The following is a 115343-nucleotide window of genomic DNA, read 5'->3' on the forward strand; positions in this document are numbered from 1 at the left end:
CCCCCCCACATCGGCGCGCCGCTTCGCGCCCAGAACCAAGGAGTTTACCAATGGGATACAAGCCGTCTCCCCGTCCTGTCTTTGATCGTCCTAGCCACATCCCCTATGCCGGCGTCACGCGGCATCTCTGGGGCGAGGAAAATGCCGGTCTCGTTGACGGCTGGATCTACGCCTCGACGGAAAGCATTCACCAGATCGTCTTCATGCAGCCCGGCGGCTGCTTCAAGCATACGATGGCCTCCCGCGATCTTCGGGGCGTACGAGGTTCTCTACGTGCTGAGCGGTACACTTGGCCTTGCCAACCCCGAGACGGGTGAATTCTGCATCGCGAAGGAAGGCGAGGCGCTGTTCTTCCGCAAGGAAACTTGGCACCACGGTTTCAACCTTGGCAACGAGCAGGTCCGCGTGCTGGAATTCTTCGCGCCGCCGCCGGCCAAGGGCACGTCAGGCCCCTATGCGCGCACCAAGCCCTATATCGAGATCGAGCAATCGCGCTATGGCCAGAGCGAGTTCATCGGTCGCTGGCCGATGGACGCCGACGCCCAGCGGAAGGCCAGGACAATCCATTCAATGCGCGATGCCGATCTGCTCTTAAGCCTCGATCGGCAAACGCAGGGCGCCTATACCGGCCTCTATTGCGCGACCGATCAGCTCACCGTCGGCAAGACGACGCTGCTTTCGGGAAAACGCACCGGCATGGAGCGCCACAAGGGTGACGAATGCCTCTACTTGGTGTCGGGTATCTTGAACATCCATGTGCCCGATGCCGAAAGCCAGGTCTGGTTCGAGCTCAACCCGCGCGACGGCTTCCGGCGGGTTTCGATCACCAATATTTCAACATGACGGGCGACAAGGTGGAGTTCGTCTTCGGTGTCGCCCCGGAGTACTAGTCTCAAACAAAAAAAAATACGGCAGTACCCGCTGGATGCTGCCGTATCTGAAAACAGGAAGTCGGTCGAGAGGAACGTTGCTTCCCAAATAAGTTGGCGGCCCTTAGGCCGCCTTCTTTGCGTCGAAGGGGATCTCGATATCGACGGCGAGCGTTGAGACCTGGGGGCCGCGTTCCATCGTTACGCGGACCTTGTCGTCGTCGATCTGCATGTGTTTGGAGATCGCCTGGAGGATTTCGTCGCGCAGTTTGGTGACGAGATCGCTATCGCCGGCGGATGCGCGCTCATGGGCGAGCAGCACCTGCAGCCGTTCGCGGGCGGCCGGCGCTGACTGTGTGCGGGAGAAGAAACGGAAAAGGTTCATGCCGCTTTCCTTCCGAAGATCTTGCCGAGGAAGCTGCGCTTCTCGCCGGGGATGTTGATCGGCAGGGCCTCGCCCTTCAGTCGGCGAGCCGCCTCGAAATAGGCGAGCGCCGGGGCCGAGCGGGTGTCGGCCAGCGTGACCGGCGAACCGACGTTGGACGCGCGCAGCACGTCGGCGCTTTCCGGAATGATGCCCATCAGCGGGATCGACAGGATTTCGAGCACGTCGTCGACCTTCAGCATGTCGCCGCGCTCGGCGCGTACCGGGTCGTAGCGGGTAAGCAGCAGGTGCTTTTCCATGCGCTCGCCGTTTTCCGCCTTGAGCGTCTTGGAATCGAGCAGGCCGATGATGCGATCGGAATCGCGCACCGACGAGACTTCCGGATTGGTCACGACGATCGCGATGTCGGCGTGGCGCATGGCCAACGTGGCGCCACGCTCGATACCGGCGGGGCTGTCGCAGATGACCCAGTCGAAGGCGCTCTGAAGGGCGGCGATGACCTTCTCGACACCTTCCGGCGTCAGGTTGTCCTTGTCGCGGGTCTGGGAGGCCGGCAGCAGATAGAGCGTTTCCAAGCGCTTGTCGCGGATCAGCGCCTGCGACAGCTTGGCCTCGCCCTGGATCACGTTGACCAGGTCATAGACGACGCGGCGTTCCGCGCCCATGACGAGGTCGAGATTGCGCAGACCGACGTCAAAGTCCACGACGACGACTTTCTCGCCGTTCTGAGCGAGTGCGGCGCCCAGTGCGGCGCTGGACGTCGTCTTGCCGACGCCGCCCTTGCCCGATGTAACTACGACTACCTTGCCCATTCGTCTCTCCAAGTATCTAAGAATTCGCCTTCGCCTACGTCCTCGTGACCCCGGCCGGATCGACCTGAATCACCAGATGCGGATGGCAAGCATCCACACCTTTCCTTGCCTCGGCCTAACCGAGCGTTCCGGCCTTCAGCTGTTCGCCGTCGAGCCAGATCTGCACGGACTTGCCACGCAGATTCTGCTCCATGTCGTCGGCCGTCTTGTAGAAGCCGTCGATCGCAATCAATTCCGCTTCGAGCTTGCGGCAGAAGATCCGCGCCGAAGCATTGCCCGTGGTGCCGGCCATCGCCCGGCCGCGCAGCGCGCCGTAAATGTGGATCGAGCCGCCGGCGACGACTTCGGCGCCCGAGGCGACCGAGCCGATGATCGTCACGTCGCCTTCGGGGAAGAACAGCGACTGGCCGGAGCGCACCGGCTGGGTGACGACGATCGACGGCGTCGCCTTGGTGGCAAGCGGTTCTGCCGTGATCACGGTTTCCGCGGCTGCTTCCGCTTCCGGCGTCTCGCTCTTTTCGGCCTGTTCCGCCATCTTGGCTTCGTAGTCCGCCGCCGGGCGACCGTCGGTCATCGCGGGAGGAAGGTCAGCGCCGAGCAGAGACTGGCGCGCGCCTTCGATGCCCATGATGCGCACATTGCGCTTGCCGAGCTGGTCGACGAGTTCGCGCAGTTGCGACCGGTCGATATCAAGGCCGTCGACATCAAGCACGACCGGGCGTCGCAGGAAGAAACCGGCGGAGCGGGAGGCGAGATGGTCGAGGCGGGTGAGCCAATCCTCGAGCGGAAGCTCGGGGGTCAGCGCTAGCGCAAGGAAGGATCGCCCCTTGAGGCGGATCGGCCGGGATTCGGTTAACACATCATTCATCTTGGTAAATTTTCCGTTGCTTCGGTGTATCGATCAAATGGTTAACAAATGGTTAATTCGGCAATGCGAAGGTTAATGAGGCGGCGCTGAGGACCGGTCGCCGGCCGCTGGAAAACAAGGAAAATCGGGTGGCCGAAAAAGCCGCTCTTTTGCCCATCGTCGCCTTGGCTTCGGCCGATCAGACCCTGCGCCCGGCGCCGAGCGACGCAGAAAGCCTCGATACGGCAAGGGCGATTCGTCCGGGCTCATGAGGGGAGTTGACATTGGAACGCTAAAATAAGAACATAACAAGAACAGAGCGGAGGTTCCCATGAGTCGGATGGAGACCATGACCCACACGGAAGAAGTGATCGAACGCGCCATGGCCGCCGTTGCGGCCGCCCGAAAGAAGCGGGAACGCGAGGCCGAATGGCGCAAGCGCACCTTCGGCCGCATCGACATGGCGCCGCCGTTGCCGCGGCTGAAGCGTGGCGGTGTCCAGCTTTCGCTTCGGCTCGACGGTTCCGCACGCTGACGAAGGAGCGGGCCGCTCAAGGCCCGGCAGCTGGATGACGGGCGAAGCGAGTCGAAGCTTCGAGAGGAATGAACATGAGGCATCGTCGAAGCATCGACCTGATGCCGCGCGAAGACGCCACCGTTGACGGGGCGACCTTGGAACTCTTGCCGGAATGGTACGTGCTCGTGGCGCAATGCGGGAAATGTCGACACCAGGGGCGGATCGATCGCCGGCTTGTTGCAAACAGGCGCGGATGGGGCGTCTCTCTCAATTCCATCGGCCCGGCGCTGAAATGCGTACGCTGCGGCAACAGGGAAGGGAACAAACTGCTTCTTGGCCGGTTGCCCCGTGACTGATGGGCGGTGCGGGCAGAAAGCGTGGCGGGGCAGATGGGTTTGCCTTGAGAGCGCACGAAGGCGTCTCAGTCACATAGAGGGTGATTCTCTGCTATTTGTACTATAGAATTGATAATGGTCGGTGCCTCTTTGAATTGTATGGCGTTGATGTCGATCATACATTGATTGTTAATGAAATTTATCAAGCGTGATGCGCTGAAATTAGCGTGGATTCGGAACAAATTATTATTCTTTTCGTTGATGTGGTGATCAAACGAAAGGATTAGATCATGAAGAAGCTTATAATCGCCGCGGCTGTTGTTTCTTTGATGGCAGGATCCGCATTTGCTGAGGATGCCAACCAGAAAGCCGGCACGGCCGCAGGCATCGTTGGCGGCGCAACCGCGGGTGCCGTCGTCGGCGGGCCGATCGGTGCCGGTGTGGGTGCCGTGGTCGGTGGCGCGCTCGGCGGAGCGCTGACGCCGCCGCCGCCGGAAGTCATCACCTATGTCGAACAGCAGCCCGCACCGCCTTCGGTCGTCGTGCAGGAGCAGGTCGTGATCGGTAAACCCATCCCGCAAGCCGTCGTCCTGACGCCCGTACCCGATAATCCGCGCTACGCCTATGCGGTCGTAAATGACCACCGCGTGATCGTCGAGCCGCAGTCGAGAACGGTGGTCCAGGTCATCAACTGACCGTAGGCGGTCTTCATACTGTAGTCTCTCAGGGAGGGGTGGCGTTCCGCGCCGCCCCTTCCTTTTGCCCAGCTATCGATAAGGCGAGGCATCAAATGCCCTTGAGCGCTCAGCGGGATCGGTCGTGTCGATTGGTTCAACCTGATAAACTGCTGGCCGGATTTCATCGGCGGGGAGCACGTCATGGGAGCTGTCGCGCATGAAGACTGGCCGATCGAGATGTGGCGCCCGGGGGTTGAGACCCGCATGCTCATCTCCGCGCTCAATGGCGCTTCCGGATTGTGCCTGTTCGAACAATGGATCGCGCCCGGCGCCGGCGCGCCCACCCATAGCCATCCCGTCGAAGAGGTGCTGACGGTGGTGGCGGGGCAGGCGGAAATGTGGATCGACGACGAACGTTTCATCCTCACCAGCAATCAATCGCTGATCGTGCCGAAATTGCGTCGGCACGGGTTTGCAAATGTCGGCGGCGAAACGCTCCACATTCGCGCTGTGCTCGCATCCGCAGCCTTCGAGGCAAGCTTTGACGATGCAGCGGAAGCGACCAGGCGCTGGGCAGCCGCGCCGGTGCAGGGATAGGTCGGCACCTCCCATAAGCCACCACCCGAACTTCGGGCAAAGCCGTCGTGTCCGGCAGCGACCGGCTATCGAGGCTCGTGGCCTTCTTTCCCGAAAAGCTCGCACGCGTGTTTCTCACGCCGAGGGACGCACGGCGCCGAGGATGAAAATATACGCGCGAAACAACTAATATAAATCTCGAATTATATTGCCAGTATTTCGAGTATTTATTCGGTATTGCTTTACGAGTTTACATAAATACAGTCCGCATAGAAGTGTCGATATTTCCGTGGCAAAGTATTCTTGAAAATTGTTTGAAGGGGAGTGATCGCATGGCGAGGATCGTAGGTTCCTATGGGAACGACGTTTTGAAGGGTACCGCGGAAAGCGACCGCATCTGGGGGCTTTTCGGCGCCGACACGATCGACGGCGGCGCTGGCGATGATTTCGTCAGCGGCGGCGGCGGGCGCGATACCCTGATAAGCTCGAGCGGCTACGATCGGCTCGACGGCGGTGCCGACGACGACCAGATCGTGCTGAACGGGACCGGCGGTGCGGTCACCGGAGGGGCCGGCTATGATGGTCTCGTGGTCGATTTCTCACAAACCTCCGAGCGCATGGTGTTCAACGGCGGGTCCGGCCACGGTTATGTCGGAGATCCTGCGCTCGCCGGGCGCCACGTCTTCTTCCACGATATCGAGTGGTTGCGGGTGCTTGCCGGCAGCGGCGACGACCGGATCGCCGGCACCGCCTCAGGCGACAACATCTCGACGGGCGCCGGCAACGATGTCGTCTACGCCGGTGGCGGAAACGATCTCATAACCAACAGCGGCGGTCACGATCGTCTCAATGGCGGCGCCGGCAACGACCGCTTCGTTCTCATCGGTACCGGCAGCACCGTCTCCGGCGGCAGCGGCACCGATACGCTGGCTATCGATCTCGTCGCCGCCAAAGCCCCCGTCGTCTTCAACCTGCAAAACGGCCACGGCATCATCGGTCATCAGACATCGGGCGAGCGCCATATCTTCGTCACCTATGACGGCATCGAAAAGATCGAAGTGACGACGGGAAGCGGCAACGACCGGATCCTGGGGAGTACGCTTTCCGATGTCATCCAGACCGGCGGCGGCAACGACTTCGTCGACGCGGGTGTCGGCGACGATACGATCATCGACGGGCTCGGCGCCAATCGCCTGTTTGGCGGTGACGGCCGCGATCAGATCACCTCGACGCTGTATTCGGCAGAAATCGACGGTGGGGCGGGCCAGGACTGGTTATGGATCAAGGAAACGCAGCGCACGAGCGACCTGACGGTCGACTTCTCCGCCGGAGGGGCCTCGACCGGCACCGTCATTAGCGGCATCGAGGAGGCGAGCCTCATGCTCGGCAGCGGCAACGATCGGGTGATCGCCGGCGATCTGACCTATCTCGTGGTCGAGGCCGGCGCTGGAAACGATCACCTCGAGGGCGGCGCCGGAGGGGATGCGCTCTATGGCGAAGACGGCAATGATTACATTCACGGGGGTGCCGGAAACGACTCGATCGTCACGGGCGCCGGTGACGATGTGGCCTATGGCGGCGACGGAATGGACACGCTAGCCAATACCGGCGGCAGCGACGTGCTCGATGGCGGCGCCGGAGACGACTGGCTGCAGGACACCTTCCCCGGCGGTGGCAGCCTCGGTGTTGCGTCGATCCTGCGCGGCGGCGCGGGCAACGACACGATCAATGCCCGCTACGTCGGCGAGGTCGATGGCGGTGAAGGCCGGGACCTCCTGAACCTCAACTATGGCGGCCTGCCGGAGGCGATGGACTTCGACGCGGCACGGGGTGTCACCCATACCGGCCTGACGTTCACCGGTATCGAATATTTCAACGTTTCGAGCGGGGGCTACGACGACGTACTGCGCGGCGGCGACGACAACGACACTTTTTACGCCTCGAGCGGCAACGATATCCTCGAGGGGCGCGGCGGGGATGACAAGCTGACGGGCGCGTCGGAAAACGACCAGCTCTTCGGCGGCGACGGGGCGGATTTCCTCGATGGAGGGTCCGAGAACGACCGATTGAGCGGCGGTAACGGCAGTGATGTGCTGACGGGTGGCCGCGGCGCGGACACCTTTTACTGGTCGTCGGAAACCTCCGGCGAGGTGGGCCTCGATCGCATTCTCGATTTCGATGGCCGGCAGGGTGACCGCATCGCCTTTTCCCACGAGGCCCAGGACACAACGGGTATTCACAGCTATGCGGATTTCCTTGCCGCAGCGCGCGACACGGCCGATGGCGTGTTCGTCTCCTTCAATGGCTCGGAAACCGAAGGCATTCTGATCGAGGATAGCTCGCTCTCGGTTCTCTCCGAAAGCGATCTCGTCTTCGGCTGAGGCCTCGTTCGTCAGGCCTCCGGAGCTGCGCCTTCGTCTTGGCGCGCGGCATTGATCGTCTCCGTGGTCAGGTGCCCATCGATGAGATGAAGGCGCCGGTCCATGCGCGCGGCCATATCCAGGTCATGAGTGACCGCGACCACGGTCTTGCCCTCTTCGCGCACCAGCGTTTCCAGGATCCTGAAGACCTGCTCGGAGCTCGTGCTGTCGAGACTGCCGGTCGGTTCGTCGGCGAGGATCAGCGGCGGGTCGTTGGCGAGTGCACGGGCGACCGCCACGCGCTGGCGCTGGCCGCCCGAGAGCTGATCGGGCCGCTTGTCGAGGTGATCGGCAAGCCCGAGTGCCGCAAGCAGCTCGCTTGCCTTCCCACGCATCTCGCTCCGGCCGAGGCGGCCGAGCTTGCGCATGGGAATTTCGACGTTCTCGCGGGCGGTAAATTCGGGCAACAGGAAGTGGAACTGGAAGACGAATCCGATATTGGCGAGCCGCGTGGCTGCCCGTTCGTTCTCGTCCATTCGCTCCGTGTCGCGACCGCGGATCATAAGCGTGCCACCCGTCGGCCGGTCGAGCAGGCCGAGCAGATAGAGGAGCGACGACTTGCCGGAACCGGAGGGGCCGGTGACAGCGACGAATTCCCGCTCGCCGATGGTGAGCGATATGTCCTTCACCAGCGTGACAGGTACGGTCTCCCTGAGGATCCGCGTCAAATCCTTGGTTTCGATCAGCGTGCTCATGTCGCGCCCCGGATGATATCGACGGGATTTGCCCGGGCCGCGCGCCGCGCCGGCAGGTAGCCGGCAACCGCTGCCGATCCGAGCGCGAAAGCGGCGGCGATCAGATAGTGCAACATGCTCCAGGCGATCGGTAGCCGGGTCATCTCCTGGCCGGTGGCGGCGAGCTCGAAGCGGACGAGCGAAAGGCCATAGATCATTGCCAAGCCGAACGCCCAGCCGACAAGCGTGCCGACTGTCGCGATCGCCACGCCTTCGAGCACGAAGAGGATGCGCATGTCGGTCTCGGTGAAGCCGAGCGATTTCATGATGGCGATGTCGCGCGCCTTCTCGTGCGTGATCGTCGAGATGATGTTGAAGATACCGAAGCCGGCGACCAGCATGATCGCAGCGACGACCGTGTACATGATGACGTTGCGCACGACGAGCGCCTCGAGGATCGACTCGTTGGCCTCCTGCCAGGCGATCGCCTTGTAGCCGAGTTCCGCCTCGATACGCCGGGCGACGGTCGGGGCGGCGTTCGGATCGTCGAGCTTGATGTTGATCACGTTGATCGCGTTGGGCCGGGCTGAGAGGATTTGGGCGTTTTTCTGCAGCACATAGGCCTCGCCCTCGTCGCGCGCCGTCGTGCCGGTGTGGAAGAGGCCGACGATCTTGAAGCGGCGGCTGAGCCCTTCCGAAGAGACGGCGGTGATCGTGTCGCCGATCTTGGCACCGAGCCGGGAGGCCATGGTATCGCCGATCACCACATTGTTGCCGCCGGCGGCAAGGGCGGCGAAGCTGCCCGCCCTGAAATCTCCGATGATCGGCGAGACCCGCGGCTCCGCCTGCGGATCGATGCCGATGACGGCGGCGCCGACCTCCTGACCGGAATAGCGAAGGACGCCCTGCGCCCTGAGGGTGGCTGCAAAGCGGCCGGGGATCCAGCCGTCGAGCCAGGAGAGCGCTGCCGTTGGGTTGATGATGCCGCGGCGGTCGTCGCGTGGCCTGAGGCCGGAAATGGCCGCGGCACTAAACAGGTCTTCCGCCGGCTGGCGGCGCGCCGTGCGTTGCTCGTCGGTCACCTGCACATGGGGCATCGTGTCGACGAGCTGGCGAACGAAGTCGTCCTGGCCGCCCTGCATCAGCGCTGCCATGGCGATGGAGAAGCCGACGCCGACCGCCACGCCCAGCATCGCGACGATCGTCTGTCGGCCTCGGCCGGTGATGTGCGTCAGTGCGATGTCGAGGATGAGGCGCATGGCGGGCTCATTTCTCCGGCGAAGGGGTGGCCTTCACCCGCGTGCCATCGGCAAGACCGGTCGGGAAGGGCGAGACGACGCGCGCGTCGTCTTTGAGGCCGGAGAGGACTTCGACGCCGTCGGCGCCGCGGATGCCCGTTTTCAGTTCTCGGATCCGTGCGCGATTGCCGTCGATCACGGCGGCCTTCGCTCCTTCCAGCGCCACGGTCGGGATGATCAAGGCGCCATTGGCGACCCGCACGATGATGTTGACGTCGGTCGACATGCCGATCCGAAGCGGCGTGTCGTCGGGCAGCCGAAAGCGCACGCGATAGGTCTTCGTTACCGGATCACCCTTGGGCGTGATGCTGTCGACCGTCGCTTCCAGCTTGCGGTCGGGGAAGGCATCCGATCGGAGCAGCGCCTTCTGGCCGACTTCGACGCGCGGGATATCCTCTTCGTTGACGTCGGCGGTGACGATCAGCGGTTTCGGCTCTCCGACCCAGAAGAGCACCGTGCCGAGATCCGCGACCTCGCCGATCTCGCCGTCCTGCCTGAGTACCTGGCCGGCGCTCGGTGCGCGCAGCACATAGGTCGCGAGCCGCGCCTGGCGGCCGGCGACGAGCGCTTCGAGCTGGCCGAGTTCGCTGCGCGCCCGGTCGACTTCCTGTTCGCTGATCGTGCTGCGTTCGGCGAGCGCCAGCTTGCGCCGATATTCCTCCTGCGCCAGCGTCAGCCGCGCCTGTAGTTCGCCAAGCGCCGCCCGTGCCTCGGTGTCGTCGAGGCGGGCGAGCACGTCACCCTTGGCGACACGCTGTCCCTCGCAATTGCACTGCTCGACGATGCGCTCGGCGACCGTCGGGGTGACTTTCGCCCAGGTGCGCGGCTCCACCACGCCATCCGCATAGATGATCTCCGCCGCATCGCCGCGTTTCGGCGAAATGACGGAGACGGGAACCGGGCGAAGAAAATACCAGGCGCTTGCCGCACCGACGGCAACGACAACGGCCGCTCCGATTGCATAACGAGTGAGCCGCACGAGACGCTCCTTGAACGCTTCCAATCCGTTCTGTATAAATAGACCGACGGTCGGTTTGTTTCAAGGCTGCCGATTTCCTCGACCTTCAGGAGCGTCGTGGACCGCGCCGCAAACCCGTGCTAAGCCGCCGTCCTGGGAGCGCTCATGGTCAGAACGAAGAAATCGCCGGAAGTCCGATCGAACGAGTTGATCGATTGCGCCGAGCGCTTGTTCTTTCTGCACGGCTACGAGAATACGACGGTCAACGACGTCATCCGCGAGGCCAATCTATCCAAGGGCGCCTTCTACCACTATTTCGTCTCGAAGGAGGCCTTGCTGGAGGCGGTCGCGACCCGCCTGGCTGAGCGGAACCTGAAGGAATTGCAGCCGCTTTTCGAAGATCCGTCGCTCGATGCAGTCGGCCAGCTGAATGCGCTTTTCGCCGGCTCGCGGCGGCTGAAGCTCGACATGGCGCCGCAGCTGAAGAACAGCTTCAACGCCCTCTTCAAGCCCGAAAATGTCGCGCTCTATCATCGTATCGACGAGGCACTGATGGCCGTCAGCCTGCCGCTGGTCGCCGAAATGCTGCGGCGTGGGCACGCGGACGGAACGCTCGATGCGCCCGATCCGGAAGCTTCCGCCCTGATGTTGCTGCAACTGCGGCTGAGTGTCGCCAAAGTGATGCACAAGGCCTTGCAGCGACAGGAAGCCGGCGACCTCGACGGCGCGGCTGCGATGCTCGACGGCTGGATGCGAACCTACGGCACCGCCATCGAGCGCTTTCTGAAGCTCCCGGATGGAACGATCGAAGTGACCGAACCGGGTTTCTCCCGCGCTTTCCTTGAAGCATAGCCGACGGTTCGGTTGCCGGCTCGCGCGTCATTGCCTGCCGCGGCGGCAGGGATCAAAGCGCTCCGTCGATCGCGCCGCTGTTGCGCTCGCCTGTGTTCGTCGGAGACGGAAAGAGCTGGGAGCCAAAGGCGCCCTGGCTGCTGATCTCGGGGAAGCTGACGTCTGCGATTTCGAAATCGGGCATGAGCGCAAGCATCGGCAAGATCCGTTCGAAAACCGCGCCGCCCAGCGGTGCTGCATTCCAGCCGGAGGTGCGGAAGCCATAGGTCTCCTTCAGACCCTTGGGCTCGTCGAGCAAAGTGAGAAGCAGATAGCGCGGATTGTCGACGGGAACGACGCCCATGAAGGATGTGATGTTCAGCTCCTTCGAGTAGCGCCCGCTGACCACCTTTTCGGCGGTGCCGGTCTTGCCGCCTATGAAATAGCCTTTGACCTCCGCCTTCTTTGCCGAGCCGGTCTTGGCGTTGAGCCGCAGCAGATAGCGCAGCGCCTCGCCGGTCTCCGGCTTGATCAGATTGCGCGCGATGATGCGTTCGTCGAGCGCCGCACCCTTGATCAGAGTTGGCCTTATAAGGCGCCCACCGTTGACGAGCGCCGCCACTGCGATGCTCGCCTGCAGCGGCGTCACGGCGATGCCGTGGCCGTAGGAGGCGGTCGCCGTTTCGATCTCGCCCCAGCGTCGCGGCAATTGTGGATGGGCGCTTTCGGGCAGTTCCGTCGTCAGCCGCGACATCTGCCCGAAGCGCGTCAGGAATGCCTGCAGGTTCTCCGGGCCGACGGATATCGCCATTTTCGCCATCGAGATGTTCGACGAATAGATGAAGGCCTCCGGCACCGTCAGCGGTCGATGCTGGCCGCGGTAGTCGTTGATGCGGAAGCGGCCGAAGGCGAGCGGCTTGCTGGCGTCGATGACGGAGCGGAGCGTGAACTGGCCGGAATCGAGCGCCATGGCCGTCGTCAGTGCCTTGAAGGTCGAGCCCATCTCGAAGGTGGCGGCGGCGATGCGGTTGATACGGTCGGGCTTCAGCGCGTCCACGGGCAGGTTCGGGTCGAAATCCGGGTAAGAAACGAGCGCCAGGATCTCGCCATTGGTGACGTCGAGCACCAAGCCGGCCCCGGCCTTGGCGCTGAACTTGGCGATCGCCTTGCGCAACTCGACCTCGAGCGCATGCTGGATGCGGATATCGAGCGTCGTGCTCACCGGCTCGAGGTTGCGATGGGAGAGATCCATGCCGCTCTGGCGAAGCACCTCCAGCCCCTGGCCCTCGATCCAGCGCTCGATGCCGGCGATGCCAATATTGTCGATATCGACCGCGCCGAGCACGTGGGCGGCAAGCGTGCCGTTGGGATAGAAGCGCTGTTTCTCGCGCTGGAAGCCGATCGCTGGAAGGCCGGCGTTCCAGACGGCCTGCTCTTCGGCCGGCGTCACTTGCCGCTTGATCCAGGCAAACGCCGCACCGCTCTTCAGCCGACGATAGAGGTCGCGCCCGTCGAGATCAGGGAAGATCGCTGTCAGTTTCTCGACTGCTTCGTCCACATCGACGATCAGTCGAGGCTCGGCGTAAAGCCCGGAACTCGGCACGTCGATCGCCAGCAGATTGCCGTTGCGGTCAAGGATCGAGGGACGGCCGAGCGACGGCGGCGGCGGTATGTAGCCGGTGCGCTCGTAGTCGGCGGCGCCGAGCTGGACGAGACGCGCGAGCATGAGGCCGAAGACGAGCGCGAAGGCGCCGATGACGAGGAGAAGGCGGCCGCGGGGATCCGGCCGGAGCTGAGCCTTGCGTGCCATCTCAATAAAGTCCGTTGCTGTTGGTAAGAAGCTTCGCCCGCTGTTCGGGCGTAAGGTCCGCATCGGCCGTGGCCGATGTGCTCGCCGTCTCGAAGCCGTCGATGACCGGGCAGCCGCCGGCGCAAGGGGCAGTGCCCGGCTTGAAGGATTCGAGAATGGCACCCGGCGTGCCCGCCGGGACCGGCTGGCCGCTCTTCCGGTCGATCGCCTCGACCATCATGCCTGTTGGCGCGTGGAAATCGGCCGCGGCCCGCCCCGCAAGAGCCACCTTCATGAAATCGATGAAAATGGGTGCGGCGAGGCCGCCGCCGGTTTCGCCGTAGCCCATGGGCTTCGGCGTGTCGTAGCCGAGGAAGACACCGGTGACGATATCGGGCGTGTAGCCGACGAACCAGACGTCCTTCTCGTCATTGGTGGTGCCGGTCTTGCCGGCGATCGGCACGCCGAGCGAGCCGACATTTCGAGCGGTGCCACGTTCGACAACGCCGCGCAGCATCGAAGTGACCTGATAGGCTGTCATCGGATCGAGCACGTAGTCGCGGTCGTCCACGGGCATGGGCTCTTCCTGGCCGGTCCAGTCGGAGGCGTTGCAAGCGTCGCACTTGCGCTGGTCGTGGCGAAAGATCGTGCGGCCGTAACGATCCTGGACGCGATCGACCATCGAAGGCGTGACGGCCCTGCCGCCATTGGCGATGACCGCATAGGCCGAGACCAGCCTGAGCAGCGTCGTTTCGCCGGCGCCGAGCGACATCGGCAGGTAAGGCTTCAGCTCGTCATAGATGCCGAAACGCTTGCCGTAGTCGGCGACCAGATCCATGCCGAGATGGCGGGCAAGGCGCACGGTCATCAGGTTGCGGCTGTTTTCGAGCCCGACGCGCAGCGTCGATGGACCGCTGAAGCGACCGTCGTAGTTCTTCGGTTTCCACATTCGCCCGGCGCCGTCGGCAAGGGCGATCGGCGCATCCATCACCAGCGTCGTCGGCGCATAGCCGTTGTCGAGGGCGGCGGCATAGACGAAGGGCTTGAACGACGAGCCCGGCTGGCGATAGGCCTGGGTTGCGCGGTTGAATTCCGACTGGGCATAGGAAAAACCACCGGCGACCGCCAGCACCCGGCCGGTGTTCGGATCCATGGAAACGAGCGCGCCCTGCACGAGCGGCGGCTGCCGGAGCAAGTAGCCGTCGCCCGCCTTTTCCACATAGACGACGTCGCCGGGCGCCAGAGCCCCGTCGGGTCCCGCGGCGCAGCCCCGCTTTGCCTTGGCCGAGCGGCAGAGCGCCCAGGCCATGCCCGCCCGGCCAAGGCGGATCGTCTCGTTGGTGCCAAGAGCACCGCTTCGTTCCGCGACCGTCGGCCTTAGCCCGATCTCTGCTCCATCCTTGTCGGTCGCCAGCACCACGCCGAGCCGCCATTCCGGCACGTCGGCGAGCGGCTGGAGCCTGGCAAGCGCCGGCGCCCAGTTTCCAGTCGAAGGGAGCCTGGCGACGGGGCCGCGGTAGCCCTTTGCCTGGTCATAGGCGACGAGGCCTTTGCGCAACGCCGTCATGGCGGCGACCTGCAATCGCGGATCGAGCGTCGTGCGCACGGAGAAGCCGGCCGTATAAAGGGCAGCATCGCCGTATCGGGCGTTGAGCTGGCGGCGGACGTCCTCGGTGAAATAGTCGGAACTGGCGACCGCGGGCGATTGTTGGCGTTGCCTGACGCCGAGCGAGGAAGCGGATGCCTTTGCGGCGGCGGCGGTGTCGATGACGCCGTTCTGCCGCATCTGGTCGATCACCCAGTTGCGGCGGCCGGTTGCCCGCTCCGCCTGGCGGTCCGGGTCGTAATTGTTGGGCGCCTTCGGCAGGGCTGCGAGGAAGGCTGCCTCCGCGACCGAGAGCTCGCTGACCGGCTTGTCGAAATAGGTGAGCGCTGCCTGCGCCACGCCATAGGCACCGCGCCCGAGATAGATGTCGTTGAGATAGAGTTCGAGGATGCGGTCCTTGGAATAGGTCTGGTCGATCCGCAGCGAAAGGATCGCCTCGCGCAGCTTGCGCTCCACAGTCCGGTCCGACGTCAGCAGGAAATTCTTGGCGATCTGCTGCGTGATCGTCGAGCCGCCGATCATGCGGCGACCGGAGCCGTAGTTGGTGAGGTTGGCAAAGAGCGCCGTGCCGATGCTCGCAACGTCGATGCCGGGATGGGTGTAGAAGTTCTTGTCCTCGGCGGAGAGGAACGCCTGGCGCACGCGTGCGGGGATGGTGGCGATGGGCAGGAACAGCCGGCGTTCCCGCGCGAGTTCCGCGACCATCGTGCCGTCGGCGGCATAGAGGCGGCTGGTCACCGCCGGCTCCCAGTTGGCGAGCGTGCGGTGATCGGGCAGGTGTCGCGTCAGGGCTGCGACGAGCGAGGCGGCGGCCAGCGCGACGACCACAGTAAGATTGAGGCATGTGCCGAGCAGATTTACGAGGAGCTTCATAACGGGCAGAGCGGACCTTCATGGCAGCAGGCAGCGTCGCCGACACAGGTGTTCGTGCGGCGGGCAGCGCATGCGGAGCGGAGTATTGGGGTGCGCCTACGTCCGCGGACGTTGGCTCGGTGACGGTGCCTGCGGCCGCTAGGGCCAGATGAAACGGCGCATGGATCAGGTCTCCGAAAGCGGTGCGGCTGACCGCGCCTTTCCTGAGTTGGCGACTTCCGGGCAACGGCACGCACCGCCGATAAAGTTCACCGTAAAGGGATTGTGCTTACGCAACAAACCACGTTTATTTGCGAGACCCATTAGGTGAGTTAGGGCATTCATGGTCAGGCCATATCTTCCGCTCAATGCGCTGCGCGCTTTCGAAGCCTCGGCGCGGCATCTAAGCTTTACGCGCGCGGCAATCGAGCTCTGCGTTACGCAAGCCGCGGTCAGCCATCAGGTCAAGCTTCTCGAAAACCGCCTGAACGTGACCCTGTTCAAGCGGCTGCCGCGCGGACTGATGATCACGGCGGAGGGCGAGGCGTTGCTGCCGGTTCTGCGCGATAGCTTCGACCGGATGGCGGACATGCTCGACCGCTTCGAGGCGGGGCATATTCGCGAAGTGCTGATGATCGGCGCCGTCGGCACGTTTGCGGTCGGTTGGCTGCTGCCGCGGCTCGCGGATTTCCAGGCGAAGTATCCCTTTGTCGACGTTCGCCTCTCCACCAACAACAACCGCGTCGACATGGCGGCCGAGGGGCTGGATTTCGCTATCCGCTTCGGCGGCGGCTCCTGGCACAATATCGAGGCGACGCGGCTCTTCGAGGCGCCGCTATCCGTGCTTTGCATCCCCGAGATCGCCGAGCGGCTGAAGACGCCGGCCGATCTGCTCGACGAAACGCTGCTCCGGTCCTATCGGGCCGACGAGTGGGTGACCTGGTTCGATGCAGCCGGCATCGCCTATCCGGCGCCCCTGCTCAAGGGCATCGTCTTCGATAGTTCGCTGGCGATGATGGAGGCAGCGGCCCAGGGGATCGGCGTGGCGCTGGCGCCACCACTGATGTTCTCGCGGCTGCTGTCGAACGGCACGATGCGCCAGCCCTTCGACGTTCACACCTCGATGGGAAGCTACTGGCTGACGCGGCTGAAATCGCGTCCCGTCACGCCGGCGATGACCGCCTTCCACGATTGGCTCGCTGCGGCGGCCGAGCAGGAGGCAGCGGCCTTGCCGGCCACGCCCGACGTTATCGCAGGCTGAACGTCCGCCACAGTGCAGTTCAACGCAAGCTGCGCCTCAACCGGGTCCCGCGGCGGTGCGTCTTTATGGCCCAATAATTCTAATGTCTGCCACCAATTCTAATGATGGCCACGACGCACGGCTTTTATCCGTTCACTCGGACGATTTTGCCGTCGAGCACTCGTACACCGTGCGCCCGCTTTGGGCATCGACGCCGGCGAGGCTCACCTCATAGCCCCAGAGATGGCGGATATGGCGCATCGTCGCGTCGCGGCTGCCCTCGTCGAGCAGGATACCGTGCTTGACATTGTGCTGCAGCCGCAATTGCCGGTCACCGAGCAGATCGACGTCCATCACCTGGATGTCCGGCTGGTTGGCAGCAACGTCGTAGCTGTTGGCGAGCGCCGAACGGACCGCGGAATAGCCGCGCTCGTTGTGGATCGAGGCAACCTCGACGAAACGATCCGACGAGCGATCGGAGAGCTGGAACAGCCGGAACTTGCGCATCACCGCCGGGCTCAGATACTGCAGGATGAAGGACTCGTCGCGATGGTTCGCCCAGGCGTCACGCAGCGTTTCCATCCAGTCGCCGTTGCCGGCGAAAGACGGGAACCAGTCGCGGTCTTCCTCCGTCGGTTCGGTGGCAATCCGCTGGATATCCTGCATCATCGCAAAGCCGAGCGCGTAGGGGTTGATGCCCGGGTAGCGCCGGTCGTTGAAATCCGGCTGGAACACGACGTTGGAATGGCTCTGCAACAGTTCCAGCATGTGACCTTCGCCAATCCTGCCCTGGTCGTAGAGGCGGTTGATGATGGTGTAATGCACGAAGGTGGCGCAGCCCTCATTCATGACCTTCGTCTGGCGCTGCGGTGAAAAATATTGCGCGATGACACGCACGATCCTGAGCAGCTCGCGCTGCCAGGGCTCCAGGATCAGGCTGTGTTTTTCGAGGAAATAGAGCAGGTTTTCCTCCGGCAGGTTGAGCACCTTCTTGCGCTCCGAAGCGTCGCGCTCGGCCTCGGCCGGATCACGGCTCTCGGCGACCTGCGGCAGGGTCCGCCAGAGGTCGCTATAGGTCTGCTCCTCATATTCCAGCCGCTCGCGCGCCCTTTCGCGCACCTTTTCAGAGGAGAGGCGTGGCGGGCGGCGGTAGCGGAAGACGCCCTGGTCCATCAGCGCATGGGCGGAATCGAGAATGGCTTCGACGGCGGCAGTGCCGTGCCGCTCCTCGCATTTGGTCACGTATTTCTTGGCGAAATCCATATAGCTCAGGATCGCGCCGGCATCGGTCCACTGGCGAAAGAGATAGTTGTTCTTGAAGAAGTGGTTATGGCCGAAAGCGGCATGCGCGGTCACCAGCGCCTGCATCGCCATGGTGTTTTCTTCCATGAGATAGGTGATGCAGGGATTGGAATTGATCACCAGCTCATAGGCAAGACCGCGGTGGCCCTTACGGTAGTGATGCTCCTCATAGGCAAAGCGCTTGCCGAAGGACCAGTGCTGGTACATGAGCGGCATGCCGACCGAGGAATAGGCGTCGAGCATCTGTTCGGAGGTGATGATCTCCAGCTGGTTCGGGTAGACGCTGAGGCCCATTTCTTCGAGCGCGACCTGCTCGATCGCGTCGTAAGCACGCGACAGCGTCGCAAAATTCCAGTCGGACCCCTGGAACAGGAGACCTGAGGTCGTGCGTCGTGCCATCCGGTCTCCCCCTCACTTCCGGGTGCGTGCGGCCGGCTGCCGGGCAAAAAGCCTGCGGAAGACCGGGTAGATGTCGGCGGGCTTGGCGATCCGGGTCATCTGGAAATTCGACTTCTCGCCGTCCACCGTGCGATAGGCGCGCCAGAGCGCGGTGCCGTTGTCCGTCGAGCCGAAGATTTCCGTCTCGCGCTCGTCGATGATCTCGACATAGGCATAGTACTGGCAGAGCTTCGTGAGTTTTTCCCGCAGCAGTGCCGCACAATGTTCGCTGTCGCCGATGATGTTGTCGCCGTCGGAGGCCTGGGCCGCATAGATGTTCCAGATCTGCGAGGGGTAGCGGTCCTCGACGATCCTGATCATCTCTTCGAGCGCGGTCGATACGATCGTGCCGCCGCTCTGGGTGCTGTAGAAGAAGGTCTCCTCGTCGACTTCGCGCGCCTCGTCCGTATGGCGGATGAAGACGATGTCGATGCGTTCGTAGCGCCGTTTCAAAAACAGGTGCAGAAGCACGAAGAAGCGTTTGGCGAGGTCCTTCTCGCGCTCGCCCATCGAGGCCGAGACGTCCATCAGGCAGAACATCACGGCGTTGGCGTTCGGCAGCGGCTGCTGCTCAAAGCGGTTGAAGCGGATGTCGACCGGATCGACGTAAGGGATGCGCCGCCGCTTCTTCTCGATCCTTTCCAGCTCGACCCGCAGTTCCTTGAGCCTCTGTCGGCTCTTCGCCGTCGGCTCCGGTTCCACTTCCAGTTGCGCGATCTCGTCGGTGACCGCGGTCAGTTCCTTCTCCTTCGGCCGGTGCAGCGCCAGGCGCCGGCCAAAACTGTTGCGCATCGTGCGCCCGACATTGATGTTCGTCGGCGTTCCCGCCGTGGCGAAGCCGGCGCGGCGGGGCTTGAAGGTGACCGTTTCCTTGAGGCTGAGCTTGACCATGTCGGGGAGCTCCAGATCCTCGAAAAAGAGGTCCAGTACTTCCTCGCGCGACAGGATGAACTGGAAATCATCGTCGCTTTCGCCGGTTCCGGGCTTGCCCTTGCCGCCGCCGCCACCGCCGCCCGCTTCCGGTTTCGGCAGGCGGTCGCCTGCCGAAAACTCCTTGTTGCCGGGAAGCACGTAGTTGCGTTCGCCGGAGCCACGGGACGGCTGGAACGTGGGCTCGCTGGCACCATCAGTCGGCATCGGCACGCCATGCGCGGCGTCGACGTCGATGATCCTGTCCGACTTGACCTGATCCTTGATGACCCGCTTGAGCTCTTCGCGGGCCCGCTTCAGAAAGCGTTGTCGATTGCCGAGGCTCTTATCCTTCGGATTGAGCCGCCGGTCGATGAAATTCGGCATATACCAATCCCCTGCTTCGGCATCGTCAGCCCGCCTTGTTGACCCGCATATACCAATCGACCAGCCGCCGGACCTGACGCTCCGTATAGCCGCGTTCCGTCATGCGTTGGACGAACTCGGCGTGTTGCTTCTCGGATGCGCTGTCCTTCTTCGAGCCGAAGCTGATGACCGGAAGCAGGTCTTCGACCTGGCCGAACATGCGCTTCTCGATCACGTCGCGAAGCTTTTCGTAGCTCGTCCAGGAGGGGTTGCGCCCATGGTTCTTGGCGCGGGCGCGCAGGGTGAACTTGACGACCTCGTTGCGGAAGTCCTTGGGATTGGCGATGCCGGCCGGCTTTTCGATCTGCGACAGTTCGCTGTCGAGGATCTCCCGGTTGAGGATTTGTCCGGTATCCGGGTCCTTGAAGTCCTGATCTTCGAGCCAGGCGTCGGCATAGGCGATGTAACGGTCGAACAGGTTCTGGCCGTATTCGCTGTAGGATTCGAGATAGGCCTTCTGGATTTCGTGGCCGATGAATTCGGCATAGCGCGATGCCAGCTCGGACTTGATGAAGTCGAGGTAGCTCGCTTCGGTCTCCTTCGGGAACTGTTCGCGGCGGATCGCCTGTTCCAGAATGTACATGAGGTGCACGGGATCGGCCGCGACCTCCTTGGTGTCGTAGTTGAAGGTTTCCGACAGAACCTTGAAGGCAAAGCGGGTGCTGATGCCGGTCATACCCTCGTCGACGCCGGCGGCGTCGCGATATTCCTGAACGGACTTCGCCTTGGGATCGGTGTCCTTCAGGTTCTCGCCGTCATAGACCCGCATCTTGGTGTAGAGCGGCGAGTTCTCGTGACGGGCAAGGCGGGTGGAGACGGTGAAGCGGCTGAGGCTTTCCAGCACTTCCGGCGCGCAGGGACTCTTGGTCAGTTCGCTTTCGCGCAGCAGCTTCTCGTAGATCTGCCGCTCTTCGGTGACGCGCAGGCAGTAAGGCACCTTCACCACGAGGATGCGGTCGAGGAAGGCCTCGTTGTTCTTGTTGTTCTTGAACTGCAGCCATTCGGACTCGTTCGAGTGCGCAACAACGATGCCCTGATAGGGGAAACCTCCGAAGCTTTCGGTGCCGTTGTAGTTGCCTTCCTGGGTTGCGGTCAAAAGCGGATGCAGCACCTTGATCGGCGCCTTGAACATCTCGACGAATTCGAGCAAGCCTTGCGTCGTGCGGTTGAGGCCGCCGCTATAGGAATAGGCGTCGGGATCGGCCTGGCTGTAGTTTTCGAGCTGGCGGATGTCGACCTTGCCGACCAGCGAGGAAACGTCCTGATTGTTCTCGTCCCCGGGCTCGGTCTTGGCGATCGCCACCTGGCGCAGGCGCGACGGCATCAGCTTGACGACGCTGAATTTGGAGATGTCGCCATCGACTTCGTCGAGGCGCTTCGTAGCCCAGGGCGAGATCAGGCCGGTCAGACGGCGTCGGCCGATGCCGTATTTGTCTTCGAGCAGGTCGGCCATGCGGTCGGGATGGAAGAGGCCAAGCGGTGATTCAAAGACGGGACTGACCTTGCCGCCGACCGCCAGCGTGTAGATCGGCTGAAGTTCCATCAGTTTTTTCAGGCGCTCGGCGAGCGACGACTTGCCGCCGCCGACCGGGCCGAGCAGGTAGAGGATCTGCTTGCGCTCCTCCAGCCCCTGCGCGGCATAGCGGAAGTAGCCGACGATGCGCTCGATCGTATCTTCCATGCCGTAGAAGTCGGCGAAGGATGGATAGATCTTGACGGTACGGTTTGAGAAGATGCGGCCGAGACGTTCGTCCGCGCTGGTATCGATGAGGGTTGGATTACCTATGGCTGTAACCATCCGCTCCTGTGCGGTGGCATACATGCTTTTGTCGTCGCGACATGCCAGAAGGTATTCCTGAAGACTGATTTCTTCTTGCGCTGCACTTGTATAGATCTCCGAGAAGAGATCAAAGACGTCGCATTCGCTCTTTTGCATCATGCTCTCCCGCGGCCGCTGGCTGAGACGGGGATCGCTGCTTATCGGCTCGCTCATTCGAATAAACGGCGTCCCATGCGCAATGTTCCTTCAGAGTACTCGCTTTCTCGTGATTCTCGAAGGGGTTGTTTCAATGAATGAAAAATCGTGACTGTGGCATCACGAAAACCTGATCGAAGCGGTGGTCATAAGGCGTTGAACGCAGGGCGAGCGCGATTGGCGCTGCGTGCGCCCAGGCGTTTTCTGTGCGAGCGCCATGTTCGGTTGCGTCAGCCGCCGCCGGGTCCGCCGAGGTGGTGGAAAAGAAGGGCCAGAACCGCGTCGCGCATGGTCGCTGTCTCGACATGGCCGATGCCCGGCGCTGCAACCAAAGATAAGTTGTCTTCGACGGCGGCCGGCCGATAGGCAGCCTGCGTCTCGTCACAGGTTCCACCGCTTGAGGCGGCGTCAGGGAATCATCGAGCCCCACGCCGATCAGTCGGGGTCGGGAGGCGGCGAGCTCGGCGCCTCGACAGCGCCGCCACGCGGCGACGCCGGAGAGAAGGAACGAGCCTTTAGGCGAGCCAGGCTGGCAGGCGCACCGGAACGCGGCCTGTGAGCGCTGCCTCGACGCAGTCGGCGAGGTTGCTGAAGCGCACGGCGCGGCCGGAAAGACCGGGACCGTAATGGGCGTATTTCCCGGAATTGGTCATCAGCGCCCGGGTCTTGGTCGGAAAGACCGGTTCGGAGATCGAGCACCAGCAAAGATCCGGCAGGACCTGGATGCCGCTCTCCTCAAGGCGGGCAAGCAGACCTTCGTCCCGCGCTGCGGCTATCGCGTCTCGCCCGGCGGTGACGATCACGGCGACGTTGCTATCACGCTTGCGGCCGTCGAAGGCTGTGGCCAGCGCGCGGCATTCCTCGAGCGACGCATGCGGGCTGCCGATGGCGACAAGCTCGACCTCCGCCGGACCGTCGTTCAGGAGCGACCAGGCCGCGGCCATGTCGGCGCGCGTGATCGTCGTGTGGTCGGCATCCTTGGCGGCGGCACCTTCCGCTTCCGGGGTCACGCCCTCCACATGCAGCATCGGGGATGCGGACGTGGTGCCGAAGGCGGCGCAAAGCGCCTTGAGGTCGTCGCGCGAGGGCTTTGCCGATGCAAGGCCGCGCAAAAGCGGGATGCGGTCGGGTGCTGCCTTGCCGGCGAGATAACCGATCAGCGGCCAGAAGGCATCGTCGATATTCTCCGGCAGTTCCACGTCGATGACGCGCGTCGCCTTGCGCGGCGCGTCGAGATAGACGCCCGAGAGCGGTGCACGACCGGTGAGCGCAATGCAGAGATCGAGAAAGTCCGGGTGTTTGGCCGTGCGCGCGCCGAGCACCGTGTTGGCGAATATGACGGCGTTCGATTCCGCCCAGGCGATGGCTTCGCCGGATTTCGGCGCGCTGTCGAGCAGATAGGGCGAGCAGGTGAAGGTCGGGCGGCAGCCCATGCGCACATAGGCGTCGGCAAGCCTTGCTGCCGGATCGCCGAAGCTCTCCGGCACGCCCTGCGCCTGCCAGTTGGCACGGTCGACCGAGATCGCGTTCATGGTCGTCGGCACGCGAACCTTGGCCCCCATGTCCGCCATCTTCTCGGCGAAGGTGAGGTTTGCCGGGCTCGCATAGATGCAGCCGTCGATATGGCCCTGGACCACGTCGACGAGCTTTTCCGCACCCTGCTGCGCCGCCATCGCCGCGATGATGCGCATCGCCTGTTGCACGGCGATGCCGTCACGACCGTCGAGCATGGCGCGATCGTCGTCGGTGAGATCAAGCGCCGTCATTGCCGGCGGAGCGACCGGAATTGTCAGGCCATCGGCTTCGATTGCCGTATCGCTGATGCGCGCGGTCTTTGCCTGCGCCAGCGCCTTGAAGGCGTCGCGCGAAAGCCGAAGCACCGGCAGGGATTTTCCGAACATTTCGGCCGCGATCAGCGCGCCGAGCGTCAGCACGTCTTCCGCTTCCGAGAAGACCAGGGCCGCCGGCGCACGGCCGGTCAGCGCCATGTCGAGCAGCACGCCCGAACCGGTGCAGGAGCCGCGGCTCGACGGCATCATCAGGATGCCGTCGGTCAGACAGAGGCCGTGCAGCGGATGGTGCACGTCGATCACCCGACCCGTTGCCGGATCGACCCCGCCCCAGAAGCTCAGCGCCTCCTCCGTGTCGATGATGGGGCCATCGGCGGAGCCGGAAAGAATGCTGCGGGCAGAGATCGATTGGTTCATTTTACGACAAATCCATGAGCAAAGGGGTCGCGGTCATCGATGAAGATTGTGTTGATGCCGGTCATGCGGGCCCAGCCGGCAATCGACGGGATGATGGCGTCGCGGTCCGCGACCTTGGTCGCCGCCTCGACACGGCCCTTGAACAGCGAACCGATGATCGATTCATGCACGAACTCGTCACCGACCTTGAGCTTGCCCTTGGCGGCAAGCTGGGCCATGCGCGCCGACGTGCCGGTGCCGCAGGGCGAGCGGTCGATCGCCTTTTCGCCGTAAAAGACGGCGTTGCGCGCATGCGCTTCTGCCTGCGTTGGCTTGCCGGTCCACTGGATGTGGCTGAGGCCCTTGATTTCCGGGTGCTCCGGATGCACGAACTCGTATTTGGCGTTGAGCGCCGCGCGGAGCTTCGGGCTCCAGCCGACGAGTTCGCCGGCCGTATGGTCGGCCATGTCGCGAAAATTCTTCTGCGGTTCGACGATGGCGTAGAAGTTGCCGCCATAGGCGACGTCGACGACGATCTCGCCAAGACCCTCGACTTCAGCCGTCAGCCCCTCGGCGTAGAGGAAGCCCGGAACGTTGGTGAGGCGCACTTCTTCGACGAAGCGGCCTTCCTGGCGATAGGTGATGTCGACCTTGCCGGCCGGCGCGTCGATTGAAAGCTTGCCCGGTTCGCGCGGCGTGATCAGGCCGTTTTCGATCGCCATGGTGATGGTGCCGATCGTGCCGTGGCCGCACATCGGCAGGCAGCCCGACGTTTCGATGAAGAGCACGGCGACATCGCAGTCGGGCCGGGTCGGCGGATAGAGGATCGAGCCCGACATCATGTCGTGGCCGCGCGGCTCGAACATCAGGCCAGTGCGGATCCAGTCGAACTCGCGCAGGAAATGGGCCCGCTTCTCCAGCATGTTGGCGCCTTCGAGTCTTGGCCCGCCGCCGGAAACGAGGCGGACCGGATTGCCGCAGGTGTGGCCGTCGATGCAGGAGAAGGTGTGGTTGGCCATGGTCTAAACTCTGTCAGAAACGTTGGGGCGAGAAGGAACTGATATCGATCGCCGGCCGCCGGCCGGTGAGCAGGTCGGCAACGAGCCGTGCGGTGCCGGCCGATTGCGTGAGACCGAGATGGCCGTGGCCGAAGGCGTAGACGACGCGGCCGGTGGCGCGGGCGCGGCCGATCGCCGGAAGGCTGTCGGGCAGCGACGGGCGGAAGCCCATCCATTGCACGCCTCCCTCGCTCTTGAAGCCCGGCAGGAAGGCTTGCGCCTTCTTCAGCATGGCTTCCGAGCGGCGGAAGTTCGGCGGCAGCTTCAGCCCGCCGAGTTCGACGGCGCCGCCGACGCGGATACCGGTCGAAAGCCTGGTGACGACGAAGCCGTGTCCGCCGAAGGTTACCTGGGTGCGCAGATCGAAGGCATCCTGCGGCAGCGTGGTGTTGTAGCCGCGCTCGGTTTCGAGCGGGATACGCTCGCCGAGCGTACGGGCGACCTGGTGCGAGAACGCGCCGGCTGAAAGCACGACCTGTTCTGCCCGCCGCGTCTTGCCGTCGGCCGTCAGTTCGACGCCACCTTCGATCGGCTTCAGTGCCGTAACTTCGGCACGCTCGATCACACCTCCCTTGGCGCGGAAATGGTCTGCCAGCGCCAGCGTGTAGAGCTTGGGATCGGCGATGGAATACCAGCCGGGGGTAAAGGTGCCATGGGTGAAGCGCGATGCGAGACCAGGCTGGATCTCGGCCATCTCGGCCGCGCCCATGTGTCGGAACTCGATGCCGTGTTCGGCTCGCGCGGTCCAGCCGGGAAGAGAGGCCTTCAGCTCGGCTTCGCTTTCATAGACCTGCAGATTGCCTTCCTTGCGCAGCATCGGCAGGGTGCCGGTTTCGGCGAGGAAAGGCTCGAGCTCAGCCTTGGAGAGGTCCATCATCGCCGTCTGGGCGGTCGTCGAATGGGCCACGCGGCTTGCCGAGCAGGCGCGCCAGAAGCGGAACATCCACGGCGCGATCTGTGCCGCATAGGCCGGTGGCACGCTCAAGGGCCCAAGCGGGTCGAGCAGCCACTTCGGCGCCTTCTTCAGGATGCCGGGTGACGCGAGCGGCAGGATGTCGGTGAAGGCGAAGGCCCCGGCATTGCCCGCCGAGGCACCTGCTGCCGGGCCTTCCCGGTCGAGCACGGTGACGGAAAGTCCCCGTGCCTGGGCGGCGATCGCCGCAGAAAGGCCGACAACGCCGGCGCCGATGACGATGACGTCAGGCTGAACTGCATCCTTCATGATCGGCTCAGTGCGTCGCTGCGAGGAACTTTTGGAGTTCCGGATCCTTCGGCGCGCCGAAGAGCGCTTCCGGTGCGGCGATTTCCGCCATCACGCCCTTGTGGAAGAAGGCGACGCGGTCGGAAACTTCGCGGGCAAACTTCATTTCATGGGTGACGCAAATCATCGTCATGCCCTCGGAGGCCAGCATGCGCAGCGTGTCGAGCACTTCGCCGACGAGCTGCGGATCGAGCGCCGAGGTCACTTCGTCAAACAGCATGTATTCCGGCGACATTGCGAGTGCGCGGGCGATCGCCATGCGCTGCTGCTGGCCGCCCGACATGCGGGTTGGATAGACGCCGAGCTTCTCGCCGAGGCCGACGTGCGTGAGCTGCTTGACGGCGTTCTCCTCGGCCTTTTCCTTGGAGAGGCCGAGCACCTTGCGCGGCGCCAGCATGACGTTTTCAAGCACGGTCAGGTGCGGGAAAGCATTGAACTGCTGGAAGACGATGCCGAGCTTGCTGCGCAGCTTGTTGAGGTTTGTTGATTTCGCGTGGACCTCGGTGCCGTCGACGAGGATGCGGCCGGCATCGATCGGCTCGAGACCGTTGATGCAGGTCAGCAGGGTCGACTTGCCGGAACCGGAGCCGCCAATGATGGTCAGCACCTCGCCCTTGTTGACGGTGAGGTCGATGCCTTTGAGAACCTCCAGCGAGCCGAAGGATTTGCGAACGTTCTGGATCTCAATCATTGGACCACCGTTTTTCAAGGTAACCGCCGAGCCGGGCGATCGGGAAGCTGATAAGGAAGTAGATGGCGCCGCAGATCAGAAGGATCAGCAGCGGTTCCTGCAGGCGGGTGACGAGCACCTGCGAGGCGCGCAAGAGTTCGATCAGGCCGAGCCAGAGGACGAGTGCGGAGTCCTTCATGACGCCGAGCGTCAGGCCGATCCAGGACGGCAGCGAAACGCGGGTCGCAAGCGGCGCCACGATGTAGCGCATGTCCTGCCACCAGGTCATGCCGAGCGAGCGGGCGGCGCGGCGCGTCGTCGGTGGCACGGAAGAGATGCCGCCACGAACGATCTCAGTGCAATAGGCGGCCGTATAGAGCGACAGCACCACGCAGGAGGTCGTGAACGGTGCCCAGCCGAGCTTGGCGATCGCCTGGAAGGCATTGGCAAGAACCAGCTGGATCAGCAGCGGCACCGAACGGAAGATGTCGAGCACGAAGGTGAGCGGGGAGGCCCAATAGGGGCCGACCTGGTTGCGCACGACGCCGAAGATGATGCCGAGCACGGTGCCGGCGGTAACCGAGACGGCGGTGACCGCGAGCGTCATCAAGGCGCCCTGCAGCAGGAAGCCGAGATCAGCGAGGGTGAGGGCGGTATTGAACATCTCTCACCTCTCCTTAGTAGCGGAACATGCGCGCGGCGAGCAGGCGCGCGCCCAGCGTCACGGCCTTGGCGATCAGGTAGTAGATGATCGCCGCGATCGCGAAGAATTCGAAGGTGCGGAACGAACGGGCGTTCAGTTCCTGGGTGATGCCGGCAAGGTCGGTGTTCATGCCGACGGTAACGCCAAGCGAGGTCATCAGGATCGCCCAGACCATCTGGTTGGTGACGGGCAGGAAGGCGATGCGCAGCATCTGCGGCAGCACGATGTAGCGGAAGGCCTGCACCGGGGTCATGCCGAGCGAGCGGCCGGCCCGCGCCTGGGTATCGGGAATGGCCTTGAGGGCGCCGCGGAAGTTTTCGGCGAGATAACCGGCATTGTTGAAGGCGATCCCCGCGAGCAGCGCCGTATAGGGGCTCAGGTGGATACCGAAATTGCCGAGGCCGAAATGGGCCATGTAGATCTGGAACAGCGCCGGCGTGTTGCGGGCGATTTCGACCCAGGCGGTGGCAAAACCACCGAGGATGCGATTGCCCGACAGGCGGCAAGCCGTCAGCGCGAGCGCCAGTGCCAGGCCGATGACCATCGAGAGCAGAGCCACCTGCAGGGTGACCAGCGCTCCGTCGAGCATCTGTGGCAGGGCTTTCAGCGCCTGGTTCCAATGAAAGGTATAGCTGAACATGTTTCGTCTCACCTCTTCGGAAACGAATAGCGGCGCGAAGCTAAACTTCGCGCCGCCAGATAAACGGCATATTAGCGGTAAACGCCCTTAGCCGTAAGGTCCGGAAGTTCGCCGCCGACCCACTTTTCGTAAAGTTCAGCGTAGCGGCCGGTGCGGACCTGCTGGTTGATGAAGAGGTTGAGGAAGTTGATGAAGCCGTATTCTTCGCGGTTGGTGAAGAGCGCGACGTAGTCGGTGTCGAACGGAGCCTTGCCGACGACGGAGATGCCGGCGAACTTGCCGCCCTTCACGTTGGCCTGGGCGACGGTCGAGGTCGAAACCGTGGCGTCGATCTGGCCCTGGCTGAGCGCGAGGAAGACGTCCGCCTGGGTCTGGTACGGACGGAACTCACCGGCGCCCCATTCCTTGACCTGCTTTTCGAGAGCGATCGCTTCGAACGTGCCGGCGGTCGCGCCGACAACCTTGCCCTTCATGTCTTCGAAGGACTTGACGCCCGACTTCTCGTTGGCGGTGACAGCCATTTCGAAGGCGAAGTAGGGGATCGTCATGCCGACGGTCTTGGCGCGCTCAAGCGTGTCCGAGGTCGAGGCAACGCCGACGTCGACACGGCCCGACATCAGGGCGGGAATGCGCTCCGGGAACGGGGTCTCGACGATTTCGGCGGTGACGCCGAGTGCCTTGGCAAGGTCGTTGCAGTAGTCGACGTCGAAACCGATCGGGTTGTTGTTCTCGTCGCGAGAACCCATCGGCGGGAAGTCGAGCACGACTGCGCAACGCAGCGTACCCGAGCCGATGACGTCATCCAGCTTGTCGGCATGGGCCTGGCTGGTCAGAGCAGCGGCCGCAACGAGGCCGAGCGCGAGCACCGAAGTCTTCATTTTCTCTCTCCCTGAAATGAGTGCCGTTTGACGGCTGAGGCACTATTCCGTTTTAGAGAGCACAAATCAATAGAAAAATACAATTAGTATACAAAAAGTATAAGTTCATAACGCAGAACGCGCGCAGGCATCCCATTTGTTTCGTCAAATGGGATGCCTGCGCAGCGATCTGTCGTGTCTTGCGGCTGCGGGCGGCAGGCACCCGCAGCTGTCGGCGAGTGCCTTAGCCCTCGAAGTCTTCGGGCAGCAGGCCTTCCGGCATGTTCTGGTAGGCGACCGGGCGCAGGAAACGGCGGATCGACAGGGTACCGACGCTGGTTGCGCCGAAGTTGGTCGAGGCCGGATAGGGTCCGCCATGCACCATCGAATCCACCACCTCGACGCCGGTCGGAAAGCCGTTGACGAGCACCCGGCCTGCCTTGCGCTCAAGGATCGGGCGCAGACGACGGGCGGTCTCGAGATCGGTCGCATCCATGTGGATGGTGGTGGTCAGCTGTCCCTCGAAGCCGCGGGCAAGCTGTTCCATTTCAGAGGTCGAACCGACGCGAACGACGAGGCCGAGCGGACCGAACACCTCTTCGCCGAGCGCATGGTCGGCCAGGAACTGGTCGCCGGTCGTTTCGAACAGGTTCGGCGAGACCGAGCGGCCGGACGATTCGGTCGTCAGCAGCGGCTTCACGGTGTTGCGGCTTTCAAAGCGCGCCTGGCCCTCGTGATAGGCCTTGGCAATGCCGTCCGTCAGCATCGTCTGCGGCGCGACCTTGCCGAGCGCTTCGACGGCGGCCGTGGTGAAGCGATCGGCGTCAGCACCTTCGACAACAACGGCGATGCCGGGGTTGGTGCAGAACTGGCCGGCACCCATGGTCAGCGAACCGGCCCAACCCTGGCCGAGTGTCTCGGCGCGTGCCTTCAGTGCTTCCGGCAGCAGGAACATCGGGTTGACCGAGCCGAGCTCGCCGAAGAACGGTATCGGCTCCGGACGTGCGGCGCAGAGATTGAAGAGCGCGCGGCCACCGGCGAGCGAGCCGGTGAAGCCGACGGCCTTGATCAGCGGATGCTGGACAAGTGCTTCGCCGACCTGGCGGTTGCCGCCCTGGATCAGCGAGAAGACGCCCGGGTGAACGCCGGTCTTGCGGATCGCGGCCTCGACGGCCTGCGCAACGATCTCACCGGTGCCCGGATGGGCCGAGTGGCCCTTGACGACCACGGGGCAGCCGGCAGCAAGGGCTGCAGCCGTGTCGCCGCCGGCGGTCGAGAAGGCCAGCGGGAAGTTCGAGGCGCCGAAGACGGCGACCGGGCCGATCGGGCGCTGGATAAGGCGGATTTCCGGGCGCGGCGCTGGCTGACGCTCGGGCAGGGCCGCATCGAAACGGCGGTCGAGATATTCACCCTTTTCGATGTGGTCCGCAAAGAGACGGAGTTGGCCGGTAGTGCGGCCGCGTTCGCCCTGCAGGCGCGCTTCCGGCAGGCCGGTTTCCTGGGTGCCAATTTCGGTGATCGCTTCGGCGCGTGCCTCGATCTCGTCGGCGATGGCGCGCAGGAAGGCGGCGCGCTCGGTCCGGGTCGAATAGCCATAGCTCAGGAAGGCTTCTTCGGCAGCTTCAGCTGCGCGGTTGACCAGTTCCACGGTGCCGGTGGCGAACTGATGGACCGGACCGTGGGCGGGTGCCGATGCGAAGGTGCCCGCGCCGTCGAGCCATTCGCCGGCGACAAGGTGTTTTCCTTTGGGGGTGAAGGCCATCTGCCGATCCTTTCGTTCGATCCCGGATTGCCTTTTCTGGCAGAGGGGATCATGGCTGAATTGCACTTGTCGGATCTTTGTATACTATATGTATGCAGAACATCAATCGCCTGACTGGCCCTTCCGGATCAGGCGCAGCATTTGAGAGGGAGAGAGATGAGCGAAACCAACACCCTGACGATCGCAGCACTTTTCGAGCGCGTCGAGGCGATCTTCCTGAAGGCGGGGCTCAACGCCATTCAGGCCGGTGCACTGGCCCGCGTGATCGTCGCCGGCGAGCGGGATGCCTGCAAGTCGCATGGCATCTACCGCATCGAAGGAGCGCTTCGCACCGTCAAGGCGGGCAAGGTGAAGCCGGATGCAACACCGGAGCTCGAAGCGGGCGAAGGTTCCGCTATCGTCAAGGTCAACGCCAAGGGCGGTTTTGCCAATCCCGCCTTCGAGCTCGGCCTGCCGGTTCTCGCCGAACGCGCTCGCTCGCTGGGCATCGCCGCGCTCGTCATCAATGATTGCACCCATTTTTCGGCGCTCTGGCCTGAGGTCGAAGGCCTGACCGGCGAGGGACTTGCCGGCCTCGTCATGTGCCCGAGCTATGCGACCGTTGCGCCGACCGGCGGCAACAAGCCGCTGCTCGGCACCAACCCCTTCGCCTTCGGCTGGCCGCGCGAAAACAAGCCGCCTTACGTCTTCGACTTCGCCACCTCGGTTGCCGCCCGCGGTGAGATCGAACTGCACCGCCGTGCCGGCAAGCCCTTGCCGGAGGGCTGGGCGATCGATGCCGAAGGCAATCCGACGACCGATCCGGAAGCAGCGCTTGCCGGCGCCATGCTGCCCTTCGGTGGCCACAAGGGCTCGGCGATCGGCACCATGGTCGAGCTTCTCGCCGGCATCATGATCGGCGACCTGACGAGCCCGGAAGTGCTCGACTATCTCGGCACCACGACGCTTGCACCGTTCCACGGCGAACTGATCGTCGCCTTCTCGCCGGAGAAATTTGCAGCCGGACGCCCGGGCAATCCCTTCGCCCGTGCGGAAGTGCTGTTTGAGGCGATCGTCGGCCAGGGTGCCCGCCTGCCGTCGCAGCGTCGCTTCGTGGCGCGCGCCAAGTCGGAAGCCGAAGGTGTCGTTCTCAACACGGCTGAAATCGAGCAGCTCGAGCGGCTGCTTGCTCTTGGACTGGACGCCGTCGCGTAAGCGACGGCTAACCTTTTCGTCGGTCATCGACCCGTCGAGACTGCCAAACGAAAAAGGCCCTCCAACCGGAGGGCCTTTTCTATTTGAGTGCCGATCGAGCGATCAGGCCTTGTACTTCTGCACCGCGCCCGGGAGCTTGCTCCACTCGGCGTACCAGCTGTTGAACAGCTTGAACTGGGCTTCGACGTAGCCGCGCTGGCTGTCGGAGAGAACGTCGCTCTCGTTGAAGTGCAGCGTGTATTCCTTGTCGCCCTTCAGCACCATCATATGCTTGAAGTAGAGAACGAGGTCCGGACCTTCGTCGAAGGACGAGAGAACGGCGAGCGCCTGTTCCAGTTCCAGTGCGCGCAGACGTGCGTCGACGTCGCCTTCGGCGGCGGCACGCGACAGGTTGCACATGTGGATGACTTCCTTCGGCAGAACGCAGCCGATGCCGGTGATGGCACCGGTTGCGCCGCAGTTGACGAAGCCGTGGAAAACGGCCGTGTCGACACCGATCATCAGCGAGACGCCATCGTCACGGCTGGTGATGTTCTCGGCCGCATAGCGCATGTCGGCAGCGCCGCCGAATTCCTTGAAGCCGACGAGGTTCGGATGTTCGGCGCGCAGCGCGAAGAATAGGTCGGCGCGGGTGGCGAAGCCGTAGTACGGGCTGTTGTAGATGACAGCCGGCAGGCTCGGGGCGGCCGAGAGAATGGCCTTGAAGTGGTTCTTCTGGGCAGCGACAACCGAGCCGCGCGAAAGCACGCGCGGGATGACCATCAGGCCCTGGGCGCCGACCTTCTCGGCATGTGCCGCGTGAGCGACGGCCGAAGCAGTGTTGACGGCGCCGGTGCCGACGATAACCGGAATGCCGGCCTTGACGAGGCGCTCGACGCCTTCCATGCGCTGTTCGTCGGTCAGGAGCGGCCAGTCACCCATCGAGCCGCAGTAGACGACGGCGGACATGCCTTGAGCGATCAGCTCCTTGCCCTTGCGCACCAGCGCGTCGAAATCGGGGGTGCGGTCTTCCTTGCAGGGGGTCATCAGCGCCGGGATGACGCCGGTGAAAATCTGAGCCTTCATCTGAAACTCCTCTCGGCTTTGTCTTCAGGGCAGCGGCGCACCTGCGCCCTTGCCTTTGATCCAGACAATAGCTGTTTGTATTTTATTTGTCGACAAGAAAAATACAAAGCTCGCTACAAAGCGATATCGAGCTTGTTGTTGCGGGCAAAAAGCTTCTGCACCTGCTCGACGATCTGCTCAGCATGCGCCTTGCCCAGCCGATCCGCAGCCTCGACGTCGCGCGCGGCGATCGCGGCGATCATGGCCGCATGCTCGTCGACGAAGCGCTGGGGGAACTGCTCATCATAGGACTGATAATAGAGACGGAGAATGCGCCGCCCTTCGTCCAGCAGCCGGCGGAACAGGCTGGTGAAATAGGGGTTGCGTCCGCTTTCCGCGATTGCCGCATGGAAGGCGGCGTTGGTGGCGATCATCGTGAGCGGGTCGCGCGTCTGCACGGCTGCCGCATAGTCTTCGTGGAAGCCACGAATGATCGCCAGGTCTTCCGGGCGGTGGTTCTGCGCCGCAAGCCGCGTGGTGACGCGGTACATCAGCACCAGAGCGTCGAAGAACGGATTGAGATTGAGGAAGTCGATGTTCGCGACCATCGTCGAGCGGTTCGGCAGCGTGTCGATCAGCCCTTCGCCGGCAAGACGCACCAGCGCCTCGCGGATCGGCGTGCGCGACATCTTCAGCCGCTCGGCAAGCTGCACTTCGTCGATCGGGCTGCCCGGCGGCAGCACCAGGTCGAGGATCTCGTCGCGCAAGAGGTCATAGACCATCTTTACGCCGGAGCCGCGCTTACGCTCCGGGATGGGGCTGTTGTCGGTGTCGATATCGGTCATGTCAGATTCCTTTGTCGACAAAAGAAATACTTGTCTCTGTCGCCGGGATCAACAGTTTCTGCTGCCGTCATTGCGCGAAGCTGTTATCCGCATCTGCGTGCACAGGTTGTTGTGGCGACCCATGCGTTTCCCACATGGGAGCGCTGAGTTTTGAGCGCTGCAACTTACGGAAAGCCTGAGATATAAGGTGTTCATCGAAGCGAAACGAGGCGCCACGGACTGGCAGCCAGGCTTCGAAAGCCCATTGAAAGGGGGATCAAATGAACATCGCACGCTCCAGCGAACTTCGCGACCTCGGCATCGAACGCGCCGACATCGACCGCGTCGCACGTACGGCCTTCGCCCGCTAAGGCGATCTTAAAGACTGAATAATTGCCAAGCGCCTGCATCTGCTGCGGGCGCTTTTGTTTTTTGGCGCCTTCATTGCGCCATTGTCGTCCCACACATCGCTGGCACTGCGATTTGATTAATCGACTACTCCATTAATTGCGCCGCTTGCCGCCGACAGGCGCGGTGTTCGTTCAAGAGACTGAGTGCCATGCCGCCGTTTTCCCCTGAGATTACCGATTTCTGGAACGCGTCCTTTGCGGGCGATGTTCTCGCAAGCGCGGATCGGTTTACCGTCGTGGTCAATCCCGACCTCGACGAGGACAGCCCGGCCATGGTGCTGCACACTGCTGAAAACGGCGTGATCGTGGCCCTGTCCCCGGCGCTCGGCGCCGCGCTGTCGTCGGCGGCGGGGCAGGTGCTCACCGAAGCGACCCTTCGCCAAGGGCTGTGCGATGCCGGCATCGTCCTGAACGGTGCTGACAAGCTCTTCTACTTCACCGAAGCGGATAAGGCTGTGCTGTTGCGGGAGAATTCGAGCGACCATGTGCGCGCGCTCACGGCGAAGGATGCGGCCGCGTTCGCCCTGTTCCAGGGCTCCGCCTCGGAAGAGGATCTCGATGCAGCCTATGTCGAACGGGATCACTGGTTGGTCTACGGAGCCTTCGATGGTGACAGACTGGTCTGTGCCGCGAGCATGTATCCCTGGCAGGAGCGGCAGATCGCCGATCTCGGCGTGCTGACGCTTGTGTCCGATAGGGGTAAGGGCCACGCCCGCAAGGTCGTGCGCGCAATCAGCAGGGCCGCCCTCGAAAAGGGCTACCAACCGCAATATCGCTGCCAACTCGACAACCACGCGTCGGTGGCGCTTGCGGGAGCCGTAGGCGTGACGCTTTTTGGTCAATGGGAAGCGCCCTCCGAAGACGGCTGAGACGCGGCTTGACGGTATGCCCGGTCGTCAAAACGATGCTGACAGAATCTGGCAGGGGTCGCGCGTAAAGTGGTCCCAGGATAAGAGATCGAGGGATTGCAGATGTCGGCGCAGGATATGTTTCAGATGGGTGCAGCAAACAGGTCGGGCGAGCGCAATTTCTGGATCGGCGCGGTTTCCGGCGATGACCTGCAGCATGCTGCGGAAGACGGCTTCTCTCGCTTTGGCTACGGCTACGGCAATGTCCAGGCGATGACGCGCATGAAGGCGGGTGACGGCTTCATCGGTTATGCGCCCAACGCCGCCTTCAATGGCAGGGCGGGGCTTGCCTGTTTTGCCGCCATCGGTGTCGTCAAGGAGCGCCCGCCCTACTTCTTTGCCATGGGCGGTGTCGCCCCGCATCGTGGCGACATCGACTGGGCCGACAGCATGGAGGCGCCGGTTCGGCCGTGGCTCGACAGCCTGGAATTTGCCGAAGGCAACCGTAACTGGGACCAGAAGCTTCGTCTTGGTCATCTTGCCATCAGCGAGCGTGACTTCCGCGTGATCGCGCGGGCCATGCATGCAGACCTCGGCATGGTTTTCCCGAGGGTGCCGGCCTTTCGCCAGCAGCTCGCCGGCTGATCGTTCGCGTCCTCAACCGGGCAGCAGCACCGTTGCGTCCTCCGCCGTGTCGACCGCTTGCTCCACCGAGCCGGCGGCGATGCTGGCATACATGCCGGTGGTTCTGAATTCCGTCGGGCTCAGACCGAAGGAGCGGCGGAACACCTTGGCGAAATAGTTGGGGTCTTCGAAGCCCGAGAGAATGGCCACTTCCTTGACCGGAAGGCTTGCGGTTTTCGTCAGCAGTTTTACCGCGCGCTGCAGGCGCTTCTGCAGCACATATTCGGCCGGCGCCATGCCTTCGCTGGCGGCGAAGACGCGCGAGAAATGCGCCCGGCTCAATCCCGACACGCGCGCCAGTTCCTCCACCGGAAGCGGGTTCTGCAGGTTGTTCATGATGTGGTCGACGACGCGGTGCATCGTCCTGTGTTCATGGCTGAACACCGGGTGCGAGCCGAAGACGTCGTCGTAGAGTGCCATCGCCGCCTCGTAGGCAATCGCCGAGGCTCTGCCTGGCGTCTCGCCGCCGCGGATCAGCCGCAGACTGCAGTCGGCCAGATGCTCGATCGTTTCCGGTTGCAGCTTCAATACCGGACCGGTGACGGCGAGCAGGGCGCGGTGGATGCGCAGCGCCTCGTCGCCGTTCATCGAGATCCAGAAGAACTCCCAGCGCCCGCCGTCTTCCAGCCAGTAGCGATGATTGTGCGGCACGAGCAGGAGCAGCGTCTCGCCCTCGCGCACCCGATAGCTGCGGTTTTCGTATCGCAGGTTTCCGGCACCCGCGATCGTATGCTGGAGCACGGTAAAGGGCGTGTTTCCGCGCTTTCTGCCGTCCCAGTCATAGGTCGCATTGTTGCGGATTTCATAGCCGGTGCTGGTCGGCATCGCGTGCAGGCTCTGGCGTCCCCGCGGCAGCGAAACGGTGCGCATAACCGGGCCGTTGTCGATCAATTCTTGCAGCATAAAATTACCCATGAAAGCACAATACCGCTCTGGCGGGGTCGGCGATTATACACATAATGACCACCAACAGCGCAACAGGCGGTGCTTTTGGCCCGTAAGAAATGAGGGGATGCATCGAAGTTGCGCGCAGAGACGGTGAAAAACCGTGAATTGATTTTACCCTTTGTCAGAGATGCATGCAGTGCATGAGGAGTGAGGGCATGGCAACATTCAAGATCGCCATTATCGGCGCCGGCAGCATAGGCTTCACCAAGAAGCTCTTCACCGACATTCTCGCCGTGCCGGAATTGCGCGACATCGAGGTTGCGCTGACAGATCTCAGCGCCCCCAATCTGGAGATGATCAAGGCGATCCTCGACCGGATTGTCGAAGTCAACCGCCTGCCGACGAAGGTCACGGCAACCACCGACCGGCTGAAAGCGCTCGAAGGCGCCCGCTACATCATCAGCTGCGTCCGTGTCGGCGGGCTCGAAGCCTATGCCGACGACATCCGCATCCCCCTTAAATATGGCGTCGACCAATGCGTCGGCGATACGATCTGCGCCGGCGGCATCCTCTACGGCCAGCGCAACGTCCCCGTCATCCTCGACTTCTGCCGGGATATCCGCGCGGTCGCCGAACCGGGTGCCAAGTTCCTGAACTATGCCAACCCGATGGCGATGAACACCTGGGCGGCGATCGAATACGGCAAGGTCGATACGGTCGGGCTCTGCCACGGTGTTCAGCACGGCGGCGAGCAGATCGCCGAAATCTTGGGAGCCGGCGAGGGCGAACTCGACTACATCTGCTCGGGTATCAACCATCAGACCTGGTTCGTCGACGTGAGGCTGAAGGGCCGCAGGATCGGCAAGGACGAGTTGGTTGCGGCCTTCGAGGCGCACCCGGTGTTCTCCAAGCAGGAGAAGCTCCGCATCGACGTGCTGAAGCGGTTCGGCGTCTATTCGACCGAGAGCAACGGCCATCTCTCCGAATATCTTCCCTGGTATCGCAAGCGCCCGGAGGAAATTACCCGCTGGATCGATATGTCCGACTGGATTCACGGCGAGACCGGCGGCTATCTCAGGCATTCGACCGAGACGCGCAACTGGTTCGAAACCGAGTTTCCGCAGTTCCTCGAAGCAGCCGGCCGGCCGCTCGACCATCAGAAGCGCTCGAACGAACATGCGAGCCATATTCTCGAGGCCCTGGAAACGGGCCGGGTCTATCGCGGCCATTTCAACGTCAAGAACGATGGCGTGATCACCAACCTGCCTGCCGACGCCATCATCGAATCCCCCGGCTTCGTCGATCGCTTCGGCATCAACATGGTCTCGGGCATCACCCTTCCCGAGGCCTGTGCCGCCACCTGCCTTTCCTCGATCAACGTCCAGCGCATGTCGGTCCATGCGGCCGTGACCGGCGATCTCGATCTTCTAAAGCTGGCGATGCTGCATGATCCGCTGGTCGGCGCCATCTGCACACCGGAGGAGGTTTGGCAGATGGTCGACGAGATGGTGGTCGCTCAAAGCCAGTGGCTGCCGCAATACGCCCATGCCATCGACGGCGCCAAGGAGCGACTTGGCCGCGCAACCGTCAAGACGCGCGAGTGGAATGGCGCTGCGCGGCGTGAGGTGCGTTCGCTCGACGAGTTGCGCGCCGAGCGTCAGGTCCGCGCCGCCGGCTGATCGATTGCAGCGCTGCTTCCGTGAGGAGACGTGGGCAGCGCTGCCTGAAGCGCAGACTTTTCAAGGAGGAGGCCGCGTCCCGGCGCGGCAAAGAGGGAGAATCTAAGCCAATGACCAGCCACAGACTGATGAAAATGGCGAGCCTGCTGCTTGTCGGCATCTCGACCTTTGCCTTGGAGGCGACCGCTTCCGAGCCGACCGTCGTGCCCCAGCAGCCGGCCTTTCCGGCCGAGGGCAAGATCACCTATGTGCCGCGCGACTCGATCGCCGAGTTCAAGGCGCTGCCGGAATACAAGGAACCGGCCTGGGTTACCGAGAAATACGTCAAGACCGGCAAGCTGCCGCCGGTCGCCGAACGGCTGCCGAAGGAGCCGATGGTCTTCAAGACCGGCAACATGCCTGATGGCGTCGGTGTCTATGGCGACACGCTGCGCCACGTCATCGGCGGTCGTCCCGAGGGCTGGAACTATTCAGCCGGCCAGAGCCAGGGGTGGGGGGGCATCGATATCGGCATGTCCGAATGCCTGACGCGTACGGCGCCGCTCTTCCAGGTGGAAGCGAAGGACGTCGAGCCTCTGCCGAACCTTGCCAAGAGCTGGGACTGGTCTTCTGACGGCCACAAGCTGACGATGCATCTGGTCGAGGGCGCCAAGTGGTCGGATGGCGACCTCTTCGATGCCGACGACGTAATGTTCTACTGGGAAGACAACGTGCTCGACCCGAGCGTGACGCCGCTGAACGGCGCGACGCCGGAGACCTTCGGCGCCGGCACGACGCTGAAGAAGATCGACCAGTATACGGTCGAGTGGACCTTCAAGGAGGCTTTCCCGCGCCAGCATCTCTATGCCATGGCCTATGGCACCTTCTGCCCCGGCCCGTCGCATATTCTCAAGGCCAAGCATCCGAAATACGCCGGTACCACCTACGACCAGTACAAGAATGCCTTCCCGCCCGAGTACATGAACATCCCGGTCATGGGTGCCTGGGTCCCTGTCGCCTATCGCCCCGACGATATCATCGTGCTGCGCCGGAACCCGTACTATTGGAAGGTCGATGAGGCCGGCAACCAGCTGCCCTACATCAACGAGCTGCACTACAAGCTCTCGACCTGGGCCGACCGCGACGTACAGGCGATTGCAGGTTCCGCCGATCTCTCGAACCTCGAGCAGCCGGAAAACTTCGTGGAGTCGCTGAAGCGCGCCGCCCAGGATACGGCCCCCGCCCGGCTTGCCTTCGGCCCGCGCCTCATCGGCTACAATCTGCACATGAACTTCTCGGCCAATGGCTGGGGGGAGCCGGACGAACGCGCCCAGGCCGTGCGTGAACTCAACCGCAACGAGGATTTCCGCAAGGCGGTGACCATGGCGGTCGACCGCAAGAAGCTCGGCGAGGCGCTCGTAAAGGGCCCCTTCACCGCGATCTATCCCGGCGGGCTTTCCTCCGGCACCAGCTTCTACGACCGGGAATCGACCGTCTACTATCCCTTCGACCTCGATGGCGCCAAGGCTCTGCTCGAAAAGGCGGGGCTGAAGGACACCGACGGCAACGGCTTCGTCAACTTCGCGGACGGCAAGGCCGGCGGTAAGGACGTGGAGATCGTGCTTCTGATCGACAACAGCTATGCGACCGACCGCAACCTGGCCGAGGGTCTTATCGGCCAGATGGAAAAGCTCGGCCTCCGGGTGGTTCTGAACTCGCTGGACGGCAAGCAGCGGGACGCGACCAATTACGCCGGCAAGTTCGACTGGATGGTTCACCGCAACGCCGCCGAATATGCCTCCGTCGTGCAGAACACGCCGCAGCTGGCGGCCGCCGGTCCGCGCACCAGCTGGCACCACCGTGCACCGGAAGGCGGTCAGCTTGACCTGATGCCCTTCGAACAGGAACTCGTCGACATCATCAACAAGTTCATCGCCACCAACGACAATGCCGAGCGCGCGAACTTGATGAAGCAGTACCAGAAGGTCGCGACGACGAACCTCGATACAGTCGGCCTTACCGAATATCCGGGCGCGTTGATCATCAACAAGCGCTTCGCCAACGTGCCGACAGGAGCGCCGATCTTCATGTTCAACTGGGCCGAGGACACGATCATGCGCGAGCGTCTCTTTGTCCCCGCCGACAAGCAGGGTGACTTCGAGCTCTTCGCCGAGCAGCTCCCGGGCAAGCCCGGCGAGAAGAGCCTGAGCAACTGATCGAAGGCCGCCCCTCCGGCCCCAAGCCGGAGGGGCGGCGCCTCATCTTAACCGACAGAAGGAAACGGCATGTTCAGGTTTCTGCTTGTCCGCATCGCCTCTGCCATTCCGGTGCTGCTTGTCTTGAGCGTGGCGACCTTCGCCATCATCCAGGCGCCGCCCGGAGACTACAGCGATTACATCCGCTCGCAGCTGATCAACCAGGGTGGCGCATCCTATGAGGAAGCCGAAGCCCAGGCGCAGGCCTATCGCAAGGAGCATGGCCTCGATAAGCCGCTGCCGGTTCAATACGTCAACTGGATGACCGGCATCCTGACGCGCGGCGATTTCGGCCACAGCCTCTATTACAACAAGCCTGTTGCCGATGTCGTCGGCGAACGCCTGCCGCGCACGCTGGCATTGGCGCTCGTCTGCCACATCCTGGCGTCCATCATCGGCATATCCTTCGGTATCATCGCCGCGACACGGCAGTATTCCTGGATCGACAGCCTGCTTTCGACGGTGGCCTTCCTCGGCATGACGGTGCCCCGCTTCCTGATGGCGCTGATCATCGTCTACATCCTCGTCTTCCATTTCAATGTGAGCGAAATCAACAGCTTCCACTCGGCCCGTTATGGCGGTGCGCCCTGGTCCTGGGACAAATTCGTCGACCTCGTCAAACATGTCTGGCCGGTCGTGGCGATCGCCACTTTCGGCGGCCTCGCCTACAATATGCGGGTGATGCGCGGCAATCTGCTCGACACGCTGAACGCGCAATATGTCGAAACCGCCCGGGCGAAGGGCCTGAGCGAAGGCGCGGTGGTCATGCGCCATGCGGTGCCGAATGCCCTGCATCCGCTGATCATGTATCAGGGCGTTGTGCTGCCCTACATGCTGACCGGCGAGATCGAGACGGCGATCATCTTCGCGCTGCCGACCGTCGGTCCGGCTATCGTCGGCTCCATGTGGGTGGGCGACGTCTATGTCACCGCCACCTTCATGCTGGTTCTGTCGGCGACCCTTATCCTCGGCAACATCATCGCCGACATGCTGTTGGCCGCACTCGATCCGCGCGTGCGTCTCGGAGGAGCCCCGGCATGACCGTCGAGATGCAAACAACCCTTTCGCTCGTCGTCGAACCCAAGAACGAGCAGCACAACGAAAGCTATCCTGCGCTCGTCTGGCGCCGGCTGAAGCGCTCCTGGACCGGCATGCTCGGCCTCGTGCTCGTTGGCCTGTTGCTCTTCATGGCTATTTTTGCGGACTTCCTGTCGCCGGTCGATCCGAAGGCCACGGGCGTCGCCTTTGCGCCGCCGCAGGCGATCAGCTTTACCGACAAGGACGGCAACCTCGTTTTCTCGCCGCGCAGCTATCCGCTCAGCGAAGGTACGGAACTCGACCCGATCACCTTTCAGCCGATCATCGGCCCCGACTACGACAATCCGCAGATCCTTGGCTTCTTCGTCAAGGGCGCGCCCTACAGTCTCTTCGGCCTGATCCCGGCCGAGCGCCATTTCTTTGGCGCGGTCGATGGCTCGCCGGTGCATCTGCTCGGTACCGACAAGTTTGGCCGCGACGTGCTGTCACGCATTCTCGTCGGCTCGCGCATCTCGTTGATGATCGCCCTCATCGTCGTCTCGATCGTCACCGTCGTCGGCACGACCGTCGGAATGGCGTCGGGCTATTTCGGCGGGCGCTTCGACGTCTGGACACAGCGCTTCGTCGAACTGGTGCTCGCCTTCCCGCAATTGCCGCTCTATCTGGCGCTGACCTCGCTGATCCCGGTGACGGCACCCACCAATGTCTTCCTCGCCTTCGTCATCATCGTCATGTCGGCGCTCGGCTGGGCGCAGATGTCGCGCGAGGTGCGCGGTAAGACGCTGGCGCTTGCCCGCATCGACTATGTGCGGGCGGCGATCGCCGTCGGCGCCAGCGACCGGCGCATCATCTTCCAGCACATCCTGCCGAACGTGATGAGCCATGTGATCGTCGCCGTCACGCTGTCGATCCCGCAGGTGGTGCTGCTTGAATCCTTCCTCGGGTTCCTGGGGTTTGCGGTCAAGCCGCCGCTCATTTCCTGGGGGCTGATGCTGCAGGATACCTCCACCTATTCCGTCATCGGGTCCTATCCCTGGATCCTGTCGCCCGTGGCCTTCGTGCTTGTCACGGTCTTCGCCTTCAATGCGCTTGGCGACGGCCTGCGCGACGCCATCGATCCCTATTGAGGAGGACGCATCATGACAGAGACAATCGACGTCCTCACTGCCGCGCCCTTTGAGCGCAGGGACCTTGCCGAACGCGATGGCCGGCCGGTCATCGACGCCCGCAATGTCGCGGTTCGATTCAAGGTCGAACATGGCACGGTGGAGGCGGTGAAGGATGTTTCCTTCCAGCTCTACCGCGGCGAGACCATCGCCATCGTCGGCGAGTCCGGCTCGGGCAAGTCGGTTACCGCGCGCTGCGTCATGGGGCTGCTCTCCAAGCGCGCCACGATCGCCCCCCAATCGCGCATCGACTATGACGGCAAGGACGTGCTGAAATTCTCGCCGCGTGAGCGGCGCGGTTTGCGTGGCAATCGCCTTGCGATGATCTTCCAGGAGCCGATGAGTTCGCTCAATCCGGTCTACACGGTCGGCACGCAGATCATCGAGGCGATCCGGGCGCATCGCAGGATAAGCCGACGCGCCGCGACCGAGCGGGCGCTGGAGCTCCTGCGCCACGTGCGGATCCCGGACCCGGAGCTTCGGATCAATCAGTATCCACACCAGCTCTCCGGCGGCCAGCGCCAGCGGGTGATGATCGCGATGGCACTCGCCAACGATCCGGATGTGCTGATCGCCGACGAGCCGACGACGGCGCTCGACGTCACCGTCCAGGCGCAGATCCTCAACCTCATCCGAGACCTGCAGCGCGAGCTCGGCATGGCGGTGATCCTGATCACCCACGACCTGACGGTGGTTCGGCAGTTCTCGGACTACGTCTACGTCATGCAGTACGGCGAGGTGAAGGAGCACAACACCACGGCCGGGCTCTTCGCCAACCCGTTGCATGCCTATACCAAACGGCTGCTCTCGTCGGAGCCGTCGGGTGCGGCTAAAACGCTACCGGACAACGCCCCGATCATGCTCGACGGGCGGGACGTGAAGGTCTCCTTCATGCTGAAGAAGGGCGGTCTTTTCCGCTCGCAGTTTTCTGAGTTGGTCGCGGTCGACAAGCTCAGCCTTAATCTGCGCAAGCACGAAACGCTGGGGCTCGTCGGCGAATCCGGATCGGGCAAGACGACCTTCGGCCAGGCGCTGATCCGCCTGCTCAACCCCGATGGCGGCGAGATCTACTTCGACGGCATCCCGATCCACGACAAGGACCGGACCCAGATGCGGCCTCTGCGCTCGCGCATCCAGATCGTCTTTCAGGACCCCTTCGCCTCGCTCAACCCGCGCATGTCGATCGGCCAGATCATCGAGGAGGGGCTGGTCGTCAACGGCATCGGTGAGAACCGCAAGGACCGGCTCGACCGGGTGGTGGATGCGCTTAACGCCGCAGGCATGCCGGGCAACATCCTGTCGCGCTTTCCGCATGAGTTCTCCGGCGGCCAGCGCCAGCGCATTGCGATCGCCCGGGCCATCGCGCTTGAGCCTGAATTCATCCTGCTCGACGAGCCGACTTCGGCGCTCGATCTCTCGGTCCAGGCCCAGATCATCGAACTGCTGCGCAAGCTGCAGGACGAGCGGGGCTTGAGCTACCTCTTCATCTCCCATGACCTCAAGGTCGTGCGCGCGCTCTGCCATCGGGTGGTGGTGATGCAGCACGGCAGAATAGTCGAGGAGGGGCCGGTGAGCGAAATTCTGTCCAATCCCAAGACCGCCTACACCGAAAGGCTCGTGAGAGCCGCCTTCGATGTGGCAGCATGACCGCTAGAATTGAGAGGCAATCCATGACCAGACAACCCAAGATCACCTTCATCGGCGCCGGCTCCACCGTCTTCATGAAGAACATCATCGGCGACGTACTGCAGCGTCCGGCGCTGTCGGCCGCGACGATCGCGCTGATGGACGTGAACCCCGAGCGCCTCGGCGAAAGCGAGGTCGTCGCCGGCAAGCTGGTGCGCACGCTCGGCGTCAAGGCTGATATCGAGACCCATTCCAACCAGAAAAAGGCGCTGGAGGGTGCGGACTTCGTCGTCGTCGCCTTCCAGATCGGCGGCTTTGAGCCCTGCACGGTCACCGATTTCGAGGTGCCGAAGAAGTACGGCCTGCGCCAGACCATTGCCGATACGCTCGGCGTCGGCGGCATCATGCGCGGCCTTCGCACCGTGCCGCATCTCTGGAAGATCTGCGAGGACATGCTGCAGGTCTGCCCGAACGCGATCCTGCTGCAATACGTCAACCCGATGGCGATCAACACCTGGGCGATCTCCGAGAAGTATCCGACGATCCGTCAGGTCGGCCTTTGCCATTCCGTCCAGGGCACGGCCTACGAGCTTTCACGCGATCTCGACATCCCGGTTTCGGAGATCCGCTACCGCGCCGCCGGCATCAACCACATGGCCTTCTTCCTCAAGTTCGAACACAAACAGGCCGACGGCAGCTTCCGCGATCTCTATCCGGATCTGGTGCGCGGCTACCGCGAAGGCCGCTTCCCCAAGCCCAGCCACTGGAACCCGCGCTGCCCCAACAAGGTGCGCTACGAGATGCTGACGCGGCTCGGCTATTTCGTCACCGAAAGCTCCGAGCATTTCGCCGAGTACACGCCCTATTTCATCAAGGACGGCCGTCCCGACCTGATCGAGAAGTTCGGCATCCCGCTCGACGAGTACCCGAAGCGCTGCGTCGAGCAGATCGAGCGCTGGAAGGGGCAGGCGGCTGCCTTCAAGGAAGCCGAGACGATCGAAGTGGCCGAGAGCCACGAATACGCGTCTTCGATCATGAACTCGGTCTGGACCGGCGAACCCTCCGTCATCTACGGCAACCTCAGGAACAACGGCTGCATCACCTCGCTGCCGGAAAATTGCGCCGCTGAAGTTCCCTGCCTGGTCGATGCCTCCGGTATCCAGCCGACCTTCATCGGCGATCTGCCGCCGCAGCTGACGGCGCTGATCCGCACCAACATCAACGTGCAGGAGCTGACGGTTCAGGCGCTCATGACCGAGAACCGTGAGCATCTCTACCACGCCGCAATGATGGATCCGCACACGGCGGCCGAACTCGATCTCGACCAGATCTGGTCGCTCGTCGACGACCTGCTCGTCGCGCATCGTGACTGGATCCCGGAATGGGCGCGCGTGTCGAAAAAGGTCCAGGCAGCCTGACTTTTTCTCCCGGTCAGGCCGCGTCGAGCCCCGGAACCGCATGTCGTCTTTCCCCCATGTCCTAGCCGATTTACGGGGCAAGACCGACAGAGCCGGTTCCGGGGCTTGTTCTTCTCAAGCTGTTACGGCTGCCGCCAGCGGCAGCACGATCCGCATGCAGGCGCCGCCGGACGCCGAGCGGGAGACGTCGACGTAGCCGCCATGCAGGTGCACGATCTTCTGCACGAGGTTGAGGCCGAGGCCCGCGCCCTTGCCGTCCTTGCGCAGCCGCTGAAACGGCTCGAAGATCCGGTCGGTTTCGCTGCGCGGAATGCCGTCGCCGTCGTCGCAGACATCGATCACGCCCTGAGGATCGACCTTGACCGTGATTGTGCCGCGCCTTCCGCCGTGGTCGATGGCGTTCTGCACGAGATTGGTGAGCGCTCGCTCCAGCGACGCCTCGTCTCCCGTCACCATGACAGGGCGTTGATCGGCCTCGAATGTCATCTCGTAACCCGCCCCGAAGCCAAGTGGCGCGAGCGCGACGATCACCCGCTCGGCAAGCGCTGCGAGATCGATGGGCCTGAACTCATCGTTCTCGGCGTCGAGCCGTTCGAGATCGAGAAGCTGGCCCGCCAGAATGGAAAGGCGCGTCACGTCCTCGTTGAGGCGGGTCTTGTCCGGTCCCCGCGGCAGCGAGGCGATGCGAGCGCCGAGAATGGCGACCGGCGTGCGCAACTCATGCGCCGCCTGGGCCAGGAAGCGCTTGTGTCTCGTATAGCCGTCATCGAGCCTTGTCAGCGCATCGTTGACGGCCGTCACCAGCGGCAGAAACTCATTGGGAACACCCGTCACCGGCATCTGGATGCCTCGCTGGTCATATTCGATGTGGGCGGCATGCGAGGCCGCGTGCGACAGGCCCGAGAGCATCCTTCGAACGACGATCGGGGTGACGACCACGGTCGCAAAGGCGAGCAGTAGCAGCATCGGCACGAAGATGCTGAGGAAGGCGCCGGTGGTGCTGAGCAGCAGGCGGCCGAGCGTCAATTGTCCCTCCGTGCCGCTGAAGATCTGGACCATGCCGGCCGGCGACTCGAGCCATTTGACGACCGCTTCCGGACGGGCGTTCTTGTCGGGCGAAAGCCGGAAGCGGGCGTCGTTCATGCGCTCGAGCCCGGCGACCGCAAAGGCGAATTCTTCCGGCACCGTGCCGTCCGAGAGGCTGTGCCCTTGTCTGTCGCGAACGATGAACCAGATCTTTCCCGCCTGTTGGCGCAGCCGCTGCAGCTCCGGCGTTTCCTGAAGTTCGAGCCCGCCATCGGCTTTGCGGGTGATCGCGTCCTTCAAGACGTCAACATTGCCGTTCTCGTAGCCGTCGATGAGATAGCCGGTCACCCAGAGCAGGCCGACCGCAATGGCGATGACGACAAGGGTCGCTACCGTTTCGAACAGCACGAGCCAGCCGACGAGCCGCCATTTGAAGGAATGGGAAGCGCGGCCGCTCATTGGTCTTCTCTGAGAAGATAGCCGACGCCGCGGATGCCGTTGATGGTCACGCCCGCGTCTGCGTCCGCCAGCTTGCGGCGCACGCGCGAGATATGGGTGTCGAGCGCATTGGACTGGATCTCGTCGTCGAGCCCGAACACGGCCTCCATCAGGGCGGCACGCAGCACCATGCGTCCCATGCGACGGGTCAGCGTTTCAAGCACCAGAAGCTCGCGCCGCGGCATCTTCAGCGGCGTGCCGGCCACGCTCGCCTCGCAATGGGCGAGATCGAAGGAGAGCCGACCGACGGTGACGACATCGGATTGCACCGGAACCGGGCGACGGGCAAGCGCGCGCAGCCGCGCCAGCAGTTCCTCGAAGGCGAAGGGCTTGCCGATATAGTCGTCGGCGCCGCCATCGAGCCCCGCCACCCGGTCGGCGAGGTCGTCGAGCGCCGTCAGCATCAGCACCGGCACGGTGTTGCCGCGCGCCCTTATCACTGGGATGAGCGAGAGCCCGTCGCCATCGGGCAGCTTGCGATCGAGCACGACCACGTCATAGACGGCGTCGTTGAGGATCAGCGCGGCCTCAGCGAGATCGCGCGCATGATCGGCGATCATCCGGTGATGGCTCAACGCGGCCTTCAGCGCCCCCGCGAGCTCCTTCTCATCTTCGACCAGCAAGACCCGCATGAATGCGCTTTACCCCGTGCAACGTGCCTACGCGCGCGATCCTAGTGCCGCTTCATTGAGGGAACCTGTCATCCCGCCGCAAGGTAATCCCGATCTTTGTCGCCGCACAATCATTCGTTGCGGGCGCCCTGCATGACATGCTGTCTCAATCTTGATCCTTAGGCTGTGCAGCAGTGAAACCTCAAGAACGGGGTTCGCGGGCAAAGCCAACCCGGATCACGGCGCATGACATTCAGCAAACGGACGTCGCCTACACTCAGACAACGCAGGGAAAGGCCGGCTGGCTGGCGTGCAGCGCATCCGGTTGCACTTGCGCGCGCAGGTCGGTTCCTGCGTCACGGTACCTTGGCGCTCGCTTTTGCCACCGCCGGCTGCGCCGGCCCGGACGTGACGCCCACAAACAGGCGACTTGAATTGACGACGGGTGCCGTGCCGCTTGCGCAGTCGACGTTTGATGTGAGCGACACCGGCATTATCCTTGCCTTTTCCGGTGGCGGCGCCCGCTCTGCTGCCTTCGGCTACGGCGTCCTGTCGGCGTTGGCCGAGGCGCCGTCCCCGGGCGGGCGAGGGCGCCGGCTTGCCGACGATGTCGCGGTTGTTGCCGGCGTCTCCGGAGGTGCTGTGCTCGCCTCCTATTTTGCCTTGAACGGCCGCGCGGGCCTTGAGGATTTCCGCAAGCGGTTTCTCGGACGCGATGTCGAGGCCTCGCTCAGGACGTCGTTTTCACCGCCCAATATCCTGCGCGGCTATCGCGGCGGGGTGAACGATCTCTCCGGTTTTCCGGCCTGGCTCGACGCCAACCTGTTTAACGGCGCAACGCTCGGCAACATCTCGCGCTCCGGCCATCCGCGCCTGGTGATCCACGCGACCGATCTCTATAACCGCGCACCGTTCATCTTCGACCGCGCCTCGTTCACCGCCATCTGCAGCAGCTACGACGACTATCCGCTCGCCTATGCGGTTGCGGCCTCGGCCGCCGTCCCGGTCGTTTTCGCGCCGCTGACCTTGCAGAACTTCCGAAGCGGTTGCGAGGCGTTGCCGGAAGCGAAAACACAGAAGACAGGGGTTCGCGCGCCGGGCTCGCTCGTTGCGCGCGAATACGCTGGCTCCCTCAGGCGCTATGAAACGGCAAGGGATCTCAACTATCTGAAACTCTACGATGGCGGCCTGGTCGATGGCGTCGGAACGCAAAGCCTGCTGCACCTGATGGGCCGGGGTGCTCCGGAACCCATCCCAGCGGAGCGCGCCTTCCGTCTCAGGCATCTGGTTGTCATCGTCGTCGATGCCTCCACGCGGATCGGCGGGGACATCTCGAAGACGGTCGACAGCCCCAAGGCTCCCGATGCGATCGTCGCCGCCATCGACGCGATGATCAATATTCCCAATCTTCAGAGCTTCGATGCGCTGCGCGATCATCTGCCGGCCTGGCGGGAAAGCTTCGTGACTTGGCGGTGCGGCAGCAGCGGCGCCAAGCGGGGCTGCGGCGATCTCGATGTCGAGATCATCCGGCTGGCGCTGTCGGATGTATCCGAACCGGTGCTGGCGCGGCGGATCCTCGGGCTGCACAATCGGCTGAGCCTCAACGAAAAGGACGTCGATTTTCTTGCGGATCTCGGCCGGCGCCTGTTGCGCGACCATGCCGGCTATCGGCGGTTCCTCGACCGCGTCAACCATGGCGGGCCGGAGCTGGCCCGCGCGGATTGAGAGGTTGCAGACTGAGAAGGCAGGTTAGCGAGAGCCTTCCGGCTCAGTTCGCCCGTGCCTCCAGCCAGTCGTGCCACTGGTCCTCGCTGCCGTGGAAGACGTTGAGGTCGATCTTGCCATCGACCCCTTGAGAAAGGCCAGAACCGGAATACTGCCAGAACAGCCACTTGCGGTTCGGGTAGACGATCGACGGGTGCTGGGCGACGGCACGCAGCCAGAACGGATAGTTCTTGAAAGCGCCCTGCAGGTTGTCGGCGTAGAAGTCCGGCGCCGTGTAGATGATAGGACGCTGGCCGTAATGGGCCTCGAGCTTGTCCATGAACACCTGCATCTTTTCGCGCACGCGCTCGGGCGACAGGCGACGCTTGCAGCTCGATTCGCCGTTATATTCGACGTCGATGACAGGCGGCAGCGCGCCCGGTTCACGCGGAACGTTGCGGATGAACCAGTCGGCCTGTTCGCCGGCCGTGCGGCACCAGTAGAAGAAGTGATAGGCGCCGCGGCGGATGCCGGCCGCCTTGGCAGCGCGCCAGTTCTTCTTGAACATCGGGTCGAGGTGGTCGCCGCCATCGGTCGCCTTGATGAAGGCGAAGTTCGCCCCTTGTGTACGCAGCCGAGCCCAGTCGATGTCAGCCTGCCAGCGCGAGACGTCGACGCCATGCACGGCCATCTTGCGCGGATTTTTGGCGCGGCCGAAGTTGATCGGCTTGGCGTCACGGAAACGATGACCGTAGATCCGCGAGCGGCCCTGTGGCATCGCCTGGGTCACCGGATTTTCCGGCGCGACGAAAGCGACCGGCCGCGCGTCCGGAACAGGCGCGGCGAGCGTCGTCGTGGTGTTTGCCGCGGGTGCAAAGGCTTCCGGCTCCGGGACCGGTCCGGCCCAGGCGAGCATTTCTTGGGGCGGTGCCGATTGAACGTTCTGCGGCGGCGTCATCTGCGCGACCCGCGCGCCGACATTGGCGGCGGGCACCGGTGCGGCCGACATCGCGACCGAACTCGTCGTTTCGCGCGAGGGCGGCGCGATGGTGTCCAGGCTCGAACTGGAGGAGCAGCCCGAAATGAGGCCGGCAAAAAGGATTGCGGTCGCAGCTGAAAGACGCATGGGCACCCGTACGCAAAACAAGGTCGACGGCGATCGCCGGCCGACAGGTGTGAAATAGCTAACGGAAGCTTACCCAAAAAGTTTGAATCCAATCTTACCAAGCGAACCCAATTTCACGCACTGGAGGTTGCATCGGGCCGGGCACTTTGACGCAGGCGTGGTGGCGCTGTCAGCTGGACGAATGTTCGATGCCGGTGCCTGTCCGTTGCCGGCGGCTGGTGCGGAATTCGAGGTTGCGGGCGATGGTGTCGTCGAGCGCGCCGGACGCGTCGGTGATCATCGTCGGCGCAAAATGCGAACGGAAACCCTCGCCGACCCGGAAGGCTGGTGTGTAGAGCGGGCCGAGCGGCTGTGTCGTCGTCACATAGGTGAGATTTTCGTCGCTTCCCGAGCGCGTCGGCAGGCCGTGGCGATGCAGGACCGAAGGAAGCGCGAGGCGCAGGCTGTTGGCCAGCAGGTGGATCATCTGCCGCCCGGAAAGCGAGTGGCGGTAGTTGCGGTAGAACCCCAGGCAATGGCGCAGGATACGGGCGCGGTTGCCGTCGAGGCGCGACAACTTGCGGGCAAAGAGGGCCACGTCCTCAAGACCATCGAGCGGACGGGTCATCAGGGTGAAGCCATCCATGTCGCGCAGCTTGGCCGAGGGCAGGAAGCGTTCGTCGGCGACGCACTCGTCGAAGAGCGGCGTGCCGAGCAGCGGGATCGTCAGGCTCAGGAACGCCGGCAGAGGCATCGTGGTTTCGCCGGTGATGAAGGCGAGCTCCTCCTGCATCGCCTCGATCGTCTGCGACGACGGATCGAACATCAAGCCATACTGGAAGGCGACGCCGGCGTTGAGGCAGGTCTGGATCGCCTCCAGTTGCGGCACCACCAGGTTCTGCTTTTTCTGGTAGCGTTTCAGTTGCGCTTCGTTCAGCGTTTCGACGCCGCTGAAAAGGCCGAGACAGCCGGCCGCCCGCACGGCTTCCAGATTGGCGGGATCGCGGAAGAAGTCGCCGGTGACGAGCGCAATCCAGCCCTGAAACAGCCCTTCCCGCCACAGCGATCGGATCACTTCGAGCTTGTCATAGAAGACGTCCTTGCTGTTGCCGTAGAAGTTGTTGTCGATGAACAGCACGTATTTCTTCGGCGGGGCGTTGCGCAGCTGCGCCTCGATATAGGCGGGGTCGTAGCTGTGATAGCGTCTGCCTTCGGCGGTCAGCGCACAGAAGCTGCACTTGAAATTGCAGTAGCGGCTCGTCTCGATGTAGCTGACCGGACCGCGCCAATTGGCAAGGTCGAAGCGCGGCAGGATCGTCTCGGAGACGGCCCATTCGCCAAACACCTCCCTGATGACCGCCCGCATCTCCTCGACGTCACCGTCGCAGGCGTAGTCGAAGGTTTCGGCGCTCGAAACCGGTAGATTGCGCACGACCGGCCCGCCCGCGACGACGACGCAACCGGGTGACTTGGTGCGGGCATAGGCCGTCAGGTGCTGCATCCGGTCGAAGGCTGCGGTCACGCCCGTCAACACCAGCATGTCGAGGTCGGCAAAGGCTGCCTCGTCGACGAGCGGTCCGTCATGGAATTCGCTGTAGGCGCGAAGGTCCACGCGGTCGCGGGCAAAGGCGCCCGCCAGGAACAGGTGGCCGGTTCCCTGGGGGATGAAGTCGGGGCGGCCCCTGGGGTTCCGGGTTTCGTCGAAATGGGCTAGCACGATCAGGATGCGGGGAGGACTGGGACGGTTCATGCGCGGCTCCCCTGAGATCTGGCAAACTGGACATGCGTTGTCTGGTCGGTTTGGCCAAGCGGAAGAACCTCGCACCACGTGGCCCGGCGCAGCGAAAACATCGTCTCGAACGCCTGGCGCGCTTCGGCGTCTCTCGGTCCGGCGGCATGCTGCAGGGCGGCAAGCGCGACGGCCGGCATCTCCAGCCGGATCGCCTCCGCGAGGGCATACTGGGTGACGCGCTCGGCGCGGCGTTGTTGGCCGCGGCGCAGATGCAGGGTCGCTTCGCCGAGCGCTGCCACCGGTCGGCCGATCGGGTAAACCCGCGCAAAGCGCTCGAGTTTTCTAAGGACGAGCTGTGCGGCCAGCAGGTCGCCTCCGTCAGGGTCGCTGGCGACATCGAAGAGACGGGCGAGCGCCGGTAGCGTTCGCGTCTTCATCGCCGGGTTGAGCGTCTCGCACCAGGAAAGCGCGCGCTCGAGCCAGCTTGCGGCCTCCGTGCTGTTGCCCCGTCGCCGGGCGGCCTCGCTCAGAAGCGATGCGCCTTCGATCGAATGGACGAGTTCCAGCCCGTCACCCTTTTCGCGAAGGATCTGTTCGAGTTCGTCGAGGTCGGTGTCGATCGCGTTCCAGCGGCCAAGTGCTGCGTGGCCCCTGAGACGGCCGAGCAGGCCGCAGCCGAGCACCTGCATGTCCCCGCGCCGGCGCCCTTCCTCGCAGATCCGCTGCACGAGGATCTCCCAGGGCGCGATGCCCTCGAAGGCGGAGGTCAAAAGCCAAGGGCCGGAAATCGTCTCCAGCCCGACCGCCACTTCGCACCAGCGCCTCAGGTCGCCGACCGTCGCCGCATTGTTCAGGCCGGCCTCGAACGCCCGCTTGCCCGCGTGCCAATGACCGATGCCGATCTGGTACATGCCCGACAGTAAGTCGACCCGCACGCGCGTTCCCAACTGGTCGACGCGTTCGGAAAGTGCTGCCGCCAGCCGACTGTAGTGTTCGGCCTGGCTGTGCAGCGGGATCACGCCGCATATGGCGCCGAGGCTGGCATAATTGGCGGCGGTCGTCGGGGAGACGTATTTGTTTCTTTCGGCAAGGTTCGTCGCCCTCAGCGTCGCATGGATCAGCCGCAGCTTCTCGCTGGTGAAGTAATAGATCCGCGTCAGGTCCTCATGAGCCTTCGCCGCAAGCAGGAAGGGATCGGACGGCGATCGCGAGATTTCACGCTTCAGGATCCAGTCCGCGTCGCGGTGGATGGTGCGGCGCCACACCTGTTCGGCGAGATCGAGTACGAGATGCAGCGCGAGGCCGGCAGAGGTGCGCGGCAGCGGTAGGCCGGAAAGCCGCAGTCCTTCCTCATAGGCATGGCGGGCCGCTTCGGCGCGGCCAAGATTGAGGCTGGCTTCGCCGAGCAGGAAGCAGGCGGCCGCCCGTCTTGCCGGTAGAATGGTGATCGAAAGGTCGCGCGCTGTCTTGAAGAAGCGCTCGATCAGATCGACGACGGCGGCGTTGTCGAACTGGCGCAGCCGCAGTTCGGCAACGCGGTCCAGATAGTTGAAGGCCTGCGCGGCGTCGCCTGCGCGCTCCCAGTGGCTGAGTACGCGCGGCAGGTTTTCCGCATTGTCCGGCTGCCCGCCTTCCTCCATCGCCTTGGCGATCGCGCGATGCGCTTCATGGCGCTGTTCCGACAGCAGGCTTTCGTAGATCGCCTGGCGGATGACGGCATGGCTGAACATGAACCGGCCCGGGCGGTCGTCGGCGGGCTTGATCAGATGCGCCGCCTGCAGCCGCTCGATGCTCGCCTCGATGTCCAGTGACGTCTTCCTGATCGGCGGCAGCGCGCCAAGCTCGGCAAGCGAGAAGGTCGCGCCCATGGCGCTTGCGATCTTCAGGAGAACCTGCAGCTCTGCCGGAAGCTGGTCGGTCCGGGCAATCACGGTAACCTTGGCGGTGTTGAGCAGGGTCGCATCGTTCGAGCGGGGCTCGGAGAGCAGCGAGACGGCTGCGGCAGGCTCGGCCGCCTTGGGCAGCCGGCGCTCGCCGATCATCCGGCAGATTTCGCAAATCAGCAGCGGGTTTCCGGCCGACTGCGCATAGACCGCCTCGCCGAAGCCGTCGGCGGGCGAGTTGCTGCCGATTGATGCGCGAACGAGCGCGATCGTACCCTCGAAGTCGAGCGGCAAAAGATCGAGCGTCTGGGCGCCGTTGTGGTGCAGGCCGGTCCACCGGGTCAGGTCTTCCTGTGTGCGGGTCGTCCGGGTCGATACGACCACCGGCACGGGTGCCGCCCCTGAAACCAGCCGCCCGAGCAGCTGGCCGGACGCCTCGTCGAGCCAGTGCACATCTTCGAGCACGACGAAGCCCTGTCCCCCGGCGAGACTGTCGGCCATGAGCTCGCTCAGCAGCTCGCGTAGCCGATGGGAGCGCCCGTCGCCGGACATGGCCCGGGTCTCCGGCGTGTCCGGCAAGGTGAGGTTGATGGCATCGTTGAGCAGCGGCGCGAGGGAAGCAAGCTCCGGTCTTTCCGCAAAGAAGAGCGCCACCTGGTCCGTGGCCTCGGCGCCGCGCAGATCGCCGATACCGAGCAGGTCGCGGATAACCCCGCGCCAGGCGAAATAGGGGACGTCGCTTTCGATGTCGTCGGCGTTGCCGACGAGCACGCGGTTGCCGCGGTCGCGACAGCGCTCGACGAAGGCGCGCAGAAGGGCCGACTTCCCGACGCCGGAATCGCCCTTGACGATCATGATGCCGGACTGCCCCCTGGGCGCGCTTTCGAGATAGGCGGAAAGGGCCGTCATTTCGGCCGCGCGGTTGAGGAGTGCCGGTGACTTGGTGTCGATCGTTGCGACCGTCTCGGCAATCGGCGCGAAGGCAGACACGCCGCCGCGCACGCCCGGTATGGCCAGCGACCACGGTCCGGAGAAGGCGATCTGGCTGGCCGTCTCCTTTGCCGTCGCCTGGTCGACAAGGATGCGCCCGGCGGCAACGCTTGCCAGGCGCGCGGCCATGTTCACGGCGGCGCCGACCACCGTGTAGTCCGCGCGGTGGCTGGCGCCGAGCGCGCCGCAGAAGCTTTCGCCGGTGGAGATGCCGGCCGAAAGGCCGATATCGGGATCGTCGAGCTCGCCTGAAAGACGCAGCGCCGCAACGATCGCGCGGCGCGCATTGTCGGCATGTTTGGGGCCGGGCAGACCGAAGACCGCGAAGATCTCGAGACTGTTCGCGTGAAGGGCTGTGTGGAGGATTTCCCCGCCGGTGCGGCCGACAACGGCGATCGACCGTGCAACGAGTTGGTTCAGCCGATCGAGATCTTTCTCGAGGTCCGGGCCAACGATATGCACGAACAGGGCCGTAATGGTTCTCAGGTCCGCCAGCCACTCCGAAAGCGGCGATAGAAGCCGACCGCGCAGCGAAAGCGGCAGGTAGGCTTCAAGCCGCTTGCTGGCGAAGCCCGAAAGGGGGTGGGGCTGCCCGGTTGCGGTCGAATAGGGATCGATGCGTTCGAGGCGGGCGGTGCCCTCCCGGCCGGGCCGGCCGGTTGCCCGCTTGCCGATCAGCTGCCACACGGCGTCGGAGACGAGGATTTCGCCGGCATCGCTCAAAAGGCCGCAATGGTCCGCCTGCGCCAGGCAGTCGCCGCCGACGATCAGCCAGCGCTGGTCGATGCGGGGAACGAGGTGCAGCAGGGTGATGGTGCCGACGCCGACGGCGATGCGCAGCTGCAGCGCGTCCTCCGGCCCGCCCGGACCGCCGATCTCTTCACGGATGCGGCCGGCACAATAGCAGCTGCGCCAGGCGGCCTGCTCCAACTCGCTGTCGGTGGCAGCCTGCCAGCCGGCAAGCAGGCTGTCGCCGGCAAAGCTCAACACGGTGCCACCATGTTCCTCGATATGCCGGACGAGCGGCCCCATGTAGCCGTTGAGCAGCCGGCTCACCCGTTCGGCGCCGGCGGCGCGGTCGCTTTCGGACCATTTGGCGGTCAGGCGGGTAAAACCGGAGATGTCGGCGAACAGCAAGGCGCCGGGAAAGTCCTCGCGCGTCGGGCCAGCCGAATCCGTCGCCGCCGGGGCAGACCATCGAACCAGGGCTCCCGACAGGTAACGTTGGAATTCATTCTTGCCGGCGCCACCTACCACGCAAAATTCTCCCCAAGATTTTAGAGTAACATGCCTCCTTTCGCACTTAAAGGCCGCCCGTGTTGACCTATGGGTTTCCAGTAACGGCAAGTAAATATCTGTTCCACGCCGCTTGCGAACGGAGTAATGTTTGCCCGATTGTTCGAGGGGGTCTCGCAACAGGAGGGGATGATGGGGGTCGACTGGGCTGGTCCGGTCGCCGCCGTGACACGCCGCAATGTCTTGCGGCTGTTCTCGGCAGGCGTGATGGCGAATGTGCTTTCCGGGTGTCGACACGACTGGCCACCGGCCGCGGCCTGCGAGCTTCCCTACCCGATCGTCGACGTTCACTGCCATTTCTTCAACGCGGCCGATGTGCCCGTGGAAGGGCTGGTGCGCTATGTGGCGCTGCGGGAGAAACTGCCGGAAGCAAAACTCTCCGCCGATCCGCTGCAGTCGAAGCGTCTGGAAAACGCCCTGGTGGTCTTCCTCGTGACGGCCCTTGGCGACGTCGCGCCCAAGGCCAAGGCTGAGGACGCTATCCTCAAGAAGCGGGTGCCGCGCCCCTCCGACGCCGAGTTCGAGCGGCAGAAGAACGAGCAGTTGCGCATCGCCGTCAAGCAACTGGTCGCGCTAGCCGGCGAGCAGCGCGCATCGTTGACCGCACGAAGCGGCGCCGAAACGCCGGATTATCAAGGCCTGCTGGAACAGATCGGCGGCACCCCCGGCCTGCCGCAGGGCTTGCAGCGGCGCTCCGGCAGCGTGGAGGAGACGGATGTCGATGCCCTGGCGTCGGCCGCCAAGGCCCACGAACAGATCGGCAACTACCTTTCCTTCGTGCGCCTCATGCAGGACTACCGCGAAAACCTGGCGGAAACCTATGCCCGGATCTTCGCGTCGAAATGCCGGTTTTCCATGATCACGCCGAGCATCCTCGATTTCGAGAAGTCGATCGGCGGCAGGGCATCGCCGCAGCACGACCAGATCGACGTGATGGACGAGATCCAGCAGCTGGTGATCAAGCGGCACGGCATCCACATGCACAGCTTCGTCGGCTTCGATCCGCACCGGGAGGCGCAGAAGCGTGGCTCGTCGCTGGAAAACGTCCGCTACGCGATCATGGAAAAGGGCTTCATCGGCGTGAAGATCTACCCGCCGATGGGCTTCAAGGCATGGGGCAATGCGGATCCGGCGATCGATGCGGCGCTGAAGCGGCTCTACGACTGGTGCCGCGACAACAGCGTGCCGATCATGGCGCATGCGGAAAACAGCATCGGCGCCGGCTGCGGCTATGGCAATATGGCGAGCCCCGCCTACTGGAAGAAGCTGCTCGACACCAACCGTTACAATGACTTGCGGATCAATCTGGCGCATTTCGGCGCTTTCGATGAAGTCATTCGCCCGGGCGCGCCGACGGGGGTCATGGTGTCCTGCGCCCAGGACAAATTCTCCGGTCCGCCGACCTGGGAGGACATCATTGGCAAGACGATCGGCCACGGGCGCCGGCCGAACCTGTTTGCCGACCTGAGCTACCTGAGCGAGCTCGTCACCGACAACACGCCCGGGCTGCACGAAAAAATCCGCGCGCTGCTCGACAAATGGCTGCGGGACTACGATCCCGATGCGCGCCATCTGATGTTCGGCACCGACTGGTCGATGATGGCGCTGGAGAAGGACTACAACGCCTACGTCCCGCGGATCGCCCAGCAACTGAAGGAGGCCAATGTGAGCGAGGAGGACCAGCAGAACATCTTCTGGAAGAACGCCTCCCGTTACCTCGGCCTCGACCGGCCGGGGCCGACCCGCCAGCGGCTTGCCACCTATTGTCGCAAGCGTGGCCTGGACGCCTCCTGGCTCTCGCAGCTGGAGATCGCCTGACCGCGAAACTGCTACCCGCGGTCCGGCACGTGCCTATCGCCACGGTGCGGTTCTGGCGATCCATTCGCGCGTCCGGCCTTCCGGGTCGGCGTTGCGGGTGATGTCGGTAACGACGGCGGCGATGTCGGCGCCGTGCTCGAAGGCGCCGGCGATCCGCTCGACGTTGAGGCCGCCGATGGCGACCAGCGGCAGCAACCCGACACGGTTCCGCCAGGCGGCAAGGCGCGGCAGTCCCTGCGGCGCCCACTTCATAGCCTTGAGAATGGTCGGGTAAACCGGTCCGAGCGCGACATAGTCGGGCTTGGCAGCAAGTGCTGTCTCCAGTTCCGTCTCGTCATGGGTGCTGAGTCCGAGCTTCAGGCCGGCGGCGCGGATTGCAGTAAGGTCGGCCTCCGCCAGGTCCTCCTGGCCGAGATGGACGAAGTCGCAGCCTTCCGCGATCGCCAGTTGCCAGTAGTCGTTGACGATGAGCTGGCAGCCCTGCTCGTCGCAAACGGCCTTGGCCGCGCGGATCTCGCGGCGGATCTCCGCTTCCGTACGATCCTTGACGCGTAGCTGCACCAGCTTGACGCCGAGCGGCACCAGCCGCTCGATCCAATCCGTGCTGTCGACGATGAGATAGAAGGGGTCAAGTTTCACGCAAACACCGCCTTTCCGATGACGGGGGTGGAAGGGACGGCAAAATCGCGCGGTTCGAGCATGCCCGCCTCGAAGGCCTGCCGGCCGGCATCGATCGCGCCCGCGAACGCAGCGGCCATCAGCGCGGGCTTGGCGGCGCCGGCGACGGCGGTGTTGAGCAGGACGGCATCGAAGCCGAACTCCATCACCGTCGTTGCGTGCGAGGGCCGGCCGATGCCGGCATCGACGATCAGCGGCACATCGGGAAAGTTGGCCCGCATTGCCCTGAGCGCCTGGATGTTCTGCGGCCCCATGGCGCTGCCGATCGGCGCGCACCAGGGCATCAGCACCTTGCAGCCGGCTTCCACGAGCCGTTCGGCAACCACGAGATCATCCGTGGTGTAGGGAAAGACTTCGAACCCTTCGGCCGAGAGGATGCGCGCCGCCTCGACCAGCCCGAAGACATCGGGCTGCAGCGTATCGTGGTGGCCGATCACTTCGAGTTTCAGCCAGTTGGTGCCGAAGACCTCGCGCGCCATCTTGGCCGTCAGCACCGCCTCTGACACCGAGTGGCAGCCGGCGGTGTTCGGCAGCACGTGCACGCCGAGCGCCCGGATCAGTTCGAAGAAGGCGCCGCCCTGGCGGCCTCCGGCGGTTTCGCGCCGGAGCGAGACCGTGACGATCTCAGTGCCTGACGATCGCACCGCATCTTCCAGAACGGCGGGGGAGGGGTAGCGGGCGGTGCCGAGCAGCAACCGTGAGCGCAGGTCCTGTCCATAAAGCGTCAGCATGTCTCAGCCTCCTTTCATCGGCGAGAGAATTTCGATCCGGTCCCTGTCGCTGAGCGCATGACCCGAACGGTCGGCCCGGTGCACCAGTTCGCCGTTGACGGCGGTGGCGAGCCAGTCACCTTCGAAATCAAGGGCGGCCAGAAGCTCGGCGAGGGTGGTGACGGCGAGGTCGTGATCCTCGCCATTGACGGTCAGTCTCATGCGGCATCTCCCTTCAGGTCCTGCGCAAGCGCGAGGTCGGCTGCTTCCGCCGCCAGGGCCGGCGAAAGCAGGAAGCCATGGCGGTAAAGCCCGTTGATCGTGATGGTCTGCCCGGTGCGCAGGGCGCGCGGCAGGTTGTTGGCGAAGGCGGGGCGGACGCCGGCGCCGGTTTCGAAGAGGCGCGCTTCGCCGAAGGCCGGATGCAGCGCATAGGCGGCGTTCAGCAGTTCCATGAGGGAGCGGGCGGTGATCGGTCCGCCGTCATCCGTCTCGATCATCGTCGCCCCGCACATGAAGAGGCCGCCGCCGCGCGGCACGATGTAGAGCGGGATGCGGGGATGAATGAGCCTGACCGGCCGCGACAGCTCCACGTCGCTTGTCTGCAGGTAGAGCATTTCACCGCGCACGCCCCGCAGGCCCGGCGTTTCGCCGATGCGTGCCGCGCCGGCGCAGTCGGCGACGAGATCGTGGTGGCCATCGTCGCTCGTCTCATCGAGGAAGGTGACGCCGTGATCGACAAGCTTCTGCCGCAACCGGCTCAGCGCCCGGCGCGGGTCGAGATGCGCCTCACCGGGAAAAAACAGCGCCTCGCGGAAACGTCCGGCAAGTGCCGGTTCCAGCCGTTCGATCGCGGCGGCGTCGAGCCATTCGAAGCCGGAGGTGCGTGAGGCAAAGCGCTTGAGTTCGCCCGCATCCCGTGGCGGGGCGACGACAAGCGTGCCGTTTCGGGAAACCTCGCCTGGCAGGGCGTCGTCCCACCAGTCAATGGCGCCGATGCCCTTCGTCAGCACCACCTCTTCGGCGCTTTCGCGTTCGCACCAGGGTGCCAGCATGCCGCCGGCAAACCAGGAGGCCGCGCCGGCAAAGCCTGGTTTTTGCTCGACAACCGTCACCGCGACACCGCGGGCGCTAAGTTCATGCGCCAGACAGAGCCCTGCGACGCCGGCACCTTTGACGAGGATCCGCATGGCTCAGTGTTCCCGCGAGGCGTGGGCGGGCCGTCGTGAGGGAAGCGGGATGGTGTTGGCGGTGTGCATGCCGAGGCTCCGATTGTGGAGACCCAGTTCACGAGCGAAGGAAGGGGAAGGACGCCTTGCCGTTGAATGGTCGCGTGAAGGCGACGTTTGCGGCAGCGATGTCTGCACCGTCCCTACGCCAGTATGAACTGGATCAGGTTCAACGGGTCACTGCGCCGCGCAAATCGCATAGCAGAATCTCAGCCCCTTGGCGGGACACCCCTGGTGAATGCTCCAAGCTGACCGTTCGGGGCGGTTTTTGTCAAGAGCCAGCATTCGTGTGCGATGCGATCTCATATGCCGAAAAAATTATCTATAATTTGCGACGAGAAAGCGGAAGCTTTGGCGGCGTGATGAAAGGAGGTGGGGCAACCGGGTGGAGCGGGTCGAAAAACACCGGAGAAGCCCAGCCGCGCCCTTGTTTCTCGGGTGCGGTACGCCCGATTTCGGAAATGGGAGCTGCGACCGATTGATTGGTGATTGTTGCCCCGTCCCGGCGGTTTCCAGATTCACTCACGGTCAAAAATACAACCAGAAGGGCATTCGTTAACGGAAACTCTCCATCTGGGTGCTTGCGAACTTTGCTCGTCGATAAAATTATAGATAATATCAGATTCTATCTATTTCGCGTTTGCGATGACCTGGAGGACGAGCCGAAATGCTGGACGGAACCCTATCAACTGGCGCTAATTTTACCCCGGGCGACGCGGGCGAAGCCCGCTGGACCCAAGCGGAAGCTGAAAAAATCTATAATTTGCCGTTCAACGATTTGCTCTACCGCGCACACACGGTCCATCGTGCGCAGTTCGATCCCAACGCCATCCAGATGAGCCGGCTGCTCTCGATCAAGACCGGAGGCTGCGCCGAGGATTGCGGCTATTGCAGCCAGTCCGCCCACTATCCGACCGGGCTCAAGGCATCGAAGCTGATGGAGGTCGAGCGTGTGCTTGCCGAGGCGCGACAGGCGCGCGACGGCGGTGCGACGCGCTATTGCATGGGGGCCGCCTGGCGCAGCCCGAAGGACCGCGACATGGACGCGATCGTCGCCATGATCGGCGGTGTGCGGGCGCTTGGCATGGAAACCTGCATGACGCTGGGCATGCTGACGCCGGACCAGTCCGCACGGCTCGCCGAGGCCGGGCTCGACTACTACAACCACAATGTCGATACCTCAGAACGCTTCTACGGCGAGATCATCACCACCCGCAGCTTTGCCGATCGGCTGGAGACGCTCGCGAATGTCCGCGACGCCGGCATCAAGGTCTGCGCCGGTGGCATTCTCGGCATGGGCGAAACCGCCGACGACCGGATCTCCATGCTGGTGACGCTCGCCAATCTGCCGGTGCCGCCCGAAAGCGTGCCGATCAACATGCTGATCCCGATCCGGGGCTCGAAGCTGGCCGATGCAGTGCCCGTCGATCCGATCGATTTCGTCCGCACCATCGCGCTTGCCCGCATCCTGATGCCGCTATCGCATGTCCGGCTCTCGGCCGGCCGGACCGACATGAGCGACGAGACGCAGGCGCTCTGTTTCTTCGCCGGCGCCAATTCGATCTTTGTCGGCGAAACCCTGCTGACCGCCGACAATCCCGGCGAGGACCATGATGCGGCGCTCTTCCGACGCCTGGGGTTGAAGCCGATGGCTCCGGCGGCAAGGCAGGATGCGGCCGAATGACCCTGGGTCTGTTTGCGCGCTATGAGAAGACGCTGGAGGGCCTTGATCGCAAGGGCCGCCGGCGCGCACTTGCCCCCGCTGGCGGCCTGGATTTTACCTCGAACGACTACCTGGCGCTCGCCGCTTCGACGCGGCTGAAGGCGGCGATAACGGGTGCCATCGCGCGCGGCGTGCCGGTCGGCTCCGGCGGCTCACGGCTGTTGCGCGGCAATCACGAAGAACACGAGGCACTTGAGGCGGAAGCGGCCACCTTCTTCGGCGCGCAACGAATGCTCTTCTTCGGCAGCGGCTACGCCGCCAATGCTGCCCTGTTTTCGACGCTGCCGCAGCGCGACGACCTCATCGTCCACGATGCCCTGATCCATGCGAGCGCCCATGAAGGCATCGCTGCGAGCAAGGCCGATGCGGTTGCGGCAGCGCACAACGATATCGACGCCTTTGCCGATGCGATCGGCCAATGGCGCCGCGCCGGCGGCACAGGGCGCCCGTGGATTGCCGTCGAAAGCCTCTATTCGATGGATGGCGATCGGGCGCGGCTCGCCGACCTCTTAGCGCTTGCCGCGCAGCATGACGGCTTTCTCGTCATCGACGAGGCGCACGCGACCGGCGTCTTCGGGCCGGAAGGTCGCGGTCTCGCCGCTGAGCTGGAGGACCGGGAGAACGTCGTCATGCTGCATACTTGCGGCAAGGCGCTCGGTGTTTCCGGCGCACTGGTCGGAGCAAGCGCCGTGCTTTGCGATTATATCGTCAACCGCGCCCGCAATTTCATCTATTCGACCGCGCCCTCGCCACTCATCGCGGCCGCGGTGCGTGAAGCGCTCGCCGCCCTCGTCGACGAGCCGGAACGCCGCGCCGCATTCGACGGCCTCAGGTCTTTCGCCAACCGGGCGCTCGCCGAGGTGCTCGGCATCGAAGGCAGCGGCTCGCAGATCCTGCCCATCCCGATCGGTGATAACGGCCGAGCGGTCCGCATCGCCGCCCGTATGCGCGCCGAGGGTTACGATGTCAGGGCAATCCGCCCGCCGACGGTGCCGGAAGGCACTGCGCGTCTTCGGATCGCCATCACCCTCAACGTCGACCGGGCCGCAATCGTGCAGATGCTGCAGCAGTTGAAGATCGCGATCGCGAAGGAGCGGCCATGAAAACCCGTATTGTGGTCACCGGTACCGATACCGGCATCGGCAAGACCATCTTTTCCGCGGCGCTTACCGATGCGCTCGACGGTTGCTACTGGAAGCCTGTGCAGTCAGGGCTCGACGAAGAAACCGACAGCGAGACCGTCGCCCGGCTCGGTCGGTTGTCGTCTGACCGCGTCCTGCCCGAAGCCTACAGGCTCGCAACACCGGCGTCGCCGCACCTGTCAGCACGGATCGATGGCGTCACCATCGACCCGGAGCATCTTTCCCCGCAGGCGGTGGAACGACCGCTGGTGATCGAAGGCGCAGGCGGGCTTTTGGTGCCGCTGACGGAGCACACGGTCTTTGCGGATGTCTTTGCGCGCTGGTTGATCCCGGTGGTTGTCTGCGCTCGCACCGGGCTCGGCACGATCAACCACACCCTCTTGTCGCTCGAAGCGCTGCGCCGCCGCGCCATTCCCGTTCTCGGCGTCGCCTTCATTGGTGACGCGCAGGAGGACACCGAAGCGATCATCACGCGCCTTGGCGGGGTGCGCCGGCTCGGGCGGCTGCCGCGGCTCGACCCGCTGACGCCCGACCGCCTGCGCCACGCCTTCGCCGAGAATTTCAACATCGCCGATTTTCGAGGGATGCCGGCATGAAGAGCTCCGCCGTCTGGTATCCCTTCACCCAGCATGCCCTCGAACCGGCGATGCGCCGCATCGTCGGCACCGAAGGAGCGTATCTCGTCGACGAAGATGGCGCGTCGATCCTCGATGCGATTTCGTCCTGGTGGGTTATCACCCACGGCCACCGTCACCCCACGATCATGGAGGCGATCCGCAGGGCTACGGAGACCTACGACCAGATCATCTTCGCCGAATATACTCACGCACCGGCGGAAGACCTGGCGCGCGGGCTGATCGAGATCGCACCGCCCGGGCTCTCCCATGTGTTTTATTCCGATAGCGGTTCGACTGCGGTCGAGGTCGCGCTGAAGATGGCGCTCGGGTTCTTCCACAACAGCGGCCAGCCGCGGAGCCGGATCTGTGTGCTGGAGCATGGCTATCACGGCGACACGATCGGCACGATGTCGGCCGGCGAAAGAGGCGTCTTCAATGCCGCCTACGCGCCGCTGCTCTTCGCCGTCGATCGCCTGCCCTTTCCGGAGCCGGGCCGGGAGCAGGCAACGCTCGACGCCTTCGAACAGGCTTGCGCTTCCGGCGAGGTTGCCGCCCTGTTGATCGAGCCTCTGCTGCTTGGCGCCGGTGGCATGAAGACCTATCCGGCTTCCGTGCTGTCCGAGCTGAAACGCATTGCCGAACGGCATGGCAGCCTGCTGATCGCCGACGAGGTGATGACCGGTTGGGGGCGGACGGGCAGCCTGTTTGCCTGCGAGCAGGCCGGGATCGCGCCCGATATTCTCTGCACCTCGAAGGGGCTGACCGGCGGCGCGCTTCCTCTGGCCGCGACGCTTTGCACCTCGGAGATCTTCGAGGCGCATCTTTCGGTCGACCGACGCAAGACCTTCTTCCATTCGAGTTCCTACACGGCCAACCCGATCGCCTGTGCCGCGGCACTTGCCAATCTCGCCGTCTGGAGACAGGAGCCGGTGGGCGCGCGTATCGAAACCTTGGTCGCGCGCCAGCGTCGACATCTGGCGCGCTTCGCCGACGATCCTCGCTTCGTCGACGTTCGCCAAATCGGCACCATTACAGCCCTCGACCTCACGGTGCCGTCCGGCGGCTATCTCGCCGAGGTCGGCCCGCAGCTCAGGGCGTTTTTCCGCAAGCGTGGTTTGCTGATCCGTCCGCTCGGCAACGTCATCTACCTGATGCCGCCCTATTGCGTCACCGATGCCGATCTCGGGCGGGCCTATGACGCGATCGACGAGGCGGCGTCGCTCTTCGGGGCAGGGCAGCTATGAGGCTCGTTCGCTCATCCCGGATCGTCGGTTTCGGCCATGCGGTGCCGGAGCGGCGTGTCGCCAACGGCGAAATCGAGACGACGCTCGGGCTTGAGCCCGGCTGGATCGAGCGCCGCACCGGCATTCGCGAGCGGCGCTGGGCCGCGTCTGAAGACACGCTGTCGGGGCTTGCAGCAAAGGCGGGCGCAATGGCGCTCGAAGATGCCCGCACCCCGGCCGCCAATATCGCCCTGGTCCTGCTTGCGACCTCGACGCCCGATCACCTGCTGCCGCCTTCAGCACCCCTGCTCGCCCATCGTCTCGGCCTTTCCAACGCTGGTGCGATCGACCTTGCCGGCGCCTGCTCGGGTTTCCTCTACGCGCTGACGCTTGCCGATGGTTTCGCGCGGGCTCAGGGAAAGCCGGTGCTGGTGGTGGCGGCCAACATCTTGAGCCGCAGGATCAATCTGGCCGAGCGGGCGAGCGCCGTGCTCTTTGCCGATGCGGCCGGCGCCGTCGTCGTCGCGCCGTCCGATGACCCGCAAACCGGCCTCGTCGGCGTTGACCTAGACGCCGACGGCAGTCGCTACGATCTGATCTCGATTGCCGCCGGCGGCAGCAACAGGCCGTTTTCCGCCGACACCAGGCCCGAGGATCTGCTGATGACAATGCGTGACGGGCGCGAGATGTTCGCGCAGGCGGTGGAGATGATGACGGCCTGTGCCGTGAACGCCATGGGCGCCGCCGGCTGCGTGGCCCCGGACATCAGCCGCTTCGTGCCGCATCAGGCCAATGCCCGCATTTTCGACGCCGTCTGCGATCGTCTCGGCATCGCGCCGTCGAAAACGGTGCGCACGATCTCGGACTACGGCAATTCGTCGGCCGCGACCATCCCGCTGTCGCTATCGCTGGCGCACCGAGAAAAACCCTTCATCTCCGGCGAAAAGCTGTTGCTGACGGCGGCCGGCGCGGGGCTTGCGGGAGGGGCGGCAGTGCTCGCGATCTGATGACGCGTCGACGGCAGCCACGCCGCGTAACCCGGGGCGCGCGCCGTGATGTCAGGGTGTTGAGGGCGCGGCGCAAGAGCCGCGTTTCATCAGCATTGGCTGCAGCTTGTATTCCTCTTGCAGCGCATGGCTGCCGAGCACGCCTTCGAGTGCCAGCCGGGCGATCTCGTCGATCGGCTGGCGAATGGTGGTGAGCCGCGGCAGCACCAGCGAAGCCAGAGGAATGTCGTCGAAGCCGACGATCGAAAGGTCGTTCGGGACCCGAAGCCCCATGTCGTCGGCGGCGCGCAGCAAGCCGATTGCCTGCTGGTCGCTGGCGGTGGCGATCGCAGTCGGGCGACTTGCTACGGGTTGCGTCAGCAGCTGCTTACCAAGTTCTTCACCTGAGCGGTAGTCGAAGTGCCCCTCGACGATCTGCGGCGGAACGTAGTCGCCTGGGTGGCTTTTCCGGAATTCCTCGAGCCGTTGAACGAAACCGCCGCGGCGCTCGCCGGAGACTTCGGTCGTGCCCGGACCGCTGATATAGCCAAGCCGACGATGGCCGAGCGAAAGCAGGTGGTCCGCGGCGAGATAACCGCCCTGACGATTGTCGACGGAGACGAGCGCATGGCCGCTCAAGGGCCGGTCGACGGTCACCGTGCGCGTGCGCGACGCCAATCCATCGGCGAGGCTGTTGCTGACGGGAACGAGGATCAGCCCGGCCGGCAACCGTCCGAGCAGGGTTTCAATTTGCTGCTTCTCGGCGTCCGGGTCGTCATGGGTGTTGGCAAGCAGCACCGAGTAGCCTTCGGCGGAAGCCAACATCTCCACCTGTTTGGCAAGCTCGGCAAAGAAGGGGTTGGTGATGTCAGGCACGACGAGGCCGATAATGTCGGTCTTGGCGAGCCGGAGGCTGCGACCGAGAATGTTCGGTCGGTAGCCGATCGCGTCGATCGTTGCTTCGACCTTAGCCCTGATGTCCTCGCTCACCGTCTTGTTCTTGGCAAGCACACGCGAAACCGTGCCGACGGACACCCCGGCGCGCTGGGCAACATCCTTGATCGTCGGGTTCAAACGGTCGGCTCCCTATCACGTTCGCTGCATCGATCAGGAGGGTAAAATCATGCAACGGATCAAAGTCTTACGCCAGCGACCGCGGGTCCGCCCGACGGCAGCTGGCCTTCCTCTTAGATCAGAGAATGCCGCGAACCGGTAGCGGCTTCCAGCACAAATTTCTCAGCGATGAAACGTTTCATATTGACAGCGATACCGCCTTTCTATCTTCTAAAGGTCGAAGCGGGCCACGCATGTTCATGTGATGAAACGTTTCATTGATGGTTGGAGGACCATCTTTTCACCGGAGGAGAACCCATGAAATTTTCCCTGTATGCGTCTATCGTCGCACTTACCGTTGCCACCGCATTGCCGACACTTGCCATGGCTGCCGATAAACCCGTCGTCGGCCTCGTCATGAAGTCGCTTGCAAACGACTTCTTCAAGAACATGCTGGAAGGCGCCGAAGCACATGCGCAGAAGCGTGGCGACTACGAGCTTAAAGCCATCGGCATGCAGAACGAGACCGACTTCGAGAGCCAGCTGAATGGCGTCGAGAACTTCATTACCCAGGGCGTCGATGCGATCGTGATTGCGCCGGCCGACTCCCGCGCCATGGTCGCGCCGCTGAAGAAGGCGATGGATGCGGGTATTGTCGTCATCAATTTCGACGTTTCGCTCGACGAGCAGGCAAAGAAGGATGCCGGCGTCGATCTGGCCTTCGTCGGCCCTGACAATCGAGGCGGCGCCAAGATGGTCGGTGATGCGCTCGCCAAGGATCTCGGCGCCGGCGGTAAGGTCGTGATCCTCGAGGGCAATCCGGGCGCCGACAATGCAGCGCAGCGCAAGCTCGGCTTCGAGGATGCGATCGCGGCAGGCAAGCTCGATCTTCTCGATTCTCGGACGGCGCATTGGGAAACGGAAGAGGCCAATTCCGTCTTCTCGACCATGCTGACGGCGCATCCCGATATCCAGGGTGTGCTCGCCGCCAACGATTCCATGGCGATCGGTGTCGTCAAGGCGCTCGACGCGGCTGGCCGAAACGACATCAAGGTCGTCGGCTTCGACAATGTGCCGGCGGTAGCCCCCATGCTGAAGGACGGCAAGCTTTTGGCGACAGTCGACCAGTTCGGTTCGCAGATGGCGGCGAACGCAATCGACAAGGCGCTCGAAGTCGTGGCCGGCGGGCCCAAACTCGAAGGTTGGGTGAAGACCGACATCGAGCTCGTGACCAAGGACAACGTGAAATAGCTCTGAGACCGCGCGTGCGCACCGGGCGCTGCCCGGTGCGCTTCGGCAAGGACAGCATCCGCCGCAGGCCAATGGTTTGCGTGCGCAATTGCTGCGTTTCAAAAGGGCCAGGTCATGATGAACACGCAAACCGTGCAGGCGGAAGCGGCTGGCGTTTCGATGCCGCCGGTTCTGGAACTGCACGATGTTAAGAAGGCCTTCGGGGGTACCAAGGCACTGAACGGCGTCAGCCTCTCCATTCAGCCGGGCGAAGTGCACGGCCTCATCGGCGAGAACGGTGCCGGCAAATCGACTTTGATCAAGGTTCTCTGCGGTATCGTCCGTCCGGACGAGGGCGCAATCAATCTTGCAGGCCGGGCCTATGCGCCGGCCACGCCCCGGGAGGCCAAGGCCAACGGTCTCCAGGTGGTGCACCAGGAATTCAACCTTCTGCCCCATCTGTCGGTGGCGGAAAACATCTTCATCGAGCATCTGCCGCGCAATGCGTTCGGCGTCGTTAGACGGCAGGAGATGCATGCCGGCGCACGGGCCGCACTCGACGCCATCGGCCTCAGCGACATCGACGTGCGCTGGCCGGTCGCGCGCCTCGGCATCGCCCACCGACAGTTGGTCGAGGTGGCGCGCGCGCTGATGACGGAAAGCCGTATTCTCATCCTCGACGAGCCGACGGCGACGCTGACGTCGCGCGAAACCGAGCGGCTGTTCAAGATCGTCAGCGACCTTCGCCGTCGCGGCGTCTCGATCGTTTTCGTGTCGCATCATCTCGACGAGGTCTTCCGCATCTGCGATCGGGTGACGGTGCTGCGCAACGGCGAGACGGTGTTCTCGCGGCCGATCGTCGAGACCAATCAGGACGAACTTGTGCGCGCCATGGTGGGCCGCAAGCTGCAGCAGCAGATGGCGAGCGAAGTGGTCTCGTTTGCTCGGCCGGCACAGGCGTTGTCGCTTGCCCGGTTTCGCCCGCCGCAATCGCCGCATGCCGAGGGCATTTCACTGCACCTGCACAAGGGCGAAATCCTGGGGATCGCCGGGCTTGTCGGCTCCGGCCGCACCGAGCTTCTGCGGGCGATCGCGGCCGCTCAACGGCCGCTCTCCGGTGAGCTCTTCCTTGAGGGGAAGCGCGCCTCCTTCCACTCGCCGCGCGAGGCGATCAATGCCGGTATCGGCTTCGTGACCGAGGACCGGAAAGAGGAAGGCCTGATCCTCAACATGCCGATTTCGGCCAATGTCACGCTCGCGTCCCTCTCGGACGTCTCGCGTGCCGGCATCCTTGACAGGAAGGCGGAAATCGAAGTGACGGAACGGCTCGGCGCCGAGCTCAAGCTGAAATATGGCGGACCCGGCAAGAATGCCGCGACGCTCTCGGGCGGCAACCAGCAGAAGGTGGTGCTCGCCAAATGGCTGGCGCGCACTCCGAAGGTACTGCTGCTCGACGAGCCGACACGCGGCGTCGACGTCGGCGCCAAGGCCGAGATTTATGCCCTGATCCGCCAGTTCGCCGAACGTGGCTTGGCGCTGTTGATCGTCTCGTCGGAGCTGCCGGAACTGATGACCCTGTCGGACCGTATCCTCGTGATGTCGCAGCACCGTGTCGTCGGCGAGCTGTCGCGGCCGGAATTCTCCGAAGAACGTATTCTGCAATTTGCCTACCAGGGCGAGCAGCAACAGGCGAGGCAGTAAGATGCAAGCACTCGAAAAGACACAAGCCGGCGAAACCGTCCATGCCCGCCAGCTGCCGGGCTGGTCGCCAAAGGTGCTCCTGCGCGATGCCGGCATCGGCTTGGCGCTCCTGCTTTTGATCCTCTTCTTCTCGGTCTCGACCGAGCACTTCCTGACGGCCAACAACATCTCCAACATCCTGACGCAGATCACCATCAACCTGATCCTCGCCGTCGGCATGACCTTCGTCATCCTGATCGGCGGCATTGATCTTTCCGTCGGCTCGATGCTGGCCTTCTGCGCCGTCGTCGGCGGCACGGTGTTGACGATTCCCGATCTCTCGGTGTTCCAGGCCGTGGCGCTGGCAACGCTCGCCGCTGTCGGCACCGGCGTCGTCTGTGGCTTCCTGAATGGCTGGATCAGCGCCTTCTGGGGGCTGCCCTCCTTCATCGTCACGCTTGGCATGCTGAACATCGCCCGCGGTGCCGCGCTGCAGGTGACGGACGCACGCACGATCTATTCGTTTCCGCCGAGCTTCAACGCCTTCGGCTCGCAGATGATCTTCGGCATCCCCGTCGTCTTCCTGATCGCGCTGCTGCTCGTCGCGATCGCCTGGTTCGTACTGTCAAAGACGGTGTTCGGCCGGCTGCTCTATGGCATCGGCAACAACGAGGAGGCCGTGCGTCTCGCCGGCCATTCGCTGATGTTCTACAAAGTGGCGGCCTTCACGATTGCCGGTGCGCTCGTCGGCATCGCCGCCATGGTCTACATGGCCCGCCTTAACATCGCGAGCCCGATCATCGGCATCGGCTTCGAGCTGAACGCGATCGCCGCCGTCATCATCGGTGGCACCAGCCTCAACGGCGGCCGCGGCACGGTGATCGGCACCCTGCTCGGTGCCTGCATCACTGGGGTGCTTGCCAACGGCCTCATCCTGTTCGGGCTCAGCGATTTCATGCGGCAGATGATCACCGGTGTCGTCATCATCCTCGCCGTCATCATAGATAAATATCGCGAACGGCTGACCGGTATCTAAGACCGGGAGCCACGTGCGGACGGATCGCCGCCCGCCGCAATCGACGAAACGCGGTGAAGGACAAGGTGGTCGGGTCGATAGACCCGCCCGCGGGGATCTCTGCGGCCTGGTTTTCACGCAGAAGCAAATGGGGAAGGTTAGGCTGATGCTCAAGAACATCGATCCGGCGCTGAACGCCGACGTGCTGCATGCACTACGCTCAATGGGACATGGAGACCGGATCGCGATCGTTGACGCGAATTTTCCCGCCGACACGATCGCCCGCCACACCCGGCTCGGCCTACCGCTGCACATTGCGAATGTCTCGGCCGCGCGTGCGGTGCGCGCCATTCTTTCCGTCATGCCGCTCGACACGCCGCTGCAGCCCTCGGCGGCGCGGCTGACGCCGGACGGAGAGGCGGGCGAACTGCCGGACGTCCAGCGCGAGGTGCAGGCCGAGCTCGTGCGTGCGGATGGTATTCTTTCGAAGATGTATGCGATCGAGCGTTTCGCCTTCCACGAGGAAGCGAAGCGCGCCTATTGTATCATCGTGACGGGCGAGGCGCGCCGCTTCGGCAGCTTCCTCTTCACCAAGGGCGTGGTGCCGCCGGCCAGCCACTGGCACGAGGCCGTCGCCGGGTGAGAGCCACCTTGGCCGCCATCAAAGGGTCGCAAGCTCCCGATTGGAAAGCACGCCATCATTGGCCCGCCTTATCTCGACCTTCCGTTCGAGCTCGGCGACGATGTCTTCGCTGAAATCGATCGAGGTCAGCTCGGCGATCTCGGGCAGGGCGCCGGGCGTGAAGACATTGACCTCCACCAGCTTGTCGCCGACGACGTCGAGGCCGACCAGGAACATGCCGTCGCGCACCAGTTTGGGGCGCATCTCTTCGGCGACGGCAAGCATCGCCGGGGTGACGACGGCCGCGGCGGGCCGGCCGTTGACATGCATGTTGGAGCGCAACTCGCCTTCCGCCGGAACGCGCCGCACGGCGGCATAGGTGTCGCCACGCTTGAGCGGCCGGCCGTTCATCAGGAACAGGCGGACGTCGCCCTCCGTCGCCGCCGGCAGGTATTCCTGCGCGATCACATAGCCCATCTCGCTGACGGCCTCGAAGATCTGGTTGAGGTTCGTCTCATGGCTGGAGCCGACCTTGAAGACGTTCTTGCCGCCGGAGCCCTGCAGCGGCTTCAGGATGACGCCTTCGGGATGGGCGTCGAGGAAGGACCGGACCTCCTCCATGTGTTTCGTGATCAGCGTGGTTGGACGGACGACCTCGGGAAAACCCTGCAGATAGAGCTTGTTCTGTGCTGCCGCCAATCCGTCCGGGTCGTTGACGACGATCGCACCGCGCTCGGCGGCGAGCCGCCCGAAGATGATGCCGGCCTGGGTCGCCCAGGGACGCGTTGCGGCATCCTCCGAGGGGTCGTTGCGCAGAAAGAGGATCTGGATATCCGTAATGTCCAGGACCTCGCGCCGCGTCGCATCACCCCGCAGTGCCGCAATGAAGGTTTCAGCCTTGCGCGGCTTTGCAGTTCCGAGAGAAAGCGCATGGATGATCAGGCGGCCGTCGGGTGTCAGAACGAAATCGCCTGGCGTGAGGTAGACGATCTCATGGCCGCGGGCGAGGGCGGCGAGTGCCAGCGACGTCGTCGCATAGAACGTCTCTTCGCCCTCGATGGAGTTGACGAGAAAGGCAATGCGCATTCGGTTTCCTACTCTGAGATCAAGTCGAGCGGGGACAGTCCCCTTTGGGCTCGCTGAAGTCGGTCGCGCGCTTTGACCTCATCGAGAAAGATAGGGCGGAGCGCTGCGGTACCAAGGAGGCCGCGCAGGCTGAGTTCCTGGATCGCGCCGAAATGCGAGGCGGCGATCTTGCCCATCCAGAACGGTTCGAGAGTGCCGCCGCCGGCGAGGTGATCGAGAAGCTGCAAGAGGCCGCGCAGGTAGATCGCGTCCTTGACCAGCCCGCCGCCGCGATAGATGCGCAGCGTGATGTTGAAGGCCTCGGTGGCCGCAAAGCCATGACCGTCGACGAGCAGCCGGTAGGTCTGCGGAAAGGGTGCGCCGTCGAGCATGGCGGCGCAGCCGACGACCCGTGCCGCCAGCACGCGCAGCCGGTCTATCGTCATGCCGGCGCTCAGATATTCGGCAAAGACCGCGAGCCCCTCCTGCATGCCTTCGTAACCGGCCAGTCCGGAGCGAAGGATACGCAGCCCCTGGGCCGAACCGTTGAAATAGGTCAGCAGATGCACACCAATCTCGTGGTTGAGCAGCGCCTCGACGCGATCGGCGTCGAGCGCGGAACTCCTGGCGATCAAAAGCTGGCCGCGCGAAACGAGCAAGCCAGCCGGCAGGTCGTCGCGAATGTCGACGGAGGCGGAAAAATCGGCCGACTGGCGCCGATAGGCCGATATCATCGCCTGGGCGCGCTCCCTTATGTACTCGCAATCGCGCCTGTCTGCGGCCGAAGACCGTGCATCGCGGTCGGGTGCAGTGCGCGCCAGGATTTCGGAGGCGGCGTCATGAAGCGTGGCTTCCACCGGGCCATAGAGGGCGCGACCGAACTCGACGAAGGTGCGCGTCTCCCGCGCCGAGATCATCGACAACTGCAGATCGACCTCCTGCTGCTTTTCCCGGTAGAGGGCGTAGAGCAGCGGATCTTCGAGATGTTCGAAGTTGAGGGAAAAGAGCTTCCGCTTGGCCGTCTCGATCTGCAGCGTCAGCGGCCGGTAGTAGAGACGCGGACTCTTGGAGAAGCCGCCCGAAGCGAACTCCGTCCAAGCGGCTTCGGCGTTGATTGGCGTCACCGCCAGAAGGAAGTCGAAGCTGGAGGCAATCTCGTCGATGCCGCGGTCGGCGCGCACGACGGCATCGACGAAGGCTTTTCGGCCGAAGGCGCGGTGCGTCGGCAGCCGAAAACTGTCCGATTTTGCGCGGGCGAAAGCAGCAACGGCTCTTAGCCCCGCGTCGAAGATGCTCGCGACCAGCCGCTCGCGCAGTTGCGGATAGATGCGGCGCGTTCCCGGCTCGCAGTAGATCGGCGCGAAGCGCACCGTCAGGTGTGGGGTGTCGAGCGCAAGCGCCTTTCGGCCTGTCGCTGTCGCCGCTGGGCGCTCGACGAGCGTCACATGCGGTGTGCGGAATTTTCCTTCGATCGTTGCCGCCGTCTCGATCAGGGCCTTGGCGGCGACCTGCTCGGCGGCACGCGCGCCGGCGACCACCTCGATCAAAAAGGGCGGCAGGAAGGGCGCGTCCTTGGCCGGCGGTTCATCGCTTTCGAGCTCACCGAATTCGAGCACGATGAAAAGGCCGAGTCGCTGTTCGATTACGCCCCCGACACGTTCGATGATTGCGGCGGCGGTATCGATGTCGGGCGCCAGTAGATAGGCGGCGTTCGCCTGGGCGATGTCGCGCGCCACCGGCTGTTGGTGCTCGGCGGCGATGTGCACGCAGAGGAAGGGAACGAGGCGGTCGATGTGCAGCCGTCCGCCCTCGCCGAAATCGCGCCGCACGGCGCGGCCATCCGTCAGCCGGCCGATGGCTTCGTCGAGCCAGGCCGGGGCCGGACTTACGGGCGTCGCTCTCTCCTCCGTCATCGCTGCCTCGCCAACGTTTCGGTCAGGATCGGGACGAGGGAAGAGACCAGTGCCCGCAGAGAACGAAGCGCCCGGATATCCGGCTTGCCGGTCCATTCGTCCATGAAGGTCTTCTTGAACTCGATCGCGATCGCGCAGCCGGTCTCGGGAAAATGCTCGTGGATGAAGCGCGTCTGCTCTCCGCGTCCTTGGAAGGCGACGTTCTCGCGTACATCCACCGGCCGGCCGTCGATAGAGGCGGTGCCGAGCGCCGACATCAGCGTATCGATGACGCCGGCCCATCTGAGCCGATCCATCGAGGAGGTCCCGATGTTGATTTCCGGGGCTTCGTCGGGAGCCGCAGGCGCGGCGTCCGGTCCCTGTCGCCGGTGGTTGTAGCTGTGCATGTCGAGCACGATGAAGCGACCGTGGCGGCGCTCGATCGCCGTCAGCATCGAATGCAGCATGGCATAGTAGTCGTCATGGACGGCGAGGGACGCCTCGATCATCTCGACGGGCGGATGTTCCCGCCAGACGGAAAGGCCCCAGGCTTGCGCCGGCTGAAGATAGACCGCGCCCGTCCGGGCACGGTTGAGGTCGACCTCGAAGCGGGACCTGTGGACGACGATGCGGTTGGCAAGATCGCGGATGACGAACTCGGTGAACGGATCCTCCTCGCGCAGCCGTTCCTCGTCTGTCAGGGCGGTGAGCGCGCGGGCGTCGCTGCGCATCGCGTGCCCGTTGTGGATCGCCGTGCCGACGATCGGCCCATCGCCGCGGTGTGCGGTCCACCAGGTGGTTTCGCTGGCTGAGCGGAACTGTTCCGTCGGCTCGCTTTGCATCTTCGCTCCCGCACTCCCTCGCTCTGGTCGCTACGGGGGTGCAACTCCCCGGTGGCCCGAAGGGTTCCAGAACGGGAGAAATTTCCGGGGCGGTCGAGACGCAAGGCCACCCCGCTTCGACAGCCGCCCTCAACGTTTTTGTTGGCCGATCTCGCCGAGAATCCACTGGCGGAAGGCGCTGATTTTCGGGGCGTTTCGCCGGCTTTCCGGATAGACCATCCAAAAGGCCTGGCTCTCGTCGCAGAGCAGATCGAAGGGCTGGATCAGACGCCCGTCGGCGAGTTCCGCGGCAAAGAAGGCCGGCGTCAGGATCGCCACGCCCTGTCCGGCCGCGGCCGCATTTCCCTCATAGACTTGGGCGCCCATGCTGGAGCCGGCCCGGCTCGCAAGCCCTTCCACCGGCACGTTGGCGGCGGCAAACCACTGCGCCCACCAGGGATCACCGGGGTCGAGAAGCGGCAGGCGCAGGAGGTCGGCCGGTTCCTTCACGCCACCGATGCTGGCCGCAAGGCCTGGGCTCAACATCGGCGAAAAATCGGCGTTGATCAGACGGTGGGCGGCAAGTCCCGGCCACTCGCCGCGGCCTGAGCGAATGCCGATATCGACCTCCTCGCGACTGAAGTCGACGAGATGCGGCTCGGTTTGAAGTCGCACGGCAAGCGAGGGGTGAGTGATCTGAAACGAGCCGAGGCGCCGCGCCAGCCAGTTGGAGGCAAAGGTCGCGATCGTACTGATGACCAGTGTTCCCTGGGCGCCGCCGCGCGCGGTCACATAGGCTTCGCTGAGCTGCTCGAAGACCTGCGTCACCACCGGTGCAAGCCGCTGGCCGACCTCGGTGAGCGCGATCTGGCGTGGGCGGCGGAGGAACAGGGGTGCGCCGATCCGATCTTCCAGCACCTTGATCTGATAGCTCACCGCAGCTTGCGTCATGCCGAGTTCGCTTGCGGCATTGGTGAAACTTCCATGGCGCGCGACCGCCTCGAAGACCCGTATCGCCGTCAATGGGGGAAGCGGAAGTGTCTTATGCATCAAATGGCCTTATGCATGGTGACCGATATTCGATTGGAAGTTGATGCCGTCCACAACCATTTTCAAGGTCCGTCCATTAGACGGATTGATGAAGAGGATGACGGCTATGACAACTATTCAAGTACGTAGTTTTTCGTCGACAAACGATTTTTCCGTCGGTTCCTGGCTGGCGCTCCTGTTCGCGAGGAAGAGCCGGACGACCGATGTCGTCGACGTCAGGGATCTGTCGGATCACCTGAAGCGGGATATGGGCTTTCTCGACGGCAACCGCCCCGACGGGCACGACCTCCCGACCGCATGATTTCGCCCAACCGTATGATTTCAAAAGACCCGCGCGGACCTCCCACCGCCCGGGTCTTTTCTTGCCCGCGACGCAGCGTCGTCGCCCGGCGGAGCAGTTTTCCACGTCCCGCCCGCTCTTTGGGTCAGAATTCCTTTAATCTACTGTTTAAGTGGATAATCTCGGTGGTGTCGGCCGGCGCGAGTTTGCGGCGGCCGCCTGAGATGAGGTCCATGATGAGCATGTTGCGGCAATACGAGCGTTTGAGTGCAATCCGCGAGGTCCTGCAGGGCCGGCTGGAACTGCACGAGGCACGCGATTGTTTTGGTTTCGACGATATCGAGGATGGCACGGTCCATGAGCTTAAGGATCGCATTGCCGAACTCTCCGATGAGATCTCGACCTTGAAAAGCCGCTGCGGACGCTATCAAAGCTTCGGCCGTCAGTGACCAAATCCGCCAACAATTACCTGAAGTGACGACGGCACGCCGTCGATGAATGGAAATCCCCATGACATTGCATGTAAATTCCCGCGTCGCAGATTATGCGATCAACCCGCTTTTTCTCGAGCGCTGGTCTCCGCGCGCCTATTCGGGTGCCGAGATTTCCGAGCCCGAGCTGTTCGAGATTCTTGAGGCTGCTCGCTGGGCGCCGTCCGCCTACAATGCCCAGCCTTGGCATTTCGTCTATGCGCGCCGCGGCAGTGAAGGCTGGGAGAGGCTGCTCGGTCTCCTGAACGAGTTCAACCGGAGTTGGGCGGCGGAGGCATCGGCGCTGATCTTCGTGCTGTCGAAGACTTCACTGTTGCCGCCCGGCGGTAGCGAAGAGGTGGCGTCCTACACCCATTCCTTCGATGCCGGTGCCGCCTGGGGTGCGCTTGCGCTGCAGGCAGCGCATTCCGGCTGGCAGGCGCATGGTATGGCCGGTCTCGACTATGAGCGCGCGCGAACGGAGCTCGGCGTGCCCGAGAACTATCGGATCGAAGCGGCTGTCGCGATCGGGCGTCTCGGCGACAAGACGCTGCTTCCGCACGCGCTGCAGCAGCGCGAGCAGCCAAGCCCGCGCAAGGCGCTGTCGGAGATCGTATCCGAAGGCCGGTTCGTGGCCGGCTGACCCGTCAAACGAGGGGGCGGGCAAGGCTTGCCGGCTTGCCCCCTCAGTGGTCGTCGGTCTCATCCCGGCTAGTCTCATTCAGCGCCTGCACGGTGACCGCAGCGACGAGGCCGGTCAGTACGATGCCGGAAAAACCGATCACCAGCGCCAGCACCCGAGCGCTCAGATGCTTCGGCGTGATGTCGCCGTAGCCGATGGTCAGGCCCGTGACGAAGGTGAAATAGAACGCTTCGTCGAGCCGCCAGTCTTCGATGCGGCCGATGACGACGCCGGTTCCTGCCATTACGATCAGGATTGCTGAGAAGATCGGCCAGAGCAGCTGAAGCTGCTGGTAGAGATTGGAGAAGAACCGGCGTCGCATTCTCTTCGTCTGCCGCCGGCGTTGAGATTCCGCCACGCAATCCTCCCTCTCGCGGATAGGCCCGGAAGGCGAACCAGCCACGCCCCCAGGACGGTCGGCCCAAGGCTCGCTTGCCGCCGTCGAAATCCCTTCGCGAACGCACCGCCGCCGCTCTGAAGATAGCCCTGAGTCGGGTCGGCTTCCAGCGCCTGTTTTCCGGCCGGCAAACGGGATGCGATGCCGTCAGTTGCATTTCTTGCAACCGCTTTGGCCGAGTGCTATCGCTTTAGAATAATCTCATGAAAGCTCCTGCCAAAGGACAACCCGGATGGCATCGCATGAGCATTCACTTGCCGGCGACGGCCGCTCTCTCTCCGCTGGCCTGCGGCTCGACGTGATCGCAGGTCTTACGGCCGCCGCCGTGGTCCTGCCCAAGGCGATGGCCTATGCCACGGTCGCCGGCCTGCCCGTCAGTGTCGGCCTCTACACCGCCTTCGTGCCGATGATCATCTACGCGCTTCTCGGCACGTCGCGCGTTCTCAGCGTCTCGTCGACCACCACGCTTGCGATCCTCGCCGGCACGCAGCTCGGCCTTGCCGTCCCGGATGGCGATCCCGCCAAGCTGCTGACGGCGACCGCGACGCTGACGGCGCTCACCGGCGCGCTACTGTTCCTGGCATCGCTGCTGCGTTTCGGCTTTGTCGCCAATTTCATATCGTCGCCGGTGCTGATCGGCTTCAAGGCCGGCATCGGCCTTGTCATCGTGCTCGACCAGGTGCCGAAGCTGCTCGGCATTCACATCACCAAGGAAGGCTTCTTCCGCGATATCCTCAGCATCGCCGGGCACCTGTCCGAGACATCGATGCTCACGCTCGCGATTGCGGCTGCGGCTCTGGTGGCTTTGCTTGCGATGGAGCGCCTCTGGCCGCATTCGCCGGCGCCGCTTCTGGCGGTGGCCGCGGGCATCGCGCTTTCCTGGTTCGCGGGTCTCGCCGCGCTCGGCGTTTCCACCGTCGGCTTCATCCCGCAATCGCTGCCTTCGCTGACACTTCCGAGCCTGGGTCTTGTTCAGGAACTCTTGCCGGGCGCGCTCGGCATCGCGTTGATGAGCTTCACCGAGACCATTGCCGCCGGCCGGGCCTTTGCCGCCCCGTCCGACCCGCCGATCCGGGCGAACCGCGAGTTGCTGGCGACGGGTGCCGCGAATTTCGGAGGCGCCTTCTTCGGTGCCATGAGTGCCGGCGGCGGCACGTCGCAGACCGCCGTGGTGCGAGCGGTCGGCGGCCACAGCCAGATGGCGTCTCTGGTCACCGCGGCGGCTGCGGCTGCGACCATGCTGGTCCTCGCGCCGCTGCTCGGCCTGCTGCCGCAGGCCGTGCTTGCGGCGATCGTCATCGTCTACTCGGTCGGGCTCATCAAGCCCGCGGACTTCCTCTCCGTCCGCAAGGTCCGGCTGATGGAGTTTCACTGGGCGTTGGCCGCCTTTCTCGGCGTGCTGTTTTTCGGCACGCTGCAGGGGATCATCGTTGCAATCGTGCTGTCGTTCATCGGGCTCGCGCGCCAGGCGGCCTCGGCGAAGGTCTATGTTGTCGGCCGCAAGCGCGGCACCGATCGGCTGCGGCCGCTCTCGTCCGCGCACCCCGATGACGAGACCTTCGAGGGGCTTTTGATCCTACGCCCGGAGGGTCGGCTCTTTTTTGGCAATGCCCAGCAGGTGGCCGACCAGGCGCAGATGCTGGTCGCAAAGCAGAAGCCCAGAGTTGTCGTGCTCGACATGAGCCGGGTTTTCGACATCGAATATTCGGCGCTGCAGATGATGATGGAGGGCGAGCGCCGCATCAGTGAACACGGCGTCACCGTCTGGCTGGCCGAGCTGAACCCGGACGTGCTTGCCTATGTGCGCGCATCCGGCTTTGCCGATCAGCTCGGCCCTGACCGCCTGTTCGTCAATACCCGCACGGCGCTCCAGCACTATCTGGCCGGCGCCGCGCAGGCGTAAAGCAATTCCAGGAAAAGGGCACAGCGGTTTTCCGTCCGGAATTGTGCTCAGAAAATGAGCTATTCCGCCATCATCTCGCCCGTTCCGCCGAAGGCCGGCGGGAAGTCCCGATACTTCGGCAGGCCGTCCTTCATCGGCAGCACCGTCTCCTGATAGTTGACGTGAAGCATCGGCTTGAAGGCAAGCGACGGGATTGCCGCTGCAAAGACGTCGGTGACACCCCAGAGCGGATGTTCGGTCATGAGATGCCCGCCGCAGGCCTTGCACCATTTGCGCACGCTCGTTGCCGTCTTCTGGTAGCCAACCAGATTGTCCGCACCCTTGACGATCTTGACCTTCTCCGGTGGCCAGAGCGTGAAGGCGTTGACCGGGCCTGCCGACCAGCTTCGGCAGGAACTGCAATGGCAATAACCCATGGCGGCCGGATCGCCGCTCACTTCGATCTCGACTGCGCCGCAGAAGCACTTTCCGTTGAGGCTGCCGTTCGCTGCCATGACTTTCTCCTTTCGGTTCTTGTCGCCCGGAGATCTGGCTCTTGCTGATAACCGGCGTGAACCCTGCCTGAGGGTCTCACTCTGAGCCCTGAGGTCAACGCCTCCTTTCGAGCTAGTTGCACTGCTGACGGCCTCGGAAATTAAAGATGAGTACAATACTCATATTTGTTGTGCGCACCGCACGGGCGCGCTAATGAACGCCGGCGCTGCCTCGTCTGCACCGCGCCCTGTCTCTCATCTTCGCTCTGCCGACGGCTCCGGATCGGCCCTGAAACCTATCATGCCAGAGAAATCATCTTCGCATTTGATGCTCGACGACGCGATCGTCGCCTACTACGACGAGCTTTGCGCGATGACGCGGCGGCGTGGTCACCAGGCGGCAACCGCGAACGAGGTCGTTCACGAGCTTTATGTTCGGTTGGTCGATCGGCGCACGCCGCTTGAGGGCAAGTCGTCGCTCAGGGCGTTTCTGCGCCGCGCCTGTGCCAATCTCGGTATCGACCGGCTGCGGCGCGACCGCTTCGAGTTCAAGCTTTTCTCCGGTAGCGAAGAAGACGCTCTGGCTGTCGCCAGCGATATCACTGCGCCTGATGCCAACATCGATCTTCCCCGGCGGCTGGCGATCCTGAAGAGGGCGATCATGGACATGTCGCTGCAGCGGCGGCGCGTCTTTCTCGCAAGCCGCATCGGCAACCTCACCTCGGACGAAATCGCCATGCGCACAGGGATCAGTCGCAACATGGTCGACCGGCATCTGCGAAAGGCCTATCTGCATTGCCTCGACCGGTTGGAGGAGGTGTTGTGACGGCGCGCGACAGGAGGATGCGCGAGCAGGCGGTGGATTGGCTCGTCCGCCTAACGGGTGATCCCGACGATGAAGCGTTGCAGCTCGCCTTCGAACGCTGGCGCGCGGAGGATCCTGCCCATGCCGAGATTTTTGCGCGCGCTCAAAGGGCGATCGGTGACGCATCGCTCTTGATCCGGCGCGAACCGGAATTCGCCCAAAGGGCGGTGAAGCGGACAGGGACGCGGCGAAAAACCGCAACAGCGCTGGCGGCCATCGTCAGCGTCGGCGCCGGCATTTTTGTTGCGCTCGACGGCGCCCTGTGGATGCAGGCGGACGTCATCGCCGGCAAGGGTGAAAGGCCGATTCTTACCCTTGAGGAAGGCTCGACACTGCAGCTCAACGCCCAGTCGGCCGTCGCCTATCAGTTCACTTCCGCCGAGCGGCGGATCGTGCTGCTGCGTGGCGAGGCCTTCGTCCAGGTCGCGGCCGACAGCCAACGGCCCTTTGTCGTTAAGGCCGGAGGCGGCACGACGACGGCACTCGGGACGGCATTCGACGTCAACCTCACCGACGACGGCACCAGCGTCACCGTTCTCGAACACGCCGTATCGGTCGCGACGGACGCGGCAATGCCGCCGCGCCGCGTCGCGGTCAACGAGCAGGTCAGCTACGACCATGACGGCCGGCTCGGCGATGTCACGCCGGTCGATCCATTCGTGGCAGCAGCATGGCGGCAGGGGCGCCTGGTTTTCGAGGAACGCACGATCGCGTCCGTCGTCGAGGAAATCGGGCGCTACGTTCCCGGCAAGATCCTGATCGCCGATGCCGGCGTCGGCGCCAGGCGGGTGTCCGGCAGCTTCGATCTCTCCGATCCCGTCGGCGCATTGCAAGGTCTTGCCGAAGCCTTCGACGTCAAGGTCACCCGGATCGGACGCTACGTCACGATCCTGCGCTAAAAAAATCGAGGACGAGGTGTCCCTGAACCGGCACCTCGTTCGTCCAGAAACCAGACCCCGGCCGTTTCGGCCATCTCTCTGTCTGGAACCATCATGTCATATTCGAATACGACCGGCCGCCGCCGCCAATCCGGAATTCTCAACCTGCTGATGGCAGGCACCGTGTTTGCCCTCACCACCACCATCGCTCTTGCGCAAGATGCGGTGCGGCATCACGTCGACGTACCTGCGGGCAAGCTGACGACGGCCGTCAATCGCCTGGCCTCACAGCTCAAGCTGCAGGTGGTGTTCGACAGCTCGGTCGCCTCTGGCGTCACCACGCCAGGCCTTTCCGGCGAGATGACGGCCGAAGAGGCGCTGGCGCGGTTGCTGAGCGGAACGGGCGTCCGCTATCGTTTCGTCGGCAGCTCGACGGTGAAACTGATGGGTGCGGTGGAAGCCGCGACGCCGGCAGACGGCGAAGGCACGAAGCTCGCGCCCATTGTCGCCCGCGGCGACGCCAAGGACGGTGACCGCGCGCCGAACATCGCGGTCCTTGATGCTGAGGACATCGAAAAGGCCCAGGCATCGAGCCTTCCGGAATTGCTGCAGAAGACGCCCGGCGTGTCGATGGGCGGTGGCGTGCGCATCGAAGGACAAACGCTCGCCATCCGCGGCTTTGCCCGGCAGTCTGACGTGCGGATCATCCTCGACGGCGCGCCGAAGAATTTCGAGAAGTACGACCAGGGCACAGTCTTCATCGAGCCCGAACTGCTCAAGCGCGTCGAGATCGAAAAGGGGGCGACATCGGTGCGCTACGGCAATGGCGGCTTCGGCGGCACGGTGCTGATGGAGACCAAGGACGCGGCTGACATGCTCAGGCCCGGCGAAGAATGGGGCGTCTGGGCCAAGTCCGGTTTCCAGAGTGCCAACAAGCAGTTTCTCGAAACCGGCGCGCTCTACGGAAAGTCGGATTTCGGCGGCCCCATCACCTATGATGGCCTTCTGGCCGGCACATGGCGCAAAAGCGACGACATGCGCGTCGGCGGCGGCGAGGTCTACAACTATTCCAACTCGAAGCTGACCACCCTGCTTGCCAATGTCGGTGCCGCATATGACGGCCACGAGATCAGGGGGACGGTCGCCTACGGCCAAAACGACAATTGGGGACCCGTGGCCGCCATCCGCGGCCAGTCGGCGCCGTCGGACTACAACATCACCCGCTACGGCTACAAGGAAGCGATGCGCCGGCTTCTCACCTGGCGTGAAATCGAGGATTTCACCTCGACGCTTACCTATAGCTATACGGGCGACAGCGACCTGGTGAATTACCGCATGATGGGGAGCTTCTCGTCGACCGGCCAGCATGCGAAGCGGCCCGACATTCCGGGGCTCAACCCCAGCGCATCCGTCGGCGGCTACGAAAACGATGCCACCTACACCGACATCAAGTTCGAAGCGGAGAATACCTCCAACTTCACGCTCGGCGGACTGTCGCACAGCCTGAACTATGGCATTCAGTACCTGGATCATGACCGGGACATCTGGATGTATGACATCGCCAACCGCACCCAGGCGCAGTACAACTACGGCTCCTACGCCCCCTGGTTCATGCCCGAGGGCTCGCAGAAGACCTTTGCCGCTTTCGTTCGCGATCGGATCGAACTGACGGACACGTTTGCCGTGACGCCGGGCCTGCGCTACGACCATGTGCGCTCGAAGGGCGTGCCGAACGAGGCGCCGCGGTTCAACAATCCGCTGGCCGGGCACGACTATTCAGCCGTGTCGCACCAGGGTGTGACGCCGGCGATCAGCCTGTCATGGGAAGCCACGCCGTCGGTGCGGTTCTTTGCCGACTGGGCCTATGCGATGCGGGTGCCCAACATTGACGAAATCTATTCGACCCAGAGCGTGCTTACCAAGGCTTCCGGCACCAGCCGTGATCTGGAGGTCGAGCGTAACAGCACCTTCAACATTGGTGTCGACTTGAGCTTCAACGACGTGCTGACGACCGACGACATGCTGTCGACGCGTATTTCGGTCTACAACAACCACGTCTCCAATCCGGTAACGCGCCGGTTCGGCACGGCCAACCTCGCCGACGTTACCGGCAACGTGCCATTTTACTGGAACACGCCGTCCTACGATATCCGCGGCATCGAGTGGCAGGCGCACTACGAGACCGAGCGTATGTTCGCCGATCTCGGCGTGTCCTGGATGACCGGCGAGCGGACCGGCGCCGTCAACAACGTCTGGGGACCGGACACCTATATCAACGATCTGGCGCCCCTGACCGTGATCGCGACGGCCGGGATCAAGGTACCGGATCAGGACCTCGCCTTCGGCTGGACAGGCACCTTCGTCGACGACCAGAACCGCACGCCCTACAATCAGGGCGGACAGACCTACGCGCGCCCGCCGAGTGCCGGCTATGCGGTGCACGGCCTCTTCCTCGACTGGACGCCGACATCGGGCTTCATGGAGGGTGGCGAAGTGCATCTCGCCGTCGACAATATCTTCGACAAATACTACGAGCCCTATCTCAGCGACGGGATCTCGGCGATGCCCGGCCGCAACTTCAAGATCGCGATCAGCCGCAAGTTCTGAGCGGAACATGGACCCGGCCGGCCGGAATGCGGGCCGGCCGAATGTCCTCCTACGCGCCTCCGCGCAGCAGTGGCGCTTGATTGCGGTGCTCCACCCGCCTCTGTCTGTAAAGTTGCGTATAATAGGTTGCGAGCTTGCCAATCCTTGCTTGACAGCCGTCGATTGCCCGTATCTTAATCATGCTCTCAGATTGAGCATGATCAATCCATTCACATGACCTCGATGGTCGACGGGCAGTTTCGCCCCATGATGCCCCCATCTTCGATGGGCCCGGCGTCGTGGGGTTTTTGGTTTTTGGCGGGTACATGAGCGGCGCGGTAAAGATCGGCATCCTCTATTCGACGACCGGGCCCTACGGGACGATGGGCCGCGACTGTCGCGACGGCGCGGAACTGGCGATCGAGGAGATTGCGGCAAGCCATCCCGGCCGGATCGAGCCTGTTTTCATCGATCCGGAAGCCAATATCGACCGTTATCTCGAAGGCGCCAGATCGCTGCTGCGCGACCACGGATGCCGCCACATCATCGGCACCATCACGTCGCTCGCTCGCAAGGAGGTCATTCCGCTTGTCGAAAAGCACGACGGCCTGCTCTGGTACATGTGCCCCTATGAGGGCTTCGAGGCAAACGACAACGTGATCTATACGGGCGGCTGCCCGAACCAGCATTTGCTGCCCTTGCTCGACTATCTGCTGCCGCGTTTCGGCAACCGGCCCTATCTGATCGGCGCAAACTATGTCTGGGGCTGGGAAATGAACCGCCTGGCGCGTGAGCTGGTGGAGGAAGCCGGCGGCGCAATCCTCGGCGAGCGTTACCTGCCGCTCGAGGAAACCGCGGTCGAGCGGATCGTCGCCGAAATCGAGCAGCGCCGGCCGAGTTTCATCCTCAACAATCTCGTCGGTCCTTCCAGCTACGCCTTTCACGCGGCGATCCGGGCGCTCGCCGTGCGCGATCCGGGGTTCCGACCGGAAAACTGCCCGGTCGTCAGCTGCGACCTTCAGGAGTGCGAGTTGACGGATATCGGCCTCGGGGTCGCGACCGGCCAGCTCTGTGCCGCTTCCTATTTCGACACGGTGGTTTCGCCCGACAATGCGGCCTTCAAGCTGCGCGTTGCCAGTCGCTTCGGCCCCGGGCGACGCATCTCCAGCCTGTTTGCCAGCGCCTATGCCTCCGTCAAGCTTTGCGCCGAGGCGATCATCGAGGCGGGCGTCGACGATCCCTTGACGATCACGCAGCTTGTTTCGGCAGCGGCGCATCAGAGTGTGCTCGGCCCGCTCAGGATCGATCCGCAGACCCACCATGCGGCGTTGCCGTTCCATCTCGGCCGCATCAGCGACGACGGAGGCTTCGACATCGTCACATCGCTGCCGTCAATTGCCGCCGACCCCTATCTGACCGGCCAGCGCAAGCGCAAGGCGCCCCAATTGCGGATCGTCTCATGAGGGAAACACCGAACTTCACCGGCTGGCGTGCGGCAATCCTGCACCGCGAAGACCAGACGACGGAGCGGCTCGTGCGACAGCTCAAGCTCTTCGGCTTCGACGTCACCGTACAATGGCAGCCGCTCGATGCGCGCGACCTGCCCGATATCATCCTCGTCGACGCTGACCAGGGCTGGAGCGGGCTCTTGCCCTGGAAGGACGAGCAGGCGCCACGGCCGCTGATCGCCTTGCTCGGCTCGGAAGCACCGGGCCGGGTCGCCTGGGCGATGGGGCAGGGGGTTGCGGCGATCATCGCCAAGCCGGTCGCGTCCTCGGCGGTCTACCCGGCCCTGGTGTTGGCGGTTGGGATCCACGAGGAGCGCCGCGCCGTCGCCGACAAGATCGCCCATCTCGAAGAACGGGTGCGCATGCGCCCGCTCGTTCATGCCGCCGTGCAGAAGATCGGTCAGGCCTGCCATGTCAACGAAGAACAAGCCTATGGAATCCTGCGCAATTGCGCGATGAAAAAGCGCCTGTCGATGGAGCAGATCGCCGGTTCCATCCTCGGCGGTGCCGAGCCCCTGCCGGAGGCCGGTTGATGCAGGTTTTGAAATCCATGTTCAGGCAGCCGGCGGCGCTGTTCGGTCTCGTCGTCGTTGCACTGGTCGTCATGCTCGCTTTGGCCGCTCCGCTGGTTGCCCCCTATAGCCCGGACGAACAGATGTTCGACGGGCTGACGCTCGAAGGAGCGCCGTTGCCGCCGAGTGCTCAGTTCCTGCTCGGTACCGATACGCTCGGCCGCGACCTCTTTTCGCGCCTGCTCTATGGCGCCCGAACTTCGCTCGTCATCGGCCTCGTCGCCAATGGCGTTGCCGTCTCGATCGGGCTCATGATCGGCATTCTCTCGGGCTACATGCGGGGCCTTATCGGCAACGCACTGATGCGCTTCACCGATCTGATGATGGCCTTTCCGGCGCTTCTGCTGGCGATCGTGCTTGCCGCACTGCTGCGCCCAAGCCTCTGGATCGTCGCCATGGTGATCGCGCTCGTCAACTGGGTCCAGGTCGCCCGCATCGTCTATACCGAGACCCGTGGCTTGGTTGAACGCGACTTCATCCTCGCCGAGCGCTCACTCGGCGCCGGCCACGGGCGCATCCTGTTTCACCACATCCTGCCGCATCTGGTGCCGACGGCGATCGTCTGGGGCACGCTCGGCATCGCAACCACGGTGCTGCTCGAAGCGACGCTCTCATTCCTCGGCATCGGCGTCCAGCCGCCGACACCCTCCTGGGGTAACATCATCTTCGAGAGCCAGAGCTATTTCCAGGCCGCGCCCTGGCTGGTGTTCATCCCCGGCGCCGTCATCCTTTTGACCGCGCTCTCCTTCAATCTGGTCGGCGATGCGCTCCGCGATATCCTCGACCCGACGCAACGCGGGAGGGGCTGAGATGGCATTCCTTCTGCTGCGCCGTCTCGTGCAGACCGCGCTCATCCTGCTCGGCGTTGCCGCCATCACCTTCCTGTTGCTCTATGCGCTTCCCGCCGACCCGGCGCGCATGATCGCCGGGCGCAGCGCAACGGCGCAGACGGTCGCCAACATTCGTCGGGAACTCGGGCTCGACCAGCCGCTGCTCGTTCAGTTCTGGAGCTATCTCCAGGGGCTGGTGCAGGGCGATCTCGGTCGCTCCTACGCGCAGAAGACCGATGTCGGTACCTTGATCGCGGCGCGCCTGCCGGCAACGCTGATCCTGATGGCGGCCGGAATTTTCGTCGAAGTCCTGCTCGGCGTGTTTCTCGGTGTCGTCGCGGCCATCCGGCGCGGCGGTTTCGTCGATCGGCTCGTGATGATGGCATCCTTCGTCGGCGTCTCGGCACCGCAATTCGTTGCGGCCCTTTTGCTGCTCTATGTCTTCGCGGTCACGCTCGCCTGGTTCCCGATGAGCGGCTTCGGCAGCTTCGCCCATGTGGTCCTGCCGGCGCTGACGCTCGGCATCCTCGGTGCCGGCTGGTATGCGCGCATGGTGCGCTCGGCGATGATCGACGTCTTGAACCAGGATTATGTGCGCACCGCACGTGCCAAGGGCCTGTCCTCGTTCCGCATCATCTTCCGCCATGCGCTGCCGAACGCGCTTCTACCCGTCATCGCCATGATCGGCATCGATATCGGCCAATTCATGAGTGGGGTCGTTGTCGTCGAGGCCGTCTATGGCTGGCCAGGCATCGGCCAGCTCGCCTGGCAGGCGATCCAGCAGGTCGACATTCCGATCATCATGGGGGTGACGCTCGTCTCGGCGCTCGCGATCGTGCTTGGCAACCTCCTTGCCGACCTCGTCGCGCCGCTCATCGATCCGCGCATCCGCGCCCGCTAATCCGAAACCAACCAAAAAGGGGAACAACAATGTTCAAAAGCTGGCTTCGAACTTCAACCGTCGCTGCGGCACTGCTCGCAGCACCGCTCTCGGCCCTTGCACAGGATGCGCCGAAACAGGGCGGAGATATCGTCATCACCTACAAGGACGATATCGCCACGCTCGATCCCGCCATCGGCTACGACTGGGTCAACTGGTCGATGATCAAGAGCCTGTTCTCGCGCCTGATGGACTACAAGCCGGGTACCACCGAGCTGGTGCCGTCGCTCGCCGAAACCTTCGACGTCGCGCCGGATGGCCTGACCTATACGTTCAAGCTGCGCAAGGGCGTGAAATTCACCAACGGCCGCGAGATCGTCGCCTCGGACGTGAAGTATTCGATCGAACGGGCGGTCGACCCGAAGACGCAGGGGCCGGGCGCCGGTTTCTTCGGCGCGATCAAGGGCTTCGACGATCTCTCGGGCGGCAAGGCGGCGACGCTTGAAGGCATTGAGGCGCCGGATGATGCGACTGTCGTCTTCCACCTGTCGCGCCCGGACGCAACCTTCCTGCACGTGCTCGCCGTCAACTTCGCCTCGGTCGTGCCAAAGGAAGCGGTCGAGGCTGCCGCCGGCGACTTCGGCAAGAAGCCGGTCGGCTCCGGCACCTTCGTCCTTAGGGACTGGACCGTCGGTCAGAGCCTGACCTTCGAGCGCAACCCCGACTATTTCGTCAAGGACATGCCGCATATCGACAAGTTCACGGTCGAGGTCGGCCAGGAGCCGCTGGTGGCGCTGCTGCGACTGCAGAAGGGGGAGGTCGATATTGCCGGGGACGGTATTCCGCCGGCAAAATTCCTCGAAATCAAGAATTCGCCTGAAGGCGCCGAGATTATCGTCGATGGACAGCAGCTCCATACCGGCTATGTCACGCTCAACACCAAGGTGAAGCCCTTCGACGACGTAAAGGTTCGTCAGGCCGTCAATATGGCGATCAACAAGGAGCGTATCACCCGCATCCTCAATGGTCGCGCGACGCCCGCCAACCAGCCGCTGCCGCCGCTGATGCCGGGTTACGACAAGGCGTTCACCGGTTATGACTATGACGTCGAGAAGGCGAAGGCCCTGCTCGCCGAGGCCGGACATGGCGATGGCTTCGAGACGGTGCTCTATTCGACCAACACCGACCCGCAGCCGCGCATCGCCCAGGCGATCCAGCAGGATCTGGCCGCCATCGGCATCAAGGCGGAGGTGCGGGCGCTGGCCCAGGCCAACGTCATTGCCGCCGGCGGCACCGAAGGCGAAGCGCCGATGATCTGGTCGGGTGGTATGGCCTGGATCGCCGACTTCCCGGACCCGTCGAACTTCTACGGCCCGATCCTCGGCTGCTCCGGTGCGGTCCAGGGCGGCTGGAACTGGTCGTGGTACTGCAACGAGGCACTCGACAAGCGCGCCGTTGCCGCCGATTCCATGTCCGATCCGGCAAAGGCGGCCGAGCGTCAGGCGGAATGGGGCAAGATCTTCACCGACATTATGGCCGATGCGCCGTGGGTGCCTGTCACCAACGAGCGCCGCGTCGTTGCCAAGTCGCCGCGCATGGGCGGCGAGGGCGAGATCTACGTCGATCCGACCCGGGTCATCAACTACGACGCGATCTTCGTGAAGCAATAAGCGTCAGGCTCTCCGGAGGTCGTCTTCGGGGAGCCTCTTCATGAGTTTGGGAGAGATTTCATGTGCGTTGCCTGCACACACACCATCCATCGCGCCAAGCATCATTTCGGCTGGAACCGCGACTTCGAGCCGACGCTGATCGCCAAGACCGGTGAGACCATCCATTTCGAATGCCTGGATTCTTCCGGCGGGCAGCTCGGCGCTGGCTCGACGCTCGACACATTGGCCTCGCTCGATTTCGAGAAGATCAATCCGGTGACGGGGCCTGTTTATGTCGAAGGTGCTGCGCCCGGCGACGCGCTGAAGGTGACGATCCGCCGCTTCGTGCCCTCGGGCGTTGGCTGGACGGCCAACATTCCGGGCTTCGGCCTGCTCGCCGATCAGTTCACCGATCCGGCGCTGCACATGTGGTCCTATGATGCGAATACCATGGCGCCGGCGCTCTATGGACCGGGCGGCCGCGTGCCGTTGAAGCCCTTCGCCGGCACGATCGGCGTCGCGCCGGCCGAACCGGGCCTGCATTCGGTGGTGCCGCCGCGCCGGGTCGGCGGCAATCTCGACATTCGCGATCTCACATCGGGCGTCACCCTCTATCTGCCGGTCGAGGTGGAGGGCGCGCTGTTTTCCATCGGCGACACCCACGCAGCCCAGGGCGACGGCGAGGTCTGTGGCACCGCGATCGAGAGCCAGATGGAGGTCGAAGCCACGATCGAGCTCGTCAAGGATGCCCGTCTCGCCAGCCCGCGGTTCACTACGCCGGGTCCGGTGACTCGTCATCTGGATGCTGCCGGTTACGAGGTGACGACCGGCATCGGCCCGGATCTGATGACCGGCGCGCGCGAAAGCCTGATGCGCATGATCGACCTGCTTGGCGCCGAACACGGCTTGAGTCCGGTCGATGCCTATCTGCTCTGCTCGGTCTGCGGCGACCTCCGCATCAGCGAGATCGTCGACGCTCCGAACTGGGTCGTTTCCTTCTACTTCCCGAGGATCGTCTTTTCGTGACAACGGCAGCACCCGTGCTCGGCATCGATGGCCTCTGCGTCGATGCGTTGACGCCGCAAGGGCCGCGAAGGGTCCTTGATGCCGTCAGCTTCAACCTCATGAGCGGCGAAACGCTGTGCATTGCCGGCGAGAGCGGCTCGGGCAAATCCGTGACTTCGCTTGCTGTCATGGGGCTCCTGCCGAAAGCCTCGCTGCGGATCGCCTCCGGCAGCATCAAGCTCGAAGGGCGCGAACTCTCGAAGCTCTCCAACAGTGCGATGCGCAGCGTGCGCGGCGGCGATGTCGCGATGGTCTTTCAGGAGCCAATGACATCGCTCAATCCCGTGATGTCGATCGGCGAGCAACTGACCGAGGCCATTCGCGAACATCAGGGTTCCGAGGGGGGAACGGCGAGTGCCGTCGCCCTGCGCATGCTGGATGCGGTGCACATCACCGAGGCGGCGCGGCGCATGACGCAATATCCGCACGAGCTTTCCGGCGGGATGCGGCAGCGCGTGATGATCGCGATGGCACTCTCGTGTCGGCCCAAGGTGCTGATCGCCGACGAGCCGACGACGGCGCTCGACGTTACCGTGCAGGCGCAGATCCTGACGCTGATGAAAGAGCTGAAGCGGGAGTTCGGCGCCTCGATCGTGCTGATCACCCACGACATGGGCGTGGTCGCGCAGATGGCGGACCGCGTGGTCATCATGCAGCAGGGCCGCATCGTCGAGCAGGGCGACGTACTGCCGATCTTCCGCTCGCCGCGCGAGCGCTACACGCAGGAGTTATTGGCGGCCGTGCCGAGGCTGGGCGCGCATGCCGGCACCGACGGCCCGCCGCGCATCGCCGCAACGGCTGCGGCATCCGTCTCGCGGGCGGCGAGCCCGGTCCTGTCCGTGCGTGACCTCGCTGTCCACTACGGAAAAAAGCCCAGCGGACTGTTGGGCGGAAAGAAGCTGGCCGCCGCCGTCAGCGACGTTTCCTTCGACATCTTCCCCGGTGAGACGCTGGGGCTCGTCGGCGAAAGCGGATCGGGCAAGTCGACCACCGGCAAGGCGGTGCTCGGCCTCATTCCATTCGATGGCGATGTGGCGATCGACGGCCAGCAGATCGGCGCGCTGTCGCAACGCCAGATGCGGCCCGTGCGCCGCTCCGCGCAGATGATCTTTCAGGATCCCTATGCCTCGCTCGACCCGCGCATGGCGGTCGGGGCGGCGATCGCCGAGCCGCTGCTCATCCATGGCATCGGCAATCGCAGCGAACGCACGGATCGCGTCGCCGATCTGTTGCGCCGTGTCGGGCTTGGGCCCGATGCTGCCAGCCGCTATCCGCACGAGTTCTCCGGGGGACAGCGGCAGCGCATCTGCATTGCCCGCGCGCTGGCGGTCAATCCGAAGCTTATTGTCGCGGATGAAAGCGTGGCCGCGCTCGACGTGTCAGTGCGGGCACGCGTGCTTGATCTGATGCTCGAACTGCAGGAGACGATGGGTCTTGCCTATCTCTTCGTCTCGCACGACATGGCTGTGATCGAGCGGATGTCGCACCATGTCGCCGTCATGCGCGGCGGCCGCATCGTCGAGATGGGGACGCGCCGCGCCGTGTTCGAGGATCCGCAGGACGCCTACACCCGGGCGCTGATGGCCGCGGTGCCGCTGCCGGACCCACCGATGCGGAAAAGCGCTTAGAGCGAGACGACAACACGGGTGCGGTCTCCGCCCGCATCCCCTCTGTTGAAACAATCCCGATCGCTCACGGCGCGAGGGCTTGCGACAATACGATGCGAGCCGAGAGGCCGCCGGTCGGTCGGTTGCGCAGTTCGAGTTCGGCGCCGGTTCGGTCAAGCGCACGCTCGACGATGCTGAGGCCGAGCCCGCTGCCGGCCGCCGCCTTGAACCGGCCGCGGAAGAAGCGCTCGGTCACGCGCGGCATTTCCTCCTCGGGGATGCCAGGCCCCTCGTCGTTGATCGCGATTGCCAGATGCTGGCCCCGTATCTCGGCGTGGCAAGAGACCGTTGCGCCCGGTGGCGAATGGTTGATGGCGTTTTCGAGCAGGTTGCGCGCCGCGAGCCGGAAGAGGTCCGGATCCATATTGATCCTGAGACCGGACATCGCCCCGTCGACGACAACATCGACGCGACGCGCCTGGCCGGCGAGTTCGGTGCGAAGACTTGTCAGCATCTCGCCGACATCAAAACCGGCCGCCGGCCTGCCGCTCTCGGTGGCTTCGACCGAGGCGATATCGAGCAGTTGCCGCACCAGCTTGCCGGTCCGGTCGACACCGGCGACGATCTGGCCGAGCGCCTTCTCGCGGATTTCGCCGTCGTCGCTGGCGAGCGCCACCTGCGCCTGCGTCTTGAGGCCCGCCAGCGGCGTACGCAACTCGTGGGCGGCAAACGCGATGAAATTCTGCTCGCGCTCGCGGGCGCCGGCGACACGGGCAAAAAGGCCGTTCAGCGACTTCAAGACCGGGCTGATCTCGCGCGTCGTGCCGGTGTCCTCGATCGCGTGCAGGTCGGAGGCTTCACGCGCGGCAAGGTCGCCGGCAAGCTTGCGCAGCGGCGCGAGGCCCCGCCCGACGCAGAGCCAGATCAGCACGGCCAGAAGCGGAATGATCAGCAGCGCCGGCAGCAACAGCCCCTTGACCAGGTCGTTGACCAGCCGGTCGCGGATGCGCAGGTTGTCACCGACGAGAACGCGCACGCCGAGGCTCGCATTCTCCACCGCAAAGACACGCCAGGTCTCGCCGTTGATGACGGTTTCGGAAAAGCCCATGGCGTGGGGCGCAAGCGTTGTATCGGGCGCGCTGTCCGACTTGCCGATCAGAGTTCCGTCCAGCGACCAGATCTGGCAGGAGAGCTGCCGGTCGTAATGCGGGTGCTCCAGCAGCGGGATCCTGATCGCGCTCTGCGCCGGGCGGTTGGCATGGGTGTCGCCTTCCTCCTTCATCATGTCTGGGCTGACGATCAGCGAATTCACCATGCGCGCCGCCTCCATCAGCCGCGCGTCGAGCACGCGCTCGACTTCGGCGCGGGTGCTGAGGAAGATCCAGACGGTGGCCGATAGCCACAGGAGCCCCGTCGTAATCAGGAGGATGGCGAAAAGCCGGGCGCGCAGCGATTGCATCAGCCGGCTCCGCCCAGCCGGTAGCCGATGCCCCGGATGGTTTCGATCAGTCCCGGGCCGAGCTTGTTGCGCAGATGGTGGATGTGCACCTCCACGGCGTTGCTCTCGATTTCCTCCTGCCAGCCGTAGAGTTTGTCTTCCAGCTTGGTCTTGGAGAAGATCACCCCCGGGTGCGACATCAGCGTATGCAGGATGGAATATTCGCGCCGCGAGAGTTGCACCGGCTTGCCCGCCTGTTCCACCGATTGCCTGGCCGGATCGAGCCTGAGCGTTGACCATTCCAGCGCGGCGCTCGCCCGGCCGCTGGAGCGTCGCGCCAGCGCCCGAAGCCTGGCGGCGACCTCGTCGAGGTCGAAGGGTTTGCCGAGATAGTCGTCGGCGCCAGTGTCGAGGCCGGCGACGCGATCGCGCACGGTGTCGCGTGCGGTCAACAGCAGCACCGGAATGTCGCTCTGCTTGGCGCGCAGGTCCCGCAGAATGTCGAGACCGGAGCCGTCGGGCAGCATCAGGTCGAGCACGACCGCGTCGAAGCCGTTGGCGGCAAGCGCCGTCGCGGCCGCATCGCAGGTGCCGACGGCATCGGTGGTGAAGCCCGCCAGCGCCAGGCCGACCTTCAGGCCGTCTCTAAGGATATCGTCGTCTTCGACGATCAGGACTCGCATCGCTACTCCTAACATTTCTGAGAGCGCGATCCTTTAATCGCTCCCTTAAGGCAGCCTTAAGGTAGGACTTCCCTCTGAGGCGGCATTGCAACAATCGAATCGTTGAATGCCCGATATGACCGAAGCACACGAGCCTTCTTCCTCCACGGCCGATCACAAGACCGGCATCACGCTGACCCGCCGCAGCCTTGTCATCGGCGCGGCCTCGCTGTTCGTCACCGGCTGCGCGACCGCCCGCCCGACGCCGGCGGTGGTGCCGGCAGCCGTCACGCCCGTCCGCCCCTCAGCCGGCCGGCCGGTGCCGCCGATGTACTATGCGATGCCCGACGAGCAGTTTCCGATCCCCGAGGTGAAGATCGCCGAGGTCGATCCGAAGTTCTGGCGGCAGGAGGTGGATTATCCGACCAGTGAGCGGCCCGGCACGCTGATCGTCGATACGCCCGCGAAATACCTCTATCACGTGCTGCCGGGCGGGCGGGCGATGCGCTACGGCATCGGCGTCGGGCGCGAGGGCTTTGCCTGGTCGGGCCGGGCGATCGTCGCCTACAAGCGCAAATGGCCGCGCTGGACGCCGCCCGACGAGATGGTCGCGCGTCAGCCGAAACTCCAGCCCTACAGTATCGCCAATGGCGGCATGCCGCCGGGCATCAAGAACCCGCTCGGCGCCCGCGCGCTCTATATCCATAAGGACGGCAAGGACACGCTCTACCGCATCCATGGCAGTCCCGAGGCATTTTCGATCGGCAAGGCGGTCTCTTCCGGCTGCATTCGCCTGCTCAATCAGGATGTCGTCTACCTCCATGATCAGGTCCGCGACGGCAGCACCATCGTCGTCATTCCGGATCCGACCAAGGGCGACATGGCGATCGGTTAGGTGAGGGCAGGCAGCGAGCGCGGGAATTCTGCAACACTTCGAAAACGAGTACCGCCTCGCGCAAGCGATCCACGCCAAAGAAAGATTTTCACCACATTTCGGTCACGGTTCGGCCCAACAGGCTTGGGCCTTCCCTCGGACCTCCCAACCGAAATCTCCAACCCTGGAATTGAATACAGTGTCGATGAATTTGTCCCGCCGGTCGCTGCTCGCGGTGATCGCCAGCTCTGTTTTGAGCGCCTGCACGCAGATCCCGAAACCCGAACCGAAACCGAAGCTGATCGAGCCGATCGGCGGTGATGGCGGCTCGCCGGAAAAGGCGGCGGATGCGGCGGGCGTGCCGACGAAGACCTTCGACTATGCCAGAATCTACGCGCCGGTGAAGGACGAAGGCTACGACGTCCCGGGCATCCAGCACACCGAGATCAAGCCGCAGTTCCTGCGCCAGGAAGTGGCCTATGCCACCAACGAGCCGCCCCATTCGATCGTCGTCGATACCCAGACGATGTTCCTCTACTACGTCCTGCCCGGCGGCCGCGCCATCCGTTACGGCGTCGGTCTTGGTGCAGCCGGCCGCGCCTGGAAGGGGCGTGCCGTGGTGCAGTGGAAGCGCAAGTGGCCGCGCTGGACGGTGCCCGACGACATGGTCGCACGCCAGCCGCACCTCAAGAAATACGGCATCGATGCCGGCGGCATGGATCCGGGCCTCGACAATCCGCTCGGCGCCCGCGCCATGTATATCTTCCAGGACGGCCAGGATACGCTTTACCGCATCCACGGCTCGCCGCAGTGGCGCTCGATCGGCAAGAATGCGTCGGCGGGCTGCGTGCGGATGCTGCAGCAGGACGCGATCGATCTCTATGATCGCGTCAGAGGCAAGACGCCGCTGCTCGTCCTGTGATGGGCGACAATCTGGTAATTTCTGCGCCCTTGCCGGACGGATGCCTCAAAGTGGCTGCGGAAGCGGCAGCCCGTCCGGCCCCATCAGCATATAGTCGGGCGACCGCTGCACCGGCTGGGAGTCCGGCAATGGTTGCCCATCCGGCAGGGGTTGCGCGTCCTGCATCGGCTGCGATTGCACCATGCCGCCGCCCGAGAGATCGGTGACGACGATCGGCGTGCCGTTCGGCACGCGGTTGTAGAGATCGACGACGTCCTGGTTGATCATGCGCACGCAGCCCGACGACACCGACTTGCCGATCGTCCACCATTCCGGCGAGCCGTGAATGCGGTAGAGCGTGTCTTCGCCGTTCTGGAAGATGTACATGGCGCGGGCGCCGAGCGGGTTCTTGAGGCCGGGATCCATGCCGCCCGCCTCGATGCTGAATTGCTGCAGCTCGGGCTGGCGCGCCACCATCTCGTTCGGCGGCTTCCAGCGGGGCCATTCGCGCTTGTACTGGATGACGCCGCGCCCGGCCCAGGCGAAACCGGCACGCCCGAGGCCGACGCCGTAGCGCATCGCCTGGCCGCCTTCATAGACCCTATAGAGAAAGTGGCTGCCGACGTCGACGACCAGCGTTCCCGGCTTTTCGCCGGTCGGATCGGCGACCATCTGGCGGTAGAAGCGCGGATCGATCTTCTCGTAGGGAATGGCCGGCAGCGGGTAGGGCTCGTTCGGCTTCTCGCCGTACATGTCGGCCAGGAACGTGTTGGTCTCGGGAACCGGTTCCGGCGCATAGGAGCGCGTCACAGTAGGCCGCGGCGAGGCGCAGCCGGCGAGACCAACGGCCGCCAACCCGGCGGAAAGCTGCAGGAAGGCGCGGCGGCGGAACTCTCTTTCGGGCATGTAATCCTCGATCGTCCTCTATTCGCTACCGGCGATGCAACCGACCTTTTAAGTCAATTGTGCGTCGCCAGCCGACGGAACGATCACAGGCCGGCGTAGGGGTCCGCCAGCGCCGCTTCGGGTCGGCTGATAGGATACTTAGTTCCCGAGATCTTCGCGGCCAGCTTTTCAGCACCGTTTTTCTCAAGAAGCGCCCGGAAGCTCGGATGCATGCCGCCATCGACATAGGCGTTCAGCGGCGCCGACGTCTGGTTGGTCATCATGCCGGCGAGCTTCGCGTCCTCCGATTGCAGTCGCGCCACCAGCCCGGCATCGGGCGTGGAGATCGCCGCCGGGCAGGCGGCAAGCGGGTCGGACGGTTCGCCATCGGCGAAATCGGTGTTGAAGACGTAGCGGCGGCCGCAGGCCGAAACCTTCGGCTGACGCTTCGTCGCCTCGAAGATGTCGTAGCCCTGCTTGATGTTCTTCCAGAAGTCGAAATTCGGGTCGCCGCGGTGTTTGGCCATGTTCTCCGCCGTCATGCGGAAGGGATAGGCCTGAACCTGGAACGTGCCCTGGCCGCCGGCGAGCGCGCGTTGCACCACGGAATAGATTTCGCCGACACCCTGGTCGGTCATGGCGTAGCAGCCGGACGACGAGCAGGCGCCGTGCACCATCAGCGCTTCACCGGTGTAGCCGAACGCCGATTCCAGCCGGTTCGGGTATCCGAGGTTAAACGACAGGAAATATTGCGATTTCGGGTTCAGCATGCCGGCGGAGACGTGGTAGAAACCTTCCGGCGCCTGGCGATCGCCGGCCTTCATCTTCGGGCCGAGCTTTCCGGACCAGCGGCACATGGGATAGCTCTTCAACAGGGCGTACTGGCCCTGTTTGTTTTGCTTCCAGACCTCGAGTTCGCTTTCCTGCTTGAAGATGCGGATCAACACCGGGCTTTCCGGCTTGCTGCCGTTCTTCGCCATGGCGGCGATCAGCTTGGCCGGGATCGGCGGTGGCTCGCGCACGTCGTCGGCGTCGAGCGCCATGCAGCCGGACAGCGCCAGGGCGATCGCGCCGATCGCCAAGGCATGCCGCATCCGTCGTACCTGCGCGAATATCCTGCCGGCCTGAGGTGTCTCGGAAGAAGGGCTCTTGATCGTCTCGCGCCGCATGCGGGCTCCTGGAAATGCTTCCGCCACCAAGCGTCCTTCGTGTGGCGTGTGTGCCGGCCGGTTGCGTTCGACGCAGTTCGGTTCAGCCTCAAGTTCAGCGATTAAGCGGTGACAGCCCTGGCTGCAAGCCTTTGTCCAAGGTGCTCGCGATCAAAAATTCTTGAACGCGCGCTGCCATAGCTGACCGCCGATTGGGTCGATGTTGAGACAAGATGGTGAATTTTTTCTCAACGCGGGCGCCGGAAAAGTCCCGCTGCGTCAGTCCCGCGGCTCACTGCCGGGCGCATAGACGGTCTTCTGCTTGAAGGCAAAGACGTTGCCGCAGCGGCAGCGCACCATGTGCTTGGCGGGGTCGGGAGAGGTGCGTTCAGTCGAGAAGCCCTTGGGCATCACGTCGATGGTAAAGCCGCGATTGCTGCCCTTGCCTTTGTCGTTTTCCGACGCTTCGGCGAAGCCGGCGGCTCCGCATTTGGCGCATTCCAGCTTTCTCGAATACCGATCCCGCGATGCCATGTTCAATCACACTCGATAGCGCTGCCACATCCGGGCGGCGGCGCTTGGTTGCCCGAAACACCGAACTATAGGAGGCCGCCCGTCGTTTCAAGTTTGCCGGTGACGGGTTTTGGCGGCAACGCCTAACGATAGCCGGTTGCGTCGGCCGGCTTGTTCGCCTCCATCACCTCGCGCATGTAGCGCCAGCAATCGGGCCGCGAGCCGTCGAGATCGGAAAACCCGTAGACCTGCGCCAGCCCGCCGCTCGACAGCGACTGGCCGTTCCAGCGGGACTTGTCCGGATCGGCCGCGAGCGCCGCGATGGCGCGGCCGACGAAACGTGGCGTTTCCGAAATGGCGAAGTGCGGCTGGTTCTTTGTGGCGTCCTGCCAGTTGTCTTCACCGACCTCGAAATGTTCGAGCATCATCTCCGACCGCATCCAGCCGGGCGTGATCGAAACCGCGGTTGCGCCGTGCGGCGAAAGGTCCTTGGCGTGGGCCCAGGCCATGCGGTTCGCTGAAACCTTGGCAAGGTCGTAGAACGGCGACAGCCGGTAGTTCTCGGCATTGTATTCGGCGGTGCCGTCGGTCACCTCGACCAAGAGGCCGCCGGGCTTCTCGATCATCAGCGGCAGGGCATAGTGGGCGGTGATCAGGTGCGTATCGACGCCGAGATGCAGGAGCTTCAACCCGTTTTCGAGATTGTGCTCCCAGACCGACTTGTTCCACTCGAACAGCAACTCGCCGCCCCAGACGTCATTGACGAGGATGTCGAGCCGTCCCTGTTCGCTGCGGATGCGCTCGACAAGCGCCTGTACCTGCGCCGGCTGCAGATGGTCGACTTGGGCGGGAATGCCCTTGCCGCCGAGGCTGGTGACGATCTCGGCGGTTTCCTCGATCGTTTCGGGACGCCCGTAATCGGATTGCTGTTGCCGCGTGGTGCGGCCGGTTACGTAAACGGTGGCGCCGGCGGCGCCAAGTTCGGTCGCGATGCCGCGTCCGCCGCCGCGCGTCGCGCCAGCGACGAGGGCGACTTTTGCTTCGAGTGTCATGATTCTTCTCCTTCGCGGCCGCTTGCCGGCTGGCGTTTTCCTGCTCGGGTGATATATAAATGATTGTTCGGTTATAAATGAGAGTCAAGATGCCTCGCCCAAAAACCATGCCTGACGAAGAGCTGCTGGCCGCCGCCTTCGCATTGATGCGGGCCGATGGTCCAGATGGCCTGACCTTCGCGGCGCTGGCTGCACGTACGGGCCTTTCCGGCGCCACGCTGGTGCAGCGCTTCGAGAACAAGGCGAAGCTGATCCAGCGGGCGCTCAGCCAGGCCTGGGACGGGCTGGACGGGCAGACAGCGGAGCTGATTGCGAGCGTGCCGCGGACGCCGGAGGGCGCCATCGCGCTGCTCGTCGGCCTCTCGGGCGATTATGGCGGTATCGACAGCTATGCCGACGACCTCCGGATTCTGCGGGAGGACCTGCGCGATCCGTTGCTCCGTGCCCGCGGCGCAAAGTGGCGCGACGTGCTCTCGGGCGTGCTCGACGAATGCCTCGCCGGCCTTCCCGCTGCGAGCCCGGGGCTCGGTCTGCTGATGGCGTCGCAATGGCAGGGATCCTTGCTCTGGTGGAGCTTCGACCCGCAGGTGCCGGTCACGGCCTTTGTCGAGCAGAGCCTGACGCGCTTCGTCGAAGCTTTTGCGAGACGGCCGGCAGGCTGACAACTGCGGCAGTGGCGTGCTCACCGGTCTGTCAAATCGCCGTGAGATGGCCGTGCGGTGGATGACGGCGGCGCAAGCTGGTCTTAGATGCTGATCCATGATCAGATTTGTCGCAGTCCTCGTTGCCCGCATCGCCACTTTGGCACTCGTCGTCTCAACGCTTGTCGCCTTGCCGGTCGCGGCTCAGACGCCATCGCCGATTTCGGCCTTGCTGGACGAACTGGCCTCACGGTCAGAGCTTGATCCCCTGAAGACCGTGATCGTCGCCCGCGACGGCAAGATCGTCGCTGAGCGTGGTTACGGCCGCAACCGCGTGACGGACTCGACCAACATCAAGTCGGCGTCGAAATCGATCATCTCGGCGCTGGTCGGCATCGCCATCGACAAGCGGCTGCTCGAAGGTCCGGAGCAGAAGATCGCGCCGATCCTGAAGGCGGACCTGCCGGCCTCGCCTGATCCGCGCATCAACGACATCACCATCGGTCATTTGCTTTCGATGCAGGCCGGACTCGGCCGTCTCTCGGGGCCGAACTATGGGCGATGGGTCGCCAGCCGGAACTGGGTGCGCACGGCGCTTGCCCAGCCCTTCGACGACGATCCGGGTGGTGAGATGCTCTATTCCACCGCCTCGACCCATCTGCTTTCGGCGATCCTGACGAAGGTCAGCGGCAAGTCGACCCTGGCGCTCGCGCGCGCGTGGCTGGGGCCGCTCGAGGGCTTCCGCATCGGGGCCTGGGATCGCGATCCGCAAGGCATCTACCTTGGCGGCAACCAGATGGCGATGAGCCCGCGCTCCCTGCTTGCCTTCGGCGAACTCTATCGCAATGGCGGCCGCACGGCGTCAGGCCAGCAACTGGTGTCGGAAGGGTGGGTCGCGGCCTCCTGGCAGCATCGAACCAATTCGCGCTTCTCCGGCGACGAGTACGGTTACGGCTGGTTCGAGCGCCAGATCGCCGGTGAAGAAGTGCATTTCGCCTGGGGTTATGGCGGCCAGATGCTCTACATCGTGCCGAACCTGGATCTGACGGTGGTGATGACATCGGCCGAAAGTGGGCCGTCGGCCCGCAACGGCTACCGCGACGCGCTGCATCTGGTGCTCGGCGAGATCATCACGAACGTAAAGGCCGATCCGGAAACGGACGGGTGACGCGGCTTCGGCGGCGCTGGCTCGACGCCGCTCCGCGCCAAGCCAGCAACGGCTCCACGACGCCGAGCAGGCATTCGACCGCAGCTTCATTCTTCAGCGCCGCCTCAGACGCTTCGAATTCCGCGAGTTCGATGCCGGCGATCTGCTCTTTCGGGATCGCCGCGAAGATGGCGCGCAAGGTCTGCGGATAGAGGCCATCGCCGATCGCATAGGCGGCCGGCACATGCTTCGGCTCGAGCACGTCCCAATCGACATGGATCCAGACCGGCGCATCGCCGATCAACGAAAGGATGACCTCCGGCGTCGCTTCTGTCGGCGAAAGGATGCACACGCCTGCCTGCCGCAGCAAATCCATCTCCGCGGGGTCGATGTCGCGCGCGCCGACGATGACGACCTTTGCCGGGTTCAGCCCGCTGCCGTGGCCGCTCTCCCAGAGCCCGCAGGCGGCAGCCAGCACCATGCCGCCGAGATAGCCGCTTTCGGTGGTCTGCGGCGTGTTGAAATCGCCATGGGCATCGAACCAGAGCAAGACCGCATCGGCGCGTTCCCGCGCGACGACCGGCAGTGTCGCAAGGCTGGCGGAGCAGGTATTGGCGATGAAAAGTGGTTTGTTGCCCCGCGCAAGTGTTGCGGCAATCGCCGCCTGCAAAGCGGCCAGGGTCTCCCCGGCCTCAGGCAGGCTTGCCGACCAGTCGTCTTCCTTTGCCGGTGACGGGCTGCCGATAACGGTCGGCTGCAGCCCGGTGCGCTTGCTCAGCGCTTCGGCCGTCAGGGCCGCCCCGGGGATAGCGCCGGACGTTCTGTCGGCGATGCGTCCCTGGGAGACGACGAGTTTATAAGGCACGGGCATTCTCCTTGCATTTTCGGTGGGCGTTAACGCCGGTATTGGGCGCACCTGCAAAGCCCGCCTGTTTCAGCGTTTTCGAGGGGATCTGTGGGATTGGTTTGAAGGGAAGCCTCGAAGATTCGATATATCTACGTGGATATATCGATATCGCGCCGCGATCGCAATTTCATCGGGGCGAGCGTTGATGCGATTGCCGTGCACAGGGCGACGCGGGTCGCGGCGACCGCCAATGTCGCTCGGCCGTTTGGCGCGGCGCGGGTGCCGCGGAAATTTCAGAGGTGACAGGTGCTTGCCGCAATCTATGTCGCGGCAAGCGATTTCGTTTAAATCGGCAGCTGGTGCACTTAGCCGGCAAAGCCTTCAATGACGATCTTGCCCTTGGCAGCGCCGGTTTCGATGCGGCGATGCGCTTCGCGCAGGTTCGCCGCGTTGATCGGCGACAGCACCTCGGCAAGCGTCGTCTTCAGCCGTCCGGCATCGATCTCGTCGGCGACGAAGCTCAGCAGACGATGCTGTTCGATCATGTCGGGCGTCTGGTGCATCGGGCGGGCGAACATGAACTCCCAATGGAGGCTCGCCGCCTTGGTCTTCATGCCGGCCATCGGCATGGGCACGTCGGTGTTGTCGATCGAAACGATGCCGCCTTGCGGCCGGATCAGCTCGACAGCGTCGTCCCAGTGGCGCATGTCGTTGAAGATGGCGATGTGGTCGACATGGGGAAAGCCGAGCGCGCGGACCTGCGCGACCAGCGGTTCACGGTGGCTGACCACGTGGTCGGCGCCAAGTTCCTTGACCCAGGCGATGGTTTCCGGCCGCGAGGCGGTGGCGATGACGGTGAGGCCGGCGCGCTTTGCCAGCTGGATACCGATCGAGCCGACGCCGCCGGCGCCACCGACGATGAGGATCGACTGGCCGTGGTCGGCGCCGTCCCGGTCGATGCCGAGCCGGTCGAAGAAGGCCTCATAGGCGGTGATCGTCGTCAGCGGCAGGGCGGCCGCTTCCGCAAAGGACAGGCTCTTCGGCTTGCGCCCGACGATGCGCTCATCGACCAGTTGATACTGCTGGTTGGATCCCGATCGAGTCAGGTCGCCGGCGTAGTAGACGGCGTCGCCCGGCTGGAACAGCGTCACATCAGCACCGACGGCCTCGACCACGCCGCTTGCGTCCCAGCCGAGCACGCGCGGCGTTTCCTCGACCTTGTCCTTCGGCGCGCGCATTTTCACGTCGACGGGATTGACCGCGACGGCGCGGACCGCGACCAGGATATCATGCCCTTTGGGCTCCGGCTTCGGGAGCTCCACATCGAGGAAACTCTCCGGGTCGGAAACCGGGAGATAGCGGGTGAGGGCGACAGCTTTCATGAGTTGCTCCTTTGTGGGGTGAAGAGGTGTGATTGCCGCGGTCATGCCACGCGCTCGAGTGCCGGATAGCTAGAGTAGCCTTCGGTGCTGCCGCCGAAAAGCGTGGCCCCGTGGAAGCTTGCGAGCGGCAGCCCGTCTTTCAGTCGGCGCGGCAGGTCCGGATTGGCGATGAACGGGTGGCCGAAGGCGACGATGTCGGCAAGACCGGCGGCAAGGATCGCCTCGGCCTTCTTACGATCATAGCGGCCGGCGACGATGATGCGGCCGGAATAGGTGGCGCGCAGCTCGCGGCGGAAGTCGTCGGGGATGAAGGGCGCATCGTCCCAGTCGGCTTCCACCAGATGGATATAGGCAAGGCCGATGCGGTCGATTTCGCCCGAGGCCCTCAGGATCGTTGGGATGATCTCGTCGTCCTTCATGTTGCGCTGGGTGATATAGGGCGACAGCCGGATGCCGACCCGGGAGGCGCCGATCTCGCCGGCGACCGCCTCGGCGACCTCGACCAGGAAGCGGATGCGGTTTTCGGCCGGGCCGCCATAGCGGTCGTCGCGCCGGTTGGACGAGCGGCGCAGGAACTGGTCGATCAGGTAGCCGTTGGCGCCGTGGATCTCGACGCCGTCAAAGCCGGCTTCGATGGCGTTGGCCGCCGCCTGGCGGAAATCTTCGACGATGCCGGCGATCTCGCTCAGCTCCAAGGCGCGCGGCAAGGGGCTGTCGACCATCGCGCCGATGCCGGTTTCTGGATCGGCCACCCAGACCTTTGCGTCCGGCGAAATCGCAGACGGTGCGACCGGGCGTCCGCCGTCGTGGAAACTCTCATGGCTCATGCGGCCGACATGCCAGAGTTGCAGCATGATGCGGCCTCCGGCCCGGTGTACGGCGTCGGTGACGAGCCGCCAGCCGGCGATCTGCGCGGGAGAGTGGATGCCGGGTGTAAACGAGTAGCCCTGGCCCTGCGCCGAGATCTGGGTGGCCTCGGTGACGATGAGGCCGGCCGAGGCGCGCTGGGCATAGTACTCGGCCATCAGGGCGTTGGGCACATTGCCCGGCTGGCTGCTTCGCGCCCGCGTCATCGGCGCAAGCGCGACACGGTTGGGTAGGGTCAAGGACCCGAGCGGGATCGGAGAAAAGAGCGATGGCATGGTGAGATCCTTTGTGAGGGGCAGTCGCATAGCGGCAGGGCCAAGCACGGGGAGGCACGTCAGTTGATCAGTGCGCCGCCTTCGATGTCGATGACCGAGCCGGTGACGAAGGGATTGTCGATGGCGAAGAGATAGCCGCTGGCGATATCTTCCGGTTGCCCGGCGCGGCCGGCAGGCAGTGTTGCAGCGGCGCGATCGAACATCGCGTCGCGCGCCTCGCCGGCCATGCCGGCATAGGCTTCCGTTCGCGTCAGGCCGGGGCTGACGACATTCACCCGCAGCGGTGCCAATTCCTTGGCCAGCACCTTGGCGGTTGCTTCGAGTGCCGCATTCATCGCCGTCTTGACGAAGGTGCCCGGCACCGTTCGGCGGGCGAGAAAACCCGAGGTGAAGGTGATCGTACCGCCGGGCCGAATGCTCTTGGCCGCCTCGCGGGCAAGCAGGATCGAGCCCCAGTACTTGACGTCGAAGGCGGCCTTGGCTGCTTCGAGGTCGATATCGACGACGGTGCCGCCCGGCGCCGAGGAGCCAGCCGTGACGATCAGGTGATCGAACGGACCGAGCTGTTGGAAATAGGCGACCACTGCCGCGGCATCGGCAAGATCGAGACCGGTGGCGCGGCTGGCGATCTCTACCCGGCCCGGGCGCTCGGCAAGCGCCTTGGCGACGGCGGCGCCGATACCGCTGGTGCCGCCGATGACGACGGAGACGGTGGTGTCAGTGAAAGTCATGGTCATTCTCCGGAGGAAGAGTGGGAAAGGGTTCGGAAAAGACGGCTTCGAGCAGCGGTCCGCCGGGCGCGCGCAGGAACAGCCGCCGCTCGCCGATGTCGGCAAGGTCCATGGTCGAATAGGGAATGGCGAGCCGGTCGAGCTTGGCGCGGAAGGCGGCGTAGCCTTCGAACCGGAAGCCGACATGATCGATCGCTTCGGCCGCACGCTCGAAGCCCACGCCACGGCTGCCGATGAGGTGGACGATCGGCTTGCCTCCGGCATAGAGCCAGCAGCCGGGGATTCGGCGATAGCTGCCGGACGCTCGCCGACGGTCAGGTCGAAGACCGTCTCGAAGAACGCGCGTGTGGCGTCGATATCGGTGGTGCGGATGGTGACGTGGTCGATGTGCATCACGCGTCTCCTTTCGCCAGCAAATTTAGCGCTTGCGGTGCATCCGGATAATTGGCTTATTTCCAAAATTATATTTCGGAGAAAGCGAAAAATGCTACTCGACAATCTGGCTCTGTTCCTTCTGATCGTCGAAAAGGGTGGGCTTTCCGCCGCCGGCCGCGAGAAGGGGTTGTCGCCAGCCTCCGTCTCCGAGCGGCTGGCAGCTCTCGAGGCCCACTATGGCGCTGCACTTCTGAAACGCACGACGCGGGCGATCAGCCTGACGGAGGAGGGCCGCCTGCTGGTGGACGGCGCCCGCCGGCTGCTGGCGGAGGCCGACGAACTGGAGAGCGGCATCCGGTCGGGCACGCGCACGATCTCGGGGCCGATCCGGCTGAGCGCGCCTGAGGATATGGGGCGGCGCTACATCGTACCGATCCTCGATCGCTTTCTCGCGGAGCACCCCGATGTGACGGTGGATCTCAATCTCACCGACGGTTACCTCGACCTGGTCGGCCAGGGCATGGATTTCGCGATCCGGCACGGCGTGCTTGCCGACAGCACGCTGAGGTCTCGGTCGCTCGGGGAGAACCGGCGCGTCGTCTGTGCGGCGCCTTCCTATCTCGAAGCTAAGGCCCGGCCGGAGCATCCCGACGATCTCTCCCGCCACGACTGCATCGTCATGCGCTTCGGCGCCAATCTCGACCGCGAATGGGCCTTTCAGGTGGATGGCAAGCCGCACAAGGTCCTGGTGCGCGGGCGTCGCGTCGCCAATGACGGCGGACTGGTGGGGGCGTGGTGCAGGGCGGGGCACGGCATCGCCCTGAAGTCGGTGTGGGACATCGCCGAGGACCTGGCCTCCGGCGCGCTGGTCGAGCTTCTCAAGGATTTTGCGGTCGGCGAAACCGGGTTGCAGATCGTCTATCCGCCGGCGAACGTCCAGCCACGCCGGGTGCGGCTGTTGATCGAGCGGATCGCTTCGGAACTCGGTTCGATCGAGACTGTCCTGACGCGCATTGGAGACGCATAGGGCCGGCGACACGTCCGCCCGTGGCCGCTGCCGACGTGGCCGTCGTGCAACAGTATCGCCCCCCGTTTTCCAATGCGGCATGCCAGCGCATTGCGGTCGCGCGCGGCTTCACTTATAAAACATGAGTAACACATTCAACATAAGCGGCGGCGCACGGCGCTGCCGCTTGTTACGGCGGCGGCCGCGCGGCGCCCGCGATGAAGAGGCAGTCTGATGACCGATGCGATGGTGCAGGGGCTCCACGAACGGGAAGAGGGCAGGATACGCCGTTTCTTCAGCCGCCGCCTCAGAAGTCGCGAGGATGCCGTCGACGCCACGCAGGAAACGTTCATGCGCATGCTGGAGGCATCGCGCTCGACGCTGATCGAGAACCCGCAAGCCTATCTGTTCCAGGTCGCGCGCTCCGTCGCGCGGGTCGCCGCCGAGCGCACCGCGCGCGAGCAGGCGCTGTTCGTTGCCGACGAGGACGGCATCGAGCATGCCGAAGACAGGCCGATCCAGGATCGCATCGTCAACGCCCGCCAGTGCCTTTTGATCATGGCGCGCACCATCGAGGGGCTTCCGAACCGTTGCCAGCAGGTCTTCATCCTCAGCCGCCTGCACGGTCTCAGCAACGGCGCGATTGCCGAGCAACTCGGCATATCGAGAAACATGGTCGAAAAGCACATCATCCGGGCGCTGCTCGAATGCCGGAGAATGCGCGCCGAGATTATTTTCTGAGCCGACGTCAGGCAAAACCGTCCATTCAACTCTAAGATGATGAAGGCGATTCTCCGAGCGGATCGCCCGACGGCATTTTCAGATCGACCGGAAGACAGGAATGAGCGGCAACCGCCACAGCATCGACGACAGCATTCTGCAGGCGGCCGCGACCTGGGTTGCGAGGCTGCAGTCCGATGACGCGACGGATGCCGACCGCCGGGCCTTCGAGCGCTGGATCGCCACAGATCCGGATCATCGGGCCGCCTACGATGAGTTGCGGGCGCTCTGGGGCGATCTGGGAGATGTGTCGATCCCTGAGGGACGGCTTGGGGAACTGAGGGCGCAGCGCCGCCGCCGCGTCGGAGCGTTCGTCGGGCTCTGTCTTGCCGCAGGCGTCGCGATCCTGACGCTGGCGACGCCCTATGGCGACCGTTGGCGCGCCGACTACTACACCGGTGTCGGCGAGGTCAGGCGCATCGCGCTGGAGGACGGGACGCAGGTGGACCTCAACACCGACACGGCGCTCGTCGTTCACTATGATCAGGGGCAAAGAAAGGTGCGGCTGCTGCGCGGCGAGGCGTTCTTCGCCGTCGCAAAAAATCCGCAGAGGCCCTTCGTGGTCGAAGACGGCTCGATCAGCGCGACGGCGCTCGGAACCCGCTACTCGGTTGGCGCGACGGGGGCGGACCGAGCGGCCGACGTTAAGGTGGAGGAGGGCCGTGTCGAAGTCGAGGCGGCCGGGCAGAAAGCCATCCTGGGCGCCGGCGAAGCGGCAACGATCGACCGGCAGGGTCGCCTGTTCCTGACGAAGACGGATGTTGCCGCCGGGACGGCCTGGCGCGACGGAAAGCTTGTCTTCTCCCGTCTGCCGCTCCGTGAGGTCCTTTCGACGCTCGAGCGCTACCGCCGCGGCCGGATCCTGCTCATCGACGAGAAGGCTGGCGCGCTCGAAGTGTCGGGCATCTTCGATCTGCACGATACCGACGACGCACTGAGCGTTCTCGAAGCCAGTCTGCCGCTCCGTGTCTTGCGGCTCTCGGGCCTGATGGTCCTCGTCCAGTCGCGTTAGGTTGACGCCGGCGGCAAGGCGGTTTCGCGCCTTACAAGAATCTTTTCTGACAAAAATCGTCCGGTGACGTCAGGAGAACGCGCTCCCCACACTCTTAGTCAGCAGTGGCGGCGCTGCACCTGGTTCGAGGTGGCCCGCCCGGAGTTGGAGTAGGGGATCTCGGATGAGAATTTTGCAGGGTCGTGGATCGCGACGCCGGTCTTTTGCATGCTTGGCGCTCGCCAGTGTTTCTTTCATCGCCTGCGCGAGCGCAGTGCAGGCACAGGCGACGGCGGCACCGTCCGCGATCACGGCGTCCAAAGCGATCTCCGTTCCCGCGGGCTCCCTTGAAACGGGCATTCTCAAGCTCGGCCGGCAGGCCGACCTGCGCCTGCTCTATCCGAGCGCGCTCACCAGCGGCAAGGTGACCAAGGGCGTTGAAGGCAGGCTCGCGACCGAGGCGGCGGTTGTGCAACTGCTCGACGGGACCGGGCTTCGCTTCCGCATCGTCAGCGCAACGACCGTGCAGATCTTCGATCCGGCGGACGCGACGATCACCACCGGCGCCGTCGTCAGGGATGGCGCAACGCAACTGGAAAAGATCACCGCGACCGGCGAGCGGACCGGCGCCGAAGGCATCGTCGAGACTGACGGCTACGTGGCGAAATCCGCAAGGATCGCCACCAAGACCGATACGCCGGTCATGCAGACGCCGCAGTCGATGTCAGTGATCAGCCAGAAACAGTTGCAGGACCTGAAGCCCCAGAACCTGATGGAAGCGCTGAATTATACACCCGGCGCCCGCGTCGGCCAGTACGGCGCCGAGCCGCGCTTCGACGCCTTCAAGGTGCGCGGCATCGACCTGACGCTGACCGGAATCTTCCGAGACGGCTTGCGCCAGATCGCAAGCCCCAACGGCCTGTTCCGGCTGGAGCCCTATGGCGTCGAGGCAATCGCCACGTTGCGCGGCCCGGCCGCCTCCATCTACGGCGCCAGCTCGTCTGGCGGTATCGTCGATATCGTCTCGAAACGCCCGACCAGCGACCCGCTGCGCGAGGTTGAGGTGCAATACGGTTCCTTCGGTCGCGTGCAGGGCGCCTTTGACGTTTCCGGACCGCTCGACGACGAAGGCACCATGCTCTACCGCATGACCGGTCTTGCGCGCGACGGCCGCACCGAGATCGAGGCGGTGAAGGACGACCGCCTGTTCATCGCGCCCGCTTTCACCTGGCAGCCGGACGAGGGCACCAAGTTCACGCTGCTTGGCGAGTACATGGATTCGACCACCGGCGGCACCTGGGGCTACCTCAACCGCTACGGGCCGGACGGCAAGTCGATCGGCGCGATCCCGACCTATGGCGGCGACGCCCGCTTCAACGATTTCACCCAGAAGCAGGCGCGCATCGGCTACGAGCTGGAGCATGAGCTCACAGACAGCGTCACGCTCTTCCACAAGCTGCGCTACTCCGACATTTCGACGCGGCAGGAATGGGTGTTCGCCAAGTATCCGGGCCTGACCGTCGAGGACAACAGCGGCCTTGCCAGCGACACCTATCTGAAGTTCGACTTCGACACGGGTGCCGCTGCGCACCAGCTGATCGCCGGCATCGACTACAGCTACATGAAGTACACCTCGCAGCAGGGCAGCGGGCCGGATCTCTTCACCGACGACTTCACCTATGTGCCGAAGCTGACTTCGACCCAGAAGCAGTCGCAAAGCGGCATCGGCATCTACATCCAGGACCAGATCGAGTATGAGGCCTGGCGCCTGACGGCGGGCCTGCGCCACGACTGGGTGGACAACAAATATTCCATCGACGGAAGGCGCTTCAACCGCGACGACAGCGAGACGACCGCGCGCGCCGCCCTTGGCTACGTGCTGCCGAACGGCATGATGCCCTATGTCAGCTACGGCACGGCCTTCGTTTCCAACCCGGGCGTGATCCTCAATCTCGGCGGCACCGATACGCCGGCGATGCCGACGCTCGGCAAGCAATGGGAAGCGGGCGTCAAGTACGAGATCCCCGGCCAGAACGCGACGATTACGGCCGCGGTCTTCAACATCGACCAGGAAAACGCCACCGTCTACGAGACGTCATCGGGTCTCAACCTCCTGCGCCAGCTCGATCTGAAGTCACGCGGCTTCGAGCTCGAGGGCACGGCCTCGCTCGACAACGGCTGGAACTTCATCGCGTCCTACTCCTACAACGACGTCGAAATCACCAAGCTGACGTCGGAAACGCTCGGCAACCAGCTGAACTCCTCGCCCTACCACATGTTCTCGCTGTGGGCGGACTACGAGGTGCAGTCCGGACCGCTCGAAGGGCTCGGCGTCGGCGCAGGCGTGCGCTATGTCGGCTCGAGCTTCGGCGACAACGTCCACACGCCGGTCCTCAACAACCAGGCGCGCACATTTGTCGATGCTTCGGTGCGCTACGATCTTGGCGCTGCCAATCCGAACTTCGAGGGCGTGCGGCTTCAGCTCAATGCGACCAACCTCTTCGACGAAGTCGAGCAGCTTTGCACAACGGGCTTCTGCTACTTCGACGAAGGCCGCAAGGTCGTCGCCAGCCTGCGCTACCGCTTCTGATGGCGTCGGAAAAGGCAGTCCAGCCAAGGCCGTCGCCGGCCGCGATCTTCTTCGCGGTCGGTGGGCTCTATGTCGCGCAGAGCGTGATCGGCGGGCTGACGATGCTCGGCCTGCCGGCGGTCTTGCGGACGCAAGGCCTCCCGCTCGACCAGATCGGCCTCGTCTATCTGACGGTGCTGCCCTGGGCGCTGAAGTTCCTCTGGTCGCCGCAGGTGGAGCGTTTCCGCCTGCCGGTGGTCGGTCGCAACCGCTCGGCGGTCATCATTGTCGTCGGCGGCACGCTGTCGGCGCTGATGCTGGCGGTTCTCGGGTTCATCGGCCCGGAGCGGCTCTTCCCCGTTCTCGCCTGCCTCGTGTTCATCGCGCTCTTCACCTCGACCGTCGACATCGCCTGCGACGGTTTTGCGGTCGAGACGCTCGCCGAAGAGCATCACGGTTGGGGCAATGCCGCCCAAGTCGGCGGCTCCTATGTCGGCTCGGCGATCGGTGCCGGCCTGTTCCTCGTGCTCGTCGATCGGCTCGGCTGGGCCCCGGCGGTGTGGATCATGGCCGCCGTCGTGCTGGGGCTCGGTCTGCCTTTCCTGCTCGGGCCCGGTTCGCGCCCGACGAACGAGGCGCGCAGCCACACTCCGTCGCTCAAGGCCGCGCTCGCCCGGCCGGAGGTGCGCAAAGGCTTCTGCTCGCAGCGATCTATGTGTCCGCGCAGAAATGGGGCCTTGCCATGCTCGGCCCTTTCCTGATCGACTACGGGTTCGATCTCGCCTCTGTCGGTATGCTCAATGGTGTCGGCAGCATGCTCGTCGGCTTCGGTGGGGCCTTGTTCGGCGGTCTGCTCGTGCGCCTGTGCGGTACCGGTGCCGTGCTGATCGGCGCGCTGCTCCTGCAGGTGACGATGCTGGTCGCGTTCGCCTATGTCGGCGCCTCCGGTGATGTCTCGCGACCGCTGGTGATGACGCTTGCGGTCGCCAGTTCCTCCGGCGTCATGGCGATCGGCTTCGTCGCGCTCTATGCACAGTTCATGGGCTGGGCCGATCCGCGCCAGGCGGGCGTAGATTTCACTCTGTTCCAATGCATGGACAGCCTTGTCAGCATGGCCGGGGGCTTGGGCGCCGGCTGGATCGCCGAACGGTTCGGCTATTCCGCCTTCTTTATTTGCGCGGCAGGGGTTTCAACGGTTGCGGTGCCGTTGCTGGCGTTCCTCGTGCGGCCGCCGATGCGGGCCGACGCGCAGCGCGCCTTGCGCTGACGCCGGCGCTACCTGTTGTACACGGGCAAGGGACCGGTTAAGGCGCGGATGCACGTGCTGGCCGGTTGCGGAACTGTCGGCGATAGCTGGCTGGCGAGATGGAGAGGGCGCGGGTGAAATGCTGGCGGAAGGAGACGGTGGAGCCAAAACCCGCCATCTCCGCTACGTGATCGACCGAACAGGAGCCGGTCTCCAGCAGGCGCTGCGCCACCGCCAACCGCTGCGCCAGAACCCATTGCGTGAACGTCGTTCCCGTCTTCTTGCGGAAGTGCCGGGTGAAGCTGCGGAGACTCGTGCCGGCGTGATCGGCCAGCCGTTCGAGCGACAGTTGCTCGTCGAGATGTTCGATCGCCCAGGTAGTCGTCGCTGAGAGCGGGTCGCCGCTGCCGGGGGCAGGGAGCGGCGCTTCGATATATTGCGCCTGGTCGCCGTGACGATGAGGTGCGACGACCAGCCGGCGGGCGATGCGGTTGGCGATCTCGGCGCCGTGGTCGTTGCGCACGATGTGCAGGCAGCAGTCGATCGCCGCGGCCGTTCCGGCGGACGTCAGGATATCGCCCTCGTCGAGATAGAGCGCGTTCCGGTTCAGCGCGACCTGCGGGTAGGCACGCTCGAATTCGTCCGCCCAGGCCCAGTGCGTCGAGGCCGCCCGGCCGTCGAGCAGGCCGGCTTCGGCGAGCACGAAGGTGCCGAGGCAGAGGCCGTCGATCTCGGCACCCAGTTGAGGCAGGCTGGCGTCGATACGCTCGTCATGTCAGGGCTGATGACCCATGCCTGCGTTGCCGGTGCAGCGCGCGATGCCGTGCCGCTCGGCTTCAACGTCATCGTCGCTTCGGATGCCTGCGCCACACGCGATCTCGATACGGGGGAAGGTGACGTCGTTCCGCATGCGCTGCTGCATCGCGCATCGTTGGCGACGATCGATGACACCTTCGGCGATATCCTGACGACCGATCAGGTGCTGGCGCTGGCGCGCCGGTCCTGATTGAGCAGCCCAACCGGGCCTGTCTGGAACGCGCTCT

Annotated in this window: 101 protein-coding genes, 1 pseudogene and 1 riboswitch; of the genes and pseudogenes, 52 read left to right on the top strand and 50 right to left on the bottom strand. The window is 64.1% G+C overall.

The genetic code is table 11. From position 1 onward, the window contains the following. The first annotated feature begins 141 nt into the window (after nt 1–141). Nucleotides 142–843, top strand: a complete 702-nt coding sequence (locus ASD01_RS25380) for a cupin domain-containing protein (RefSeq protein WP_348272360.1) — start codon at nt 142–144, stop codon at nt 841–843. Nucleotides 844–993: 150 nt separating this feature from the next. Here the strand turns inward: ASD01_RS25380 and minE are convergent, their stop codons facing one another. The 3 genes from minE to minC all read right to left on the bottom strand — a co-directional run bounded on the left by minE (nt 994) and on the right by minC (nt 2934). After that, a complete protein-coding gene (gene minE, locus ASD01_RS25385) occupies nt 994–1254 on the bottom strand; it encodes a cell division topological specificity factor MinE (protein ID WP_034798387.1) in 261 nt (86 codons plus the stop codon). Beyond that, on the bottom strand, nt 1251–2066 hold the full coding sequence (minD, locus tag ASD01_RS25390; protein WP_034798389.1) for a septum site-determining protein MinD: 816 nt from the start codon (nt 2064–2066) through the stop codon (nt 1251–1253). The genes minE and minD overlap by 4 nt, the downstream gene beginning before the upstream one ends. Before the next feature lie 115 nt (nt 2067–2181). Continuing rightward, entirely contained in the window at nt 2182–2934 is a 753-nt protein-coding gene (gene minC, locus ASD01_RS25395; RefSeq protein ID WP_034798390.1) for a septum site-determining protein MinC, read from the bottom strand. A gap of 128 nt (nt 2935–3062) precedes the next feature. On the opposite strand from minC, the gene ASD01_RS37310 reads away from it, so the two are divergent. The 5 genes from ASD01_RS37310 to ASD01_RS25415 all read left to right on the top strand — a co-directional run bounded on the left by ASD01_RS37310 (nt 3063) and on the right by ASD01_RS25415 (nt 7399). Next, nucleotides 3063–3185 carry a hypothetical protein gene (locus ASD01_RS37310; RefSeq protein ID WP_255381169.1) on the top strand — a complete coding sequence of 41 codons (123 nt, stop codon included), beginning with the start codon at nt 3063–3065 and terminating at the stop codon, nt 3183–3185. Nucleotides 3186–3262: 77 nt separating this feature from the next. Beyond that, nucleotides 3263–3448 carry a hypothetical protein gene (locus ASD01_RS25400; protein WP_034798488.1) on the top strand — a complete coding sequence of 62 codons (186 nt, stop codon included), beginning with the start codon at nt 3263–3265 and terminating at the stop codon, nt 3446–3448. 607 nt (nt 3449–4055) lie between these two features. Further along, entirely contained in the window at nt 4056–4460 is a 405-nt protein-coding gene (locus tag ASD01_RS25405; RefSeq protein ID WP_060584803.1) for a DUF1236 domain-containing protein, read from the top strand. 183 nt (nt 4461–4643) lie between these two features. Continuing rightward, a complete protein-coding gene (locus ASD01_RS25410; protein ID WP_034798394.1) occupies nt 4644–5039 on the top strand; it encodes a cupin domain-containing protein in 396 nt (131 codons plus the stop codon). A gap of 311 nt (nt 5040–5350) precedes the next feature. Continuing rightward, on the top strand, nt 5351–7399 hold the full coding sequence (locus ASD01_RS25415; protein WP_051659433.1) for a calcium-binding protein: 2049 nt from the start codon (nt 5351–5353) through the stop codon (nt 7397–7399). 11 nt (nt 7400–7410) lie between these two features. Here ASD01_RS25415 and ASD01_RS25420 read toward each other — a convergent pair whose 3' ends face one another. Genes ASD01_RS25420 through ASD01_RS25430 form a run of 3 tightly spaced genes read right to left on the bottom strand, consistent with a single transcriptional unit; the run spans nt 7411 to nt 10389 of the window. After that, complete coding sequence (locus tag ASD01_RS25420) at nt 7411–8133, bottom strand: ABC transporter ATP-binding protein (RefSeq protein ID WP_060521876.1); 723 nt, start codon at nt 8131–8133, stop codon at nt 7411–7413. Then, nucleotides 8130–9371: an ABC transporter permease gene (locus tag ASD01_RS25425; protein WP_034798398.1), complete on the bottom strand. Its 1242-nt coding sequence runs from the start codon at nt 9369–9371 to the stop codon at nt 8130–8132. The genes ASD01_RS25420 and ASD01_RS25425 overlap by 4 nt, the downstream gene beginning before the upstream one ends. 7 nt (nt 9372–9378) lie before the next feature. After that, nucleotides 9379–10389 carry an efflux RND transporter periplasmic adaptor subunit gene (locus ASD01_RS25430; RefSeq protein ID WP_034798492.1) on the bottom strand — a complete coding sequence of 337 codons (1011 nt, stop codon included), beginning with the start codon at nt 10387–10389 and terminating at the stop codon, nt 9379–9381. A gap of 144 nt (nt 10390–10533) precedes the next feature. Here ASD01_RS25430 and ASD01_RS25435 point away from each other — a divergent pair, with 144 nt between their 5' ends. After that, on the top strand, nt 10534–11220 hold the full coding sequence (locus ASD01_RS25435) for a TetR/AcrR family transcriptional regulator (protein ID WP_034798399.1): 687 nt from the start codon (nt 10534–10536) through the stop codon (nt 11218–11220). 52 nt (nt 11221–11272) lie between these two features. On the opposite strand, the gene ASD01_RS25440 is transcribed toward ASD01_RS25435, so the two are convergent. Then, a complete protein-coding gene (locus ASD01_RS25440; RefSeq protein ID WP_051659434.1) occupies nt 11273–13009 on the bottom strand; it encodes a peptidoglycan D,D-transpeptidase FtsI family protein in 1737 nt (578 codons plus the stop codon). Nucleotide 13010: 1 nt separating this feature from the next. Further along, complete coding sequence (locus tag ASD01_RS25445) at nt 13011–15467, bottom strand: penicillin-binding protein 1A (protein WP_060644550.1); 2457 nt, start codon at nt 15465–15467, stop codon at nt 13011–13013. Between the two features lie 322 nt (nt 15468–15789). Between ASD01_RS25445 and ASD01_RS25450 the strand changes: the two genes are divergently transcribed. Then, a complete protein-coding gene (locus tag ASD01_RS25450) occupies nt 15790–16707 on the top strand; it encodes a LysR family transcriptional regulator (protein ID WP_051659435.1) in 918 nt (305 codons plus the stop codon). A gap of 132 nt (nt 16708–16839) precedes the next feature. Here the strand turns inward: ASD01_RS25450 and ASD01_RS25455 are convergent, their stop codons facing one another. From ASD01_RS25455 to ASD01_RS25505, 11 genes are all read right to left on the bottom strand, one after another. Further along, entirely contained in the window at nt 16840–18387 is a 1548-nt protein-coding gene (locus ASD01_RS25455) for a SpoVR family protein (protein WP_034798401.1), read from the bottom strand. A 12-nt stretch (nt 18388–18399) separates the two neighbouring features. Next, a complete protein-coding gene (locus ASD01_RS25460; RefSeq protein WP_060584813.1) occupies nt 18400–19722 on the bottom strand; it encodes a YeaH/YhbH family protein in 1323 nt (440 codons plus the stop codon). 25 nt (nt 19723–19747) lie between these two features. Then, nucleotides 19748–21697, bottom strand: a complete 1950-nt coding sequence (locus ASD01_RS25465; protein WP_034798403.1) for a PrkA family serine protein kinase — start codon at nt 21695–21697, stop codon at nt 19748–19750. Nucleotides 21698–22251: 554 nt separating this feature from the next. Beyond that, nucleotides 22252–23943, bottom strand: a complete 1692-nt coding sequence (gene lhpI, locus ASD01_RS25470) for a cis-3-hydroxy-L-proline dehydratase (protein ID WP_060644551.1) — start codon at nt 23941–23943, stop codon at nt 22252–22254. Beyond that, on the bottom strand, nt 23940–24941 hold the full coding sequence (locus tag ASD01_RS25475) for a 4-hydroxyproline epimerase (RefSeq protein WP_034798407.1): 1002 nt from the start codon (nt 24939–24941) through the stop codon (nt 23940–23942). Before ASD01_RS25475 ends, lhpI begins: the two co-directional genes overlap by 4 nt. A gap of 13 nt (nt 24942–24954) precedes the next feature. Beyond that, nucleotides 24955–26202 carry an NAD(P)/FAD-dependent oxidoreductase gene (locus ASD01_RS25480; RefSeq protein WP_034798409.1) on the bottom strand — a complete coding sequence of 416 codons (1248 nt, stop codon included), beginning with the start codon at nt 26200–26202 and terminating at the stop codon, nt 24955–24957. 7 nt (nt 26203–26209) lie between these two features. Continuing rightward, on the bottom strand, nt 26210–26932 hold the full coding sequence (locus tag ASD01_RS25485; protein WP_034798411.1) for an amino acid ABC transporter ATP-binding protein: 723 nt from the start codon (nt 26930–26932) through the stop codon (nt 26210–26212). After that, nucleotides 26925–27575: an amino acid ABC transporter permease gene (locus tag ASD01_RS25490; RefSeq protein ID WP_060521882.1), complete on the bottom strand. Its 651-nt coding sequence runs from the start codon at nt 27573–27575 to the stop codon at nt 26925–26927. The genes ASD01_RS25485 and ASD01_RS25490 overlap by 8 nt, the downstream gene beginning before the upstream one ends. Nucleotides 27576–27588: 13 nt before the next feature. After that, nucleotides 27589–28254 carry an amino acid ABC transporter permease gene (locus ASD01_RS25495; RefSeq protein WP_034798417.1) on the bottom strand — a complete coding sequence of 222 codons (666 nt, stop codon included), beginning with the start codon at nt 28252–28254 and terminating at the stop codon, nt 27589–27591. 71 nt (nt 28255–28325) lie between these two features. Continuing rightward, on the bottom strand, nt 28326–29132 hold the full coding sequence (locus ASD01_RS25500) for an ABC transporter substrate-binding protein (RefSeq protein WP_034798420.1): 807 nt from the start codon (nt 29130–29132) through the stop codon (nt 28326–28328). 223 nt (nt 29133–29355) lie between these two features. Beyond that, a complete protein-coding gene (locus tag ASD01_RS25505; RefSeq protein WP_060644552.1) occupies nt 29356–30873 on the bottom strand; it encodes an aldehyde dehydrogenase (NADP(+)) in 1518 nt (505 codons plus the stop codon). Nucleotides 30874–31029: 156 nt separating this feature from the next. Here ASD01_RS25505 and ASD01_RS25510 point away from each other — a divergent pair, with 156 nt between their 5' ends. Next, complete coding sequence (locus tag ASD01_RS25510) at nt 31030–32067, top strand: Ldh family oxidoreductase (RefSeq protein ID WP_060529351.1); 1038 nt, start codon at nt 31030–31032, stop codon at nt 32065–32067. A gap of 102 nt (nt 32068–32169) precedes the next feature. Here the strand turns inward: ASD01_RS25510 and ASD01_RS25515 are convergent, their stop codons facing one another. Both ASD01_RS25515 and ASD01_RS25520 read right to left on the bottom strand, forming a co-directional pair. Beyond that, the gene (locus ASD01_RS25515) at nt 32170–33132 is read right to left on the bottom strand and encodes a dihydrodipicolinate synthase family protein (RefSeq protein WP_034798428.1); all 963 of its coding nucleotides are present in this window, start codon (nt 33130–33132) and stop codon (nt 32170–32172) included. A gap of 113 nt (nt 33133–33245) precedes the next feature. After that, the gene (locus ASD01_RS25520) at nt 33246–33956 is read right to left on the bottom strand and encodes a GntR family transcriptional regulator (protein ID WP_034798498.1); all 711 of its coding nucleotides are present in this window, start codon (nt 33954–33956) and stop codon (nt 33246–33248) included. Between the two features lie 538 nt (nt 33957–34494). Between ASD01_RS25520 and ASD01_RS25525 the strand changes: the two genes are divergently transcribed. Together ASD01_RS25525 and ASD01_RS25530 are read left to right on the top strand one after the other, a co-directional pair. Then, nucleotides 34495–35214: a GNAT family N-acetyltransferase gene (locus tag ASD01_RS25525; RefSeq protein ID WP_060644553.1), complete on the top strand. Its 720-nt coding sequence runs from the start codon at nt 34495–34497 to the stop codon at nt 35212–35214. 126 nt (nt 35215–35340) lie between these two features. After that, complete coding sequence (locus ASD01_RS25530; protein ID WP_159415747.1) at nt 35341–35838, top strand: EVE domain-containing protein; 498 nt, start codon at nt 35341–35343, stop codon at nt 35836–35838. Between the two features lie 12 nt (nt 35839–35850). Here the strand turns inward: ASD01_RS25530 and ASD01_RS25535 are convergent, their stop codons facing one another. Then, complete coding sequence (locus ASD01_RS25535; protein ID WP_034798432.1) at nt 35851–36792, bottom strand: AraC family transcriptional regulator; 942 nt, start codon at nt 36790–36792, stop codon at nt 35851–35853. Nucleotides 36793–36980: 188 nt separating this feature from the next. On the opposite strand from ASD01_RS25535, the gene melA (ASD01_RS25540) reads away from it, so the two are divergent. The 6 genes from melA (ASD01_RS25540) to melA (ASD01_RS25565) all read left to right on the top strand — a co-directional run bounded on the left by melA (ASD01_RS25540) (nt 36981) and on the right by melA (ASD01_RS25565) (nt 45926). Then, nucleotides 36981–38444 carry an alpha-glucosidase/alpha-galactosidase gene (gene melA, locus ASD01_RS25540; protein ID WP_060644554.1) on the top strand — a complete coding sequence of 488 codons (1464 nt, stop codon included), beginning with the start codon at nt 36981–36983 and terminating at the stop codon, nt 38442–38444. A 110-nt stretch (nt 38445–38554) separates the two neighbouring features. Continuing rightward, nucleotides 38555–40639 (top strand): ABC transporter substrate-binding protein, encoded by a 2085-nt coding sequence (locus tag ASD01_RS25545; RefSeq protein WP_060644555.1) that lies wholly within the window; start codon nt 38555–38557, stop codon nt 40637–40639. A gap of 69 nt (nt 40640–40708) precedes the next feature. After that, a complete protein-coding gene (locus tag ASD01_RS25550; RefSeq protein WP_060521888.1) occupies nt 40709–41719 on the top strand; it encodes an ABC transporter permease in 1011 nt (336 codons plus the stop codon). Further along, nucleotides 41716–42843, top strand: a complete 1128-nt coding sequence (locus tag ASD01_RS25555) for an ABC transporter permease (RefSeq protein WP_060644556.1) — start codon at nt 41716–41718, stop codon at nt 42841–42843. The genes ASD01_RS25550 and ASD01_RS25555 overlap by 4 nt, the downstream gene beginning before the upstream one ends. Before the next feature lie 12 nt (nt 42844–42855). Further along, nucleotides 42856–44529 carry an ABC transporter ATP-binding protein gene (locus ASD01_RS25560; protein WP_060644557.1) on the top strand — a complete coding sequence of 558 codons (1674 nt, stop codon included), beginning with the start codon at nt 42856–42858 and terminating at the stop codon, nt 44527–44529. A 23-nt stretch (nt 44530–44552) separates the two neighbouring features. Further along, nucleotides 44553–45926, top strand: a complete 1374-nt coding sequence (gene melA / locus ASD01_RS25565) for an alpha-glucosidase/alpha-galactosidase (protein WP_060529358.1) — start codon at nt 44553–44555, stop codon at nt 45924–45926. A 114-nt stretch (nt 45927–46040) separates the two neighbouring features. Here melA (ASD01_RS25565) and ASD01_RS25570 read toward each other — a convergent pair whose 3' ends face one another. Continuing rightward, entirely contained in the window at nt 46041–47411 is a 1371-nt protein-coding gene (locus tag ASD01_RS25570; RefSeq protein WP_060644558.1) for a sensor histidine kinase, read from the bottom strand. Next, complete coding sequence (locus ASD01_RS25575; RefSeq protein WP_034798445.1) at nt 47408–48082, bottom strand: response regulator transcription factor; 675 nt, start codon at nt 48080–48082, stop codon at nt 47408–47410. The genes ASD01_RS25570 and ASD01_RS25575 overlap by 4 nt, the downstream gene beginning before the upstream one ends. A 414-nt stretch (nt 48083–48496) precedes the next feature. On the opposite strand from ASD01_RS25575, the gene ASD01_RS25580 reads away from it, so the two are divergent. Further along, nucleotides 48497–49786, top strand: a complete 1290-nt coding sequence (locus ASD01_RS25580) for a patatin-like phospholipase family protein (RefSeq protein WP_162251039.1) — start codon at nt 48497–48499, stop codon at nt 49784–49786. A 43-nt stretch (nt 49787–49829) separates the two neighbouring features. Here the strand turns inward: ASD01_RS25580 and ASD01_RS25585 are convergent, their stop codons facing one another. The 3 genes from ASD01_RS25585 to ASD01_RS25595 all read right to left on the bottom strand — a co-directional run bounded on the left by ASD01_RS25585 (nt 49830) and on the right by ASD01_RS25595 (nt 56732). Next, complete coding sequence (locus tag ASD01_RS25585) at nt 49830–50891, bottom strand: glycoside hydrolase family 25 protein (protein ID WP_034798446.1); 1062 nt, start codon at nt 50889–50891, stop codon at nt 49830–49832. A 169-nt stretch (nt 50892–51060) separates the two neighbouring features. Further along, entirely contained in the window at nt 51061–52620 is a 1560-nt protein-coding gene (locus ASD01_RS25590; protein ID WP_060644560.1) for a B12-binding domain-containing radical SAM protein, read from the bottom strand. Next, nucleotides 52617–56732, bottom strand: coding sequence for an AAA family ATPase (locus ASD01_RS25595; protein ID WP_060644561.1), 4116 nt, complete (start codon nt 56730–56732; stop codon nt 52617–52619). Before ASD01_RS25595 ends, ASD01_RS25590 begins: the two co-directional genes overlap by 4 nt. A 126-nt stretch (nt 56733–56858) precedes the next feature. On the opposite strand from ASD01_RS25595, the gene ASD01_RS25600 reads away from it, so the two are divergent. Continuing rightward, nucleotides 56859–58589: an amidohydrolase family protein gene (locus tag ASD01_RS25600; RefSeq protein ID WP_082584703.1), complete on the top strand. Its 1731-nt coding sequence runs from the start codon at nt 56859–56861 to the stop codon at nt 58587–58589. A gap of 33 nt (nt 58590–58622) precedes the next feature. On the opposite strand, the gene ASD01_RS25605 is transcribed toward ASD01_RS25600, so the two are convergent. From ASD01_RS25605 to thiO, 4 genes are read right to left on the bottom strand one after another with little or no spacing between them, the layout of a single operon-like run. Further along, nucleotides 58623–59228: a thiamine phosphate synthase gene (locus ASD01_RS25605; protein ID WP_060644563.1), complete on the bottom strand. Its 606-nt coding sequence runs from the start codon at nt 59226–59228 to the stop codon at nt 58623–58625. After that, nucleotides 59225–59998, bottom strand: a complete 774-nt coding sequence (locus tag ASD01_RS25610) for a thiazole synthase (RefSeq protein ID WP_060644564.1) — start codon at nt 59996–59998, stop codon at nt 59225–59227. The genes ASD01_RS25605 and ASD01_RS25610 overlap by 4 nt, the downstream gene beginning before the upstream one ends. A 3-nt stretch (nt 59999–60001) precedes the next feature. Continuing rightward, a complete protein-coding gene (gene thiS, locus ASD01_RS25615; protein WP_060583946.1) occupies nt 60002–60199 on the bottom strand; it encodes a sulfur carrier protein ThiS in 198 nt (65 codons plus the stop codon). After that, the gene (gene thiO, locus ASD01_RS25620; RefSeq protein WP_060601816.1) at nt 60196–61167 is read right to left on the bottom strand and encodes a glycine oxidase ThiO; all 972 of its coding nucleotides are present in this window, start codon (nt 61165–61167) and stop codon (nt 60196–60198) included. The genes thiS and thiO overlap by 4 nt, the downstream gene beginning before the upstream one ends. Nucleotides 61168–61328: 161 nt before the next feature. Continuing rightward, nucleotides 61329–61449: riboswitch (TPP riboswitch) on the bottom strand. Between the two features lie 424 nt (nt 61450–61873). Here thiO and bioB point away from each other — a divergent pair. The 5 genes from bioB to ASD01_RS25645 are packed head-to-tail and all read left to right on the top strand — an operon-like array spanning nt 61874 to nt 66918. Beyond that, nucleotides 61874–62890 (top strand): biotin synthase BioB, encoded by a 1017-nt coding sequence (gene bioB / locus ASD01_RS25625; RefSeq protein ID WP_082584690.1) that lies wholly within the window; start codon nt 61874–61876, stop codon nt 62888–62890. Then, nucleotides 62887–64032 carry an 8-amino-7-oxononanoate synthase gene (locus ASD01_RS25630; RefSeq protein WP_060644565.1) on the top strand — a complete coding sequence of 382 codons (1146 nt, stop codon included), beginning with the start codon at nt 62887–62889 and terminating at the stop codon, nt 64030–64032. Before bioB ends, ASD01_RS25630 begins: the two co-directional genes overlap by 4 nt. Beyond that, nucleotides 64029–64667 carry a dethiobiotin synthase gene (bioD, locus tag ASD01_RS25635; RefSeq protein ID WP_060644566.1) on the top strand — a complete coding sequence of 213 codons (639 nt, stop codon included), beginning with the start codon at nt 64029–64031 and terminating at the stop codon, nt 64665–64667. Before ASD01_RS25630 ends, bioD begins: the two co-directional genes overlap by 4 nt. Then, nucleotides 64664–65932 carry an adenosylmethionine--8-amino-7-oxononanoate transaminase gene (locus ASD01_RS25640; RefSeq protein ID WP_060644568.1) on the top strand — a complete coding sequence of 423 codons (1269 nt, stop codon included), beginning with the start codon at nt 64664–64666 and terminating at the stop codon, nt 65930–65932. The genes bioD and ASD01_RS25640 overlap by 4 nt, the downstream gene beginning before the upstream one ends. Next, nucleotides 65929–66918 (top strand): beta-ketoacyl-ACP synthase III, encoded by a 990-nt coding sequence (locus tag ASD01_RS25645; RefSeq protein WP_060644570.1) that lies wholly within the window; start codon nt 65929–65931, stop codon nt 66916–66918. Before ASD01_RS25640 ends, ASD01_RS25645 begins: the two co-directional genes overlap by 4 nt. Before the next feature lie 51 nt (nt 66919–66969). Here ASD01_RS25645 and ASD01_RS25650 read toward each other — a convergent pair whose 3' ends face one another. Then, nucleotides 66970–67971, bottom strand: coding sequence for a LacI family DNA-binding transcriptional regulator (locus tag ASD01_RS25650; protein ID WP_060521906.1), 1002 nt, complete (start codon nt 67969–67971; stop codon nt 66970–66972). Between the two features lie 297 nt (nt 67972–68268). Here ASD01_RS25650 and ASD01_RS25655 point away from each other — a divergent pair, with 297 nt between their 5' ends. From ASD01_RS25655 to ASD01_RS25670, 4 genes are all read left to right on the top strand, one after another. Then, a complete protein-coding gene (locus tag ASD01_RS25655; protein WP_034798471.1) occupies nt 68269–69201 on the top strand; it encodes a sugar ABC transporter substrate-binding protein in 933 nt (310 codons plus the stop codon). Between the two features lie 117 nt (nt 69202–69318). Beyond that, the gene (locus tag ASD01_RS25660; RefSeq protein WP_060644784.1) at nt 69319–70881 is read left to right on the top strand and encodes a sugar ABC transporter ATP-binding protein; all 1563 of its coding nucleotides are present in this window, start codon (nt 69319–69321) and stop codon (nt 70879–70881) included. A 1-nt stretch (nt 70882) separates the two neighbouring features. Further along, nucleotides 70883–71896: an ABC transporter permease gene (locus ASD01_RS25665; protein WP_060521908.1), complete on the top strand. Its 1014-nt coding sequence runs from the start codon at nt 70883–70885 to the stop codon at nt 71894–71896. 145 nt (nt 71897–72041) lie between these two features. Further along, the gene (locus tag ASD01_RS25670; RefSeq protein ID WP_060644571.1) at nt 72042–72518 is read left to right on the top strand and encodes an RbsD/FucU family protein; all 477 of its coding nucleotides are present in this window, start codon (nt 72042–72044) and stop codon (nt 72516–72518) included. An 18-nt stretch (nt 72519–72536) separates the two neighbouring features. Here ASD01_RS25670 and ASD01_RS25675 read toward each other — a convergent pair whose 3' ends face one another. From ASD01_RS25675 to ASD01_RS25690, 4 genes are all read right to left on the bottom strand, one after another. After that, the gene (locus ASD01_RS25675; protein ID WP_060644573.1) at nt 72537–73583 is read right to left on the bottom strand and encodes a glutathione synthetase; all 1047 of its coding nucleotides are present in this window, start codon (nt 73581–73583) and stop codon (nt 72537–72539) included. 8 nt (nt 73584–73591) lie between these two features. Further along, nucleotides 73592–75475, bottom strand: a complete 1884-nt coding sequence (locus ASD01_RS25680; protein WP_060644575.1) for a flavohemoglobin expression-modulating QEGLA motif protein — start codon at nt 75473–75475, stop codon at nt 73592–73594. Beyond that, on the bottom strand, nt 75472–76296 hold the full coding sequence (locus ASD01_RS25685) for an N-formylglutamate amidohydrolase (protein WP_034798477.1): 825 nt from the start codon (nt 76294–76296) through the stop codon (nt 75472–75474). The genes ASD01_RS25680 and ASD01_RS25685 overlap by 4 nt, the downstream gene beginning before the upstream one ends. Before the next feature lie 129 nt (nt 76297–76425). After that, entirely contained in the window at nt 76426–77325 is a 900-nt protein-coding gene (locus ASD01_RS25690; RefSeq protein WP_034798479.1) for a LysR substrate-binding domain-containing protein, read from the bottom strand. A gap of 106 nt (nt 77326–77431) precedes the next feature. Between ASD01_RS25690 and ASD01_RS25695 the strand changes: the two genes are divergently transcribed. The 3 genes from ASD01_RS25695 to ASD01_RS25705 all read left to right on the top strand — a co-directional run bounded on the left by ASD01_RS25695 (nt 77432) and on the right by ASD01_RS25705 (nt 78718). Continuing rightward, nucleotides 77432–77626 (top strand): hypothetical protein, encoded by a 195-nt coding sequence (locus ASD01_RS25695; protein ID WP_034798505.1) that lies wholly within the window; start codon nt 77432–77434, stop codon nt 77624–77626. Between the two features lie 164 nt (nt 77627–77790). Next, nucleotides 77791–78054, top strand: a complete 264-nt coding sequence (locus tag ASD01_RS25700; RefSeq protein WP_309142281.1) for a hypothetical protein — start codon at nt 77791–77793, stop codon at nt 78052–78054. A gap of 61 nt (nt 78055–78115) precedes the next feature. Further along, entirely contained in the window at nt 78116–78718 is a 603-nt protein-coding gene (locus ASD01_RS25705; RefSeq protein ID WP_034798482.1) for a nitroreductase family protein, read from the top strand. A 43-nt stretch (nt 78719–78761) separates the two neighbouring features. Here ASD01_RS25705 and ASD01_RS25710 read toward each other — a convergent pair whose 3' ends face one another. Continuing rightward, complete coding sequence (locus ASD01_RS25710) at nt 78762–79079, bottom strand: potassium channel family protein (RefSeq protein ID WP_034798484.1); 318 nt, start codon at nt 79077–79079, stop codon at nt 78762–78764. A gap of 307 nt (nt 79080–79386) precedes the next feature. On the opposite strand from ASD01_RS25710, the gene ASD01_RS25715 reads away from it, so the two are divergent. Beyond that, nucleotides 79387–81057 (top strand): SulP family inorganic anion transporter, encoded by a 1671-nt coding sequence (locus ASD01_RS25715; RefSeq protein ID WP_034798485.1) that lies wholly within the window; start codon nt 79387–79389, stop codon nt 81055–81057. A 59-nt stretch (nt 81058–81116) separates the two neighbouring features. On the opposite strand, the gene ASD01_RS25720 is transcribed toward ASD01_RS25715, so the two are convergent. Next, nucleotides 81117–81551, bottom strand: coding sequence for a GFA family protein (locus tag ASD01_RS25720; RefSeq protein WP_034798487.1), 435 nt, complete (start codon nt 81549–81551; stop codon nt 81117–81119). Nucleotides 81552–81831: 280 nt separating this feature from the next. Between ASD01_RS25720 and ASD01_RS25725 the strand changes: the two genes are divergently transcribed. From ASD01_RS25725 to ASD01_RS25770, 10 genes are all read left to right on the top strand, one after another. Further along, a complete protein-coding gene (locus ASD01_RS25725; protein WP_034805426.1) occupies nt 81832–82356 on the top strand; it encodes an RNA polymerase sigma factor in 525 nt (174 codons plus the stop codon). Continuing rightward, entirely contained in the window at nt 82353–83294 is a 942-nt protein-coding gene (locus ASD01_RS25730) for a FecR family protein (protein WP_060644576.1), read from the top strand. Before ASD01_RS25725 ends, ASD01_RS25730 begins: the two co-directional genes overlap by 4 nt. 93 nt (nt 83295–83387) lie before the next feature. Beyond that, on the top strand, nt 83388–85880 hold the full coding sequence (locus ASD01_RS25735) for a TonB-dependent receptor (protein ID WP_181432588.1): 2493 nt from the start codon (nt 83388–83390) through the stop codon (nt 85878–85880). A gap of 305 nt (nt 85881–86185) precedes the next feature. Next, a complete protein-coding gene (locus tag ASD01_RS25740; RefSeq protein ID WP_060644578.1) occupies nt 86186–87322 on the top strand; it encodes a transporter substrate-binding protein in 1137 nt (378 codons plus the stop codon). Then, nucleotides 87319–87900, top strand: a complete 582-nt coding sequence (locus tag ASD01_RS25745; protein WP_060530382.1) for an ANTAR domain-containing response regulator — start codon at nt 87319–87321, stop codon at nt 87898–87900. The genes ASD01_RS25740 and ASD01_RS25745 overlap by 4 nt, the downstream gene beginning before the upstream one ends. After that, nucleotides 87900–88748 carry an ABC transporter permease gene (locus tag ASD01_RS25750; protein ID WP_060644580.1) on the top strand — a complete coding sequence of 283 codons (849 nt, stop codon included), beginning with the start codon at nt 87900–87902 and terminating at the stop codon, nt 88746–88748. The genes ASD01_RS25745 and ASD01_RS25750 overlap by 1 nt, the downstream gene beginning before the upstream one ends. 1 nt (nt 88749) lies before the next feature. After that, entirely contained in the window at nt 88750–89670 is a 921-nt protein-coding gene (locus tag ASD01_RS25755) for an ABC transporter permease (RefSeq protein WP_034805440.1), read from the top strand. A 29-nt stretch (nt 89671–89699) separates the two neighbouring features. Further along, nucleotides 89700–91319, top strand: a complete 1620-nt coding sequence (locus tag ASD01_RS25760) for an ABC transporter substrate-binding protein (RefSeq protein WP_034805443.1) — start codon at nt 89700–89702, stop codon at nt 91317–91319. 60 nt (nt 91320–91379) lie between these two features. After that, nucleotides 91380–92324 (top strand): acetamidase/formamidase family protein, encoded by a 945-nt coding sequence (locus ASD01_RS25765; protein ID WP_060644582.1) that lies wholly within the window; start codon nt 91380–91382, stop codon nt 92322–92324. Next, the gene (locus ASD01_RS25770; RefSeq protein ID WP_060644584.1) at nt 92321–93991 is read left to right on the top strand and encodes an ABC transporter ATP-binding protein; all 1671 of its coding nucleotides are present in this window, start codon (nt 92321–92323) and stop codon (nt 93989–93991) included. Before ASD01_RS25765 ends, ASD01_RS25770 begins: the two co-directional genes overlap by 4 nt. Before the next feature lie 64 nt (nt 93992–94055). On the opposite strand, the gene ASD01_RS25775 is transcribed toward ASD01_RS25770, so the two are convergent. Together ASD01_RS25775 and ASD01_RS25780 are read right to left on the bottom strand one after the other, a co-directional pair. Further along, the gene (locus ASD01_RS25775; protein WP_060644587.1) at nt 94056–95429 is read right to left on the bottom strand and encodes an ATP-binding protein; all 1374 of its coding nucleotides are present in this window, start codon (nt 95427–95429) and stop codon (nt 94056–94058) included. Beyond that, on the bottom strand, nt 95429–96091 hold the full coding sequence (locus ASD01_RS25780) for a response regulator (RefSeq protein ID WP_060644589.1): 663 nt from the start codon (nt 96089–96091) through the stop codon (nt 95429–95431). Before ASD01_RS25780 ends, ASD01_RS25775 begins: the two co-directional genes overlap by 1 nt. Nucleotides 96092–96206: 115 nt before the next feature. On the opposite strand from ASD01_RS25780, the gene ASD01_RS25785 reads away from it, so the two are divergent. Both ASD01_RS25785 and ASD01_RS25790 read left to right on the top strand, forming a co-directional pair. Next, on the top strand, nt 96207–96965 hold the full coding sequence (locus tag ASD01_RS25785) for a L,D-transpeptidase (RefSeq protein ID WP_060644591.1): 759 nt from the start codon (nt 96207–96209) through the stop codon (nt 96963–96965). Nucleotides 96966–97149: 184 nt separating this feature from the next. After that, nucleotides 97150–97866: a L,D-transpeptidase gene (locus tag ASD01_RS25790; RefSeq protein ID WP_060581073.1), complete on the top strand. Its 717-nt coding sequence runs from the start codon at nt 97150–97152 to the stop codon at nt 97864–97866. Nucleotides 97867–97911: 45 nt separating this feature from the next. Here ASD01_RS25790 and ASD01_RS25795 read toward each other — a convergent pair whose 3' ends face one another. The 4 genes from ASD01_RS25795 to ASD01_RS25810 form a co-directional block, all read right to left on the bottom strand. Next, nucleotides 97912–98751 carry a L,D-transpeptidase gene (locus tag ASD01_RS25795; protein WP_082566580.1) on the bottom strand — a complete coding sequence of 280 codons (840 nt, stop codon included), beginning with the start codon at nt 98749–98751 and terminating at the stop codon, nt 97912–97914. An 83-nt stretch (nt 98752–98834) separates the two neighbouring features. Then, entirely contained in the window at nt 98835–99824 is a 990-nt protein-coding gene (locus tag ASD01_RS25800; protein ID WP_060644786.1) for a L,D-transpeptidase family protein, read from the bottom strand. A gap of 333 nt (nt 99825–100157) precedes the next feature. Next, on the bottom strand, nt 100158–100412 hold the full coding sequence (locus ASD01_RS25805; protein WP_034805462.1) for a hypothetical protein: 255 nt from the start codon (nt 100410–100412) through the stop codon (nt 100158–100160). Nucleotides 100413–100534: 122 nt separating this feature from the next. Continuing rightward, nucleotides 100535–101443: an SDR family oxidoreductase gene (locus ASD01_RS25810; protein WP_060644592.1), complete on the bottom strand. Its 909-nt coding sequence runs from the start codon at nt 101441–101443 to the stop codon at nt 100535–100537. An 89-nt stretch (nt 101444–101532) separates the two neighbouring features. On the opposite strand from ASD01_RS25810, the gene ASD01_RS25815 reads away from it, so the two are divergent. Further along, nucleotides 101533–102105 (top strand): TetR/AcrR family transcriptional regulator, encoded by a 573-nt coding sequence (locus ASD01_RS25815; protein ID WP_060530389.1) that lies wholly within the window; start codon nt 101533–101535, stop codon nt 102103–102105. A 97-nt stretch (nt 102106–102202) separates the two neighbouring features. After that, nucleotides 102203–103252: a serine hydrolase domain-containing protein gene (locus ASD01_RS25820; protein ID WP_060644593.1), complete on the top strand. Its 1050-nt coding sequence runs from the start codon at nt 102203–102205 to the stop codon at nt 103250–103252. Here ASD01_RS25820 and ASD01_RS25825 read toward each other — a convergent pair. The 5 genes from ASD01_RS25825 to ASD01_RS36980 form a co-directional block, all read right to left on the bottom strand. Next, nucleotides 103215–104096 carry an arginase family protein gene (locus ASD01_RS25825; protein WP_063979540.1) on the bottom strand — a complete coding sequence of 294 codons (882 nt, stop codon included), beginning with the start codon at nt 104094–104096 and terminating at the stop codon, nt 103215–103217. The genes ASD01_RS25820 and ASD01_RS25825 overlap by 38 nt on opposite strands. A gap of 347 nt (nt 104097–104443) precedes the next feature. Next, nucleotides 104444–105460, bottom strand: coding sequence for a zinc-binding alcohol dehydrogenase family protein (locus tag ASD01_RS25830; RefSeq protein ID WP_060644600.1), 1017 nt, complete (start codon nt 105458–105460; stop codon nt 104444–104446). A 41-nt stretch (nt 105461–105501) separates the two neighbouring features. Next, nucleotides 105502–106602, bottom strand: a complete 1101-nt coding sequence (locus ASD01_RS25835) for an alkene reductase (protein ID WP_060644603.1) — start codon at nt 106600–106602, stop codon at nt 105502–105504. Nucleotides 106603–106661: 59 nt separating this feature from the next. After that, nucleotides 106662–107333, bottom strand: coding sequence for an SDR family oxidoreductase (locus ASD01_RS25840; RefSeq protein WP_060644787.1), 672 nt, complete (start codon nt 107331–107333; stop codon nt 106662–106664). Continuing rightward, nucleotides 107320–107553 (bottom strand): VOC family protein, encoded by a 234-nt coding sequence (locus ASD01_RS36980; RefSeq protein WP_244495304.1) that lies wholly within the window; start codon nt 107551–107553, stop codon nt 107320–107322. Before ASD01_RS36980 ends, ASD01_RS25840 begins: the two co-directional genes overlap by 14 nt. A gap of 264 nt (nt 107554–107817) precedes the next feature. Between ASD01_RS36980 and ASD01_RS25850 the strand changes: the two genes are divergently transcribed. The 5 genes and pseudogenes from ASD01_RS25850 (at nt 107818) to ASD01_RS25870 (ending at nt 114321) form a co-directional block, all read left to right on the top strand. Next, nucleotides 107818–108735 carry a LysR family transcriptional regulator gene (locus ASD01_RS25850; RefSeq protein WP_060644604.1) on the top strand — a complete coding sequence of 306 codons (918 nt, stop codon included), beginning with the start codon at nt 107818–107820 and terminating at the stop codon, nt 108733–108735. 213 nt (nt 108736–108948) lie between these two features. After that, the gene (locus ASD01_RS25855) at nt 108949–109455 is read left to right on the top strand and encodes a sigma-70 family RNA polymerase sigma factor (RefSeq protein WP_060644605.1); all 507 of its coding nucleotides are present in this window, start codon (nt 108949–108951) and stop codon (nt 109453–109455) included. Between the two features lie 100 nt (nt 109456–109555). Next, nucleotides 109556–110506, top strand: a complete 951-nt coding sequence (locus tag ASD01_RS25860; protein ID WP_060644607.1) for a FecR family protein — start codon at nt 109556–109558, stop codon at nt 110504–110506. 253 nt (nt 110507–110759) lie between these two features. Next, nucleotides 110760–113075 (top strand): TonB-dependent siderophore receptor, encoded by a 2316-nt coding sequence (locus ASD01_RS25865; protein ID WP_234798790.1) that lies wholly within the window; start codon nt 110760–110762, stop codon nt 113073–113075. Beyond that, a pseudogene (locus tag ASD01_RS25870) lies at nt 113075–114321 on the top strand (MFS transporter). The gene ASD01_RS25865 and the pseudogene ASD01_RS25870 overlap by 1 nt, the downstream one beginning before the upstream one ends. 37 nt (nt 114322–114358) lie before the next feature. On the opposite strand, the gene ASD01_RS25875 reads toward ASD01_RS25870, so the two are convergent. Then, a complete protein-coding gene (locus ASD01_RS25875; RefSeq protein WP_082573038.1) occupies nt 114359–115003 on the bottom strand; it encodes a GlxA family transcriptional regulator in 645 nt (214 codons plus the stop codon). Between ASD01_RS25875 and ASD01_RS36270 the strand changes: the two genes are divergently transcribed. Continuing rightward, entirely contained in the window at nt 114956–115306 is a 351-nt protein-coding gene (locus ASD01_RS36270; protein WP_244495305.1) for a cysteine hydrolase family protein, read from the top strand. The genes ASD01_RS25875 and ASD01_RS36270 overlap by 48 nt on opposite strands. Nucleotides 115307–115343: the final 37 nt, after the last annotated feature.

Source organism: Ensifer sp. Root423, assembly GCF_001426275.1.
GTDB lineage: Bacteria > Pseudomonadota > Alphaproteobacteria > Rhizobiales > Rhizobiaceae > Ensifer > Ensifer adhaerens.

Coding starts and splice junctions, on each gene's coding strand:
- ASD01_RS25380 (WP_348272360.1), top strand. CDS start 142: ATGCCGGTCTCGTTGACGGCTGGATCTACGCCTCGACGGAAAGCATTC.
- minE (WP_034798387.1), bottom strand. CDS start 1,254: ATGAACCTTTTCCGTTTCTTCTCCCGCACACAGTCAGCGCCGGCCGCC.
- minD (WP_034798389.1), bottom strand. CDS start 2,066: ATGGGCAAGGTAGTCGTAGTTACATCGGGCAAGGGCGGCGTCGGCAAG.
- minC (WP_034798390.1), bottom strand. CDS start 2,934: ATGAATGATGTGTTAACCGAATCCCGGCCGATCCGCCTCAAGGGGCGA.
- ASD01_RS25400 (WP_034798488.1), top strand. CDS start 3,263: ATGACCCACACGGAAGAAGTGATCGAACGCGCCATGGCCGCCGTTGCG.
- ASD01_RS25405 (WP_060584803.1), top strand. CDS start 4,056: ATGAAGAAGCTTATAATCGCCGCGGCTGTTGTTTCTTTGATGGCAGGA.
- ASD01_RS25410 (WP_034798394.1), top strand. CDS start 4,644: ATGGGAGCTGTCGCGCATGAAGACTGGCCGATCGAGATGTGGCGCCCG.
- ASD01_RS25415 (WP_051659433.1), top strand. CDS start 5,351: ATGGCGAGGATCGTAGGTTCCTATGGGAACGACGTTTTGAAGGGTACC.
- ASD01_RS25420 (WP_060521876.1), bottom strand. CDS start 8,133: ATGAGCACGCTGATCGAAACCAAGGATTTGACGCGGATCCTCAGGGAG.
- ASD01_RS25425 (WP_034798398.1), bottom strand. CDS start 9,371: ATGCGCCTCATCCTCGACATCGCACTGACGCACATCACCGGCCGAGGC.
- ASD01_RS25435 (WP_034798399.1), top strand. CDS start 10,534: ATGGTCAGAACGAAGAAATCGCCGGAAGTCCGATCGAACGAGTTGATC.
- ASD01_RS25440 (WP_051659434.1), bottom strand. CDS start 13,009: ATGGCACGCAAGGCTCAGCTCCGGCCGGATCCCCGCGGCCGCCTTCTC.
- ASD01_RS25445 (WP_060644550.1), bottom strand. CDS start 15,467: ATGAAGCTCCTCGTAAATCTGCTCGGCACATGCCTCAATCTTACTGTG.
- ASD01_RS25450 (WP_051659435.1), top strand. CDS start 15,790: ATGGTCAGGCCATATCTTCCGCTCAATGCGCTGCGCGCTTTCGAAGCC.
- ASD01_RS25455 (WP_034798401.1), bottom strand. CDS start 18,387: ATGGCACGACGCACGACCTCAGGTCTCCTGTTCCAGGGGTCCGACTGG.
- ASD01_RS25460 (WP_060584813.1), bottom strand. CDS start 19,722: ATGCCGAATTTCATCGACCGGCGGCTCAATCCGAAGGATAAGAGCCTC.
- ASD01_RS25465 (WP_034798403.1), bottom strand. CDS start 21,697: ATGCAAAAGAGCGAATGCGACGTCTTTGATCTCTTCTCGGAGATCTAT.
- lhpI (WP_060644551.1), bottom strand. CDS start 23,943: ATGAACCAATCGATCTCTGCCCGCAGCATTCTTTCCGGCTCCGCCGAT.
- ASD01_RS25475 (WP_034798407.1), bottom strand. CDS start 24,941: ATGGCCAACCACACCTTCTCCTGCATCGACGGCCACACCTGCGGCAAT.
- ASD01_RS25480 (WP_034798409.1), bottom strand. CDS start 26,202: ATGAAGGATGCAGTTCAGCCTGACGTCATCGTCATCGGCGCCGGCGTT.
- ASD01_RS25485 (WP_034798411.1), bottom strand. CDS start 26,932: ATGATTGAGATCCAGAACGTTCGCAAATCCTTCGGCTCGCTGGAGGTT.
- ASD01_RS25490 (WP_060521882.1), bottom strand. CDS start 27,575: ATGTTCAATACCGCCCTCACCCTCGCTGATCTCGGCTTCCTGCTGCAG.
- ASD01_RS25495 (WP_034798417.1), bottom strand. CDS start 28,254: ATGTTCAGCTATACCTTTCATTGGAACCAGGCGCTGAAAGCCCTGCCA.
- ASD01_RS25500 (WP_034798420.1), bottom strand. CDS start 29,132: ATGAAGACTTCGGTGCTCGCGCTCGGCCTCGTTGCGGCCGCTGCTCTG.
- ASD01_RS25505 (WP_060644552.1), bottom strand. CDS start 30,873: ATGGCCTTCACCCCCAAAGGAAAACACCTTGTCGCCGGCGAATGGCTC.
- ASD01_RS25510 (WP_060529351.1), top strand. CDS start 31,030: ATGAGCGAAACCAACACCCTGACGATCGCAGCACTTTTCGAGCGCGTC.
- ASD01_RS25515 (WP_034798428.1), bottom strand. CDS start 33,132: ATGAAGGCTCAGATTTTCACCGGCGTCATCCCGGCGCTGATGACCCCC.
- ASD01_RS25520 (WP_034798498.1), bottom strand. CDS start 33,956: ATGACCGATATCGACACCGACAACAGCCCCATCCCGGAGCGTAAGCGC.
- ASD01_RS25525 (WP_060644553.1), top strand. CDS start 34,495: ATGCCGCCGTTTTCCCCTGAGATTACCGATTTCTGGAACGCGTCCTTT.
- ASD01_RS25530 (WP_159415747.1), top strand. CDS start 35,341: ATGGGTGCAGCAAACAGGTCGGGCGAGCGCAATTTCTGGATCGGCGCG.
- ASD01_RS25535 (WP_034798432.1), bottom strand. CDS start 36,792: ATGGGTAATTTTATGCTGCAAGAATTGATCGACAACGGCCCGGTTATG.
- melA (WP_060644554.1), top strand. CDS start 36,981: ATGGCAACATTCAAGATCGCCATTATCGGCGCCGGCAGCATAGGCTTC.
- ASD01_RS25545 (WP_060644555.1), top strand. CDS start 38,555: ATGACCAGCCACAGACTGATGAAAATGGCGAGCCTGCTGCTTGTCGGC.
- ASD01_RS25550 (WP_060521888.1), top strand. CDS start 40,709: ATGTTCAGGTTTCTGCTTGTCCGCATCGCCTCTGCCATTCCGGTGCTG.
- ASD01_RS25555 (WP_060644556.1), top strand. CDS start 41,716: ATGACCGTCGAGATGCAAACAACCCTTTCGCTCGTCGTCGAACCCAAG.
- ASD01_RS25560 (WP_060644557.1), top strand. CDS start 42,856: ATGACAGAGACAATCGACGTCCTCACTGCCGCGCCCTTTGAGCGCAGG.
- melA (WP_060529358.1), top strand. CDS start 44,553: ATGACCAGACAACCCAAGATCACCTTCATCGGCGCCGGCTCCACCGTC.
- ASD01_RS25570 (WP_060644558.1), bottom strand. CDS start 47,411: ATGAGCGGCCGCGCTTCCCATTCCTTCAAATGGCGGCTCGTCGGCTGG.
- ASD01_RS25575 (WP_034798445.1), bottom strand. CDS start 48,082: ATGCGGGTCTTGCTGGTCGAAGATGAGAAGGAGCTCGCGGGGGCGCTG.
- ASD01_RS25585 (WP_034798446.1), bottom strand. CDS start 50,891: ATGCGTCTTTCAGCTGCGACCGCAATCCTTTTTGCCGGCCTCATTTCG.
- ASD01_RS25590 (WP_060644560.1), bottom strand. CDS start 52,620: ATGAACCGTCCCAGTCCTCCCCGCATCCTGATCGTGCTAGCCCATTTC.
- ASD01_RS25600 (WP_082584703.1), top strand. CDS start 56,859: ATGTTTGCCCGATTGTTCGAGGGGGTCTCGCAACAGGAGGGGATGATG.
- ASD01_RS25610 (WP_060644564.1), bottom strand. CDS start 59,998: ATGCTGACGCTTTATGGACAGGACCTGCGCTCACGGTTGCTGCTCGGC.
- thiS (WP_060583946.1), bottom strand. CDS start 60,199: ATGAGACTGACCGTCAATGGCGAGGATCACGACCTCGCCGTCACCACC.
- thiO (WP_060601816.1), bottom strand. CDS start 61,167: ATGCGGATCCTCGTCAAAGGTGCCGGCGTCGCAGGGCTCTGTCTGGCG.
- bioB (WP_082584690.1), top strand. CDS start 61,874: ATGCTGGACGGAACCCTATCAACTGGCGCTAATTTTACCCCGGGCGAC.
- ASD01_RS25630 (WP_060644565.1), top strand. CDS start 62,887: ATGACCCTGGGTCTGTTTGCGCGCTATGAGAAGACGCTGGAGGGCCTT.
- bioD (WP_060644566.1), top strand. CDS start 64,029: ATGAAAACCCGTATTGTGGTCACCGGTACCGATACCGGCATCGGCAAG.
- ASD01_RS25640 (WP_060644568.1), top strand. CDS start 64,664: ATGAAGAGCTCCGCCGTCTGGTATCCCTTCACCCAGCATGCCCTCGAA.
- ASD01_RS25645 (WP_060644570.1), top strand. CDS start 65,929: ATGAGGCTCGTTCGCTCATCCCGGATCGTCGGTTTCGGCCATGCGGTG.
- ASD01_RS25655 (WP_034798471.1), top strand. CDS start 68,269: ATGAAATTTTCCCTGTATGCGTCTATCGTCGCACTTACCGTTGCCACC.
- ASD01_RS25660 (WP_060644784.1), top strand. CDS start 69,319: ATGAACACGCAAACCGTGCAGGCGGAAGCGGCTGGCGTTTCGATGCCG.
- ASD01_RS25665 (WP_060521908.1), top strand. CDS start 70,883: ATGCAAGCACTCGAAAAGACACAAGCCGGCGAAACCGTCCATGCCCGC.
- ASD01_RS25670 (WP_060644571.1), top strand. CDS start 72,042: ATGCTCAAGAACATCGATCCGGCGCTGAACGCCGACGTGCTGCATGCA.
- ASD01_RS25675 (WP_060644573.1), bottom strand. CDS start 73,583: ATGCGCATTGCCTTTCTCGTCAACTCCATCGAGGGCGAAGAGACGTTC.
- ASD01_RS25680 (WP_060644575.1), bottom strand. CDS start 75,475: ATGACGGAGGAGAGAGCGACGCCCGTAAGTCCGGCCCCGGCCTGGCTC.
- ASD01_RS25685 (WP_034798477.1), bottom strand. CDS start 76,296: ATGCAAAGCGAGCCGACGGAACAGTTCCGCTCAGCCAGCGAAACCACC.
- ASD01_RS25690 (WP_034798479.1), bottom strand. CDS start 77,325: ATGCATAAGACACTTCCGCTTCCCCCATTGACGGCGATACGGGTCTTC.
- ASD01_RS25695 (WP_034798505.1), top strand. CDS start 77,432: ATGACAACTATTCAAGTACGTAGTTTTTCGTCGACAAACGATTTTTCC.
- ASD01_RS25705 (WP_034798482.1), top strand. CDS start 78,116: ATGACATTGCATGTAAATTCCCGCGTCGCAGATTATGCGATCAACCCG.
- ASD01_RS25710 (WP_034798484.1), bottom strand. CDS start 79,079: ATGCGACGCCGGTTCTTCTCCAATCTCTACCAGCAGCTTCAGCTGCTC.
- ASD01_RS25715 (WP_034798485.1), top strand. CDS start 79,387: ATGGCATCGCATGAGCATTCACTTGCCGGCGACGGCCGCTCTCTCTCC.
- ASD01_RS25720 (WP_034798487.1), bottom strand. CDS start 81,551: ATGGCAGCGAACGGCAGCCTCAACGGAAAGTGCTTCTGCGGCGCAGTC.
- ASD01_RS25725 (WP_034805426.1), top strand. CDS start 81,832: ATGCCAGAGAAATCATCTTCGCATTTGATGCTCGACGACGCGATCGTC.
- ASD01_RS25735 (WP_181432588.1), top strand. CDS start 83,388: ATGTCATATTCGAATACGACCGGCCGCCGCCGCCAATCCGGAATTCTC.
- ASD01_RS25740 (WP_060644578.1), top strand. CDS start 86,186: ATGAGCGGCGCGGTAAAGATCGGCATCCTCTATTCGACGACCGGGCCC.
- ASD01_RS25745 (WP_060530382.1), top strand. CDS start 87,319: ATGAGGGAAACACCGAACTTCACCGGCTGGCGTGCGGCAATCCTGCAC.
- ASD01_RS25750 (WP_060644580.1), top strand. CDS start 87,900: ATGCAGGTTTTGAAATCCATGTTCAGGCAGCCGGCGGCGCTGTTCGGT.
- ASD01_RS25755 (WP_034805440.1), top strand. CDS start 88,750: ATGGCATTCCTTCTGCTGCGCCGTCTCGTGCAGACCGCGCTCATCCTG.
- ASD01_RS25760 (WP_034805443.1), top strand. CDS start 89,700: ATGTTCAAAAGCTGGCTTCGAACTTCAACCGTCGCTGCGGCACTGCTC.
- ASD01_RS25765 (WP_060644582.1), top strand. CDS start 91,380: ATGTGCGTTGCCTGCACACACACCATCCATCGCGCCAAGCATCATTTC.
- ASD01_RS25775 (WP_060644587.1), bottom strand. CDS start 95,429: ATGCAATCGCTGCGCGCCCGGCTTTTCGCCATCCTCCTGATTACGACG.
- ASD01_RS25780 (WP_060644589.1), bottom strand. CDS start 96,091: ATGCGAGTCCTGATCGTCGAAGACGACGATATCCTTAGAGACGGCCTG.
- ASD01_RS25785 (WP_060644591.1), top strand. CDS start 96,207: ATGACCGAAGCACACGAGCCTTCTTCCTCCACGGCCGATCACAAGACC.
- ASD01_RS25790 (WP_060581073.1), top strand. CDS start 97,150: ATGAATTTGTCCCGCCGGTCGCTGCTCGCGGTGATCGCCAGCTCTGTT.
- ASD01_RS25795 (WP_082566580.1), bottom strand. CDS start 98,751: ATGCCCGAAAGAGAGTTCCGCCGCCGCGCCTTCCTGCAGCTTTCCGCC.
- ASD01_RS25800 (WP_060644786.1), bottom strand. CDS start 99,824: ATGCGGCATGCCTTGGCGATCGGCGCGATCGCCCTGGCGCTGTCCGGC.
- ASD01_RS25805 (WP_034805462.1), bottom strand. CDS start 100,412: ATGGCATCGCGGGATCGGTATTCGAGAAAGCTGGAATGCGCCAAATGC.
- ASD01_RS25810 (WP_060644592.1), bottom strand. CDS start 101,443: ATGACACTCGAAGCAAAAGTCGCCCTCGTCGCTGGCGCGACGCGCGGC.
- ASD01_RS25815 (WP_060530389.1), top strand. CDS start 101,533: ATGCCTCGCCCAAAAACCATGCCTGACGAAGAGCTGCTGGCCGCCGCC.
- ASD01_RS25820 (WP_060644593.1), top strand. CDS start 102,203: ATGATCAGATTTGTCGCAGTCCTCGTTGCCCGCATCGCCACTTTGGCA.
- ASD01_RS25830 (WP_060644600.1), bottom strand. CDS start 105,460: ATGAAAGCTGTCGCCCTCACCCGCTATCTCCCGGTTTCCGACCCGGAG.
- ASD01_RS25835 (WP_060644603.1), bottom strand. CDS start 106,602: ATGCCATCGCTCTTTTCTCCGATCCCGCTCGGGTCCTTGACCCTACCC.
- ASD01_RS25840 (WP_060644787.1), bottom strand. CDS start 107,333: ATGACTTTCACTGACACCACCGTCTCCGTCGTCATCGGCGGCACCAGC.
- ASD01_RS25850 (WP_060644604.1), top strand. CDS start 107,818: ATGCTACTCGACAATCTGGCTCTGTTCCTTCTGATCGTCGAAAAGGGT.
- ASD01_RS25855 (WP_060644605.1), top strand. CDS start 108,949: ATGACCGATGCGATGGTGCAGGGGCTCCACGAACGGGAAGAGGGCAGG.
- ASD01_RS25860 (WP_060644607.1), top strand. CDS start 109,556: ATGAGCGGCAACCGCCACAGCATCGACGACAGCATTCTGCAGGCGGCC.